Source organism: Actinomadura sp., assembly GCF_044508335.1.
In the GTDB taxonomy this organism is placed as follows: domain Bacteria; phylum Actinomycetota; class Actinomycetes; order Streptosporangiales; family Streptosporangiaceae; genus Spirillospora.
The window spans coordinates 4,390-115,967 of sequence record NZ_JBIQHY010000003.1 but is presented as its reverse complement, the minus strand read 5'-3'; the positions used below and the strand labels follow the sequence as shown (position 1 = coordinate 115,967).

Sequence of the window (111,578 nt, the reverse complement as noted above, 5' to 3'; positions counted from 1 at the left end):
TTCCTCTCCAAGGTCCTGTGACGTCCTGTGATGTCCGCGCACGGCCCGTCCCCTCATCCGGGGGCGGGCCGCCGCGCCGTCCGCCCGGCGGCTAGTGTCGGGGCATGTTCGCTGTCACCGCCACGCAGATCGACGCAGACAATCCGCTCAACGGGCTGACGCTGGGGGAGCGCCCCGATCCCGAGGCACCGGACGGCTGGACGACCGTCACGGTGCGGGCCGCCGCGCTCAACCACCACGACCTGTGGTCGCTGAAGGGCGTGGGGCTCCCCGCCGACAGGCTCCCGATGATCCTCGGCTGCGACGCGGCCGGGGTGGACGAGGACGGCAACGAGGTCATCGTCCACTCGGTGATCGGCGACCCGGACCGCGGCGGCGGCGACGAGACCCTCGACCCGAAGCGGTCGCTGCTGTCGGAGGTCCACCAGGGGACATTCGCGGAGAAGGTCGCGGTGCCGCGCCGCAACCTCGTGCCGAAGCCCGCCGAGCTGTCGTTCGAGGAGGCGGCCTGCCTGCCGACGGCGTGGCTCACCGCCTACCGGATGCTGTTCGACAAGGCCGGGCTGCAGCCGGGGTCGTCGGTGCTGGTGCAGGGCGCCGGGGGCGGCGTGGCGACGGCCGCGATCGCGCTGGCGTCGGCCGCCGGGTTCCGCGTCTACGCGACGAGCCGGAGCGAGGCCAAGCGCAAGCGGGCCGAGGAGCTGGGCGCGGACGCCGCGTTCGAGTCCGGCGCGCGGCTGCCCGAGCGGGTCGACGCGGTCATCGAGACCGTCGGGCAGGCGACCTGGTCGCACTCGCTGAAGTCGCTGCGGCCCGGCGGGCGGATCGTGGTGTCCGGCGCCACCAGCGGGCAGGTGCCGCCGGCGGAGCTGAACCGGGTGTTCTTCCTGCAGCTGTCGGTGGTCGGCTCCACCATGGGGACGCGGGCGCAGCTGGAGCGGCTCGCGCGGTTCCTGGTGAAGACGGGCACCAAGCCGCTGATCGACCGGGCGCTGCCGCTCGGCCGGGCCCGCGAGGGGTTCGCCGCGATGGCCGAGGGCGACCTGTTCGGCAAGATCGTCTTCACGCCGTGAGGCGGGGGAGCCGCGGCCGGGCGGGCCCGGTCACGGCTCCCTGCGGAAGACCTCGTCCTTCAGCCGCTCCCGGGTCTCGTCCAGCAGGGCCTGGGCGGCGGCGAGGCCGTCCTCGTCCAGGCGGGCCTTGTGCGCCGACCTGCGGACGTCCTCGACGAACTTGCGGAGCAGGCGCTCCAGCTTGAGGCGGGCGACGTCCTCGCGGGTGCCGGTCGCCGTCTTCCAGGCGTCGTCCCAGTTCTTCCGCCACTCCTCCTTCCACGCCTGCTTCTGCTCGCGCCAGTACTCCTTCTGCCGCTTCCACTCCTCCTTCTGGCGCTCGGCGGTCTCCTTCCACGCGTCCTTGGAGGCGGCCTTGTGCTGGTCGCGCATCGTCCGGGCGGCCTGCGTCAGCTCCTCGCGCAGCGTCCGCACGGTCTGCCGGACGTCCTCCTGCACGCCGCGCGCGAACTCCTGCGCCGAGGCGGCGATCTCCTCCTCCAGCTCGGCGAGCTCGTCCATCCGGCGCTCCAGCTCCTCGCGGCCCTTGGCGGTCAGCGAGTACACCTTCTTGCCCTTGATCACCTCGTGCGTGACCAGGCCCTCCGCCTCCAGCCGGGCGAGCCGCGGGTAGATGGTGCCGGGGGACGGCGAGTAGACCCCGAGGAACCGGTCCTGCAGCAGCCGGATCACCTCATAGCCGTGCCGCGGGCTCTCTTCCAGCAGCTTCAGCAGGTACAGCCGCAGCCGGCCGTGCCCGAAAACGGGGCTCACGTGCTCACTTCTCCATTCGGGGACCGGTGGTGATCTCGGGGGAGTCGTCGTCGCGGCCGAGAAGGGTGATCGCGCCGGACACGGTGTTGACCGTCAGCCGGCCGGAGCCGTCGCCGAGCTTGCCGGCGACGCTCTGCGCGATGGTCCGCTCCTGGCGGCCGAGTTCGGGGAAGGACGTCTCGATCCGCCCGGCGGCCGAGCTGAGCGAGACCTGCGCGCCGGCGGACTCGGGGATGCGCAGCGCCACCTCCCCGGACACGGTGTTGACGTCCACGCCGGCGCCGCCGGACAGCTCGACGTCGGCGGCGATGCGGCCGCTGACCGTGCGGGCGCCGAGCCGGCCGACGGACGCGGCGGCGAGGGCCAGGTCGCCGGACACGGACGTGAACGAGACCGTCCCGTCCAGGCCCTGCGCCTCGATCGCGCCGGACACGGTGTTGGCGTCGATGGCGCCCGCGACGCCGTCGAGCGTGACGTCGCCGGAGGCGCTCTTGATGGACGTGCGGGTCGTCATGCCGGTCACGATCGCGTCCGCCGACACGAGGTTCAGCGAGACCGGGCAGTCGTGCGGGACGGTCACCGTGATCTCGGCGCGCGCCTTGTGGGTGCGCAGCCAGCTCAGCACCCCCTCCCACAGCTTCTCGTGGGTGACGGTGAGCATGCCGGCCTCGTGCGTGACCACGAGCGGCGGGCCCTCGACGCCGCCGACGATGACGGACGGGCGCTCGTCGGACGCGAGGACCGAGACGCTGCCCGCGATCACCGTGACCCGCAGGGCGACCACGCCGTCGAAGTCCAGGGTGGTGGGTTCCTCGATCGTCCAGCGCGACATCGCGATGTGCCCTTCGTCCAGCTCGTCCGTCAGTAACACGATATGTCGCGTGTCTCGAAAGTCAAGACATATCGCGTATTGCGGTGCGGGTCACTCGTCGTCCTCGTCGTCCAGGCGGGCGAGCCAGGTGGCGAGGCGGTCGACGGGCGTCTCGAACTCGGGGTTCAGGTCCACGAACTCGCGGAGCCGCTCGGCCAGCCAGGTCAGGCTGACCTCCTCCGCGCCGCGCCGGTCCGTCAGCTCCTCGATGCCCCGATCGGTGAAGTACATGAGACTGGTCTTCCTATTTGATCTTGCGCTCGGGACGCCGAGGGCCCCGGCGCGAACGCACCGGAGCCCTCGGGTCTGCGTGAATCCTGCCGCCGTCAGGCCTGCTTCCGCTCGCCGAAGAGTCTGGCGATCAGCGCCTCCTGCTCGGCCTGGTGCAGCTTCGCCGAACCCACCGCGGGCGACGACGACGCCGGGCGCGACACCCGCGACATCCTCAGGCCCTCGATGTGGTGCGGCAGCTTCAGCGCCATGAACGGCCAGGCGCCCATGTTGGCGGGCTCGTCCTGCACCCACACGATCTCGGCGTCCGCCGGGTACTTCGCCAGCTCCGCCTTGATCTCGTCGACCGGCGGCGGGTAGAGCCGCTCGATCCGGACGACCGCCGTGTCGGTCGCGCCGGTCTCCCGCCGGGCCTTCACGACGTCGTAGTAGATCTTGCCGGTGGTGAGCAGCACCCGCCGCACGCCCGCCGGGTCGATCGCCGGGTCGCTCTCCGGGATGACCGGCTGGAACGCGCCGCCGGTGATCTCCGCGACCGGGGACGTGGCCGCCTTCAGCCGCAGCAGCGACTTCGGGGTGAACACGATCAGCGGCTTGTGCCGGCCCGACAGCACCTGCCAGCGCAGCAGGTGGAAGTAGTTCGCCGGCGTGGTCGGGTACACCACGGTCATGTTGTCCTGCGCGCACAGCTGCAGGTACCGCTCGATCCGCGCGGACGAGTGGTCGGGCCCCTGGCCCTCGTAGCCGTGCGGCAGCAGCAGCACGACGCTGGAGTGCTGGCCCCACTTCTGCTCGCCGGACGAGATGTACTCGTCCACCACCGACTGGGCGCCGTTGGCGAAGTCGCCGAACTGGGCCTCCCAGCAGACCAGGGCGTCGGGGCGGGTCATCGAGTAGCCGTACTCGAAGCCCATCGCCGCGTACTCGCTGAGCAGCGAGTCGTGCACGTAGAACTTCGACACGCCCTGCCCGAACTGCTTCAGCGGCGTGTACTCCTCGCCCGTCTTGCGGTCGACGAGCACCGCGTGCCGCTGGCCGAACGTGCCGCGGCGGGTGTCCTGCCCGACGAGCCGCACCGGGTGGCCGTCGATCAGCAGCGAGCCCATCGCTAGCAGCTCGCCGGTCGCCCAGTCGACCGCGTCGTCCTCGATCATCTGCGCGCGGCGCTGCAGGATCGGCTGGAGCCGCGGGTGCGGGGTGAAGCCCTCCGGCAGGCTGACCTGGGTCTCGATGATCCGCTTGACGGTCTCCTGCGGGATCGCCGTCCCGGCCTTGCCGTGGTCGATCGGGATGCGCTCCTCGACGTCCGGCTTCACGACCGAGCCCGGCTCCAGGGGCTTCTTCGCCGCCTCGCGGGTCTCGGTGAAGGCCCGCTCCAGCTGCTCCTGGTAGTCGCGGAGCGCCTGCTCGGCCTCCTCCACCGTGATGTCGCCGCGGCCGATCAGGGCCTCGGTGTAGAGCTTGCGCACCGAGCGCTTGGCGTCGATCAGGTCGTACATCAGCGGCTGGGTGAACGAGGGGTTCTCGCCCTCGTTGTGGCCCCGGCGCCGGTAGCAGACCATGTCGATGACGACGTCCTTCTTGAACGTCTGCCGGTACTCGAACGCCAGCCGGGCGACGCGCGCGCACGCCTCCGGGTCGTCGCCGTTCACGTGGAAGATCGGCGCCTGGATCATCCGCGCCACGTCCGTCGCGTACACGCTGGACCGCGAGTACTCGGGGGCGGTGGTGAAGCCGACCTGGTTGTTGATGATGACGTGCACGGTGCCGCCGGTGCGGTAGCCGCGCAGCTGCGACAGGTTCAGCGTCTCGGCCACCACGCCCTGCCCGGCGAACGCGGCGTCGCCGTGGATCAGGATCGGCAGCACGGTGAAGCCGGCCTCGCCGACGTCCAGGACGTCCTGCTTGGCGCGGACGACGCCCTCCAGCACCGGGTCGACGGTCTCCAGGTGCGACGGGTTCGCGACCAGCTCGCAGTGGATCTTGGAGCCGTCGCGCGCGACGAAGTCGCCGGACGCGCCGAGGTGGTACTTCACGTCGCCGGAGCCCTGCGCGCTGCGCGGGTCGAGGTTGCCCTCGAACTCGCCGAAGATCTGCCCGTAGGACTTGCCGACGATGTTGGCGAGGACGTTCAGCCGGCCGCGGTGCGCCATGCCGATGACGACCTCGTCCAGGCTGGCCTTCGCCGCAGCCGAGATCACCGAGTCCAGCAGCGGTATGACGGACTCGCCGCCCTCCAGGGAGAAGCGCTTCTGCCCGACGAACTTCGTCTGCAGGAACGTCTCGAACGCCTCGGCGCTGTTGAGGCGGCGCAGCACGTGCAGCTGCTCCTCGCGCGACGGCTTCTCGTGCGGGACCTCGACGCGCTCCTGGATCCAGGCGCGCTCCTCCGGGTCCTGGATGTGCATGTACTCGATGCCGACCGTGCGGCAGTACGCCATCCGCAGCACGCCGAGGATGTCGCGCAGCTTCATCGTCGGCTTGCCGCCGAACCCGCCGGTGGCGAACTCGCGCTCCAGGTCCCACAGGGTGAGGCCGTGCTTGAGGATGTCGAGGTCGGGGTGGCGGCGCTGCTTGTACTCCAGCGGGTCGGTGTCGGCCATCAGGTGGCCGCGGACCCGGTAGGCGTGGATCAGCTCGTGGACGCGGGCGACCTTGGCGACGTCGTCGTCGTGGGTGGCGGAGATGTCCTTGACCCAGCGCACCGGCTCGTACGGGATGCGCAGCGCCTCGAAGATCTCGTCGTAGAAGCCGTCCGCGCCGAGCAGCAGCTCGTGGATGCGGCGCAGGAAGTCGCCGGACTGCGCGCCCTGGATGATCCGGTGGTCGTAGGTGGAGGTCAGCGTCATCACCTTGCTGATCCCCATGCGCGACAGCGTCTCGCCGGACGCGCCCGCGAACTCGGCCGGGTACTCCATCGCGCCCACGCCGATGATCGTGCCCTGGCCGGGCATCAGCCGCGGCACCGAGTGGACCGTGCCGATCGTGCCCGGGTTCGTCAGGCTGATCGTGGTGCCCTGGAAGTCCTCCAGGGTGAGCTTGCCGCCCCGGGCCTTGCGGACGATTTCCTCGTAGGCGGCCCAGAACTGGCGGAAGTCCAGTGTGTCGGCGGCCTTGATGCTCGGCACGACGAGCTGCCGGGAGCCGTCGCTCTTCTGCAGGTCGATGGCCAGCCCGAAGTTGACGTGCTCCGGCCTGATCAGCACGGGCTTGCCGTCGACCTCGGTGTAGGCGGCGTTCATCTCGGGCATCGCCGCGAGCGCCTTGACGATCGCGTACCCGATGAGGTGCGTGAACGAGACCTTGCCGCCGCGCCCGCGCTTGAGGTGGTTGTTGATGACGATGCGGTTGTCGATCAGCAGCTTCGCCGGGACGGCCCGCACGCTCGTCGCCGTGGGGACGCCGAGGCTGGCCTCCATGTTGGCGGCGGTCCGGGCGGCGACGCCGCGCAGCCGGACCTCCTCGGCGCCCGCCGGCACCGGCGGCGGAGCAGGCTTCTCCGCCGTCTTCGGGGCCGGCTGCGGCGCGGGCTTCGGCGGCGCCGGGGGCGGCGCCACCGGGCGCTGCGCCGTCGGCGGAGCGGCCGCGGTGCCGTTGGCGGCCTGGGCCGCGCTCTCGGCGTTCGCCGGCGGGGACGCGGGGCCCGCGGACGGCGGTCGGCTGTCCGGCTGGTAGTCCGCGAAGAAGTTCCACCAGGCTTCGTCAACGGAGTTCGGGTCTTCGAGGTACTTCTGGTACAGCTCGTCGACCAGCCACTCGTTGGCGCCGAAATCTGTGATCTTTGGGTCGGCACTAGTTTGCGACGACTCTGTCGACACGGCGGAGATCGCCCTCTTCCGCTGCTCGCAGGTGAGTTCTGAGACGTCCCCCAGGCTACTGTAGAGACGGCGCCGCCGGGCGAATCAGTGCGTGTGGGGCGGGACGGTCGGCCCCTCGCTGGCCTGGACGAGGACGAAGCCCTGACCCTGGTAGGCCAGCTGCATGGCCTCGCCGCTGCCGCGGCCGATGAGCGCGCCCGCCTTGAAGGTGCGGTTGACGCCGACCTGGAGGCTGGTGCTCCACGCCACGGCGGACTGGCCGTCCGCGAACGTCGGGGCGCGGCCGCAGTCGAGCATGACGGGGGTGCCGTGCGTGGTGAGGGCCACCCAGCCGGTGCCGGTCAGCGTGGTGTTGAACAGGCCGCCCGCGGCGATGCCCGCGCCCTGGACGCGGTTGATGTCCCACTGCAGGGTCGAGTCGAAGGCGAGGATGTTCTTGCCGTTGACGGTGAGGCCCTCGTTCTCCAGGTAGAAGAGGTGGATGTCGTCGGCGTCGTTCGCGACGAACAGCAGCCCCTGGCCCTTGACGCGCATCAGCGGCACGCCCTCGCCGGTGAGGGCCTTCTTCATGAACTTGCCGATGCCGCCGGAGCCCTCGTAGTCGAACTCCATCTGGCCCTGGAACGCGACCATGGAGCCCTGCCGGGCGAGGACGTCCCCGTTGAGGTGGACGCGGAGCATCTTGGAGTTCTGGAGGGCGAAATGGCCGGGAAGCTGCTGGCCCTGATCGAGGTTGCCGAAGAACTGGCTGCGCATGGTCGGGTCATGCCTTTCGTGCGGATCGGTGCAGATCCGCCAGCATAACTACGGACGGAGTCAGCGGTCCCGGCCGTGCGGAGCGGTCCAGTCGACGGCCGGGCCCTTGGCGACCACGCCGGACGGATTGATGTTGCGCTGCGTCACGTAGTAGTGGCGCTTGATGTGGTCGAAGTTCGTCGTCTCGCCGAACGCGGGGATCGAGTACAGGTCGCGCGCGTACGCCCAGAGGTTCTCGTAGTCGACCAGGCGCCGCAGGTTGCACTTGAAGTGCCCGTGGTAGACGGCGTCGAAGCGGGCCAGCGTGGGGTAGAGGCGGACGTCGGCTTCGGTGATCTCGTCGCCGAACAGGTAGCGGCTGGAGGAGAGGCGCTCCTCCAGGCGGTCGAGGGTGTCGAAGAGGGCGTCGAACGCCTCCTCGTAGGCGTCCTGGGATGTGGCGAACCCCGCCTTGTAGACCCCGTTGTTGACGGTGGTGTAGACGAGGTCGTTCAGCTCGTCGATCTCGGCGCGGAGCGCCTCCGGGTACAGGTCGGGCGCCCCCGGCCGGTGGTGGGCGGTGAACTCCGTCTCGAACATCGTGGTGATGTTCGGGAAATCGTTGGTGACCAGGCGCCCGGTCTCGGTGTCCCAGATGCACGGGACGGTGTAGCGGCCCTGGAACGAGGGGTCGGTGGAGAGGTACAGCTCGGACAGGAAGACCGCGCCTGTGACGGGGTCGCGGTCGGGGAACCGCCAGCCCCTCTCGTCCCTGATGGGGTCGACGACGGCGACGCTGATCGCGTCCTCCAGGCCGAGCAGGCGCCGGACGATGAGGGTCCGGTGCGCCCACGGGCACGCGTAGGAGACGAACAGCCGGTAGCGGCCGGGTTCGGCGGGATACCCGGACGACCCGTCCGCGGTGATCCGGTCGGTGAACCGGTTCGGCTGCCGGACGAACCGGCCTCCTTCGACCTCCTGAACGCTCATGCGTGCCTCCATGGTCGCCGGGCCCGGTCTCGGCCGCCGGGCCCGATGTCCGGCCGCCGGGCGCCGTCATCGTCCGAACGGCCGATCCGGGCAGGGGAACCCCGCGGCTACCATAACCGTCGTTACCAGGTGTGAAACGGCCGCGGTCGCGGTCCCGGCGTACGAGATGGCGGGGGTCCATGCTCGAGCAGTTCAACGCCCTGGTGGACGGGCTCCCGCCCGCGACGGTCTACCTCCTCATCGCGGCGCTGGTGTTCGCCGAGGCGGCGCTGTTCGTCGGGTTCGTGTTCCCGGGCGAGACGGCGATCGTCGTCGGCGGCGTCCTCGCGAGCCAGGACGTGCTGTCGCTCGCGCTGCTGCTCGTCATCGCGGTGGGCGCGGCGGTCGTGGGCGACTCCGTCGGCTACGAGATCGGCCGCAGGTACGGGCCGCGGCTGCTGGACGTCCGGATGATGCGCAAGCACCGAGCCAAGGTCGCGGGCGCGCAGGACCTCATCCGCCGCAGGGGCGCGTTCGCGGTGTTCATCGGGCGGTTCACCGCGCTGCTGCGGGCGCTCATGCCGGCGCTGGCGGGCAGTTCGCGGCTGCCGTACCCGAAGTTCCTGGCGTTCAACGTCGTCGGCGGCGTGACCTGGGTGGTGACGTTCACGCTCGGTGGCTACTTCGCCGGCGCGGCGTTCGAGCACGCGGCGAAGCTGGCGGGCCGGGGCCTCGCGATCGGGCTCGCGGTGGCGGCCGTCGCGGCGCTGGCGGTGTGGCGGGTCCGCAAGCGCCGCAGGGAGGCCCGCGAGGAGGCCGGGGCGCAGGCCGGCGCGGAGGGGGGCGCCGATGCCGGCGCGGAGGCCGGGGGCGCTCCCGCGCGGCCGCTGCCGTAGCGGCCGCGGCGGGCGGTCACACGTGCATGCGGCCGCTGATCATCGGCAGGTCGAGGTAGGTGCGGATCCCGGGTTCGGCGGCGCACACGGCCGGGACGGAGTTCAGCGCGTGCGCGGACGCGGCGGAGATCACATCGGAGACCCAGTCCTCGCCGGCGGCGAGCGTCAGCGACGGGCGGCCGTCCACCCGCAGCGAGTACCCGGGCCGCCCCCACTCGTCGGACATCCGCGCGGCGTCGGCCTTGTGCACCACCTCGACGGTGATGACGGGGCGCCCGGCGGCGATGCCGCTGAACGTCCAGCGGGCCGCGGCGACGGTGCCCCGCGGGATCGGGCCGGCCGCGGTGGCGAGGTCGGTGCCGGCGAGCCGGTAGTCGACGTCCACGTCGATCTCGTCGAGGTCGACGCCGAGGCCCGCCGCGACCAGGTGCAGGCTCTCGCCGAACATCGCGCGCATCGCGGCGCGGTTCGGCCGCAGCGCCCGCTGGTAGGCCTCCTCGGACTTGCCGAAGCCGAGCATGTCGTGGATCATCCGCCAGGACGGGTGGCGGGCGAAGTCGGAGCACTCGCGGGCGTAGACGTGGGTGATCCGCCGGGACAGCCGCGACAGCACCAGCGGCATGACGTCGGCCATGAAGCCGCCGCTGACGCCGCTGCCGTGCACGGTCGTCCCGCCCCGCTTGCACGCCTGCTCCAGCTCGCCGACGAACTGCGGGCCGTGCGCGTGCGGGTAGACGAGCCCGCTGAGGGAGATCACGTTCTTGCCGGACGCCAGCAGCGCGCAGATCGTGTCGAGCTCGGCGAACCGGTCGTGCACCGGGCTCGGGGCGTAGATCACGCAGTCGGCGTCCAGCGCCAGGATGTCCTCGATGTCGCGGGTCGCGGCGACCCCGATGGGATCGCGGCCGGCGAGGGCCCCGGCGTCGGCGCCTTCCTTGGCGGGGGTGTGCACCCAGACGCCGGCCAGCTCCATGTCGCCGCGGTCGAGGACGCCCCTGATCGCGCTGCGTCCGAGCGTGCCCGTCGCCCACTGCACGATGCGGTACGGGCGGCGGCCTGCGGTCGGCGCATCGGCAAGGGTCATCGAGACGGGACCTCCGTTGCTCCTCGCGCGTTGCTCCCTGCGTTCGCCCGAGACTACGCGGCGGCTCCGGCGAATTGCGGCGTTCAGCGCAACTTCCCTTCCGCCCATCGTACGCGGGGGAGGACCCCGGTGGAGCGTGCCCGAGCGAGATTCGGTTTAGTGGGTACCACTTGGTAACCCCCGGATGGTTTCCTGGGGGCGGACGATGTGAGGAGAAGCGAATGTCGGAACTGCGCTACGACGGCCGGGTCGCGGTCGTGACCGGGGCCGGCCACGGCCTCGGCCGGCAGCACGCCCTGGAGCTCGCCGCGCGCGGCGCGAAGGTCGTCGTCAACGACCTCGGCGGCGACCGGTCCGGTGTCGGCGCCTCCGCCGGCCCCGCCCAGGAGGTCGTGGACGAGATCGCGAAGAACGGCGGCGAGGCCGTCGCGAACCCCGACAACGTCGCGACCCCCGAGGGCGCGCAGGCCGTGGTCAAGACCGCGCTGGACGCGTTCGGCAAGGTCGACATCGTCGTCAACAACGCGGGCATCCTGCGCGACAAGTCCTTCAAGAACATGTCCGTCGAGGAGTTCGACGCGGTCATCGCCGTCCACCTGCGCGGTTCGTTCCTGGTGTCGAGCGCCGCCTGGCCGCACCTGCGCGAGCAGGGCTACGGCCGGATCGTGAACACCTCGTCCCCGGCGGGCCTGTTCGGCAACTTCGGCCAGGCCAACTACGCCACGGCGAAGATGGGCCTGGTCGGGTTCACCAAGACCCTCGCGCACGAGGGCGCCAAGTACAACATCAAGGCCAACGCGATCGCCCCGGTCGCCTGGACCCGGATGACCGAGGACCTGCTGCCCGCGGACTTCGCCGACAAGCTGGGCGTCGAGCAGGTGACGCCGCTCGTCGCCTGGCTGGTGCACGAGGCCAACGAGGACTCCGGCGAGGTCTACACCGTCGGCGGCGGCCGGATCGCGAAGATCTTCATCGCGGAGGGCCCCGGCTACGGGCAGAAGACCACCCTGACGGTCGAGGACGTCCGGGACAACTGGGCGGCCGTCAGCGCCGCCGAGCCGCTGACGGTGTTCAAGAACGTCGGCGAGCAGATGGGCCCGCTGATCCAGCAGCTCACCTCCTGAGCCGTTGAGCGGGATCAAGCTCGACCGCCGGGACGGGGTCGTCACGATCACCCTGTCCCGGCCGGAGCGCCTGAACGCCGTCGACGGCGCCCTGACCGAGGAGATGCTCGACGCCCTCAACGAGCTGGCGCGCGACCCGTCCACCCACGTGGTCGTGCTCACCGGCGAGGGCCGCGGGTTCTGCTCGGGCATGGACATCCAGGGCGGCGACCCGGGCGGGGAGAGCGCCGAGGGCCGCGTCCAGCGGCTCTACCGGGGCATCGCGCGCGGCGCCGAGGTCACCGCCCGGCTGCGGGAGATCCCGCAGCCGGTGATCGCGGCGCTGCACGGCCCGGTCGCGGGCATGGGGGTGTCCTGGGCGCTGGCCTGCGACCTGCGGGTCGCCGACCCGACCACCCGGTTCGTCGTGCCGTTCACGAACCTCGGCCTGTCGGCCGGGGACTGCGGGCTCTCCTGGCTGCTGCCGCGCCTGATCGGCCCGGCGAAGGCCGCGGAGGTCGCCTACCGCGCGCAGCGGCTGGACGTGCACCGCGCCGACGAGCTCGGCCTGATCACCGAGATCACCGCCGAGGGCGCGGACCTGGCGGGCGCGCAGGCGCTCGCCGGCGAGCTGCTCGCCAAGTCCCCGTACGGCCTGCGCCGCACGAAGGAACTGCTCAACGCGTCCCTGGACGCGCCCGGCCTCCGCCGCCAGCTCGCCGCGGAGACGGCCGTCCAGACGCTCGCCTTCTTCAGCGAGGACCTCGCGGAGGGCATGGCGGCGACGCTGGAGAAGCGCGCGCCGGAATTCAAGAACCGCTGACGACGCTGGCTGGAAAGGCCCAGGGGGACGGCCCCTGGGCCGCCCGGCGAGCCGCCCGGGGAGGGGCCTACTCGGCGAGGGCGGTGGAGAGCGCCTCCACGTAGCGCAGGGCGGCCAGGCGCGCCAGGGCCGGGTGGGCGCCGAGCGGCGCCGAGTAGGGGGCGCCCACGACCGCGGCGGCGGACGCGACCAGCGCCGCCTCCGGCTCGGGGCCGATCAGGTGCGGCGCGACCGCGATGGACGCGGCGCCCGCCGCGCGCAGCTGCTCCGCCGCGGCCTTGACGGACGCCTCGTCGTTCAGCGAGGCGGTGAAGACCGGCGCGGCCAGCCGGGAGGCGAGCAGCACGCCGGTGACCTCGGCCTGCCGGACGGCGGTCGCGTCCCCCGGCGTCGCGACGATGACGCCGGACGCGGCGGTCACCATCGTCATCAGCCGGATCCGGTCGGCGCGGGCGAGGCCGGCGTCGGCGAGCCGGTCGTGCAGCGCCTCGGCGATGAGCGGGTGCGGGCCGAGCGGCTCGGCGGCGACGGCGCGCACCGGCGAGGAGGCCACGGCGCCGTGCACGGCCCGGTCGAACCTCGGGTCGGGGCCGGTGGACAGCGGCACCACGACGGCCGCTAGCTCGTCCGGCTCCTGCCGCAGCCCGGCGAGGACGCCGTGCAGGCCCGCCTCCTCGCCGTCCAGGTAGCCGACGGCCGCGGGCTGGCCGGTGTGCTCCATCTCGACGAGCCTGGCCAGCTCGGCGGCGGTCTCGGCGCCGGCCTGCCGGGCGTGCCCGGGCACGGCCAGGACCAGCGTGGGGGATCCGGGGGGCAGGAGGAAGGACTCGTCGCCGCGGTGCCGGCCGCCGCGGGGGGCGCGGCGGCGTCGCGACGGCAGTGCCTCGGATGCCTGGCTTTCGGGACTCACGGCGGGAATCGTAACGCCCTCGGGCCCGGGAGCAGTCCTCCCGTCCCGGTGGACCGTGTCCCTCGGCCCGGCGGGGGCGACCTCGTTCCGGCCTCCGTCGTTGCCTGTATGGATCGCGGGTCTCCTTCCCGTGCCGGCGCGACGCGAGCGGTGGTGAAGAAGCAGAGTATGGCGCAATGCTCCCGAGCAACAGGGGGAAATGAAGCAAATTGTCCTGATTTGCCGCTATCCGGTTGCGGCGGATGCGGCAAGATCACCCGGGCCGTGCGCATCGCCGCAGGTGACGCGGAAGGACACCAATGCGTCCGAAAGGCGCCAAAGGGGTTGCGGTCCCGTCACGGGCCGCCTTTATGATCCATGGACCCTCCTGGCCGGAACGTTCGAGGTCACATGAAAACCCCCCGTACGCGATCGATTCGCTCCAAGGTGACCGCGCTGCTGCTCGTGCCACTGCTCTCGCTGGTCGCGCTGTGGGGGTACGCCGCGAGTGCCAGCGGCCGCGAAGCCCTGGCCCAGCGCAAATACCACACCCTCGACCGCAAGTTCGGGCCGAGCGGCCAGAGCGTGCTGGTCGAGCTGGGCAGGGAGCGGCAGATGTCCGCGACGTTCCTCAGCACGCCGCGCAACAGCCCCGGCGGGCCGCCCGTCTCCCTCGTCGCCCAGCGCGCCCGCGTCGACCAGGCCGTCGAGCGGTTCCGCGTCGAGGCCACCTCCGAGGCCGCGCAGGACGCGACGACCGAGGAGATGGACAGCCGCGTCACCGACGTCCTGCGGGCGTTCGGCGGGCTCGGCGGGCTCCGCGCGGCGGTCGACGGCAGGCTCGTCGACCGGCTGACCGCGATCAACAGCTACAGCACGATGGTCGACGACCTCCACCGGCTGTACGACGGCCTCATCGTCATCGACGACGCCGACGTCTACAACTGGACGCTGTCCACCCGGCACGCGGCCCGCGGCATGGAGCTGCTGCAGCGGGAGAACGCGCTGATCGCGTCCGCCGTCGTCACCAAGGGCCGGATGACCCCCGCCGAGCACCGGCTGTTCGTCGAGATGGTCGGCGAGCAGCGCTGGCAGTGGATCAAGCAGCGCACGCTGCTCGACCCCGTCGTCTACCGGACCGGCGTCGCGCCGGTTTTCGCGTCGCCGCAGTACCAGAACTTCAAGTCGATCGAGGACCGCATCGCGAACGCGGACCCGCGCAAGGTGCTGCCCGTCGGGACCCAGGAGTGGCAGCGGACCGCGGAGCCGCTGATCCAGTCGATCAACGAGATGGTCCTCGACAACTCCCGGCAGGCCGCCGAGCACGCCGACCAGCAGGGCCGCGACGCCTACGTCCGGCTCGGCGTCGTCGGCGGGATCGGCCTGCTGGCCATCCTCGCGTCGGTGCTGCTGTCGCTGCGGTTCGCGCGCGGGTTCATCCGCGAGCTGGTCGGGCTGCGCGGCTCCGCCGAGGAGCTGGCCGAGCGGCGGCTGCCCGGCGTCGTCGAGCGGCTCAGCCGCAACGAGAGCGTGGACGTCGCCGCGGAGGCGCCGCCCCTGCACGCGGGCAGCACCACCGAGATCGCCCAGCTCGCCGACTCGTTCGCCAAGGTGCAGCGGACCGCCGTCGACGCCGCCGTCGGCCAGGCCGAGCTGCGCGCCGGCGTCAGCCGCATCTTCCTCAACATCGCCCGCCGCAACCAGTCGCTGCTGCACCGCCAGCTCACGATGCTGGACGGGCTGGAGAGCCGCGCCGAGGCCGACGACCTGGAAGACCTGTTCCGCATCGACCACCTCACCACCCGCATGCGGCGGCACGCGGAGAGCCTGATCATCCTGTCCGGCGCCACCCCCGGGCGCGGCTGGCGGCAGCCCGTCCGGATCGCCGACGTGCTGCGCGCCGCGGTCTCGGAGATCGAGGACTACACCCGCGCCACCGTCCTCACCGACTCCGCGGACGGCCTCATCGGCGCCGCCGTGACCGACGTCGTCCACCTGCTCGCCGAGCTGATCGAGAACGCCGCGACGTTCTCCCCGCCGAACACCGAAGTGCGGGTCAAGGCCGAGCGGGTCGGCGCCGGGTTCGCCGTCGAGATCGAGGACCGCGGCCTCGGCGTCAAGCCGGAGCTGCTCGCCGAGGCCAACCGGCGGCTCGCCGAGCCGCCCGAGTACGACCTCGTCGACACCGACCAGCTCGGCCTGTTCGTCGTCGCGCGGCTCGCCGCCCGGCACGACATCTCCGTGACGCTGCAGCGGTCCCCGTACGGCGGCGTGACCGCGGTCGTGCTGCTGCCGCACGAGCTGGTCGTCCCGGCGGAGCAGATGGCGGCGGGCATGCTGCCCCCGGGCGCGGAGCCCGGCGAGGCGTCCCCGCTCGACGCGCGGGCGGACGGCGAGCGGGGTTCCGCGCCCGCGCCGCACGGCGAGGCCGTCGTCCCGCTGCGCGACGCCGACCGCACGGAGTCGGCGCCCGCCGAGCCGGAGCCCGTGGACGCCGAGCTGGTGGAGCCCGAGGGCGCGGACGCGGAGCCCGCGCAGGCCCGGGTCGCGGAGGAGCCGCCCGTGCTGCCGGAGCTGACCGGGCCGTGGGGCGACCCCGAGCGCCCGGCGGCCCCGGTCCCGCCGCGTCCGGCGCCGAACCCCTGGTCCGACGAGGCCGTACCGCAGCCCGTGGCGACCGTGGAGCAGGACGTGGAGCAGGAGGAGGACGGCGGCGCGCGCGCCGCCGAGGACGACGACTGGGAGCCGGCGGCGACGCACGCCGGGCTCCCCCGCAGGGTCAGGCAGAAGAACCTGGCGCCGCAGCTGCGCAAGAGGCCCCCGCCGCCGCCGGTACCGGCGGGCGGGGGACCCTCCGGAGGCATCGCACGCTCGCCCGAGGAGGCACGCTCGCTGATGGCATCGATACAGCAGGGATGGCGGCGCGGCCGCGCGACGGATGTGGGGGATGAGGGAACCCGATGATGCACAACACCGTGACCGGTGAGCTGAACTGGCTGCTCAACGACTTCGCCGAACGGGTGACGACGGTGCGGCAGGCGGTGATCCTGTCGCGGGACGGCCTGGCGGTCGCGGCCTCCAACGAGCTCGCCCGCGAGGACGCCGAGCACCTGTCGGCGCTGGCGTCCGGCGTGCAGAGCCTCGCGCGCGGCGCCGGCCGGCACTTCGCCGGCGGCAACGTCCGGCAGACCATCATCGAGATGGACGCGCTGCTGCTGTTCGTGACGGCCGCGGGCGACGGCACCTGCCTCGCCGTCCTCGCCGAGGCGGAGGCCGACGCCGGCCTGGTGGCCTACGAGATGGCCGTGCTGGTCAAGCGGGTCGGGCAGCACCTGCAGGCGAGCCCGAGGTTCGGCGGTGACGCGGCCGGCGAGGAGTTCGGAGGCGCCGGGGGAGCCGCGCCGCGAGGATTCTGACCGATGGACCCCTCGGCAGAGCGGTGGCTGGACCGGGACGCCGGTCCGCTCGTGCGTCCGTACGCGCTGACCCGGGGCCGGACCCGCCCGGACGGGGACGGCTTCGAGCTCATCGCGGTCGTGGCCGCCACCGGCGTCCCGCCCGGTGACCGGCTGCGCTACAGCCCCGACCACGCGCGCGTGCTGCGCCGCTGCGCGTCGCCGGTCCCGGTCGTCGACCTGGCGGCCGACCTCGGGCTGCCCATCGGCGTCGTCCGGGTGCTGCTCGGCGACCTGCGGGAGGAGGGGCTCGTCGCGGTCGTCGCCGAGGCGCAGCCCGCGGCCGGGCGGCGCCCGCCGAACGGCGTGCTGAGGGAGGTGCTCAATGGCCTACGCGCACTCTGAGCGGACGGGCCTCGCCTCCCGCCCGCCGGTGACCACCAAGATCCTCATCGCGGGCGGGTTCGGCGCCGGCAAGACGACGATGGTGGGCTCGATCAGCGAGATCAGGCCGCTGCACACCGAGGAGCCGCTGACCGACCGCGGCGTCGGGGTGGACGACGTGTCCGGCGTCGGCGCCAAGTCGACCACGACCGTCGCCATGGACTTCGGCCGCATCACGCTGTCGGACCAGCTGCTGCTCTACCTGTTCGGCACGCCCGGCCAGGAGCGGTTCTGGTTCATGTGGGACGAGCTGGCGGCCGGGGCGATCGGCGCCGTCGTGATCGCCGACACCCGCCGGCTGGCGGGCTCCTTCCCGGCCATCGACTACTTCGAGCGCCGCGGCGTCCCGTTCGTCGTCGCGGTGAACTGCTTCGACGGGGTGCGGACGCACAGCGCCGAGGACATCGCGATCGCGCTCGACCTGGACCCCGGCGTCCCGGTCGTGCTGTGCGACGTCCGCCGCCGCGAGTCGTCCAAGGAGGTGCTCATCGCGCTGATGGAGCACGTGCTGAGCTGGCCGGACGAGGAGCAGGACCGGACCGGGGCGCCGGGCGGTGATCGGATGACCGATCACCGCGAACCCGCGACGTAGTAGGCTCCGGCACACCCCCGTACTAGACGCATCGGGAGGTTCCCCCGCATGTCCCACCCCCCAATGCCGTACGACCCAGTGCAGGAGGACGAGACAGTGAGCAGGGTCCGCCAGCCGTGATGGCCCGCGGTTTCGCCTCCATCCGGGCGAGGATCACGCTGCTGGTCCTCGTGCCGCTGCTGGCGCTCGCCTCGCTGTGGGCGTTCCTCACCGGCATCACCTACGGCGACGCGCACCAGCTGCTGCAGAGCCGCCAGTTCCAGCAGAAGACGGTGCTGCCCACCCAGCGGCTCATCGACGGGCTGCAGAAGGAGCGGCGGCTGTCGCTGGCCGAGCTGGGCGGCGCCCGCAACGACCCCGGCGTGCTGCGCACGCAGCGGCAGGCGACCGACGAGGCGGCCGAGGAGGTGCGCGAGGGGGCCCGCGACGGCGGGCTGCGGGGCGCGATCCAGCCGGAGGTCGTCCGGAAGCTGGACGACCTCGTGGCCAAGCTCGGCGAGCTGAAGTCCATCCGCCGCAGCGTGGACGAGCGGACCGGCGGGCGCGCCGAGGTGCTCCGCGCGTACAGCGAGCTCGTCGACGGCGGCTTCGCGGTCTACAGCTCGACCGCGCCGGCGGACGGGTCCATCACCGCCCGCGCCCGCACGCTCACCTCCTTCGGGCTGGCCCGCGAGTTCATGTCCCGCGAGGACGCCCTGCTCACCGGCGCGCTCGCCGCGGGCCGCATCACCGCGGCCGAACGCGCCCAGTTCGCCAAGCTCGTCGGGGCGCACCACACGATGCACGAGGTCAGCGCGCGCGACCTGTCCGCCGCCGACCACGCCCGGTACGAGCGCCTGATGTCCTCGCCCGCCTTCGTGCGGATGACGAAGCTGGAGGACCAGGTCATCGCCGGCGCCGAACCGCCGCAGGCCGCGGCGCGCCGGGCCGGCGCCCCGGGCACCGGCGCGAACGGGACGGGCACGAACGGGACCGGCGCGAACGGGACCGGCGCGAACGGGACCGGCACCGCCGCGACGCCCGGGCACGCGCACGGCACGCAGCCGGACGGGCAGCAGAACGCGCAGCCGGGTAAGCAGCCGAGCACCGTGCGGGGCGTCGCCGTCATCGAGCCCAGCGTCTGGCGGTCGGTCGCCGACACGGCCAACGGGCAGCTGTACCAGCTGGAGAACCACATCCTCGACGGGGTCGTCGCCCGCGGCCAGCACATCGCGATCGGCGCGTTCACCCGGCTCGGCCTCGCCGGCGGCCTCGGGCTCGCCGCGATCGTGCTGTCGTCCCTCCTCGCGGTGCGCGTCTCCCGGCGGCTGGTGCGCGAGTGCCGCACGCTCGCGGGCGGCGTCGTCGACTTCACCCAGAAGCGGCTGCCGAAGCTCGCCGAGCAGATCATCGCCGGGCGCCCCGCCGAGCCCGAGCCGGAACCCGAGCTCGACTACCGCATCACCGAGATCCGGCAGATCGCCGAGTCGTTCGACCGGGCCCGCGCGGCCGTGCTGGAGGCCGCCGAGGGCGAGGTCGCGGCGCGGCGCGGCATCAGCGAGGTGTTCGTCAACCTCGCGCGCCGCAACCAGGCGCTGCTGCACCGCCAGCTCAGCCTGCTCGACACGATGGAGCGCCGCACCGAGGACCCGTCCGAGCTGTCGGACCTGTTCCGCCTCGACCACCTCGCGACCCGCATGCGCCGGCACGCCGAGGGCCTGGTCATCCTGGCCGGCAAGAGCGCCGGGCGCGGCTGGCGGCGCCCCGTCCCGCTGGTGGACGTGGTGCGCGGCGCGGTCGCCGAGGTCGAGGACTACCCGCGCGTCCGGGTGCAGCCGCTGCCGCGGGTCGCGCTGCTCGGCTCGGCCGTCGCCGACGTCATCCACCTGCTCGCCGAGGTGGTGGAGAACGCCACCACGTTCTCGCCGCCGCAGTCGCCGGTGCGGGTCAGCGGGCAGGCCGTCGCCAGCGGCTTCGCGATCGAGGTCGAGGACCGCGGCCTCGGGATGACCGAGGAGGCGCTGCGCGCCGCCAACGAGCGGCTCGCGAACCCGCCCGAGTTCGACCCGTCCGACAGCGCGCAGCTCGGCCTGTTCGTCGTGGCGCGGCTGGCGCAGCGGCACGGCATCACGGTCACGCTGCGCCCGTCCCCCTACGGCGGGACGACCGCGATCGCGCTGATCCCCGCCTCGCTCATCGTGGAGAACGCCGCCGACGCGGAGCCGCCCGCACGCCGTCCCACCGGGCCGCTGCAGGAGCTGCCGGACCAGGCCGCGGCGCTGTCGGCGTCGGCGAGCCGCACGGGAGGCGAGTCCGGCGGGGTGATGCGGCTGGTCGCCGAGCCCGTCGCCCCGCTGCCCGCCTCGCAGCCGGTCCGGGGGTCCGCGCCGGCCGAGGCGCCGCCGGAGCCTGCGGCGCCGCCGAAGGAGGGCGAGCTGCCCAAGCGCAGGCGCCAGACCCACCTGGCGCCGCAGCTGAAGGAGCGGGTGGACGCGCATCTCGCGGCGCAGGGGCAGGCGCCGCCCGCGGCCGCCGAGCCGCCGGGTTCGCCGCCCGCGCCGGAGCCGGCCGGGATGCCGCTCGCCGCGCCCGTCCCCGTGGACGAGCCCCCGCCGCCCGCCGGGCCGCCCGCCGAACCGCCCGGGACCGCGCCGGCCGGGACCGCGCCGGCCGGGACCGCTCCAGGCGGGACCGCCCCGCCGGACGCGGACCAGGGCGACGACGCGGCCCGCTCGGCCGAGGCGATGCGATCGATGTTGTCCGCCATGCAGGCCGGCTGGCAGCGTGGCAGGCAGGACGCGGCCGACGCGGAGGCATCCGGCTCGGCGCAGGCCGCGCACAACCCCGGTGACCAGGAGGACGACACCCGATGACACATGCCCAGCACTCCGGCGCGGAGGTCCCGGGCGGAGCCGGAGGTGACCTGAACTGGCTGCTGGACAGTCTCGTCCAGCGGGTCGCCCCGGTGCAGAACGCGGTGGTGCTGTCCAGCGACGGGCTGAAGATCGCCGCGTCCAGCGGCCTCGCCCGCGAGGAGTCCGACCACCTGGCCGCGGTCGCCGCCAGCTTCCAGAGCCTCGCGCGCGGGGCCGGGGAGTCCTTCGGCGGCGGCCCCGTCCGGCAGACCATCGTGGAGATGGAGTCGTCGTTCCTGTTCGTGACGGCCGCCGGGCGCGGGGCCTGCCTCGCCGTGCTGGCCGCCGCCGACGCCGACCTCGGGATCATCGCCTACGAGATGGCGATGCTCGTCACCCGGGTCGGCCGGCACCTGTCCGCCGACCCGCGGGTGGCCGCGGCCGAGCCCGGCGGGCTGTGACATGGGCGGCACGGCCTGGTACGACGACGCGGCGGGGCCCGTGGTCCGCCCGTACGCGCTCACCGGGGGCCGGACGCACTACGACGGCGAGGAGTTCGACCTCGTCGCGCTGATCGCCGCGGCGGACCCGCCGGCGCCCGCGGACGACGCGCTTCCCGCGCCGCCGTGGGCCCCGGAGCCGGAACATGACATGATCCTGGAGCTTTGCCGCACCCCGTTGTCGGTCGCCGAGATAGCGTCGGATCTGGAACTCCCCCTCGGGGTGGTCCGTGTCCTGCTCGGTGATCTGCTCGACCACTCGCTGATTCAGGTCCGGCGTCCCGCGCCGGTGGCGCAGTTCCCCAGCGAGCGCGTACTCAAGGAAGTGATCGATGGAATCCGTGCGCTCTGACGCGGCCGCCCACCACGGCGAGTCCGCGCTGACGGTGAAGATCCTCGTGGCCGGTGGTTTCGGCGTCGGTAAGACCACCCTGGTGAGCGCGGTCAGCGAGATCCGTCCGCTGCGCACCGAGGAGGCACTGACCGAGAAGAGCATCGGGATCGACGACACCACCGCCGTCGCGAACAAGACCACGACGACCGTGGCGATGGACTTCGGCCGCATCACGCTGCCGAACGGCCTGGTCCTGTTCGTCTTCGGCACCCCCGGCCAGGACCGCTTCTGGTTCATGTGGGACGAGCTGGCCAAGGGCGCGCTCGGCGCGGTCGTCCTGGTCGACACCCGCCGCCTCGCCGACTGCTTCGCCTCGGTCGACTACTTCGAACGGCGCGGCGTCCCGTTCATCATCGGGGTCAACCGGTTCGACGGCGCCGGCCACCACTCCCACGACCAGGTCCGCGACGCCCTCGACCTCCCGGCGGACGTGCCCGTCATCGACTGCGACGTGCGCGACCGCGAGGACGCCAAGCGGGTCCTCATCACCCTGGTCGAGCACATCATGCGCACCATGAGCGGCCGCCAGGCGGTCAGCTACTGAGATCGGCCGAACGGCCCCCGCCCGCCGGGCGGGGGCCGTTCCGCTGTCCCGATCTTTGTCCTCTGAGTGGAAAAAGTCATGTTGATCTAGAGGAAAGGTCTTCTCAAACTGGCGAAAGCGGGTTACGGTCTCCGCCATGAGACCCGGGTCACACGGCCCGGGGGGCCGGATCGATTCCCGAGGGGACGGCGTGATGCGCATGTCGGCTCGCCCGCAGAACGTGCATCAGGCACGGCTTCTGCGGCTGCTGCGTGACGAGGGGCCGCGGTCGCGGGCCGAGCTGGGGGACGTCGTCCGGCTGTCGCGGTCGAAGCTCGCGGTGGAGCTGGACCGGCTCGTCGAGCTGGGCCTCGTCGAGGGCGCGGGCCTGGCGGCGTCGCGGGGCGGCCGCCGGTCGGGGATCGTCCGGCTGTCGCCCAGCCTGCGGTTCGTCGCCTTCGACATCGGCGCCACCTCCATCGACGTCGCGGTGACCGACGGCGGCCTGGAGGTGCTCGGCCACGTGAGCGAGCAGTGCGACGTGCGGCAGGGCGCGACGGTCGTGCTGGAGCGGGCGCTCGAGCTGCTCGGCAAGCTGCGCGACGAGGGCCTCATCCCGCAGGTGCACGGGACGGGCATCGGCGTCCCCGGCCCGGTCAGCTTCCGGGACGGCATGCCGGTCGTCCCGCCGATCATGCCCGGCTGGGACCGGTTCCCGGTGCGGGACGCGATCGGCCAGGAGCTGGGCTGCCCGGTGCTCGTCGACAACGACGTGAACCTGATGGCGCTCGGCGAGCTGCACGCGGGGCTCGCCCGGTCGGTCGACGACTTCCTGCTGGTGAAGATCGGCACCGGCATCGGCTGCGGGATCGTGGTCGACGGCGCCATCTACCGGGGCGTGTCCGGCAGCGCCGGCGACATCGGCCACATCCGGGTCGACGACGACGGGCCGATCTGCGCGTGCGGGAACGCCGGATGCCTGGAGGCGTTCTTCGGCGGCGCGGCCCTCGCGCGGGACGCGGAGGCGGTGGCGCGGTCGGGGGAGTCGCCCGCGCTCGCGGCGCTGCTGGAGACGCACGGGGAGCTGTCCGCCGAGCACGTCGGCGAGGCGGCCGCCGCGGGCGACCCCGCCGCGGTGCAGATGATCAGGGCGGGCGGGCGGCACGTCGGGCAGGTGCTCGCCGGGCTCGTCAGCTTCTTCAACCCCGGGCTCGTCATCATCGCGGGCGGCGTCGCGGGCCTCGGCCACACGCTGCTCGCCGAGATCCGCAGCGTCGTCTACCGCCGGTCCGCGCCGCTCGCGACCGGCAACCTGCCGATCGTGCTGTCCGAGCTCGCCGGGACGGCCGGCGTGGTCGGCGGCGCCCGGCTCATCAGCGACCACGTCTTCTCCGCGTCCTGAGGAGGCCCCCCGAATGGAACCGCTGCTGCAGATGCGCGGCATCGTCAAGCAGTTCCCCGGCGTCCGCGCGCTGGACGGCGTCGACCTCGACGTCCTCCCGGGCGAGGTGCACTGCCTGCTCGGGCAGAACGGCGCCGGCAAGTCCACCCTCATCAAGGTGCTCGCCGGCGCGCACCAGCCGGACGCGGGCGAGATCGTCTTCGCCGGGGAGCCGGTGCGGCTCGCCGGGCCGACCGCCGCGATGCGGGCCGGCATCGCGACCATCTACCAGGAGCTGGACCTCGTCGACGGGCTGTCGGTCGCCGAGAACGTCTTCCTCGGGCACGAGAAGGCGCGGCTCGGGTTCATGCGCCGCGGCGACGCCGAGCGGGCGGCGCGCGAGCTGCTCGAGCGGCTCGGGCACGGCGAGATCCCGCCGCGCCGCGAGGTCGGGCGGCTGCCGGCGGCGGGCAAGCAGGTCGTCAGCATGGCCCGCGCCCTGTCGCACGACGCCCGGCTGATCGTGATGGACGAGCCGTCCGCCGCGCTCGCGCACGACGAGGTCGGCAACCTGTTCCGCATCATCCGGGAGCTGACCGCCGCCGGCGTCGCGGTCGTGTACATCTCGCACCGGCTGGAGGAGATCCGCGAGATCGGCGACCGGGTGACCGTCCTCAAGGACGGCCGGGCGGTCGCGGGCGGGCTGCCGGCCCGGACCACCTCCACCGACCGGATCGTGTCGCTGATGACCGGGCGCGACGTGGAGTACGTGTTCCCCGAGCGGCCGGAGGACGCCGGCGACCGGCCCGAGGTGCTGCGGGTCGAGGGCCTGACGCTGCCCGGCGCGTTCGAGGACGTGTCGCTCACCGTCCGCGCGGGCGAGATCGTCGGGCTGGCCGGCCTCGTCGGGTCGGGGCGCTCGGAGATCCTGGAGACGATCTACGGGGCGCGGCGCCCGTCCAGCGGCCGGGTCCTCGTGGACGGCCGCCCGGTCCGCCCCGGCGACACCGGCGCGGCGGTGCGGCGCGGCATGGGCATGGCGCCGGAGGAGCGCAAGAGCCAGGCGCTGCTGATGAACGAGACCGTCGCCGGGAACGTCAGCGTCGCCGGCCTGTCCCGGTACGCGCGGTTCGGCTGGCTGAACCGGCGGCGCGAGCTCGCGGACGTGCGCCGCCAGATCGAGGCGCTCGACATCCGGCCGCCCGACCCGCGGCGCCCCGTGGTGACGCTGTCCGGCGGCAACCAGCAGAAGGTCGTCCTCGCCCGGTGGCTGCTCGACTCGGCCGGGCTGCGGCTGCTGATCCTGGACGAGCCGACCCGCGGCGTCGACGTCGGCGCCCGCGCCGAGCTGTACACGGTGATCCGCGAGCTGGCCGGGCGCGGGATCGGGGTGCTGCTCGTGTCCAGCGAGGTGCCCGAGGTGCTCGGGCTCGCCGACCGCGTCCTCGTCGTACGGGAGGGGCGGGTCGTGCACACCGGCGCCGCCCGCGACCTCGACGAGGGCGCCGTGCTCAACATGATCATGGAAGGGAGTGCCCTGTGACCGAGACGCGTCCTTCGACGGGGGTGCTCGGCCCGCTGGCCAAGAAGGCGGGGGCCGGCGGGCCGTGGCGGCCGTTCGCGCGGGGCGGCGGCGCGGCGAGCCGGGAGATCCACCACCTCGGGCTGGTCGCCGCGCTGGTGCTGCTCGCGGCCGTCGGCCTGGTGACGGAGCCGGACAACTTCGCGACGTCCGGCAACGTGGTCGGCATCCTCGCGCTGGCCGCCACCATCGGCGTGATCACCGTCGGCCAGACCTTCGTGATCATCGGCGGCGGGATCGACCTGTCCGTCGGGTCGGTGATGGCGCTGGCCTCGGTGTGGGCGACCACGGTCGCGACGCAGTCCTACGGGCCGGGCGTGATGGCGCTGTGCGCGATCCTCGTCGGGACGGGCTCGGGCGTCGTGACCGGGCTGCTGATCTCCTACGGGCGGATGGTCCCGTTCATCGCGACCCTCGCGATGCTCGTCGCCGCGCGGGGCCTCGCGCAGCGGATGTCGGACCGCAAGACCCAGCTCGTCCGCCCCGAGAACGACGCCATCGTGTCGCTGTCCACCACGAGGGTGCTCGGCATCCCGCTCGTCGTCTACATCTTCGCGGCCGTCGCGATCGCCGGCTGGGTGCTGCTCAACCGCACCACGTTCGGGCGCCGCACGTTCGCGGTCGGCGGCAACCCGGAGGCGGCGCGGCTCGCCGGCATCGACGTCCGCCGGCACACCCTGCTGCTGTACGCGCTGTCCGGGTTCTGCTGCGGCATCGCGGCGATCATCATCATGGCGCGCACCACCACCGGCTCCAGCACCCATGGAGACCTGTACGAACTGGACGCGATCGCCGCCGTCATCATCGGCGGGACGCTGCTCACCGGCGGGCGCGGCACCGTCGTCGGGTCGATCCTCGGCGTGCTGATCTTCACCGTCATCACCAACCTGTTCATCCTGAACGGCCTGCAGACCAGCGACCAGCTCATCGCCAAGGGCGCGATCATCGGGATCGCCGTGCTGCTGCAGCGCCGCGGGCTCCGCTCGCCCACCTGACCCAGTCCACGACCCAACCCGGAATGTCCAGCGCCGCGCGCCGCGGGGATGCGCGCGGCGGGGGACGACCCTTCCCTTCATCAGGAGCACGTCATGCGTGATCAGAGCCCTCGTCCCACCCGCAGAGGCGTCCTGTTCTCCGGCGCCGTGGTCGCGGCGGGCAGCCTCGCCGCCGCCTGCACGAGCAACAATGAGAAGGACGACGCCGCGCCCGCCGCGCAGGCCGGGTCGCTCGCCGGCGACAACGACAAGCCGGGCAAGCAGATCACCCTCGGGTTCTCCGCGCCCGCCGCCGACCACGGCTGGATCGCGGCGATCGCCAAGAACGCCGAGGCGCAGGCCAAGAAGTACTCGGACGTGACGTTCAAGCCGGTCGAGCCGACCAACGACATCAACCAGCAGATCTCCGCGGTCGAGTCGCTGATCCGGGCGAAGGTGAACGTGCTGGTGATCCTGCCGAACGACGGCGAGCAGCTGAACCAGGTCGCCCGCAAGGCGATGGACGCCGGCATCCCGGTCGTCAACCTCGACCGCGTCTTCCCCGACAAGCTGTCGTACCGGACGTGGATCGGCGGCGACAACTACGGCATGGGCGTCTCCGCCGGCCACTACATCGGCCAGAAGCTGAAGGACAAGGGCGTGTCCGACCCGGTGATCGTGGAGATCCAGGGGATCGCGACGCTGCCGCTGACGCAGGAGCGCAGCAAGGGCTTCGCGGACGCGCTGAAGTCCTACGGCTTCTCCGTCACGGCCAAGCAGGACGCGAAGTTCACCGTCGAGTCCGGCAACCAGGTGGCGAGCAACCTGCTGCAGGCGCACAAGAAGATCGACGCCATGTGGAACCACGACGACGACCAGGGCGTCGGCGTGCTCGCCGCGATCAAGCAGTCCGGCCGCAAGGAGTTCTTCATGGTCGGCGGCGCCGGCTCGGCGAACGCGATGCGGGAGATCAAGTCGGGGAGCGGCGTGCTGGAGGCGACCGTCACCTACCCGCCGACGATGGCCGCGTCCGCGATCAAGCTGGGCCGGCTGATCGCGCAGGGCAAGGGCATGGCCGACCTGGTGGAGCTGCAGGTCCCGCAGTCGGTCACGCTGGCGTCCGAGACGGTCACCAAGGAGAACGTCGACCAGTACATGCCGCTGGGCTTCGAGTCCTGAGCGACGGGGGCGCCCGCGCGCCCGCCCCTCCTCCCGTGGGCGGGCGCGCGGGCCGGGCGCCGGGCGGCCGCGGCGGAGCGACGGCCGCCCGGCGCCGCCCGGGGGACCGGGGGCCGTCCCCCGGGAAACGACAGAGAGAGGTGAGCTGAACATGACGACCGTCGGAGTCGGGATGGTCGGGCACGCGTTCATGGGGCGCGCCCACTCCCAGGCGTGGCGCAGTGTCGGGCCGTTCTTCGGGCCGCCCCTGACGCCCGTCATGGCCGCCCTGGCGGGACGTTCTGCCGACCGCGCCCGCGCCGCCGCCGAGGCGCTCGGCTGGGCGGCCGTGGAGACCGACTGGAAGGAGCTGCTCCGCCGCGACGACGTCCAGCTCGTCGACATCTGCACGCCGGGCGACAGCCACGCCGAGATCGCGGTCGCGGCGCTGGACGCGGGCAAGCACGTGCTGTGCGAGAAGCCGCTCGCCAACTCCGTCGCGGAGGCGGAGGCGATGGCCGCGGCCGCCGACCGGGCGCGCGAGCGCGGCGTCCGGTCGATGGTGGGGTTCAACTACCGGCGCGTCCCGGCGGTCACGCTGGCCCGCCGGCTGGTGGAGGAGGGGCGCATCGGCACCGTCCGGCACATCCGGGCCCAGTACCTCCAGGACTGGCTGGCCGACCCGCGGGCCCCGTTCACCTGGCGGCTGGACCGCGAGAGGGCCGGGTCGGGGTCGCTCGGCGACATCGGCGCGCACATCATCGACACCGCGCAGTTCATCACCGGGCAGTCGCTCGTCGGGGTGTCGGCGCTGCTGGACACGTTCGTCCCGGAGCGCCCCCTGCCGGACGGCGGCACGGCGCGGGTCACCGTGGACGACGCGGCCCTGTTCATCGGCCGCACCGACGGCGGCGCGCTCGCGGCCTTCGAGGCCACCCGGTTCGCGACGGGGCGCAAGAACTCGCTGCGCATCGAGGTCAGCGGCTCGTCCGGCGCCCTGTACTTCGATCTCGAATCGCTCAACGAGCTCTGGTTCTACGACCGGGCCGACGGCGACGCGACCGCCGGGTTCCGCCGCATCGTCGTGACCGAGCCCGTCCATCCGTACGCGGGGCACTGGTGGCCGCCCGGCCACATCCTCGGGTACGAGCACACCTTCACCCACCAGATGGCCGACCTGCTCACCGCCATCGCGGACGGCACCGACCCGCGCCCGTCGTTCGCCGACGGCCTGCAGGTCCAGCGCGTCCTCGCCGCGGTCGCGGACAGCGCGGAGGCCCGCTGCTGGGTCGACGTCGAAGGGAGCAACTAGCCATGGCACGACCGATCACCCTGTTCACCGGCCAGTGGGCGGACCTGCCGTTCGAGGAGGTCTGCCGGCTCGCGTCCGGCTGGGGCTACGAGGGCCTGGAGATCGCCTGCTGGGGCGACCACTTCGAGGTCGACAAGGCCCTCGCCGACGACGACTACGTCCCGCGGAAGCTGGAGACGCTCGCCAAGCACGACCTGAAGGTCTGGGCGATCTCCAACCACCTCGTCGGCCAGGCCGTCTGCGACAACCCGGACGAGCGGCACAAGGCGATCCTGCCGGAGCGCATCTGGGGCGACGGGGAGCCCGAGGGCGTCCGGCGGCGCGCCGCCGCCGAGATCGAGGACACCGCCCGCGCCGCCGCGAAGCTCGGCGTCGACACCGTCATCGGCTTCACCGGCTCCTCGATCTGGCACACGGTCGCGATGTTCCCGCCCACCCCCGACGCGATGGTGGAACGCGGCTACGCCGACTTCGCCGAGCGCTGGAACCCGATCCTGGACGTGTTCGACGAGGTCGGCGTGCGGTTCGCGCACGAGGTCCACCCGAGCGAGATCGCCTACGACTACTGGACGACCGTCCGCACCCTCGAAGCCATCGGGCACCGCCCCGCGTTCGGGCTGAACTTCGACCCGTCCCACTTCGTGTGGCAGGAGCTCGACCCCGTCGGCTTCCTGTTCGACTTCCGCGACCGGATCTACCACGTCGACTGCAAGGACACCAAGGTCCGGACGGGCGACGGCCGGCGCGGCCGCCTCTCGTCCCACCTGCCCTGGGCGGACATGCGGCGCGGCTGGGACTTCATCTCCACCGGCCGCGGCGACGTGCCCTGGGAGGACGTGTTCCGCGCCCTCAACGCGATCGGCTACGACGGCCCCATCTCCGTCGAATGGGAGGACGCCGGGATGGACCGCCTCCAAGGCGCCCCGGAGGCCCTGGAGTTCGTCCGCGCCCTCAACGCCATGCAGCCGCCGGAGGGCGCCTTCGACGCCGCCTTCTCCTCCGACTGACCCGCGGCGCGCCGCCGTCCGTGAGGCCATGCGCACGGGAGGCGGCGCGCCGTTCCCTCAGGCCGCCGGCCGGGCGCCCAGCCTCCCGGGGGCGTGGTCCCTGACGAACTGCTCCAGGTCGGAGGCCGGGACGCCCATCGGCGGGACGACGATGAGCCTGTCGACGCCCAGCTCGCCGTACTCCCGGACGTACCCGGCGTCCGGGAGCTTCGGCGGGCTCACCGAGATGTGCAGCGGCGCGGCCCGGCCGGCCTCCTGCTCGGCGGCACGCAACCGGGCGAGCAGATCGGCGGCGGCGCGGCGCCCGAGCATCCACCCGTACCAGCCGTCCGCATGCCGGGCCGCCCGGCGCAGTGCGGCGGGGCTGTGCCCGCCGGTCACGACGGGGATCGGCCGCTGCACGGGGCGCGGGTGCGCGTCCACGCCCGCGAAGCCGGCGTGGCGGCCGTGGAAGGCGGGCGCTTCGTCGTACCAGAGCGACCGCATCGCCGCCAGGTACTCGTCCGTCCGCGCCCCGCGCCCCTCCGGCGGGACGCCGACGGCGCGCAGCTCCGGCTCCAGGTACCCCGCCGCCGCGCCGAAGATGAGCCGCCCCTCGCTGAGCACGTCCAGGCTGGCGAGCTGCTTGGCGAGCACCAGCGGATTCCGCTGCGGCAGGACGACGACCCCGGTGCCGAGTGCGATGCGCTCGGTGCGTCCGGCGAGGTGCGCCAGGGCGACCAGCGGGTCGAGGAACGGCGCGTCCGGCTCCATCGGGGACGGCGCGACGCGCGGGCTCGGCAGGACAACATGGTCGCCCGCCCATACCGAGTCGTATCCGAGGTCCTCGGCGAGTCCGGCGAGCCGCGCGGCGACGCCCGGCTCGGCGCAGGCGTACACGTTCAGGGCGAACAGCCCCAGAGTTGGTTGCATATCTGGATAGTCGAACTTTTCTATTATTAAGTCAAGCGATGATCGAGCTGCTATAGCCTGCCGCCATGGCGGAGGAGTCGATGCGGGGCGGTCTGCCGGAGGGCCTCGCGTCCGTGGCGGGCTTCCAGCTGTCCAAGTGCGGCTGGTGGCTGGAGCAGCGGCTCGAAGAGGAACTGCAGCCGCTCGGCATCCGGGTGCGGCACTTCCTGGTGCTGGCGATGCTCAGCACGTCCGGCGCGCTGTCGCAGCAGGAGATGGCCGGCTACCTGCTGCTCGACCCCACGCTGATGGTCGGCCTCGTCGACGAGCTGGAGGCGCGCGGCCTCTGCGAGCGCACCCGCGACCCGCGCGACCGGCGGCGCTACTCCGTCCGCATCACCGAGGACGGCCTGGCCCTGCACCACCGGGCCCGCGCGCTCGCCGACGAGGTGGGCGCGGACGTCTTCGGCCCCCTGTCGGACGATGAACTGCGCACGGTGGTGAAGGCGATCGGCCGCGTCATGGAGCCGTTCTGGGCCGAGCAGCGGGTGCGCCCGCGCCGTAAGCGCTGAGACGCCGTAAGCGCTAAGACAGGGCGCGGAAGTCGGTGAAGTCGAAGCCGGGGGAGACGACGCAGCTGACCAGGACCTCCTCGCTCCCGGCCGGACGCGCCGCCTGCCAGACACCGGGCGGCACGACGGCCTGCGGGACCTGCCCGTCCGCCAGGCGGTCGCCGAGCATCACCGTCTCCGGGTTCCCCGACGGCCGTTCGCCGGCGCCGTCCATCAGCAGCGCCAGCGGCCCGCCCCTGTGCCACAGCCACACCTCGGCGGACCGGACGGCGTGCCACATCGACTCCTCGCCCGGCGGCAGCAGGAAGTAGATGGCGGTGGCGCTCGCCCGCTCACCGGGATAGCCGTCCGGTGCGAAGGAGACGTCCGACCGCCACGTCTCGCGGTACCAGCCGCCCTCGGGATGCGGCAGCAGGCCGAGGGCCGCCGCCGTCGCGGGCCGGTCGAGCAGCGCGACGTGCCGCCCGTCCGGCCCGCGCCGCAGGTAGCGGACGCGGGCCGCCGCCGTCTTGTCGATCACCCCGCGGGCCGGCACCGCGCCCGGCTCGGGGTCCAGCGCGACCGCGACGACCTGCCCCTCCTCGAACACGTCGTCGGCGACCGCGAGCGCGCCCTCCTCGGGCGTCCAGGCGGCCCCGGACTCGGGCAGGACGAAGCGCGGGCCGGGCTCGGCCTCCCAGGCGTCGAGCGTCGTGAGCAGCAGCACGCACCGAGCCTAGACGGTCAGGACGATCTTCCCGGTGACCCGGCCGGTGGCGCCGCGTTCGTGCGCCTTCGCGGCGTCCTCCAGGGGGAAGACGGAGTCGATCTCGGCGCGCAGCGCGCCGGCCTCGGCGAGCGCGGCGATCTGTGTCATCGCGTGGTGGTCGGGCTCGACCAGCAGGGTCTCCGTCCGGACCCCGTCCGCGTCCAGGTCGGCGAGGTCGCTCAGCACGAGCGACACGAGCACGCCGCCGGGCCGCAGCACGCGCAGGGAGCGCGGGCCGTAGTCGCCGCCGATCGTGTCGATCACGATGTCGGCGTCCCGCACGGCCTCGGCGAAGTCGACGGCGCGGTAGTCGATCGGCTCGTCCACGCCGATGCCGCGCAGGAAGCCGTGCTTGCCCGCGCTGGCCGTGCCGAGCACGTACGCGCCGCGCGCCTTGGCGATCTGCACGGCCAGATGCCCGACGCCACCCGCCGCCGCGTGGATCAGCACCCGCTGCCCTTCGCGCACGCCCGCGGTATCGACCAGGGCCTGCCACGCGGTGAGCGCCGCCAACGGCAGGGCACCCGCCTGCACGTGGTCGATACCGGACGGTTTGGCCGCGAACGTCCGGGACGGCGCCGCCACGTACTCGGCGTGCGAGCCGGCCCCGAACGGATACCGCAGCATCCCGAAGACCTCGTCGCCGGGCTTGTGCAGCGTCACGCCGATCCCGACCTTCTCCACCACCCCGGAGACGTCCCACCCGAGGACGAACGGCGGCTTCCCGAGGAATCCGCCGCGCGCCCGGTGCTTCCAGTCGGTCGGGTTCACCCCGGCCGCCCGCACCCGCACGAGCACCTCCGTGGGCCCCGGCTCCGGCCGCTCGACCTCGACCACCTTGAGCACCTCGGGTCCGCCGAGAACGTCCTGCCGGACCGCCCGCATGAGTTCCGCCATCGTCATCCCCTTTCCACGGCCTATAGCCACCAAGTCCGGGACGGCCGGTTACATTTCCGAGCGTTCACTGCGGCGTGTCGCCCCCATAGGCGCGCTCATAGGGGCAACACGCCGCAAGTCGACGGGGGCGGGGGCGGACGAGGACGACGCCGCCGACGGCGAGCAGGCCGCCGGCGACCGCCAGGAGCGAGGGCGGGTCGCCCAGCCAGGAGCTGATCCAGCACGCCTGCGCCGCCGCCGGCTTCGCGCCCGACGTCGCCGCCACGTGCGCCGACTACCGCTCGATCCTGGCCCTCGTCGGCGCCGGGACGGGAGTGTCCCTCATCCCCGAACTCGCCCTGACCGGCTGGGCGCGCCTCCCGTCGCCCTGCTGCCGACCCGGCCCCGCGTCTCCCGCCGCATCAACGCGCTCGTCACCGGCCGCGCCGAGTCGGCCGCCGCCGCCCGCGCCGTCCTCGACGCGCTGCCGGACCACGCGCAGGACCTCTGACGGCCCGCCCGCCCGGCGCGAAGATCGCGGCTAGTCCATCTCGGAGAGGCGGGCCGGGTCGAACGCGATGGGGTAGGGGCGGTCGAGGGCGACGGTCTCGCCGGAGCGGGCCTTGCCGGCCACCTCGTAGCGGTCGCCCCTCAGTTCGAGCATGGTGATCGTGGGGCGCGGCTCCAGGTCGACCAGCCAGTAGTGGGGGATGCCGGTCGCCGCGTACTCGTCGACCTTGCGCACGCGGTCGATCTGCTCGTTGACGGTGCGCGGCGTGACGACCTCCGCGACCAGGATGAGGTCGGGGCCGTAGTAGGTGCGGGTCCGGCGCTCCAGGGCCGCGCGGGCGACGTCGCGCGCCACGGCGAAGACGTCGGGCTTGCGGACGCCGGACGGGGTCGTCACGTCCTGCGGGGCGCCGGCGATGTGGACGTCGGCGTCGGCCTGGCGGGCCGCGTCCTTGAGGATCGCCTTCAGCCGCTCGGCGGCGTGGTCGTGCCACAGGTCGCCCGGGAGCTCGTGCAGCCAGCCGTCCGCGAGCTCGTAGCGGCGGCCCTCCTCGGGCAGCGCGTCCAGGTCGTACAGCGTGTACGGGCCGTGCGCCCGGCCGAGCGTCCCGCCCATGGATCGTCCCCCCCTCGCCGCTCGATCTACGGGCTGCTTCGAACCTAGCGGACGAGCGTCCGAACGGCGGGTAGGCATGATCGCGCGTCGGGATGCGGCCGAATGTCTCGAAAACCGAGCGGCGGCGAGTTACGATGTATCGCGTCTTGACCCTCCATCGGCTGGAGGGTGCAGGCTGCGGAGGCCGGCCCGCCTCGAAGGGGAGAAGCGATGAGCGTCGAGCAGCATCCCGCGCCCGCACTGCGCGCCTCGGACCGCGACCGCGACGAGATGCTCGTCCGGCTGCACACCGCCTTCGCCGAAGGGCGCCTGGACGAGCCGGAGCTGGACGAGCGCATCGACCGCGTCCTCGCCGCGCGCACCCACGACGAGCTGGGCGCCGTGGCCGCCGACCTCCCGTCCGGCCGGCGGGTTCCCGGGGGCCGCGGGGGCGGCCCGGTGGGGCGCTTCCAGGTCGCCTACAAGAGCTCGGTCACGCGCGCCGGGAGCTGGCGGCTGCCCGAGCGCTACACGGCGGTCGTCTACAAGGGGTCCGGCACGCTCGACCTCCGCTCCGCCGAGCTGGAGGGCCCGGTCACGACCCTCCGGGTGCTCGCCTACAAGTCGGGAGTGGAGATCATCGTGCCGCCGGGTGTCCGCGTGGAAGCGGACGGTGTGGGGGTCTCCGCGGAGGTGCACGGTGACCCGCCGCCCGGCGCGCCGGTCGTCCACGTCAGGGGTTTCGCGTACAAGGGAACGATCCGGGCGAAAGGTCTGATACTTCGGCCCTGAAGTGATAGAACGCTCCAGCGGCCCCCATTGGCCGCCGTTCATGCGGATGTCGGTACACGGCGTCCCATGGCGCGATTTGATGGTGGTCCTACAGGACCGTGAAGGAGCGCGTGTGACGGCGAGGACCCCGGAGCAGGACGAGGCCCCGCGGACGGCCGAGGACGGGTCGGCGGGCTCCCGCGAGGTCCGGCGGCGGCTGACGTTCGGCGTCGCCGGCGACATCGCCGACCTCCGCGCCGCCCTGTCGCCCTGGCAGCGGGCCTACGAGGCCTGGCGCTCGGCCGGGCTGAGCTGGGGGCACGGCGCGCCGCCCCGCGAACGCGCGGACGACCGCGACGCGGTGGCGGCCGAGAGCCCGGCCGGCGAGGCGGAGCCGGAGGCGGCCGAGCCGGCGCCGGAGCCCGCGTCCGAGAAGCCCGCCGCTGAGAAGCCCGCCGCTGAGAAGCCCAGCTCCGAGAAGGCCGCAGCCAAGAAGGCCGGAGCCAAGAAGCCGGCGCCCAAGAAGTCGGCGCCCGTGAAGCCCGACCCCGGCGACGTCCTGGTCGCCGGCCCGCCGCGGCCGGCGCCGGAGCCCGCGCGGCGGCCGCCGCTGTGGCGGCGGCTCCGCACGCGCGCGGCCGTCGGCGCCGGGCTCGCCGTGGTCGCCGCCGGGACGATCGTCGTCGTGGCGCAGCGCGCGGACGCGCCGGCCGAGCCGGCCGTCCGCGGCCCGATCGCGGCGGACGAGCTGTTCGCCCTCGACCCGGCCGCCGCGACCGACGGCCTCGTCCAGGACCTCACCGCGATCGCCTCCGCCGGCGCCGCGGTCGTCGCGGCGGGCACCGAGGGCGACGGCGCGCCCGGACGGCGGCGGGCGCGCTTCCTCGTGTCCGCCGATTCGGGGAGCACCTGGAAGCTCGCGGTGGTCCGCACACCGGACGGCTCGACGCCCCCGCCCGGCGAGACGCCGCAGTTCGTCTCCGGCTCGCCCGGCCACTGGGTCGCGCTCGGCCGGGCGCCCGGGGGCTCCGCCGTCGCGTGGACGAGCAAGGACGCCGCGACCTGGACGCGCCACCCGCTCGGGAACGCCGTCACGCCGGCCGACGAGGTCACCGGCCTGACCCGCACCGGCCAGGGCTTCCTCGCCGTCGGCGCCTCGAAGGGCCGCGCCCTCACCTGGACGTCCGCGGACGGCCGGGAGTGGCGGCGCGGCGGCGCCATCACGAGGATCATCGGGTTCGACGGCGTGGCGGCCTCCGGGAACGTCCTCATGGCCCACGGCACGTACCCCAGGAAGGTCACGCAGAAGAAGGGCCGCAAGAAGGTCACGCGGACCGTGCGGAGCGAGGGCCTCTGGTACTCGGCCGACGGCGGCCGGACATGGACCGGGGTGAAGGTGCCGGCCCAGTCGCAGGGCTCCTACGGCCCCATGAAGGGGCTTTCGGCCGGTCCGGCCGGGTTCGCGGCCGTCCGCGAGGGCAAGCAGACCACCGGGCGCAAGAAGCACCGCAGGACCAAGCGGTTCGGGGTCCTGCTCACCTCCCCGGACGGCCGGAAGTGGCAGGTCGCGAGCCGGTTCGGCGGGTCCGGCATCGAGAGCTTCGGCGCGGCGGCGTCCGGGTACGCCGTCGTCGTGGGCGGCGCGAAGGGCGCCCACGCCGTCCTGCGCAGCACCGACGGCCGCACCTGGAAGCAGGAGGGCGGGATCCCCGCGCCCGTCCGGTCCACCGGCCTGGCGGTCACCGCCGCGGGCGGCGTCGCGATCGCCGGGCACCAGGGCGACGACGCCTACCTGCACGGCGTCGACCTGCGCGCCGTGCCCGGCGCCGTCCACGCCGAGCGCTCGATCGCGGCGCTCGCCGCCGGCCCGGGCATCTCCGTCGCGGCGGGAAGCACCAACGGCCGCGTCGCGATCTGGACCGCCCCCGACGGCCTGCGGTGGACGCGGGCCCAGGTCCCCGGCACCGGCGGGCGGCTGTCCGACGTGGTGCACGGCGGCAGCGGCTGGCTGGCGGTGGGCCGGGCGTCCGGCGCCTCGCCCGCGCCGCTGGCGGTGACCTCGCAGGACGGCCTCGCCTGGCAGAAGACCGCGTTCCCGGCCGGGCCGGCGCCGGCGGCCGCCGCCGCGGGACCGTCCGGCTACGTCGTGGTCGGGCCCCGCACGGCCTGGCGCTCCACCGACCTCCGGACCTGGAAGAGCGCCGGTCTCGACGGCGCCCCCGCCGACGTGGCCGCGACGTCCGGCGGGTACGCGGCGGTCGGCGCCCGCGGCAAGGCGCCCGCCGTCTGGACGTCGCCCGACGGCGAGAAGTGGACGGCCGCCGAGCTGCCGCCCGGCCTCACCGCGCCGCTCACCCACGTCGCCGCGAACGGCGACACCCTGGTGGCGGTCTCCGCCACCGCGGTCGCGCTGGTGTCCGCCGACGGCGGGAAGACGTGGGCGCAGCGCAACATCGGCCCCGGCCTGACCGCCGCGGCCGTCGCGCCGACCCCGCGGGGCTTCGTCCTGACCGCGAGTTCGGGCGAGGACGGCGCCGTCCTGGCGTCCGCCGACGGGACGACCTGGCGCCGCCTCGACGTCGGCGGGCTCGACGGCCCCGGCGACCAGCGCCTCACCGCGCTGACCGCCATGGGCGGCACCGTCCTGGCCACGGGCACCGACAACGGGGCGCCGATCCTCTGGCGCGCGCCCGCCCCGGAGTAGACGGCCCGGCCCGCCGCTCCGCCGCCTGCCTGTTGTCAGCCTGGGCTGACAAATCGGCGTTGTCAGCTTAGGCTGACACCATGACGTCCATGAGGGAGCTGGCGGAGGTCGCCGACAGCGCGGACCCCGCGGCGGGCCTCGCCGCCGTGGCGGCGCTGCGCAGGCTCACCGACGAGCTGGAGGCCCTGCACGTCCGCAACGCGCGGGCGCAGGGCTGGTCCTGGCAGGCCGTCGCCGACGCGCTCGGCGTGCGGCGCCAGTCCGTCCACAAGAAGCACGCCGCACGGCTGGGCGGGGAGAGGCGATGACGATGCTCGACAGGTTCACCCCGGACGCGCGGCGCACGATCGTCCGCGCGGGCGCCCTCGCCGCGGAGGCGGGGCGCGGCACGCTGAGCGACGCGTTCCTGCTGCTGGCGCTCGCCGAACGCCGCCCGGTCGGGGCCGCGCCCGCCGACATCGCGGCGGCGGTCGGCGCGGCGCCCGGCCGCGACCGGGAGCTGCTCGCCGCGCTCGGCATCGACCTCGACGAGGTGCGGCGCCGCGTCCGGCGGTCGACCGCGCTCGACGCCGGCGACCCGGCGCTGTGGACGCTGCGGCGCGCGCCGCTGCGCCCGCTCCGGGTCGTGCTGTCCGGGCCGGGCACGGCGGTCGTGCTGGACGAGGGCGGCCGCAAGGCCGTCGAGGTCGCGCTCTGGGCCGCCCGCCGCGCGCGCCGGGCGCGGGCGGGCGTCGACGATCTGCTGTGGGGGCTCCTCGCCGACGGCGCCGGCGAGGCGGTGCGCGTCCTGCGGAGGCTCGATGCCGACCTCCGGGCGCTCTGGGCCGGGCTGGGCCCCGCGGCCTAGCGGTCAGCCGTTGCAGCCGCAGGAGCAGCCCTTCGGGCACGAGCATCCGCCGCCATGTCCGCAACTGCAGTCTTTTTTCGTCATGAGCGGAACGTAACTTCTGCGGCACTGTGCGGTCTATGACCGGGGCGCGACGTGCCCCTGTCGTGAAGGACACGGGCCGCCCCGTGGCGGGGACGCGCGACGGCCCGTGCCCGGTCGGGGGGTCAGAACTCGATGTGGAAGTCGACGCCGAGCAGGACGAGAACCCACAGGAATATGGCCAGCAGCGCGCTGATGATGCGCTCGACGAGTCCCTCGTCGATGTAGCCGCGGTCCCAGGCGATGAACACGCCGATGATGAGGTAGATGAGGGTGAGAAGGCTGATGTGCGGCCGATATCGTCTCGCCATGGAAGGCGTCTCCTCCGGCTGGGGGGTCTGACGATCCGTCGCTGCCCGGGCCCGCCGGGAGAAAACACCGGCGGCGTTCGGGGACGTGCCGCGCCGATCTTTTTGGTATCTCCCAAAACCGGGGAGCCGCCTGCCTGCCGGACCGCTTACCTGCCGGACCGCCGGACCGCCTACCCGCCGGACATGTCGATGCGCACCACGGTCGGGTCGTGCTCCCCGGCCCGCGCGGCGAACTCCGCGTTGCGGTGCACGATGTCGAACTCGTGCCGGTGCCTGCGCAGCGACCGGCTGAGCAGGATGTGGTCGAGGTCCTCGCTGTTGCCCGCGGTCACCGCGGTGTAGCGGTCGCGCGCCGGCAGCGACGCGGGGAGGTCGGTGAGCCCCGCGCCGGCGGTCAGGGTCCGGACGGGCACGGACGTCCCGCCGGTGTTCAGCTCGCCCGCGACGATCACCCGGGCGTTCGCGTCCACCCGCCGCACCGAGTTCACGAAGCCCGCGACCACGCGGGCCTGCGCGTCGCGGCGCCACTCGGTGGGCCGGGACGGCGGCTGGTGCCGGCCGAACAGCGGCTGGTCGTCCCCGGTGCGCGGGTACCACCGGTTCGCGATGACGATGACGCGGCGGCCCTTCCACGTCAGCTCCCCGGCGAGCGGCTTGTGCGCGCCCGCCCAGGCCGCGGCGCGGGGCGCGATCCGGCCGGGGCTCAGCGTCAGTCCGGCGGTGCCGCCGCGCCGCACGGCCCGCACCGGGGTGACCGCCGGGTCGGGCCGGTCGGGCGGCTCGTCCGGGACCGGCTCGCCCGGGGCGGGGCGGTCGACGAACGCGAGCCCCCGGTCGGTGCGGAACAGGAAGCCGGCCCGCTCGTTGGCGCCGTCCTCGCCGCCGTCGGCGTTGTCGCGCGGGTCGACCGAGCGCCAGTCGTAGGCGGGGCCGCCCGCCGCGCTGATCGCGGTGATGAGCTGCGCGACGGTCTGGTCGGTGGCGACGGTGCCGTCGTCGCCCGGGCCGCTGTTGTCGCCGACGCCGGTGACCGCGATGAGGTCGGGGGAGCGCAGCCCGTGCACGATGTCGTCGGCGAGCGCGGTGAAGCGGGCGGGCGGCGCGTCGGGGTTCAGCCCGTCCAGCGCGGCGGTGGCGACGGCCATCTCGCCGGGCCGCTGCGGCCGGGTGGACTCCCGGGCCAGCGCGCCGGCGGCGCGCCGCGGGGTCGCGGTGAGCAGCAGCTTGTAGTCGCCGTAGGTGTAGTCGAGGACGCCGCGGTTCGCGCCGGGCAGCCCGTCGCCGACGTTCATCCCGGGCAGCGGCGCGAGCGCGTCGTCGAGGATGACCCGCTCGGGGTTGGCGTCGCGGTCGCGGAGCAGGATGCCGCCGCGCCCGGTGCGCACCCCGGCTCCGGCGCCGTTCGCCGGCAGCACGGGCAGCTCGCCGTAGCGGGTCGGGCCGACCGCGACCGCGTCGTCGATCTCGATCAGCATGCCTTCGAGCGACTCGTAGAAGTCGATGGCGTCGCGGCGGGGGTCGAACGCGCCGCCGCGCTCGACGTTCCCGTGCCCGCGGTCGACCACGCTCCCGGGCGGGCGGCGCCCGCGCCGCCCGCCGAGGACGGTCGCCGGGGGCGGGGCGGCGCCGTGCGCGGCGACGGAGACCGCGGTGGCGTCGATCTCGGTGCGGGTCAGCCCGCCGGCCGCCGCGCCGCCCGGCCGGAACTCGCCGACCCGGCCGGTCACCCGGACCGCGTCGCCGACCGCGGTGCCCGGCCGCCGCCCGGTGTAGACGAAGACGCCCTCGGACGTCGCGGCGCTCCTGTCCGGATGCGGATCCTGCATCCAGAACCCGTTGACGGCGAGCGCCGTCACGACGCCGGGCACCCGGGACACCCGCGCGCCGTTCAGCGGCGAGACGTGCGCCGCTCCCTGGACGTCGTGGATGCGGACGGGCCGCCCCGCCGCCTGGGCCGGCGCGGCGAGCAGGGGCGCGGCGAGGGACGCCGCGGCCAGGACCGTCCCCAGACCGTTGATCACGCGAAGGATGATACGGGCGGGGCGGCCCCGGCCGTGCGGGAGTCGCCGACTGTCCGGGCGCCCGGGCTAGTCGAACAGGACGACCTGGCGGATCACTTCGCCGTCGTTCAGCGCGCGGACGGCGTCGTTGAGGTCGGCGAAGCCGATCCGGCGGCTGATGAGGCCGTCGATGTCGAGCTTCCCGGCGCGCCACAGGTCGACGAACAGCGGGATGTCGCGCTTGAGGTCGCAGCCGCCGTACAGGGACGCCTTGAGGCTCTTGCCGTCGAACAGCAGGGCGAACGCGGTCTGGCTCCAGTTGTCGTCGTAGGAGCCCGCGCCGACCACGATGACGTCGCCGCCGCGCCGGGCCGCGTTCCACGCCGTGGTGATCGCGGCGGACTTCCCGACGGCCTCGAAGACGTAGTCGAAGCCCGCGCCGCCGGTGAGCAGGCCCTTGGTCTCCTCCAGGTCGTCCAGCGTCGCGGTGTGCGTGGCGCCGAGCCGCTCGGCGACCGGGTGCTTGGCCTCGTTCGGGTCGATCGCCAGGATGGTGGACGCCCCGGCGATCCGGGCGCCCTGGATCACCGAGAGCCCGATGCCGCCCGTGCCGACCACCGCGACCTTGGAGCCCGGCTTCACCTTCGCGGTGTTGATGACGGCGCCGAGCCCGGTCGGGATGCCGCAGCCGAGCAGGGCCGCGTACTCGAACGGGATGTCCTCGGCGACCTTGACGACGCCGCGCCGGGGGAGCACGACCTCCTCGGCCCACGTGCCGCAGCCCGCCATGCCGAACGCCGGGCTGCCGTCGCCCAGCTCGAATCCGGGCCGGCTGAACGACTGCGCGAGGTAGGTCATGCACAGGTACGGCTCGCCGCGCAGGCACTCGGCGCACTCGCCGCAGTCGGGCGTCCAGTTGATGACGACGTGGTCGCCGGGCTGCACGCCGGTCACCCGCTCGCCGACCTCCGCGACGACGCCGGCGCCCTCGTGGCCGATGACCGTGGGCAGCGCGGACGGCAGGACGCCCGTCATGGTGGACAGGTCGGAGTGGCAGACCCCCGTCGCCTTGATCGTGACCTTGACCTGGTCGGGGCCCGGATCGATCGTCGTGACGTCGTCGCGCAGGTCGAGTTCCTTGTCGCCGACCGCATGCAGGACCGCGGCGCGTGCCATGGCTGCCTCCACATCGAGGAGAGGGAAGTTGGGTGAGAGGGGACGGGGGACAGAGGCGGGGGCCGGCTACTCCTCCAGCGTGAGCGCGGCCTTGGGGCACGACCGCACCGCGTGCCGGACGCGGTCCTGGTGCTCCGGCGGGACGTCCGGCAGGAGGATCGTGAGCTCGTCTTCGTCGTTGAGGTTGAAGACCTCCGGTGCGAGCCCGACGCACACGGCGTTCGCCTCGCACACCAGCGGGTCGACTCGTACTCTCATCGCTTCTCCGTTCCAGGGTCGATCGTGCTCGCCAACTTACCGAACCGGGTTCGGGAGAGGGTGCTCACCCCCGAAAGTAGAACACGTTTCAGTCTGCCGGAGCAAGACTCGGGTCTCACGCCGCGGAGCCCGGATAGTAGGGTGCCCGGACGGAGGAGATCGATGACCCATACCAAGGCGTCCACCGGGCCGGGGACGACCGGCCGGACCGCCCCCCCGATGCCCGCCGGCCTGCTGCGCGCCGCGCGCGCCGCCAAGGGCTTCATGCCGGACGACGAGGGCCTCGCGCTGTACGAGACGGCCCTGGAGTACGGGGCCCGCCTCGCGGGGACCGGCCCCATGCTGGAGGTGGGCACCTACTGCGGCAAGTCCGCCGTCTACCTGGGGGCCGCGGCCAGGGCGTCCGGGACCTTCCTGGTCACCGTCGACCACCACCACGGCTCGGAGGAGAACCAGGCCGGCTGGGAGTACCACGACCCGTCCCTGGTCGACCCGAGCACGGGCCGGATGGACACGCTGCCCACGTTCCGCAGGACGATCGGGTACGCCGGCCTTGAGGACGAGGTCGTCGCCATCGTCGGCCAGTCCCGCACCGTGTCGGCCTTCTGGCGGACGCCCCTGGCGCTGCTGTTCATCGACGGCGGGCACGCCGAGGAGCACGCGCAGGGCGACTACGAGGGCTGGGCCCCGCACGTCGCCGCCGGAGGAGCCCTCGTCATCCACGACGTGTTCCCCGACCCCGCGGACGGCGGCCAGGCGCCCTACCACGTCTACCTGCGCGCCCTTGAGAGCGGCGCGTTCGAGGAGCGGCGGGTCGCGGGGTCGCTGCGCGTTCTGGAGCGCGTCGGCGACGCCGATCCGCTGAGCCCGGCCTAGACCCGGTTGGCCGCCGGCACGAGCGCGCACCCGCACGCCAGCGGGTCGGACGCCTCCGAAGGCCCGAGCGGCCGCCCCGCGATCTCCTTGAAGATCCGGGAGGCGGGGGAGGCGTCCGCCAGCGCGTCCGCCGCGAGGATCACCGCGGCCGCCGTGTAGGTGGACCGGTCCCCGGGGAAGTGCCGCTCGTTCTCGAACTGCCAGCCCGTCCAGTACGAGCCGTCCTCGTGCCGGAGGTGCTGGACGGTCGTGAACAGCTCCAGCGCCCGGTCCCGGTCGCCGGCCGCGTCCAGCGCCATCACCAGCTCGCAGCTCTCCGCCGCCGTCACCCACGGCTGGTCGGACACGCAGCGGCAGCCGAGGCCCGGCACCACGAACGTGTCCCAGTGCTCGTCGAACCGCCGCGCGGCGTCCGCGCCGCGGACCGGGCCGCCGAGCACCGGGTAGTACCAGTCCATCGACCAGCGGGACTTGTCGGCGAACGCCTCCGGGTGCGCGGCCACCACGTGCCCGAGCTGGTCGGCGGCGAGCTCCCACTCCGGCTGCGGCGCGCCGAGGTGCTCGGCCAGCGCGACCGCGCAGCGCAGCGACTGGTAGATCGACGAGCAGCCGGTCAGCAGCGCGTGGTCGGACGGCTCGCCGCTCTCGTGCCGGATCCAGATGATCTCCCCGCGCCGGGTCTGCAGCCCGAGCGTGAAGTCGATCGCCCGCCGCACCGCCGGCCACATGTGCCGCGCGAAGCCCTCGTCCCCGGTCGCCAGCAGCTCGTGCCAGACGCCGACCGCGAGGTAGGCGGCGTGGTTGGACTCGCCGCCCGGCTCGGTGACCTCGCCGAGCACCCACTTCGCGGGCCACGACCCGTCCGGCCGCTGGACGCCGCGCAGCCACTCGTAGGCGCGCCTGGCCTCCGCGCCGAACCCGGCGACGGTCAGCGCCATCGCCGCCTCGACGTGGTTCCAGGCGTCCACGTGGCCGGGCACTCCGCCGACCGGCGAGAACCACGGGATCGCGCCGGACTCCTCCTGCTGCGCGACGATACTGCGCGCCGTCGCGACGACGTCGTCCGGCGTCAGGACCCCGGGGACCGAGGGCGGTGCGGTCTCAGACCGCATCCGCCGTCTCCTTGGCCGGGGCCGCGGAGGTGCCCGGCGTCGCGGGCTTGGCGAAGTACACGACGACGCTCTTGCCGATCAGCGGGTTCATCACCCGCTCGGCGAGCCGGGTCGCCAGCGGCCGCTTCATGATGTCCCAGACGAGGATCTGGTGGTACGCCCTGGCGAGCGGGTTGCCGTCGTTGTTCACCCCCACCGCGCACTTGATCCACCAGTACGGGGAGTGCAGGCCGTGCGCGTGGTGGTGGCCGCCGACCTTGAAGCCCACCGACTTCAGCTTGGCCTCCAGCTCGGCGCGCGTGTAGATGCGCACGTGCCCGCCGGGGGCGGTGTGGTAGTCCTCCGACAGCGCCCAGCACACCCGCTCGGGCAGCCAGCTCGGCACCGTCACCGCGAGCCTGCCGCCCGGCCTGAGGACGCGCAGCAGCTCGCGCATCGCCCGCATGTCGTCGGGGATGTGCTCCAGCACCTCGGAGGCGATGATCGCGTCGAAGTGGTCGTCGGGGAACGGCAGGTCGAGCGCGTCACCCTGCACGGTCTCGGCGGTCGCGTCCGCGGGCGCCTCGCCGGCGAGGCGCATCGCCCCGAACATCTTCTCGACCCCCGCCAACTCTTCGGCGTCCTGGTCGAAGGCGACGACGTGCGCACCCCGGCGGTACAGCTCGAAAGCGTGCCGTCCGGCGCCGCATCCCATGTCGAGGACGCGGTCTCCGGGAGCGACGCGGAACCGCTGGAAATCCACGGTCAGCAGGGTCGTGCTCCTTCCATGTGGACGTCCGGCGGACGTTCCCTCACTTGACTCCGGCGGCGAGCCGCCGGTAGTTCTGCTGGGCGATCGCCGCCCGGTAGTGCTCGACGGTGGCCTGCGCCACCGCCGGCCAGGCGAACCGCCGCTGGACGCGCGCGAGCCCCGCGGCACCGACCCTCGCCCGCTCCTCGGCGGAGTCGTGCAGGCGGTGCAGGGTCGCGGCCAGCTCCTCCACGTCGCCGGGCTGGACGAGGACGCCGGCGTCGCCGACGACCTCGGGCAGCGCGCCGGCGCGGCTGGCGACCAGCGGCGTCCCGGAGGCCATGTGCTCCACGGCGGGCAGCGAGAAGCCCTCGTAGCGGGACGGGACGACGGCGATCTCCGCGGAGGCGAGCAGCTCGCCCAGCTCGCCGTCGCTGATCCCGCTGACGAACCGCACCCGGTCGCCGAGCGCCAGCTCCCGGACGAGCTTCTCGGTCGGGCCGTCCTTCTGCGGCCTGCTCACCACGACCACGTGCACGTCGCGCTCGGTGGCGACCTTGGCGACCGCGCGCAGCAGCACGTCCACGCCCTTGATCGGCGCGTCGGCGCTGGCCATCGCCACGATCCGCCCCGGGACGCGCTCGCCGCGCGGGTGGAAGATGCGGGTGTCGACGCCGAGCGGCAGGATCTCGATGTCGCGCGGGTCGACCTTGAAGTCCTTGACGATGTCGACCTTGGACGACTCCGACACCGTCAGCACCGGGCCGATGCGCCGCGACACCTGCGCCTGCATCCCGACGAACCCGTACCAGCGGAACTTGCCGAGCTTCTCCTTGATGCCGCGCGCGGCCTCGATCTCGATGCGCCGGTCGACGCTGATCGGGTGGTGGATGCTCGTCACCAGCGGCAGCCCGAGCCGGGCGATGCCGAGGTTGCCGAGCCCGAGGACCTGGTTGTCGTGCACGACGTCGAAGTCGCGGCGGCGGCGCTTCAGCAGCCGCAGCGCGCGCAGCGAGAAGGTCAGCGGCTCGGGGAAGCCGCCGGTCTTCATGTGCGCGAACTCCAGGACGTCCACCCAGTCGCGGAACTCGCCGAGGGCCGGGGTGCGGAACGGGTCCTCGTCCCGGTACAGGTCCAGGCTCGGCAGCTTGGTGAGGACGATCTCGTCCCGGTCCAGCTCGGGATACGGCTGGCCGGAGATCACCTCGACCGAGTGCCCGAGGTCGGCCAGCTCCCGGCTCAGATGCCGGAGGTAGACGCCCTGGCCGCCGCAGTGCGGCTTGCTCCGGTACGAGAGCAGGGCCACCCGCAGCGGGTCGCCCGGGGACGGACCGCCCGCTTCGCCTGTCTCACCCACGCCAGCCCCTGCCCACGCACCACTCCCGTCAGTCGAGGGACGCCGGACGCACACGCACCGGCATCTCCTTAATGCCGTTGATGAAACTAGACCTTAGCCTGCGAACGTTACCGCTGAGTTCAATATTGGGCACCGTGTCCAAAAGTGTTTCGAAGAGCACACTCAGCTCGAGTCGGGCGAGATGGGAACCCAGGCAGAAGTGGGGCCCGCCGCCGCCGAACCCGATGTGGGGGTTCGGGTCCCGGCCCACGTCGAAGGCCCAGGGGTCGTCGAAGACCGCCTCGTCGCGGTTCGCGGAGGAGTAGAAGACGACGACCTTGTCGCCCTCCGCGATCTTCTTGCCGCGGAGCTCGACGTCCCGGACGGCGGTCCGCCGGAACATGTTCACCGGGGTGACCCAGCGGACGATCTCGTCCGCCGCCGTCCGCACCAGCGACCGGTCGGCCTTCAGCCGCTCCCACTGCTCCGGGTGCTCGAGCAGCGCGAGCATGCCGCCGGTCGCCGCGTTGCGGGTCGTCTCGTTCCCGGCGACCGACAGCAGCATGACGAACAGCTCGAACTCGTCGCCGGTGAGGACCTCGCCGTCGGCGTCCGGCTGGAGCAGTTTCGTGACGATGTCCTCGCGCGGGTTCTCCCGCCGGTCGGCGGCCAGGACGTTGGCGTACGCGTACAGCTCCGTCGCCGCCGCCTGGCCCTCCTCCGGCGTGCGCTGGAACTCCGGGTCGTCCCCGCCGATCAGCGTGTTCGACCAGGTGAAGATCTTCTCCCGGTCCTCCGGCGGGGCGCCCAGCAGCTCGCAGATCACGTACAGCGGCAGCGGCGCCGCCAGGTCCCGGACGAAGTCGGCCTCCTCGCCCCGCTCCACCGTCTCCGCGACGAGCCCGCGGCAGATGTCCCGGATGTGCTCTTCCAGCGCGGCGATCGCGCGCGGCGTGAACCCCCGGTTGACGATGCTCCGCTTGCGCGAGTGCTCCGGCGGGTCCTGGTTGAGCATCATCATCCGCTGCAGGACGAGCTGCTCCTCGGGCTGCTCGTCGAACAGCGCGAGCCGCCGCCATGACGAGAACAGCTCCGGATGCCGCGACACGTGGACGACGTCCTCGTGCCTGGTGACCGCCCAGAACGGCGGGTAGTCCCGCTCGGGGTCGCCGTGGTGCCGGTGGACGGGGTCGTGCTCGCGCAGCCACGCCAGCTGCTCGTGCGGGATGCCGCCGCGCTCGTACGCGCCGGGGTCGACCAGGTCGATGTCGGGAGTGGTGGTCATCGCCTCGAACCTCCTCGTCCGGAGACGCCGTCAGCCCCCCAGCGGGGCGGACGGTGTGAAGCTCACCGGGATCTCCTTGTAGCCGTTGACGAAGTTGGACCGGAGCCGGCGGGGCTCGCCGGCGAGCCGGATGTCGGGCATCCGCTCCAGGATCGTCTCAAAGATGATCCGCAGGTTCATCCGGGCGAGGTGCGAGCCCAGGCAGAAGTGCGGGCCGCCGCCGCCGAACCCGATGTGCGGGTTCGGGTCGCGCCCCACGTCGAAGGTGTAGGGGTCCTCGAACACCCGCTCGTCCCGGTTGGCCGAGCCGTAGAACACCACGACCTTGTCCCCGGCCTTGATCTCCTTGCCGCCCAGCTCCGTGTCGACGAGCGCGGTCCGGCGGAACTGGTTGATCGGGCTGACCCAGCGGACGATCTCCTCGACCGCCTTCGGCAGCAGGCTCCGGTCGGCGCGCAGCCGCTCCCACTGGTCGGGCCGCTCGAAGAAGGCGAGCATGCCGCCCGCCGTGGCGGTCCGGGTCGTCTCGTTCCCGGCGATCGACAGCATGATCACGAACAGCTGGAACTCCTCCAGCGTGAGCGTGTTGCCGTCCGGGTCGGGCGACAGCAGCTTGGTCACGATGTCGTCGCGCGGCGTGGTCGCGCGCGCCGCCGCCAGCTGCCCGGCCCACTCGGCGAACTCGGCCGCGCACATCGTGGACTCCTCGCGGCCCCCGATGAACTCGGGGTCGTTGAACGCCACCAGCTTGTTCGACCAGTGGAAGATCTTCTCCCGGTCCTCCAGCGGCGCGCCCAGCAGCTCGCAGATCGTGTACAGCGGCAGCGGCGCGGCGAACTTCTCCACGAAGTCGCACTCGCCGAGCGGCGCGGCCTCGTCGATCAGCTCGTTGCAGATCTTGCGGATGTGGTCCTCCAGCCGGCCGATCATCCGCGGCGTGAAGCCCTTGTTGACCATGGAGCGCAGCCGCGTGTGGTCCGGCGGGTCCTGGAACAGCATCATCTGGCCGTACATGGCGATGTCCTCGTCGGAGAACTCCTCGAACATCGCCGTCCGCTCATGCGACGAGTAGGGGTTGGCGCGCCGCGACACCGACACCACGTCCGCGTGCCGCGTCACGGCCCAGAACCCCGGGACCCCCTCGTTCGGGTCCGGGTGCCAGTGCACGGGATCGTTGTCGCGCAGCCACTGGAACTGCCGGTGCGGGATCCCTCCGCGCTCGTAGACGCCCGGATCGATGATGTCGATCTCGGGAGCGCGGAACACCCGCTCGGTGGAGGCGATGGTGGTTGCCGCAAGTGCCATGGATGACCCTTCGCGCCGGCCCGGAGCCGGCCTCTAGAACTGAGCGCTTGCTTGGGAACAGATCTAGAACACGTTCTAACATGAGACTCCAGTCTCATCAAGGCCCTGGAGCCGTGGAGTGACCCACACCGCACCCCGCGTCCGGCCGGGCCCCGGCCGGCCCGCCTGCGAGACGCGGCTCCGGAGCGGTCCCGGCCCGTCAGCGCAGGACGTAGCGGAGCGGGTCGTCGGTGCCCTCGCGGCGGGCGACGCCGCGGGTTTCGAGGGTGCGGACGTGGGCGGCCGCTTCGGCCGCCGCCATGCGGCGGGCCTGCTGCGACATCTCCGCCCACGGGTGGCGCCAGGTCAGGCCCGCCGTGAGGTCCCACAGGGTGGTCGCGGACGGGGAGAGCAGCGCCGCGACCTCGGCGAGGCGGTCCTCGTGGTGGGCGATGATCTCGCGGGCGCGGCCGGAGAGGCCGGTGAAGCGGAACTGGTGGGCGGGGAGGACCTCGTCCACGCCCATGGCCGAGACCTTGTCGAGGGAGCCGAGGAAGTCGCTCAGCGGGTCGACGTCCGGGGTGTCGTACGGGTACAGGCCGATGTGCGGGGTGATGCGCGGCAGGACGTGGTCGCCGGTGAAGATGCGGTCGCCGTCCTCCAGGTGGAGGCAGATGTGGCCGGGGGAGTGGCCGGGCGTCCAGACGGCGCGCAGGCGGCGGCCCGGGACGTCGACCAGGTCGCCGTCCGACAGCTCCCGGTCCGGGATCGCCGGCGGGGAGACCGGGATCTGCCGGGCGGGGCCGGCCAGATCGGACTCGGCGGCGCCCGCGCGGCGCAGGGCGGTCAGCTCGAACCGGCGCCTGCCCCCCATGCCGGCGGCGTGGAAGAGGCGGACGATGCCGGCGTCCGCGTGGTGCATGGCGATCCACGCGCCGGACTCCTCGCGGACGCGGCCGGCGAGCCCCGAGTGGTCGGGGTGGAAGTGCGTGACGACCACGCCGTGCACGTCCGCGACGTCGATCCCGAACGAGCCGAGCCCGTCGCGCAGCGCCGCCCAGGCGTCCTCGTGCTGCCAGCCCGCGTCGATCAGGACGGGCCCCTTCGGGCTCTCCACCGCGTACACCAGCGTGTACGCGAGCGGGTTGTCCGGGATGGGGACGGGAACGCTCCACAGCCCGCCGCCGAGGTCCTCAGGTTCCGGCTGCACCGAGACCGCCTTTCGCGCCCGCCAGGGCATGGGAACGCCCCGGCGGGTGGCGGCCGGGGCGGATGACCGGTCAGATCCGTTCGAGGATGGACGCCGTGGACAGGGCGCCGCCCGCGCACATCGTGATGAGGGCGGTCCCGGCGTCGCGGCGCTCCAGCTCGTGCAGCGCGGTCGTGATCAGGCGGGCGCCGGTGGCGCCGACCGGGTGGCCGATGGCGATGGCGCCGCCGTTGACGTTGACCTTGTCCATGTCGGGCTTGTGGACCGACGCCCAGGACAGCACGATCGACGCGAACGCCTCGTTGATCTCGGTGATGTCGATGTCGTTCATCGTCAGCCCGGAGCGCCGGAGGACGCGCTCGGTCGCCTGCACCGGGCCGTCCAGGTGGTAGTACGGCTCGCCGCCGACGAGGGCCTGCGTCCTGATCCGGGCGCGCGGCCGCAGGCCGAGCGCCTCGGCCTTCTCCTCCGACATCAGCAGGACGGCGGCGGCGCCGTCGGAGATCTGGGACGAGGTGCCCGCGGTGTGCAGCGCGTCCGGCATGACCGGCTTGAGCTTGGCCAGGCCGTCGGCGGTCGTCTCGCGCAGGCCCTGGTCGCGGGTGACCTCGCGGGTCTCGCCGGTCGGGGCGCCGTCGGCGTCCAGGACGGGCGCGGTGACGGGCGCGACCTCGCGGTCGAAGCGGCCGTCCGCCCACGCCTTGGCGGCGAGCTGCTGCGAGCGGGCGCCGAACGCGTCCAGGTCGGCGCGGGTGATGCCGCGCCGGGCGGCGATCCGCTCGGCGGCCTCGAACTGGTTCGGCATGTCGAGCGACCAGTCGTCCGGGCGCGGGTTCGCCGGCATGACGTTGCTGCCGAGCGGCGCGCGGCTCATCACCTCGACGCCGCAGCCGATCGCGACGTCCACCGCGCCGGCGGCGATCTGCGCCGCGGCGAGGTGGACGCCCTGCTGGGACGATCCGCACTGCGCGTCGATCGTGGTGACGCCGGTCTGCCAGGGCAGCCCCGCGTACAGCCAGGAGTAGCGGCCGATGTGCCCGCCCTGCTCGCCCGCCTGGGTGACGCAGCCCGCGAAGACCTGCTCGACCTCGGCGGCGTCGATGCCGGACCGCTCGACCAGCGCGTTCAGCGCGTGCGCGAGGACGGCCATCGGCTTCATGCCCGCGAGCCATCCGTTGCGCTTACCGAGCGGCGTGCGCACCGCCTCGACGATCACCGGGGTACCCATGCGGTCTCCTTCTAGAACGCGATTCGCCTTTTGAATGTAACGTGTTCTACCTTCGCGCGGAACGGCCGCGTCCCGATGAGCAGGAGTGGCGGGCGCCACACGGGGGCGGGCGCCCGCCGGGCGGGCCGGTCTCCGGCGGGCCGGCTTCGGGGTGAGGGATCGCCGGAGGCGTCGACTAGCCTGGGCACTCGACACCCCCGCGCCGGAGAACCCCATGGCCGCAGATTTCGACGAGCCCGTGTTCGACGAAGAATTCGTCAAGAGCGCCGTGTTCACCGAGCCGTCCGCGCGCGAGCGCGCCCGGCCGCCGAGCCGCCGGGAGCGGCGGCGCACCCGCCGCGCCGCGCGCCGCGCCCGGCGCGGCGCGCTCTCCGGCGGGGCCGGCCGGTTCCGGCGCCGCCGGAACCGCGAGCCGAGCCACCGCCGGGCGGTGGTCCAGCTGATCGGCGGGGTGCTGGTGCTGTTCGCGATCTCCTTCGCGCTCTGGTGGTGGAACTCCGCGCCCCGCGACCCCGAACCGGTGCGCCCGGTCAGCCCGACGGTCACGCACTCCCCGGAGCCCGCCCCGGTCCCGACCGCCCCCGCCACCGAGGCCCCGCCGACCGTGATCCCCGAGGTCTGACCCCGCCGGGTCTGACCCCGCCGGGGCCGGGGTATCCGTGCTGGTCACGCGGCGATCGCGGCGGATCGGAATCCGGACGGATAGGCGTTACTACTCAATCCGGGTGAGTGGCGGTACTCACCCCGAATCGGGTACAACGCCGGGCCGAACTTCCGTAGGGTCTCCCTCACCCAAGGCGCTCCGCACCGGCGAGGCTTGCCGGACACCGAGCACGAGGAACCGGGGGAACCCCAGCCCATGAGAGCCCGCATCACCGCCGTCGCGGCATACCTGCCCGAGCGGACGGTCACCAGCGCCGAGGTCGAGGCCCGCGTCGCGGCCGAGAGCGCGGGATACCGGCCGCATCCCACGATCGTGGAGCGGATGACCGGCATCCGCGCCCGGCACGTCATGCGGGACGACGAGCAGGCGTCCGACCTGGCCGTCGCCGCCGCCCGCCGCGTCCTCGCCGAGCGCGCCGTCGACCCGGCGGGCGTCGACCTGCTGATCTTCGGCTCCGCGTCGCAGGACCTCATCGAGCCCGCGACCGCGCACATCGTCGCCGCCAAGCTCGGCGCGACCTGCCCGGTCTTCGACGTGAAGAACGCCTGCAACAGCTTCCTGAACGGCCTGCAGACGGCGGACGCGCTGATCCGCACCGGGCAGCACGAGCGCGTGCTGGTCTGCACCGGCGAGAGCCCGTCCCGCGCGGTCCGGTGGAGCGTCCGCGACCGGGCCCAGTTCGTGGACGCGTTCGCCGGCTACACGCTGTCGGACGGCGGCGCCGCCATGCTGGTCGAGGCCGCCCCCGACGGCGGCATCTTCTACCGCGACTTCGCCGCCGTCTCCAGCGCCTGGCGCATCGGGACGCTGCCGGCCGGCGGCTCCATGCACCCCCGCGACCCCGAGTTCACCTACTTCAGCGGGGACGGGCGCCGGCTCCGGGACGCGTTCGTCGCCAACGGCGCGGAGATCTTCACGACCGCGCTGGAGAAGACTGGGCTGACCTGGGACGACTTCGCGGTCGTCGCCGTCCACCAGGTGACGCTGCCCTACCTGGAGGTGCTGCGCTCCATCCTCGGCATCCCGTCCGGCCGGCTCGTGGTCACGCTGCCCGAGCACGGCAACGTCGCGTCCGCGAGCCTGCCGCTGCAGATCGCGACCGCGCGGGCCGCCGGCCGCTGCGGCCCCGGCGACCGGATCGCGCTCATCGGCCTCGCCGGCGGGATCAGCCTCGGCGTCGTGTTCGCGGAGCTGTGACCATGCCGGAGGTTCCCGAGATGCGGCTGTGGGTCGTCATCCCCGCCTACGACGAGGAGCGGTCGATCGGCGCGACGCTGCGCCGCCTCACCGAGCAGACCGACACGGGGTTCTCCCTGGTCGTCGTCGACAACGGCAGCACGGACGGGACGGCGCGGGTCGTCAAGGAGTTCGCCGCGGAGCACCCGGCGCTGGACGTCCGGCTCGTCCACGAACCGGAGAAGGGCACGGGCGCCGCCGCCGACACCGGCGTCCGGCACGCGATCACCGCCGGCGCCACGCACGTCGCCCGCACCGACGCCGACTGCCTGCCGCACCGCGGCTGGGTCGCGGCGGTGAAGCGCGCGTTCGGCGAGGGGCTGGAGATGGTGTCCGGCCCGCTGCTGCCGCGCACCGACGAGTTCCCGCTGAAGTTCTGGGAGCGGCGCCTGCTGCCCGCCGTCATCGGCGCGGCCGCCCTCTTCGGGCGCTTCCGCCCCGGCAACCGGGACCCGCTCTACCTCGGCCCCTACGTGATGATGCCGGGTTGCAACGTCGCGATCACCGCCGACCTGTACGAGCGGTCCGGCGGCTTCCCGCGCACCCGCATCGAGGACGTCCACGAGGACCGCGCGCTCGTCAACCGGGTCCGCCGCCTGACCGCCGCCTACGGGCTGCGCAAGGACGTGACCGTGTACGGGTCGGTGCGGCGGCTGCGCGCGTTCGGCCTGGTCAGGACGCTCGGCTGGTACGCCGACCACCGCTACCGCCCGCCCGTCGTGGACATCCGGTGAACTGGGAGGAGCGGCTCTACACGGCCGCGCACCCGTTCGCGTACCCGCTGCTGCGCGCGGTCGCCCGGCGCGGCCCGGTCGTCCGCGTGCCCGGCGTCGGCGTCGTCGTGAACGACGCCGCGGCGGCCCGCGCGGTCCTGATGGACGGCGAGACGTTCCGCAAGGACGGCCCCGGCTCGCCCGGCGACCTGTGGACGCCGGTGCTGGGCCCGTCCGTCCTGCTCAACATGGAGGGCGAGGCACACCGGGCGCTGCGCCGCCGCCTCACCGACCTGTTCGTCCCGTCCTACACCGAGTCGCTCTGCGCGCGGGTCCTGGCGGACCCGCTGGACCGGCTCGCCGGCAGCCTCCGGCGCGGTGCGACCGTCGACCTGGCCGACTTCGCCCGCGTCATGGCGGGCACGGTGATCGGCGAGGTCATCGGCCTGGAGGGCGGGACCGAGGCGGCCTACCGCGACCTGTTCGAGCGGGGCGAGCGGATCGTCGCGGCGGTGTCGCTGCGCACGCGCCGGCTGTCGCCGTCCCAGGTGCGGCGCGCCCGCGAGGTGCTCGGCCCGCTCGGCGACATCGCGGTGAAGGCGTACCTGGCCGGGGACGAGTCGACGGTCATGGGCCGGATGCGGGCGCTCGGCCTGTCCGAGGACGAGGCGCGCGGCGCGGCGGGGGCGTTCTTCCTGACCGGCACCGAGACCGTCGCGACGCTGCTGCCCCGCCTCGTCGCCCTCCTCCACGACCACGGGCAGCTCCTCCGCGTCGCGGCCGCCCCCTCGCTGCTCGACCGGGCGATCGAGGAGGCCATGCGGGTGGCGACGCCGACCCCGGTCATGCTGCGCAGCGTGCACCGGCCCGCCGCGGTGGCGGGCGTCGCGATCCGGCCCGGGGACCGGGTGCTGATCGCCACGCACAACTGCTGCCGCGCGTACGGGCCGTTCGACCTCGACCGCCCGCACCCGCCCGAGCTGCGCCGCCTGTGGTTCGGCGCGGGGCCGCACTTCTGCATCGGCTACCCGCTGGCCATGGCGCAGATCCGGCTGGCCGCCCGCACGCTGCTGGCCGCGGCGCCCCTCGTGATCACTCGCCGCGCCGCGGCGCGGAACGTGCTGATCCCGACCTACCGCGTGCTGGCCGTCCGATCGGAGGCGGCGCCGTGACGCTGGTCAGGCGGCTGCTCGACCAGGCGGCCCGGACGCCCGGAGCCGTCGCGCTGATCGCCGGCGACGGCGCGCAGCTCACCTACGGCGAGCTGCGCCGGCAGGTGCTCGCGGTCCGGCACGGGCTGCTGTCGTACGGGCTCGCGCCGGGCGACGGGGTCCTGTTCTCGGTGCGGCCGTCGCCGGAGTCGCTCGTCCTCGCGCTGGGCGTGGTCGCCGCCGGGGGGACGGTCGTGTTCGCCGACCCGGGCGCCGGCCCCGAGATGTTCACCGCGCGGCTGCGGCTGGCGCGCCCGCGCTGGTCGGCGGCGGAGTCGGTGCTGTACGCGGGCAGCCGGCTGCGGCCCGTCCGGGCGTACGCGCGGCGGCGCGGGCTGCTCCTGCCGGACCTCGCCGGCCTGCGGATCCCCGGCGAAGGCCGGATGCGGCACATCCGCGTGGGCCGCCGCCTCCCCGGCGTCCCGCGCGGCGCGCTGTCCTTCGCGCGCCTGATCCGCGGCGACGCCCCCGAGCCCGCCGGGGACGCCGACCCGGACGCGCCCGCCGCCGTGATCTTCACGTCCGGGACGACGGCGGACCCGCGCGCGGTCGTCCACACCCAGGCGTCGCTCGCCGCGGCGCTCGACCTGTTCCGCACCCGCCTGCCGCTCGGCCCCGGCGACGTCGTGCACACCGACCAGCTGATGCTCGGGCTCCCGACCCTGATCGCGGGCGCCCGCTGGTCGATGCCGCCGCTGTCCTGCCCGCCCGCCGGCTTCGCCCGGCTCATGCGGGAGCGCGGGGCGACGCACGTGTTCTGCGTGCCCGTCCACCTCGCCGAGATCCTGGACGCGTGCCCGGAGCTGCCGCCGTCCGTCCGGTACGTCCTGCTCGGTGCGGCCCCCGCGCCCGCGGCGATCCTGCGCCGGGCGGTCGCGGCGGCGCCGTCGGCCGAGGTGCTGTCGGTCTACGCGATGACGGAGATCCTTCCGGTGGCGATCGCGTCGGCGCGGGAGAAACTGGCCCACACCGGCTCCGGCGACCTGCTCGGCGCCCCGCTGCCCGGCGTCGGCGCTCGTTCGGCGGCCGACGGGGAGCTGGTCCTCTCCGGCCCCAACCTCTGCCGCGGCTATCTGGGCGCGGACCCCGTCACCGAGCTGCCCACCGGCGACCTCGTGCGGATGGACGGCGGCCGCCTCGTCCTCATGGGGCGCAAGAAGGACATGCTGATCCGCGGCAAGTTCAACCTCTATCCCGGCCTGTACGAGCCGTCCATCGCGGCGCTCCCGGACGTCGCCGAGGCGGCGATCGTCGGCATCCCCGATCCGCGGACGGGGGACGAGGAGGTCGTCCTGGCGGTGGTCGGCCCGCCCGGCCTGGCCGCCCGCCTGCCCCGCACCCTCCCGGACGTCATCGACCACGACGCGCTCCCCGACCGCATCGTCGTCCTGGACGAACTGCCGCGCTCCGGCCGCACTCGCAAACTCGACCGCGACCGCCTCCGCGCGATGGTGGCGCGATGAGGATCGCGGTGACCGGAGCGTCCGGGTTCGTGGGCGGGGCGGTGTGCCGCGCCCTGGCGGCCGAAGGCATCGCGACCTGCGCGTTCGGTCGCCGCCCGGCCGTCCCGCCGGCCCACGTGGGCCGGGCCCCCTACCGCTCGTGGGACCTCACCCGCGGCCCTCTCCCCGATCCGCCCCGCGTGGACGCGGTCATCCACTGCGCGGGCAGTGTCACCGACTGGGGGCCGGCCCGCGCCCTCTTCGCCGCCAACCTCACCGGCACGCGCAGCGCCCTCGCGACCTTCCCCGCCGCCCGGTTCGTGCACGTCAGCACGGCCAGCGTGTACGACCCGTTCCGGCCGACCGTCATGGCCCGCGAGGACGAGGCGCCGGTGTCCCGCTACCTGAACGCCTACGGCGCCTCGAAGGCGGCCGCCGAGCGCCTGGCGCTGGAGCGCGGCGCGATCGTCCTGCGCCCGCACGCCGTCTACGGACCCGGCGACACGACGCTGCTGCCCCGCGTCCTGTCCGCCGTCCGGGGCCCGGTCCTGCCCGCCGTCGGGACGGGCCGCCAGCGCATCAGCCTGACCTCGATCGGCAACCTCGTCCGGGCCTGCGTCCTGGCCGCCGCCGGCCCGGTGGCCTCGGGCGTCTTCAACGTCGCCGACGCCGCCCCGGTCGTGATCGACGACGCGTTCCGCGAGATCCTCCGCGAGCGCGGCGTCAGGGCGCGACCGGTCTACCTCCCGGCCGGGGCCGCGCGCCCGCTGGCGGCGCTCGCCGAGGGCGCCTTCCTGCTGGCCCGCCGCCCCGAACCGCCGCGCGTCACCCGCTACGCGATCAGCCATCTGGCCGTGGAGCGCACGCTCGACATCACCGCCGCGCGCGAGGTCCTCGGCTACGAGCCGCGGGCGACGAGCTTCGAGGGGGCCGCCGGCTGGGCAGCGTCAACTTGAGGTTGACGATCCGGGAGCGTCAACCTATGGTTGACGCATGACCGAACCCACACCGGTGGCCGGCCGGATCCGGCTGGACGAACTGATCGACGCCATCAAGAAGGTCCACTCCGACGCCCTCGAACAGCTCAGCAGCGCGGTGGTGGCCGCCGAGCACCTCGGCGAGGTCGCCGATCACCTCATCGGGCACTTCGTCGACCAGGCCCGCCGCTCCGGCGCGTCCTGGACCGACATCGGCAGGAGCATGGGCGTCAGCAAGCAGGCCGCGCAGAAGCGCTTCGTCCCCAAGACCCCGATGTCCGAACTCGACCCGTCCGAGGGCTTCTCCCGGTACACCGTCCGCGCCCGCAACGTCGTCATCTCCTCGCAGAACGAGGCCCGCGCCGCCGGCAGCGCCGAGATCACCCCGGCCCACCTCGTCCTCGGCCTGCTCGCCGAGCCCGAGGCGCTCGCGGCCAAGGCCATCACCGCGCAGGACGTCCTGCTGGACACCGTCCGCCAGGCCGCCACGGCCGCGCTGCCGCCCGAGTCCGACGAGCTCCCCGCGCTCATCCCGTTCGACCAGGACGCCAAGAAGACCCTCGAACTGACCTTCCGCGAGGCCCTGCGCCTGGGCCACAACTACATCGGCACCGAGCACATCCTGCTCGCCCTGCTCGAACACGAGAACGGCACCGGCATCCTGTCCGAGCTGGGCATCCGCAAGGACGCCACCGAAGAGAAGATCGTCGAGGCCCTGAAGGCCCTGGCTCCGGACGTCCCCTAGGGCCGGTCGGGCCGGCTGCGATGAGTATCGCGCGCCGCGCGGGTCTGCACGGTCATGGAGAAGCTCATCACCGCCAACGGCGTCGACCTCTGCACCGAGACCTTCGGCGACCCCGCCGACACGCCGATGCTGCTGATCGGCAACACGATGCTCACGTGGCCGGACGCCCTCTGCGAACGCCTGGCGGCGCTGCGCCGCTTCGTCGTCCGCTACGACCTGCGCGGCACCGGCCACTCGGCGGCGGCCGCCCCGGAGACCCCGTCCTACACGCTCCGCGACCTGGTGGCGGACGCCGCCGCCCTGCTCGACGCGCTCGGCCTGGAGCGCGCGCACGTCGTCGGCGCCGGGCCGGGCGGCTGGATCGCCCAGCTCCTGGCCCTCGACCACCCGGCCCGCGTCGCCACCCTCACCCTGATCGGCACCCGCCCCACCGCGCCCGGCCCCGCCGACGCCGACCTGCCCGACCACGCGCCCGAACTCATGGAGCACTTCATGAGCGGGCTCCACGTCGACTGGACGGACCGCGCCTCCATCGTCGAGTTCCAGCTGGAGAACGCACGCCGCATGGGCGGCGCCGGTTTCGACGAGGACGAGGCCCGCGCGCACATCGAACGCGTCCACGACCGGACCCGCCCCGTCGACGACCACGGCGCGTCCCACCGCGTCGACCAGATGGCCGTCCAGTTCGCGGCGATGGACTGCGGCCCCCGCTGGCGGGAGCGCCTCCCCGAGATCACCGCCCCGACGCTGGTGATCCACGGCGAGGACGACCCGTTCTTCCCCATCGGCAACGCCGAGGCGCTGGCCGCCGAGATCCCCGAGGCCGAGCTGCTGCCCCTGCCCGGCACGGGCAGCGAGCTCCCGTCCCGCACCTGGTCTACGGTCGTCCCCGCCCTGCTGCGCCACACGTCCTGACCGGGGCGTCCCGGGCGGCGGCGCACGGCCGGACGGCTTCCCGGCGATGGATGAGGCACCAGGCCACCAGAGCCCCGGTGAGGTAGGCGGCGCCGACGAGGCCGAACGAGACCGCGGCTCCGGTGGCCCAGCCGGGCGCCGCCGCCAGGACGGCGCCGATCGAGGCGATGCCGACGAGGGAGCCGATCTGCCGGTTGGCGTTGAGCACCGAACCGGCGATGCCGGCGTGCCGGGCGCCCGCCGCGTCCACCAGCGCCGCCGTCATGGCGGGGACGGCGAGACCGCCCGCGAGGCCGGTCGCGGCGAGCGCGACGGCCGGCGGCCACCACGGGGTCGACGGCGACAGGGCGGTCAGGGCCAGCGAGGCGGCGCCCGCGACCAGCAGGGCGGCGGTGAGGACGGGACCGGCCGCGACGCGTCCGGAGACGCGGGCGAAGGCGACGTTGCCGGCCGGGATGAAGACCGTGAGCGGCAGTATCTGCAGCCCGGCCTGGAGCGGGGTCGCCCCGCGGGCCTGCTGGACGTACAGGCCGACCAGGAAGAGCGAGCCGTAGAACGCGGCGTTGAACAGGAAGCCCACGGCGTTGGCGCCGGCGAACCGGGCGCCGCGGAACAGCGCCCAGGGCATCACCTGGTCGCGCGCCCGGCGCTCGCGCCCGATGAGGAGGCCGGTGGCCAGCACCGCGGCGGCGACCGCCCCGGTCACCGGCGCCGCGGCCCACCCGAGCCGCGGCCCCTCGATCAGCGCGAAGCTGCCGCCGGCGAGCAGCACGATGACGGCGCCGTGCCCGGCGATCGCCAGGGGCAGCGCGTCGCCCTCCGCGGCGGCGATGTGCCGGCGGGTGAGGAGCATGCCCGCCGCGCCGACCGGCAGGTTGACCAGGAAGATGCTCGGCCAGCCGAACGCGCCGACCATGACGCCGCCGATCGTCGGGCCCAGCGCCATGGACGACGAGACGACCGCCGACCAGACGCCGAGGACCTTCGCCCGCTCCCGGGCGCCGGGGAAGGCCCGTACCAGCAGCGCGAGCGAACTCGGCATGAACAGCGCCGCCCCGGCCCCCTGCAGCAGCCGGGCCGCGATCAGGGCGGCGACGCCGGGCGCCAGCGCGCAGGCCAGCGACGCGGCGCCGAAGACCCCCATGCCCCACAGGTAGACCCGCCTCGCGCCCAGCCGGTTCGCCAGCCCGCCGCCCAGCATCAGCAGGGCGGCGAAGCTGAGGACGTAGCCGTCCACGGCCCAGGTGAGCTGCGTGAGGGAGGCGTGCAGGCTCAGCTGGATCGTGGGCCCGGCGACCTGCATCACCGTGGCGTCCAGGCTCGCCATGACGAACCCCGAGGCCAGCGCCGTGATCTTCATTGCGCCCGGCGGCCCGGTGGACATGATCGACCTCGCTTCCCTCGGAAGTAAACGGACGGCCTGCGTCCGGTTCAGCACGCTAGAGCAAGCGGACGCGATCTGTCCACTTAAATCGGACGGCTATCGTCCGCTTATTGCTAGGCTGGCGGCATGGCAGCGGCGGTTCCGGCGGTGCGCCGGCTCCTCGACGACGGCTCCGGCCGCCGTCCGCGCGCCGACGCCCGGCGCAACGTGGAACGCCTCGTGGCCGCCGCCCGCCGGGCCGCCGCCGAGGGCGGCGAGATCACCGCCCACGAGATCGCCCGCCGCGCCGGCGTGGGCGTCGGCACGTTCTACCGCCGGGTCGGCTCGCTCGAAGCGCTGCTGGAGGCGGTCCTCGGCGAGGTGCTGGAGGAGATCACCGCCAAGGGCGACGAGGCGATGGCCGACCCCGACCCCTGGAGGGGCTTCACGGCGTTCGCCTTCGCCTACATCCGGCTGCGCAACGAGCTGTGCGACGTCAACCAGCGCCTCGGCGACGTGCTCGACCACTCCCGTGCCGCGCTGCGGGACCGCGTCCGCGACCTGGTGGAGCGCGCCCAGCGGGCCGGTGTGATGCGCACGGACACGACCTGGGAGGACGTGGCGTTCCTCCTGGTCGCCGCGTCCTCGACCGGCCCCCACACCCTGGGCCTGCGGGCGGGCGCCCGCCAGTGGGAGCGCAACCTCCAGGTCGTCCTGGACGGCCTGCGCTGCTGCGACCCCGTCCCGCTCACCGGCGAACCCCCCGCCCTGCCCGCCTGATCCCCGCCCGCGGGCGGCGGGCCGGGAGCGGAATCAGGTCAGGCGGAGGGCCAGGAAGAAGTCGACGCGGTCCTCCAGCCGGGAAAGGTCGCGGCCGGTCAGCTCCTCGATGCGCTGGATCCGGTAGCGGACGGAGTTGACGTGCAGGTGCAGCTGCTCGGCGCAGCGCGTCCAGGAGCCGGAGTTCCGCAGGAACGTCTCCAGGGTGCGGACGAGGTCGGCGCCGTGGGTCCTGTCGTAGTCGTGCAGCGGGTCCAGGAGGCGCGTCTTGAACATCCGCCGGACGTCGTCCGGGACGCTCGCCAGCAGGAGGACGTGGGTGGCCAGCTCGTCGTGGCGAACGACGGAGACGGGGGAGGGGCGGGCGGCGGCGAGGCGGCGGGCGTAGCGGGCCTCTTCGAGCGCGCCGCGCAGGTCGGCCGCCGCGACCGCGCCGCTGACGCCGAGCGCCAGGCCGCCCCCGGCCAGGCCGGGCGCCAGGAGGCCGAGCGCGCCCTGGATCTCGGCGGCGACGTCGCGCCCGGCGGACGGGACGGCCGCGAGGACCTCGTCGTCCACCGAGTCCAGCACGGGCGACGGCAGGATCTCGGCCAGGACCGCGCGGACGTCGGACGGGCGCAGGGCGGTCCCGGAGGCGGCCACGGCGACCACGGCGCCGGCGGGCAGGGCGCCTGCGGGCAGAGGGGCGTCGCCGGAGAGGAGGCCGGCGGTGCGCGGCGCGTCCAGGCGGGTCCGTTCGAGCGCGACGATCGCGGCGAGTTCGGCGGTCAGGGCGCGGCGCTCGGCGGGCCAGTCGGCGAAGTCGCCCTCGAAGGCGAGGAACCAGTCGGCGACGCGGGGGGTGTCCGCGGCGACGGGGAAGAGGGACGCGTCGAGGGCGGGGACGTGGTGCGGCAGCTGCGGCGCGGTGAGGAACGCGCGGGCGAGGGCGGCGGGGTCGGGCGGGGCCGGGCCCGCGACGACGCGGCCGGTCGGGGCGAGCAGGTGGCAGTGGCCGACCAGGTCGAGGACGGCGCCGAGGCCGGTGCCCTCGACGAGGCGGCGGTGCCGGTCCAGCACGGCGGCGAGGTCGGCGGCGCGGGCCCCCGACAGGTGCCGGACGACCTCCTCGGTGACGGTCGCGAACGCCACGTCCTCCGGGACCTTGAACAGGGGGAGGCGGTGGCGCCGGCACGCCTCGACCAGGTCGTCCGGGATGGCGCCGAGCGTGAGGTCCCAGGCGGCGAGACCCGACACGCCCGCCGAGGTGAGGGCGCGGACGAAGGTCTCGGAGTCGGCGGGGGAGGTCCGCCAGACGAGGCCGGTCAGCACCAGCTCGCGCCCGCGCAGGTAGCGGCCAGGGTCGAGGAGGTCGGTGGTGACGACCCAGCGGATCGTGCGGTCCAGCTCGTCCGATCCGGTGACGACCTCCAGCCGCAGCTCGGGCATGGCGAGCAGGGAACGCAACCTCATATGGAGAAAGCTACAAAAGGAGGTGCGTGACCGGGACCACAGTTCGGACGTCCTGTGCCTCGACCCGTCCCCGGGCCGCTGTGTGTACTGGCAGGCGTGGAGCTGAGCGAGGCGGATCTGGCGGCGTGCTGCGCGTCCCGCCGGTGGGTCGCGGCCGTCGCCGGGCACGCGGACCCGGACGCCCTGCGGGCGGCCTCGAAACGCGTGCTGGACGAGCTGGAGTGGCCCGACATCGAGGAGGCGCTCGCGGCGCATCCCCGCATCGGGGAGCGGCCCGGCGGGCAGGGCCGGGAGGCCGGCTGGTCGCGCGGCGAGCAGTCCGGGATGGACGGCGCCGGGCAGGAAGTGCGGGACGCCTTCATCGAGGGCAACCGGGCTTATGAGGAGCGTTTCGGGCATGTGTTCCTGATCTGCGCGTCGGGCCGGTCGGCCCTGGAGATGCTCGCCGAGCTCAGGGAGCGGCTGGAGAACGACGCCCGGACCGAGCGCGAGGTCGTCCGGAGGGAGCTGGCCGCGATCGTGGACCTGCGGCTGGTGAAGCTGGCGAAGGAGAAGGGATGAGCCTGTCGACGCACGTGCTGGACGCGGCGAAGGGGCTGCCCGCGGCGGGGGTGGCCGTCCGGCTCGACCGGCGCGACGAGGACGGCTGGACGGCGCTGGCCGAGGCGCGCACCGACGCCGACGGCCGCGTCAGGGAGTGGGGGGCGGAGCCGGGGGCGGGCGTGCACCGGCTCACGTTCGAGACGGCGGGGCTGTCGGAGTTCTACCCCGAGGTCACGGTCGCGTTCACGATCGACGACCCCGGGCGGCACTACCACGTCCCGCTGCTGATCAGCCCGTTCGCGTACTCGACCTACCTGGGGAGCTAGCCGCGATGGCCATCCTGCTCGGACCCAACCGCTACGGGAAGGCGGAGACCCGCGTCGTCCGCGTGACCCGGGACGGCGGCACCCATCGGCTCAAGGACGTCAACGTCAGCGTCTCCCTGTCCGGCGCGATGGACGACGTGCATCTGACCGGCGACAACTCGGCCGTCCTGCCCACCGACAGCCAGAAGAACACCGTGTTCGCGTTCGCCAAGAAGCACGGCATCGGCGCGATCGAGGACTTCGGCCTGCTGCTCGCCCGCCACTTCGTCGCGTCGCAGCGCGCCGTCGCCCATGCCCGCGTGGAGATCCACGAGTACGGCTGGAGCCGCATCACGGGCGGGCACTCGTTCGTCCGGGACGGCGGCGAGGTCAGGACGGCGCTGATCCACAGCGACGAGCGGGCCGAGACGGTCGTGTCCGGCCTCACCGACCTCGTCGTCCTCAACTCGACCGGCAGCGAGTTCCACGGGTTCGCGCGGGACGAGTACACGACCCTGGAACCGACCGACGACCGCGTCCTCGCCACGTCGGTGACCGCGCGGTGGCGGCACCGGGGCACGGAGGCCCCCTGGGACGAGTCGTACCGCGCGGCCCGCGGCGCCCTGCTCGCGGCGTTCGCCGAGACGCACAGCCTGTCGCTCCAGCAGACGCTGTACCAGATGGGGCGCCGCGTCCTGTCCGAACGGGACGAGATCTGCGAGGTCAGGCTGTCGATGCCCAACAAGCACCACTTCCTGGTCGATCTGGAGCCGTTCGGCCTGAAGAACGACAACGAGGTCTACTTCGCCGCGGACCGCCCGTACGGGCTCATCGAGGGCACGGTGCTCACCGACGACGCGCCCGCCGCCCCGTCCGCCTGGAACTGAGGACACCGCAGACATGGACTTCCTGCGACCGCCGACCTGGGAGGACGCGCTCGACGCCAAGGCGCGGCGGCCGGGCGCGCGGCCCGTGCAGGGCGGCACCGACGTCATGGTCGAGATCAACTTCGACCGGGACCGGCCCGAGGCGCTGCTCGACCTGACCCGCATCGGCTCCCTCGCCGAATGGGACATGGCCGACGGGCGGCTCCGCGTCGGCGCCGGCGTCACCTACGCGCGCCTGATCACCGAGCTCGGCGGGCGCCTGCCGGGGCTCGCGCAGGCGTCCCGCACGGTCGGCTCGCCGCAGATCCGCAACCGCGGCACGGTCGGCGGCAACCTCGGCGCCGCGTCGCCCGCCGGGGACGCCCATCCGCCGCTGCTGGCCGGGGACGCCGTCATCGAGGTCGAGTCGGCGGCGCGCGGCGTCCGGATGATCCCCGCCGCCGCCTTCTTCACCGGCGTCAAGCGCAACGCACTCGCCCCGGACGAGCTGATCCGCGCGTTCTGGACGGTCCCCGCGTCCGGCCCCCAGTACTTCTCCAAGATCGGCACCAGGAACGCGATGGTGATCGCCGTCTGCTCGTTCGCGCTCGCCCTCCACCCGGAGGAGTGCCGCGCCGGCACCGGCCTCGGCTCCGCCGCGCCCACGCCCCGCCGCGCCGCCGAGGCCGAGACCTTCATCTCGCACGAGCTCGACTGGGAGGGCCGCCGCCCCCTCTCCGAGGCCGCCGGGCGGCGGTTCGGGGAACTGGTCGCGGAGGCCGCGTCCCCGATCGACGACGTCCGGGGCACCGGCGGCTACCGCAGGCACGCCCTCTCCGTGATGGCGCGCCGCACGCTGGCCTGGGCCTGGGACGACTACAGGACCGGAGCGTCCGGAAGGAGGGCGTCCTGATGCGCGTGAACGTCACCGTGAACGGCGCGGCGGAGGCCGTGGACGACGTGTGGGAGGGCGAGAGCCTCCTCTACATGCTGCGCGAGCGGATGGGCCTCCCCGGCTCGAAGAACGCCTGCGAACAGGGCGAATGCGGCTCCTGCACCGTCTACCTGGACGGCGTGCCGGTGTGCGCGTGCCTGGTCGCGGCGGGCCAGGCCGAGGGCCGCGACGTCGTCACCGTCGAGGGCCTCGCCGGGGGCCCGCCCGCCGCGGACGGCGAGCAGCGCCTCGACCCCGTCCAGGAGGCGTTCGTGGAGGCGGGCGCCGTGCAGTGCGGGTTCTGCACGCCCGGCCTGATCGTCCAGTCGCACGACCTGCTGGAGCGGAACCCGGCGCCGTCGGACGCGGAGATCCGCGAGGCGCTCGCCGGGAACCTGTGCCGCTGCACCGGCTACGAGAAGATCCTGGACGCGGTGCGGCTCGCCGCCCGCCGGAAGGCCGCCGAATGATCATCGAGCACGCGCACGTCGCCACCGTCTCCGGGGACGAGTACCCGGACGGCCACATCGTCATCGACGGCGACCGCATCGCGGCCGTCGGCCCGGGGCCGGCCCCGGCCGCCGCGGCCGGCGACCCCGACCGCGTCGACGCGCGCGGCTGCCTCGCCACCCCCGGCCTGGTCAACACCCACCACCACCTGTACCAGTGGGCGAGCCAGGGCATGGTCACCGACGGGACGCTGTTCGAGTGGCTCACCACCCTCTACAAGCCCTGGTCGAAGATGGACGCCGAGGTCGTCGCGGGCGCGGCGACCGCCGGGCTGGGCTGGCTCGCCAAGTCGGGCTGCACCACGTCCACCGACCACCACTACCTGTTCCCGCGCGGGCGCGGCGACCTGTTCGCGGCCGAGATCGAGGCGGCGCGCGAGATCGGCGTCCGCTTCCACCCGTGCCGCGGCTCGATGGACCGCGGCGAGTCGCGGGGCGGGCTCCCGCCGGACGAGGTCGTCGAGGACCTCGACACGGTCCTCGCCGTCACCGAGGAGGCGATCGACCGGTACCACGACCCGTCGCCCGGCTCGATGCTGCGGATCGCCGTCGCCCCCTGCTCGCCGTTCTCCGTCAGCCGCGACCTGCTGGTCGAGTCGGCGCGGCTCGCGCGCGACAGGGGCGTCCGCCTGCACACCCACCTCGCGGAGACGCTGGACGAGGAGGAGCACACGCGGGAGCAGTTCGGCATGACGCCCACCGAGTACATGGACTCGATGGGCTGGCTCGGCCCCGACGTGTGGCTCGCGCACTGCGTCCACCTGCACGACACCGACGTCAAGCGGCTCGCCGAGACCCGCACCGGCACCGCGCACTGCCCCAGCTCGAACGCCCGCCTCGGCGCCGGGATCGCCCGCGTGTCGGACCTGCTCGCGGAGGGCGCGGCGGTCGGGCTCGGCGTGGACGGCTCGGCGTCCGCGGAGCTCGTCCCGCTCGCGGGGGAGCTGCGCCAGGCCCTCTACATGCAGCGCGCCCGCTACGGCCCGGCCTCCCTCACCGCCCGCCAGGCGCTGGAGATGGCGACGCTCGGCGGCGCCCGCTGCCTCGGCCGCGAGGACGAGCTCGGCTCCCTCGAACCCGGCAGGCTCGCCGACGTCGCGCTGTGGCGGATGGACGGCTTCCAGGCGGCGATCGACGACCCGGTCGTGGCGTTCGCGTTCGGCCCGACCCCGCCGCTGCGGCGCCTCGTCGTCGGCGGGCGCACCGTCGTGGACGACGACGCCCTCGTGACCGTCCCGCAGGACGAGGCCGCGCGGCGCGGCGCGGCCGCCCACCGCCGCCTCATGCGGCTCGCGGAGGAGGTGCTCTGATGACGTCCCCGCTGGACAGGGCGTCCCCGGCGAAGAGCCCGGGGCACGTGGCCGCGCCGGGCATCGGCGGGGTCGGGGAGAGCCCGCTGCGCCCGGACGGCGTCCTCAAGGTCGCGGGCGAGTTCGCCTACGCGTCGGACCTGTGGATGGACGGCATGCTGTGGGGCGCGACGCTGCGCAGCCCGCACCCCAGGGCGCTCATCCGGTCGGTCGACATCGGGCCGGCGCTGGCGCTGCCCGGCGTCCGGGCCGTCCTGACCCACGAGGACGTGCCGGGCCGCAAGATGTTCGGCATCGACCACACCGAGGACCAGCCCGTCCTCGCGATCGACCAGGTCCGCTACCAGGGCGAACCCGTCGCGCTGGTCGCCGCCGACCATCCGGAGACCGCGCGCCGGGCGATGCAGCGGATCGCCGTCGAGTACGAGGTGCTGGAGCCGGTCACCGATCCGCGCGCCGTGATCGCCGACCCCGAGCGGCTGAAGGTGCAGGACCGGGGCGGCATCACCCGGTACCAGCCCGTCCGCGTCGGGGACGTGGACGCCGCGAAGCCCGGCGCCGGCGTGGTCGTCACCGGCGAGTACGAGGTGGGCATCCAGGACCAGGCGTTCCTCGGCCCCGAGTCGGGCCTGGCGATCCCGTCGGAGGACGGCGGCGTCGACCTGTACGTCTCCACCCAGTGGATCCACAACGACCTCAAGCAGATCGCGCCCTGCCTGGGCCTCGCCGAGGACCAGGTGCACATGACGCTCGCGGGCGTCGGCGGCGCGTTCGGCGGGCGCGAGGACCTGTCGATGCAGATCCACGCGGGCATGCTCGCCCTGCACACCGGCAGGCCCGTGAAGATGTCGTACAACCGGTACGAGTCGTTCTTCGGGCACGTGCACCGGCATCCCGCCAAGATGCGGTACGAGTACGGCGCCGCGGCCGACGGCCGGCTGCTCTACGCCGACGTCGAGATCATCCTGGACGGCGGCGCCTACACGTCGTCCACCATCAACGTGGTCGGCAACGCGGCCTCGCTGGGCGTCGGGCCGTACGAGATCCCCAACATCAGGATCGACGCGTACGGCGTCTACACCAACAACCCTCCGTGCGGGGCGATGCGCGGGTTCGGCGCCGTGCAGGCGTGCTTCGCCTACGAGTCGATGATGGACAGGCTCGGCGACGCATGCGGCCTCGGCCCGCTGGAGATCCGCCGCCGCAACGCCGTCACGCAGGGGTCGAGGCTCGCGACGGGCCAGGTCATCGAGTCGCCGGCGCCGCTCGCCGAGATGCTGACCCGCCTTGAGGCGATGCCCATGCCCGCCGAGGCGGACCCGGCCGACCTCCGGAACCTGCCCGGCGGCGTGTCGCAGACGACGCACGGCGAGGGCGTCGTGCGCGGCGTCGGCTACGGCGTCGGGATCAAGAACATCTGCTTCTCCGAGGGCTTCGACGACATGTCCACGGCCCGCGTCCGGCTGGAGGTCATCGGCGGGGAGGCCACGGCGCTCGTCCACACGGCCGCGGCCGAGGTCGGGCAGGGGCTCGTCACGGTCCAGGCGCAGGTCGCGCGGACGGAGCTGGGCGTCCAGAAGGTCACGATCGCCCCGGCGGACAACGGGGTCGGCGACGCGGGCTCGTCCAGCGCGTCCCGCCAGACGTACATGACGGGCGGCGCGGTGAAGGCGGCCTGCGAGGCGGTGCGGGCCCGGCTCCTCGCGCTCGCGGAGCGCCGCTACGGCCGCGGCGACCTCGACGTCGCCGGCGGGAAGATCGTCTCGCGGGCGGCCGGCGTGCTCGGCGCCGTCGAGGACGTCCTCGGCTCCGAGGTCATCGAGGAGACCCGCGAATACCACCACCGCCCCACCGCGCGGATGGACCCGGTCACCGGGCAGGGCCGCAGCCACACCCAGCTCGCCCTGTGCGTCCACCGGGCCGTCGTCGACGTGGACGTCGACCTCGGGCTCGTCAAGGTCGTCGAGCTGGCCGCCGTGCAGGACGTCGGTAGGATCATCAACCGGCTGTCGCTGGAGGGCCAGATCCACGGCGGCTCCGCGCAGGGACTCGGCCTCGCCGTGATGGAGGAGATCGTCGTGTCGGACGGACTCGTCCGCAACCCGTCGTTCACCGACTACCTGATCCCCACCATCCTCGACATGCCGCCCATGCGGCTGGAGATCCTGGAGAACCCCGACCCCGAGGCCCCCTACGGCCTCCGCGGCGCCGGCGAGCCGCCGACGCTCTCCTCCACCCCGGCGATCGTCGCCGCGATCCGCGCCGCCACCGGCCGCCCCCTCACGCGCGTCCCCGTCCGCCCCGAGCACATCGTCCGAGGGGAGCCATGACGCGCCGGTTCGTGGTCAACTGCTCGATCCTGTTCACCGAGCTGCCGCTTCTGGAGCGGCCGGCGGCGGCGCGGGCGGCGGGGTTCGAGGAGGTCGAGTTCTGGTGGCCGTGGAACGGCGAGCCGGCGCCGGCCGACGCGGACGTCGGCGCGTTCTGCGCGGCGATCGAGGACGCCGGGGTGCGGCTCGCCGCGCTCAACCTCTACGCGGGCGACATGGCGGCGGGGGATCGCGGTGTGCTGTCCGATCCGTCCCGCGGTGAGGAGTTCCACCGCGGCCTCGACGTGCTGGTCCGGATCGCCGGGCGCCTGGGCACCCGGTCGTTCAACGCCCTCTACGGGCAGCGGCTCGACGGCGCCGACCCGGCCGACCAGGACCGGGTGGCGGCCGAGCGGCTCGTCCACGCCGCCGGGCGGGTCGCCGAGTTCGGCGGGACGCTGCTGGTCGAGCCGCTGGCGCGCGGGCTCAACGGCGCGTACCCGCTGGAGACGGCCGCCGACGTCGCCGAGGTGCTGGGGCGCGTCCGCGCGCGGGGCGCCCGGAACGTCCGATTCCTGTACGACACCTTCCACCTGGCCGCGAACGGCGACGACCTGGAGAGGGCCGCGCGGGACCACGCCGCCGACATCGGACACGTCCAGATCGCCGACGCGCCCGGGCGCGGGCGTCCCGGCACCGGCGCCATCGACTTCGACCGCGTCTTCGCCGTCCTCGACGAGATCGGGTACGGCGGGCGGATCTCGCTCGAATACGTGCCGCAGGGCCCGTCTTCGGAGGAGTTCGCGTGGACGACCTCCTGATCCGGTCCCGCCGGGCCGTGCTGCCGGACGGCGAGCGCCCCGCCGCCGTCTCCGTCCGCGGCGGCCGCATCACCGCGATCTCCGGTTACCGGACCGACGCCCGGGCGGCCGAGTCGGTCGACCTCGGAGACGTCGCGCTGCTGCCCGGCCTGGTCGACACGCACGTCCACGTCAACGAGCCCGGCCGCACCGAATGGGAGGGGTTCGCCACCGCGACGCGCGCCGCCGCGGCCGGCGGCGTCACCGCGCTCATCGACATGCCGCTCAACTCGCTGCCGCCGACCGTCGACCCGGCCGCGCTCGCCGCCAAGCGGGAGGCCGCGGAGGGCGCGTGCGCCGTGGACGTCGGGTTCTGGGGCGGCGCGGTCCCGGGTAACGCGGCGTCCCTGCGCCCCCTGCACGACCTCGGCGTCTTCGGGTTCAAGTGCTTCGCGTCCGACTCGGGCGTCCCGGAGTTCCCGCCGCTCGCGCCCGCGGAGATGCGGGCGGCGTTCCGGGAGATCGCCGCGTTCGGCGGGCTGGTCGTCGTCCACGCCGAGGACCCGGCCGCGCTGAGCGCGCCGTCCGGCGGCGGGTACCCGGAGTTCCTGGCGTCGCGGCCCCCGGCCGCCGAGCGGCGGGCCGTCGAGCGGGTCGTCCGGCTCGCGGAGGAGACCGGCGTGCGCGCCCACATCCTGCACCTGTCCGCCGCCGGCTGCCTGGAGGTCCTCGCGGAGGCGCAGGCGGACGGGATCCCGGTCACCGCGGAGACCTGCCCGCACTACCTGACCCTCTCCGCCGAGGACGTCCCCGCCCACCAGACCTCCGCGGCGACCGCGTACAAGTGCTGCCCGCCCGTCCGCGACGCCGCCAACCGCGAACTGCTCTGGCAGGGGCTGGCGTCGGGCGTGATCTCGTGCGTCGTCACCGACCACTCGCCGTGCACGCCCGAGCTGAAACGCGGCGGCTTCGCGACCGCGTGGGGCGGCATCTCGTCCCTCCAGCTGGGGCTCTCCGTCGTGTGGACGGCCGCGCGCGAGCGCGGGCACGGCCTGGCCGAGGTCGTCCGCTGGATGTCGGAGGCTCCCGCGGCCCTGGCCGCCGTCCCCGGCAAGGGCGGCCTCGCCGTCGGCAACGACGCCGACCTGGTCGCCTTCGCGCCGGACGAGACGTTCACCGTCGACCCGGCGGCCCTCCACCACCGGCACCCCGTCACCCCGTACGGGGGCCGGACGCTGACCGGCGCCGTCCGGGGCACGTGGCTGCGCGGCGTCCCCGCCGGAGAGCGGCCCGCGGGCCGGCTGCTCGCCCGGGAGGCGCGATGACCGAGTTCACGTCCCTGCCCGACCTGGCCGTCCGCACCCTCGGCGGGTCGGTCGTCGCCGCGAGCGACGAGTCCTTCGCCGAGAAGGAGAACCTGATCAACCCGTGGGCGCCGGCGTTCTCCCCGGAGACCTTCGGGCCGAAGGGGCAGGTGTACGACGGCTGGGAGACGGCCCGCCGCCGCGGCGGCGGCCACGACTGGGCGCTGATCAGGCTCGGCATGCCCGGCGTCGTCCGCGGCGTCGTGATCGACACGGCGTGGTTCACGGGCAACTACCCGCCGCGCGCGTCCGTCGAGGCGTGCGCCGTGGACGGCTACCCCGCCGACCTCTCCGGCGCCGACTGGGTGGAGATCGTCCCGGAGAGCCCGCTGAAGGGGAACACCGCGCACCGCTTCCCGGTGCGGGCCGAGCGCCTGTTCACGCACGTCCGGCTGAACATGTTCCCGGACGGCGGCATCGCCCGGCTCCGCGTCCACGGCGACGTCGTCCCCGATCCCCGCGTCCTGGCCGGCCTGACCGTCGACCTGGCCGCCCTGGAGAACGGCGCCCGCGTCGTCGAGTGCTCGGACGAGTTCTACTCCTCGCCCGACAACATGCTGTTCCCCGGCCTCGCCCGCAACCAGGCCGAAGGCTGGGAGACGGCCCGCCGCCGCGACGGCGGCCACGACTGGGCGGTGATCCGGCTCGCCGCGCCCGGCGTCATCAGGCTCGCCGAGATCGACACCGCCAACCTGAAGTTCAACGCGCCCGCCGCCGCCGAGCTGCAGGGCCTCGACGCCCGCACCGCCGCCCGCGGCGCGTGGCGCCCCCTGCTGCCCCGGACCGGTCTCCTGCCCGACACCCGGCACCGGTTCCGCCTGACATCGCCGGAGGTCACGCACGTCCGGCTGGACATCCACCCGGACGGCGGCCTCGCCCGCCTGCGCCTCCTCGGCGACCTGACCCCGGACGGGATGCGGGAGCTTTCCGCCCGCTGGGACGCCCTCACCCAACATTCGGCAGAGCATTGACCGCCGCCAGAAATCTGCCTACATTCTGAGCACCCCACCACCGATCTCCTCGTCCGCCTCCCGGAATGCTCGACAAAATCATGACGCCCGTTTATCAGGCGTTACGCAAGCAACCGGCCCCGGAGGAACCCCCATGAAACGACTCCAGGCAGGTGCGCTCGCCGCCGTGCTGGCGCTGCCCGCGGCCCTCGTACCGGCGGCCGCCCACGCGTCCGCGGACCCCGCGCACTACACCGGAACCCTCCCCGACGGCGCCACCTGGATCGCCGACGTCCCCGCGCGGTGGAACGGCACGCTCATCCTGTTCAGCCACGGCTTCGGGTCGCTCGCCCCCGCGAACCGCCCGAGCGAGGCCGCCGGGCAGGCGCTGCTCGACCGCGGCTACGCGCTCGCCGGCTCGTCCTACGACCCGGACGGCTCCCTCTGGGCGCTGGGCAGCGCCGTCCGCGACCAGATCGCGACCGGCGCGGCCGTCTCGAAGATCATCGGAAGGCCGCGCACCACCCTCGCGCTCGGCCAGTCCATGGGCGGCCTCGTCAGCGCCGAGCTCGCCGAGACCCGCGCCGTGGACGGCGTCCTCACCACCTGCGGCATCGTCGGCGGCGGCGTCGACCTGAACAACTACCAGCTCAACGCGGGCCACGCCATCGCGACGCTCCTCGCCCCGTCCCAGGACATCCGGCTCACCGGCTACACGTCGGCCCTCGACGGCATCGTCGCCGGCGCCCAGCTCGCCCAGGCCGTGAACGACGCCCAGGCCACCCCGGCGGGCCGTGCCCGCATCGCCCTCGCCTCGGCGTTCCTCAACCAGTCGTCCTGGTTCTCGGGCGACGCCCCGCCGCCCCGCCGCGACGCCGCGGCCCGGGAAGTCCAGCAGTACCAGTGGCTCACCTCGGGCGTCCTGGGCTTCATCTTCAGCGGCCGGTACTCGATCGAGCAGGCCGCCGGCGGCGACAGCGCATGGAACAAGGGGCTGGACTACGCGCGCCTGCTCCGACGGTCCGCCAACCTGGGCCAGGTCAAGACCCTCTACCGGCAGGCCGGCCTGAATCTGAAGGCCGACCTCGCCGAGCTCACCGCGACCGCGGACAAACGGGTCGAGCCCGGCCCCCTCGCCTGGATGACCCGCACCTCGGAGCCCACCGGGCGCTTGGCCGTCCCGACCCTCACCATCCACACGATCTCCGACCAGCTCGTCCCCGTCGAGCACGAGAACGAGTACGCCGCGGCCGTCCGCGCCGCCCGCCGGACCCCGCTGCTGCGCCAGGCGTACGTGCACCGGATCGGCCACTGCAACTTCACCGCGTCCGAATACGTGGCGTCCCTCCAGGCACTGGAGAAGCGCGTGAAGACCCGCCACTGGCCCGGCACGTCCGCCGAGTCCCTCAACAAGGCGGCCGCGTCCCTCTCTCTCGACTCCTCCGCCTTCGTCCGCTACCGCCCGGCCCCGCTGGTCGTGCAGCCGTCGCACCCCTGACCGCGCCGGAAAACGGAACGCCCCCGGCACGCGGCCGGGGGCGTCGCCGCGGGCAGGTCAGGAAGCCTCGGTGGGATCCTCCTCCAGGAGGTCGTCGAACTCGCCGTCCTTGACGCCCGCGATGAAGGCGTCCCACTCGGCCTCGGTGAAGTAGAGGATCGGCCCCTCGGGGTTCTTGGCGTCGCGCATCACGACGGCCCGCTCACCGAAATCCTTGTGCTGGACGGGGACGTCCTTGCCATCGATGAACTCGATGATGACCCCGTCGCTGAGGATCGGTTCCTGCTCGGTCACTGGCACACCTTCTTCGTCCCGGCTCTGTCGGGTCAAGGCTAGTGCGAAAGGTGCCGCGCCATCGGGGAAAGCGACCCCGGCGCCCCGCGCGTCAGGGGTCGATGAGCAGGCGCGCCGCGGTGATCTCCAGGCGGGACTGGATCTCCTCGATGGTGGCGTTGCCGCGCAGCATCTCGATCATCTCCATGGTCCAGATGCCGGACAGCGCGCGGGACACCAGGCGGCGCGGGTCGTCGGCGGGGATGTCCTCCGGCGGGCCGGACGCGGCGCGCAGCAGCAGCCCGCTCATCCGCTCGCCGAAGTCGGTCTTGATGTCCGACAGGAGCAGGGAGCGGATCAGCGCCTCCGCCAGCTCGGGCTCGCGCATGAGGCCGCGGGTGGCGCGCATCAGCACCTCGACCGCCCGCTCGGGCGCGGAGCCGCCGCGGGGCGGGCGGCGCTCGATGCTGCCTTCGAGGAGGTCGAGCTCCTCGCTGACGACGGCGACGACCAGGTCCATCTTGGACGGGAAGTAGCGGTAGAGCGTGCCGAGCGCGACCCCGGCCCGCTCGGAGACGGTGCGCATCTGCATCGCCTCGATCCCGCCGCGAGACGCGAGCGCCGCGGCCGCCTGGACGATACGCTTGCGCCGTTGGTGCTGGCTGCGGGAGCGCACGCCCTGCCCGGCCGCCTGTCCCGCCGGCTGACTCCGGGTCTCGTCCCCGGTCACTGTCGGCTCTGCGGTCACGGTCGCCATCCCTTCTGTGCGGGCCCGGTCGCCCGGCGCGTCCCCCCAAGCGTACCGCTTCGCGAGAACGTGTTATCTGATTTGCCGATGACGGCCGCCTCCAGTGCACTCTTACCCGGCGCTGGACCCTGACAAGCCAGCGGATTCGGGTTGGCCGCGCGCACCGGCCGGTCTCTGGACACTGAGTAGAATCTGTTCTACTTTTTCGCCGTGGGCGCGTCCCGGGAGGTGGGCATGACGAGCGTCGCGGCGCTACTGGAGGCGAGAGCGGACGACCGGCCCGGCCCGCGGGCCGGGTTCGGACGGCGCGGCCGGCTGCACCTCCTGGAAGGGAGCGGATGAGTGGACTTCAACCTGGACGAGACCCAGCAGGAGATCAAGGGCCTCGCCGCCGGAGTGCTCGCGCGCGAGGCCGCGCAGGAGCGGCTGGAGGCGTTCGAGAAGAGCGGCGCCCCCTACGACGAGGCCGCCTGGAAGGCCCTCGCCGAGGCGGGCCTGCTGGGGATCGTCCTGCCGGAGGACTTGGGCGGCGCCGGGCTCGGCCCGGTCGAGCTGGCGGTGATCCTGCGGGAGGTCGGCCGGCACGTCGCCCCCGTCCCGGTGTACGCGTCGCTGGCGCTCGCGGCGGTCCCGATCGCCGCGCACGGGACGGCGGAGCAGCGCGCCCTGCTCGCCCCGCTGACCGAGGGCGCGACGATCCTGACCGGCGCGTACCGCGAGCCCGGCCCGGCGGGCGAGGTCGCGGCGACGGCCCGCAGAGACGGCGGCGGCTACGTCCTCGACGGCGTGAAGACGTTCGTCCCGTATGCGCGGGAGGCGTCGCTGATCCTCGTGCCCGCCCGCGTCGAGGGCGAGGGCGTCGGGGTCTTCCTCGTCGAGCCGTCCGCCGTGACGATCACCGCGCAGCCGTCGGCGACCGGCGAGCCGCTGTCGCGCGTGGCGCTGGACGGCGCGAGGGCCGGCGCCGGCGCGCTGCTCGGCGGCGCGGCCGACGGCGCCGCCTGGGACACCCTGCGCCGCTCGGCCGTCGCCGGCGCGGTCGCGATCTCCTCCGGCGTCATCGAGGGCGCGCTCGAACTGACCAAGGAGTACACCAAGACCCGCGAGCAGTTCGACCGGGCGCTCGCGCAGTTCCAGGCCGTCACGATGCAGATCGGCGACGTCTACATCGCCAAGCGCGCGCTGGACGTCGCCGTCTGGGCGGGCGTCTGGCGGCTCGCGCAGGGCGCGGACGACGCCGAGGAGGTCCTCACCGTCGCGTCCTACAACGCGTGCGACCCCGTCATCAGGGCCCTCTACACCTGCCAGCACCTGCACGGCGGCATCGGCCTGGACGTCACCTACCCGCTGCACCGCTACTTCGCCTGGGGCAAGCACTGCGGGCACCTTCTCGGCGGCGCGGAAGACCGGCTCGACGCGCTCGGCGCGCTCATCGCCCAGGAGGACTGAATGTTCATCGACCTGACCGACGAGCAGAAGAGGCTGCGCGCCGAGCTGCGCGAGTACTTCGAGAACTGCCTGACCGCCGAGCAGCGCGCCGCCATCGCCGCCGACCCGTTCGGCCCCGCCTACATGGAGCACTGCAGGCGCCTCGGCCGGGACGGGATGCTCGGCGTCGCGCTGCCGAAGGAGTACGGCGGCCGCGGCTACGGCCCCGTCGAGCAGACGATCTTCGCGAACGAGATCGCGCGCGCCGAGGTCACCTACCCGCTGATCACGCTGAACTCGGTCGCGCCGACGATCCTGCAGTACGGGTCGGAGGCGCACAAGGAGTTCTTCATCCCGCGGATCCTCGCGGGGGAGTGCCACTTCGCGATCGGCTACAGCGAGCCGGGCGCCGGCACCGACCTCGCCGCGCTGCGCACCACCGCGGTGCGGGACGGCGACCACTACGTCGTGAACGGCCAGAAGATCTTCACGTCCGGCGCGCACTACGCCGACTACGTGTGGCTCGCGGCCCGCACCGACCCGTCCGCGAAGAAGCACAAGGGCATCTCGATGTTCATCGTGGACTGCAAGGACCCCGGCTTCTCCTGGACGCCGATCATCACGATGGACGGCGCGCACCACACCAACTCGACGTACTTCCAGGACGTCCGCGTCCCGGCCGACATGCTGATCGGCGAGGAGAACAAGGGCTGGGACCTCATCGTCAACCAGCTCAACCACGAGCGGGTCACGCTCGGCCCGGCCGGCAACATCGGCCACACGCGCATCCGGTTCGAGCGCTGGGCCCGCGAGACCCCCGGCCGGGACGGGCGGCCGCTGATCGAGGAGCCCGCCGTCCGCCGGGCGCTCGCCCGGGTGCACGCCTACCTCCGCGTCAACGAGATCCTCAACTGGCAGGTCGCCGCGAACCAGGACCTCGGCTGGCTCGGCGCGGCCGACGCGTCCGCCACGAAGATCTACTCCTCGGAGCGGATGCAGGAGGTCGGCCGCATCGTCGGCGACGTCCTCGCCCGCTACGGCGACCCCGCCGACCCGGAGACGGCGGACTTCATGGCGTCGGCCGACCGGCTCGCCAAGGGCGCGCTGGTGCTCACGTTCGGCGGCGGCGTCAACGAGATCCAGCGCGAGCTGATCGCCATGATCGGCCTCGGCCTCCCGCGCGCCCCGCGCTGACCGTCAGCGCCCGCCCGGCCGGGTCCTCTTCGGCTCGGCGCCGTGGGCGAAGCCGGTCGCCTCGTCCGGGCTCCGCCGGGGTCCGCGCTGGGCCTCCAGCCGGCGCAGGACGCGGCGCAGGTCGTCCAGGAACAGGTCGGCGAGGTCGTGCCCGAAGCCGTTGCGCACCACCACGCGCAGGACGGCGAGGTCGGTGCGGTTCTCCGGGAAGGTGTAGGCGGGGACGAGCCACCCCGACTCGCGCAGCGCGGCCGACACGTCGAACACCGTGAACGCGCGGACGTCCTCGCGCACCCGGAACGCGAACGCGGGGATGCCGGAGCCGCCGGTGAGCGGGTCGAACGGGCCGAGCCGCCCGATCTCGGCGGCCAGCCGGGTCGCGACGTCCCGGCACGTCCGCTGGACGCGGCGGTACCCGTCGAAGCCGAGCCGCAGGAAGTTGTAGTACTGGGCGACGACCTGCGCGCCGGGGCGGGAGAAGTTCAGCGCGAACGTCGGCATGTCCCCGCCGAGGTAGTTGACGCGGAAGACGAGGTCGTCCGGCAGGGCGTCCTCGTCCCGCCAGAGCGCCCAGCCCACGCCCGGCATGACCAGCCCGTACTTGTGGCCGGACGTGTTGATGGACGCGACCCGCGGCAGCCGGAAGTCCCAGGCCAGGTCCGGGTCGAGGAACGGCGCCACCATCGCGCCGGACGCGCCGTCCACGTGGACCGGCACGTCCAGGCCGGTGCGCTCCTCCAGGTCGTCGAGCGCGGCCGCGATCTCGGCGACGGGTTCGTAGCTCCCGTCGAACGTGGACCCGAGGACGGCGACGACGCCGATGGTGTTCTCGTCGCACAGCTCGACGGCCTCCCGCGCGCCGAGGTGGTAGCGCTCGCCCTCCATCGGCACGTAGCGGGGCTCGACCTCGAAGTAGTTCGCGAACTTCTCCCAGCAGATCTGCACGTTGACGCCCATGACGAGGTTGGGCCGGTCCGCCGGCCTCCCCGCGGCCCGCCGCCGCGCCCGCCAGCGGCGCTTCAGCGCGAGGCCGCCGAGCATCGCCGCCTCGCTGGACCCGGTCGTCGAGCAGCCCACCGCGCGGCGCGGGTCCGGGGCGTGCCAGAGCCGGGCGAGCATGTGCACGCAGCGCGCCTCCAGCTCGGCGGTGCGCGGGTACTCGTCCTTGTCGATCATGTTCTTGTCGGCGCACTCGGCCATCAGCCGCGCCGCCTCCGGCTCCGCCCACGTCGACACGAACGTCGCGAGGTTCAGCCGGGCGTTGCCGTCCAGCATCAGCTCGTCGTGGACGATCTGGTACGCGGTGCCGGGGTCGAGCTCGCCGGCGGGCAGCGCGTACCGGGGGATCGTCAGCGGCTCCCGGCTGAAGATCGGGTTGATCTCCAGGTCGCGGCCGCCCTCCCGGTCGGCGCGGGGGTGCTTCAGTGCCATGCCGCGGCCCTACCCCCGCCGCCCCGCGCCACACCGGGCGCCGCGGGTCCCGCGGGAGGCGCCGCTCAGGCGGCCTTCGCGGCGGGCCCGCTCACTCCGCCGGCCGCACGGGCTCGTTCAGGCCCTTCTCCAGCAGGGCGAACGCCTGGTCGACCGCCTCGGAGAGCGAGCCGAACGTGCCGCCCATGCGGTCGGCGGCGTCGGCGGCGGCCTGGAAGCCGCAGTGGGCCGCGGCGGCGACGACGTGCGGGCGCAGGTCGGCGTCGGGGTCGAGGCCCATCCGCCGCGCGACGACCTCGGTCAGCAGCGCCTGCTTGCGCTGCGCGTGCTCCAGGCTGCCCGCCAGCAGGGTGGGGCTGTCCTTCACCATGGACAGCATGCACTGGAAGCGGCCGGGGTCGAAGCCGAGCTCGCCCGCCTCGCAGGCGCGGGCGATCTCCACCACGGTGCGGCGCAGCGCGGTCATGATCGGCTCGTCTGGCGGCCGGGCGGCCAGCATCTCCGTCACGGCCCGGACCTGCTCCTCCTGGAAGGTGAGGGCGACGTCCTCCTTCGAGGCGAAGTAGCGGAAGAACGTGCGGGACGAGACGTCCACGGCGTCGGCGATCTCCTCGACGGTGGTCGCGTCGAACCCCTTCTCGGCGAAGAGGGTGAACGCGGCGTCGATGAGCGCCTCACGGGTGCGCTGCTTCTTGCGTTCGCGCCTGCCCGGGGGCTGGGGTCCGGGACCGGACGTGCCGGTCTCGGGGGCGGTCGCGGTCATGGGCGCAGTGTAACCACCGGGTGAACGCGCGCCAAGTGGCAGCGGATGAATTCCGTCATAAGCTGAATTCTGTCTCCGGATGATCTCAGGCAGTTGACGACAAGTGTCATCACATGACACTTTGAAGCCCTGCCGATCCGGAGGTTCGAAAACATGAGTCATTCGCAGGGCGCCGACATCCTCGAGCCCGGCGCCGTCAACGTCCCGCCGCGCGGCAAGGCGCGCGGGCGGCCGTCGAGACCGGGCCACGGCCATCCCTGGCTCACCCTCGTCGCCGTCGCGCTCGGCGTGATGATGGTCGGCCTGGACGCGACCGTCGTGTCCATCGCCAACCCCGCGATCGCCGCGGACCTCGGCGCGAGCCTGTCCGGCCTGCAGTGGGTGACCAACGCCTACCTGCTGGCGCTGGCCGTCACGCTGATCCCCGCCGGGAAGATCGCCGACCGGTTCGGGCGCAAGCGCACGTTCCTCGCCGGCGTGCTCGGGTTCGCCGTGTCGTCGCTGCTCATCGGGCTGTCCGGCGGGCTCGGCATGGTGATCTTCTGGCGCGTGCTGCAGGGCTTCGCGGGCGCGCTGCTGCAGCCCGCCAGCCTCGCCATCCTGCGCAACACCTTCCCCGCCGAGCGGCTGAACGCCGCGATCGGCATCTGGGGCTCCACGGTCGGCATCTCGATCGCGGGCGGGCCGATCGTCGCCGGGCTGCTGGTCGAGAACGTCAACTGGGAGTCGGTGTTCTTCCTCAACGCCCCGCTCGGCGTGGTCGCGCTGCTGGTCGGCCTGTGGGTGATCCGCGAGTCGCGCGACGAGGAGGGCGCCGGCTCGTTCGACCTGCCCGGCGTCGCGCTGCTCACCGGCGCGCTGTTCGCCCTGGTCTGGGGCCTCATCAAGGCCGGCGAGGACGGGTTCGGGGACGCCGTCCCGCTGGTGTCGTTCGCCGTGTCCGCCGTGCTGTTCGCCGCATTCGTATGGAACGAGCTGCGGGTCGAGCGCCCGCTGCTGCCGCTCGGGCTGTTCCGCTCGGTGTCGCTGTCGGCGGCGACCGGGCTCATCGTCCTCGGCTTCTTCGCGATGTTCGGGACGATCTTCTTCATCACCCTCTACCTGCAGCAGGTCCACGGGATGAGCCCGGTGGACGCCGGCGTCCGGATGCTGCCGATGACCGGCGTGTTCATCGTCGCGTCCCCGATCGCGGGCGCGCTGACCAGCCGGTTCGGCCCGCGCCCGCCGCTCGTCCTCGGGATGGTGTTCACCGCGGTCGCCATGTTCGGCCTGTCCCGCATCGGGGTGGAGGCCCCCTACGTGCAGCTCTGGCCGTGGTTCGTGCTGGTCGGCCTGGCGTTCGGGATGATCATCGTCGCCGGGACGGAGGCCATCGTGGGCAACGCGCCCGCGCACCTCGCGGGCGTCGCGGGCGGCCTGCAGCAGACCGCCTCGCAGGTCGGCGGCGTCCTCGGCACCTCGGTGCTCGGCGTGCTGCTGTCCACCAAGGTCGGCGACGTGCTGTTCGGGCGGCTGACCGACGCGGGGGTCCCGGCGCCGGCGGCGCATCGGCTCGAAGGCGCGGGCGGGCTCGTGTCGCAGGGCGTCGCGCCCGTCCCGCCCGGCACGCCGGACCCGGCCGCGGACGCCATCACCACCGGAAGCCACCTCGCGTTCATGGACGGCTTCCAGGAGTCCCTCACCGTCGCGGCGGCGGTCGCGCTCGCCGCGGTCCTCGCGGCCCTGCTCGTGCGGCGCGGCAACACCCCGGTGGACGGAGCCGCGGCCGCCTGACCGGGCCGGGTTAGGCTGCCGGTGTGATGGGCGCGTTCGCGAAGCGGTACGCGATGCCGCTGACGTTCCTGGGGCTGTTCGCGGTCGTGTGGCTGGTGCAGGTCCTCGTGCTGCCGCCGGGCGCCCGGCACGCCCTGATCGCCTGGGCCAGCACGAACCTGTCCAACCTCGCGGTCAACCCCGTCGGGACGATGGTCGCGTCGGCGTTCGTCGCCGAAGGGGCGCAGGGCGTGCTGCTGGTCGCGGCGGCGGTCGGGCTGTTCCCGCTCGCCCGGCGGTTCGGGAACCTGCGGGCGGTCGTGCTCGTCGCCGCCTCGCACGTCCTCGGCACCCTCGTCAGCCAGGGCATCGCGCTCGTGCGGCTGGAGGCCGGCCTCCTGTCGGACTCCATCCGCACGATCCCCGACGTCGGCCCGTCCTACGTGCTGTGCGCGGCGCTCGTCGCGGCGTTCCTGTACGGGCGCGGGCGGGTGCGCCGACTGCTCGCGCTCGCCGGCCTGTGCGCGCTCGCGCCCGTGCTGCTGGACGGCCTGCTCGCGCTGCAGATCGCCGCCGTCGGGCACCTGACCGCGATGCTCGCCGGCGCGCTGATCGGCGGGCTGCTCCTGCTGCTGGAGCGCCGCCGCGGCGGCGTGCCCGCGGCCCCGGAGATCGCCCCGCCGGAACCGGCCGCGGAGACCTGACCCCGGTCAGCCCTGCCCCGGCTCCGGGGCCGGGTTCGAGGTGGGGCTGGGGCTCGGCGTCCCGGAGTCCTCCACCGGCGGGGACGACGGGGTGTCCGTCGGCGGCGCGGTGGGCGACGCCGAACCGTCGTCCGGCGGCGTCGCGGGGTCGGACGGCGACGCCGTCGCCGGGGGAGCGGTCGGCGACTCGTCCGGCGGAGCGGTCGGCTCCTGCGGCCGCGTCGGCGTGTCCGTCGCGGGCTTCTTCTCCGGCGACGGGGTGCCCGGCGCGGTGGACGCGGGCGGGGCGGGCCGCGCCGGGGAGCCGCCCGCCGGCTGCGGCGGGTCGTCGAAGGCGCTGCCGACCGGGTTCTCGGACGCGGTCGGCGAGCCGCCCGCCCGCTCGGAGCCGGTGAGGCCGGGCAGCGGGTTCCGCGGCACGCCGGTGGTCTTCGCGGACGCCGGGTGCGTCTGGCCCTCGCTCGCCGACGGGACCATCGAGGCGCTGCCGCCGCCCTTGGCCGCCGGCCAGGTGGCGAGCAGGCCGATGACCGCGGCCGCCGACGCGGCGACGCCCGCGGCGGCGCCGAGGCCCTTGGACAGGCCGCCCGAGACGCCGCGCTTCGGGCGCTCGCGCCGCTCGGAGCCGATCACCACGAGCGGGCTCGGCGCGATGACGCTGGGCAGCTCCCGGGTGGCCTCCTGCGCGCAGGCGGCGAGCACGCGGTCGCGCAGCCAGCCGGGCGCGTGCGCGGGCGCGCGGCGGGCCAGCAGCTGCGGCAGCCGGCCCTTCTCGAACGCGGCGATCACCTCGGGCTGCGGCCCGGCCGTGCCGCGCATGAGGATGTCGATGACGGCACGCTCCAGCCGCGTCCGCGCGGCGGCGACCAGCTGCGCGACCGTGTCGGGCGCGATGCCGAGGACCCGGGCGATGTCGTGGGGTTCGAGCCATTCGCCCGCCCACAGCAGCAGGACCTCGCGGTGGTCGGAGCGCAGCGCGGCGGCGGCGCGCAGCATCGGGTCGGCGCCCGTGAACAGCGTCCCGCCGCGGGCGGCGAGCTCCCCGGTGAAGGCGCCCCGCTCGGCGCAGGCCGTCCGGGAGAGCGAGTACAGCCACAGCACGCTTTCGCCGCGCGGCGGCTGGTGCACCGCCGCGGTGAACGTGTCGCCGACGGCCGCCGCCGCGAGCTGGTCGCCGACGAGCGACCAGCAGTACGCGTACAGGCGGTCGGCGTGCGCGTCGTAGAGCGAGCCCAGGTCCCCGCGCATGTGCCCTCCGCTCCCGTCCGGCTCGTCCGCCTCACTGCTCGGCTGACAAATCGTGCATATCGCTGATCAACCGGACTCTAGCGCCTCGGGTCCGCGGCTGAGAAGTCCGAGGTCGGACGGCCCGTCGAATAGCACGGAAGGTAGTCGGGACATCTGCGAACGGTGATGTTCGCGGAGATTCGGCGAAGTTCCTGAAAATCGGCGGATTCCTGATGCGGTTCAGCAGGGAAGGATTCGAACTCGCTGTCGATTTACGCGAGGAGTCAACGGTGACCCGTCTGACGGTTGATGGTGTCTACCAGCACATTCGCGGTGTCTGCTTCAAGACCGGCCCGCCCGGGACGGTGGGCGCGGAGACCGAATGGTTCGTGGTCGACACCGCCGACAGCGCCGCGCACGTCCCCGCCGGGCGGGTGCGCGCGCTGGTCGAGTCCGCCGGCCCGCCGGCCGGCGGCAGCAAGATCACCTATGAGCCGGGCGGGCAGCTGGAGCTCAGCTCCGCGCCGTTCCGCGGGCTCGGCGCGCTGCACGCCGCGCTCGGCCGGGACATCGCGCACGTCCGCGCGGTGCTCGGCGCGGACGGGCTCGCGCTCGCCGGGCACGGGGTCGACCCGGTCCGCGGCCCCCGGTTCCAGGCCGACCACCCCCGCTACGCGTGCATGCGCGACTACTTCCGCGCCGGCGGCTTCCCGGACGCGGGCCTCGCGATGATGTGCTCGACCGCGTCCGTCCAGGTGAACCTGGACATCGGCGCCGACGACCCGGACGCGTCCCGCCGCTGGCGGCTGGCGCACGCGCTCGGGCCGGTGCTGGTCGCCGCGTTCGCCAACTCGCCGCTGCGGGCCGGCCGCCGCACCGGGTCGCGCTCGTCCCGCCAGGCGATCTGGACCGAGCTGGACCCGTGCCGCACGCTGCCGGTCCTGCGACCGGGCGCGGACGGCGACCCGGCGGAGGCGTGGACGCGGTACGCGCTCGACGCCAAGGTCATGCTCGTCCAGACGGCGGAGGGCGAGTGGGTGTCCGACCCGGGCATGTCGTTCCTGGAATGGCTCGACAAGGGCGAGCCCGGCGAGGACGACCTCGCCTACCACCTGTCCACGCTGTTCCCGCCGGTGCGGCCGCGCGGCTGGCTGGAGCTGCGGATGATCGACGCGCCGCCGGGCCGGTACTGGCCGGTCCCCGTCGCCGTCGCGACCGCGCTGCTGGACGACCCGGCCGCGTCCCGGGCCGCCGAGGCGGCCGCCGAACCGGTCGCCGGCCGGTGGGCCGAGGCCGCCCGCGACGGGCTGTCCGACGCGCCGCTCGCCGCCGCCGCGCTGGCCTGCTTCACCGCCGCGCTCGACGCGCTGCCGCGGCTCGCCGGGGCCGGGCTCGTCCCGCTGGTCGAGGAGTACGTCCACCGGTACGTCGAGCGGGGCCGCAGCCCGGCCGACGATCCCCCGTCTCCGATTCCCTCCCAGGAGGACCCGACATGGCCCTGACGAACTCCCCGGGCCCGCTCGACGTGCACGACGAGGACGCGCTGAAGGAGCTGATCGCCGGCGAGCTGGGCGCGGTGCGCGACCGCAGCCTCGGCCTCACCACCGACGTCCTCGCCGAGAACGACCTCACCACCCAGGTGTCGCCGCTGATGTCGCCGCTCGTGTGGGACCTCGCCCACGTCGGCAACTACGAGGAGCTGTGGCTGCTGCGCGCGGCGGCGGGCCAGGAGGCGATGCGCCCGGAGATAGACGGCCTGTACGACGCGTTCGAGCATCCGCGCTCCGAGCGGCCGTCGCTGCCGCTGCTGCCGCCGGACGAGGCCCGCTCCTACATCGGGACGGTCCGCGCCAAGGTGCTCGACGCGCTGGCGTCGGCGCGGTTCGACACGGCGGATCCGCTGACCTCGGGCGGGTTCGTGTACGGGATGGTCGTGCAGCACGAGCACATGCACGACGAGACCATGCTCGCCACGCATCAGCTGCGGAAGGGCGCCCCCGCTCTGCTCGACCCGGTGGCCGAGCCCATGCAGAAGCCCGCCGGGGCACTCGGGGCCGACGAGGTGCTGATCGAGGCGGGTCCGTTCCAGATGGGCACATCGGACGACCCATGGGCGTACGACAACGAGCGTCCTGTGCATCTCGTCGACCTGCCCGCGTACTACATCGACGTGGAGCCGGTGTCCAACGCCGCCTACCTCGCCTTCATGGAGGCCGGCGGCTACGACGACCCTCGTTGGTGGGACCCAGCCGGGTGGGAGTGGCGCACCCGCACGGGCAAGCGCGCCCCCGCCTTCTGGACTCGGGAAGGGGACCAATGGGTACGGCGCCGCTTCGGACGGACCGAACCCGTCCCGCCCCGCGAACCCGTCCAGCACGTGTGCTGGTACGAAGCCGACGCCTACGCGCGGTGGGCCGGCAAGCGGCTGCCGACCGAGGCCGAATGGGAGAAGGCCGCCCGCTGGGATCCGGACGCGCAGCGCTCAAGGCGCTACCCGTGGGGCGAGGTGTACGAGGAGGGCCGCGCCAATCTCGGGCAGCGCATGCTGCGTCCCTCCGAGGCCGGCTCCTACCCGTCGGGTGCGTCCGCCTACGGGGTCAGGCGCCTTCTGGGGGACGTGTGGGAGTGGACGTCGTCCGACTTCCGCGGCTACCCCGGCTTCCGCTCGTTCCCGTACCGGGAGTACTCGGAGGTCTTCTTCGGCCCCGACTACAAGGTGCTGAGGGGCGGTTCGTGGGCGACGCACCCGCTCGCCATCCGCGGATCGTTCCGCAACTGGGACTACCCCATCCGCAGGCAGATCTTCTCCGGGTTCCGCTGCGCGCGGTCGGCGGGGGAGGAGCGCTGAATGTGCCGCCACCTCGGCTACCTGGGGCCTGAGCAGACCCTTCACTCGCTCATCTACGACGGCGAGCACTCGCTGGAGACCCAGGCGTACGCGCCCCGCATGACGCAGGGCAACCTGCTGAACGCGGACGGGTTCGGCGTCGGCTGGTACCACGGCGGCGAGCCCGTGCGGTTCCGCCGCGCCCAGCCGATCTGGACCGACCAGTCGTTCCGCGAGGTCGCCGGAGCCGTCCGCGCCTCCTGCGCGGTCGCGGCGATCCGGTCGGCGACGCCCGGGTTCCCCGTGGACGAGTCGTGCGCCCAGCCGTTCCGCGCCGGCCGCCGGCTGTTCAGCCACAACGGCAGGATCGAGGGCTACGCCGGCATCGAGGCCAAGCTCCGCGAACTCGCCGGGGACATCGCGGAGACGCCGGACGCCCGCGCGCCCGTCGACTCGGCGCCGCTGTTCGCGCTCGCCGCCCGGTACTGGCGGGACGGCCTGCCGCTCGGCGACGGCCTCGCCGCCGCCGTCGCCGCGGTCACCGCGCTCGCCCCCGGCCGCTACAACCTGCTCGCCTCCGACGGCGCGTCGCTGGCCGCCACCACCTGGGGGGACTCCCTGTTCGTCCGGGAGGACGCCGGCGCCGTCCGGATCGCGTCCGAGCCGCTCGACGACGCCCCGGGCTGGCGGCGCGTACCCGACCGCTCCCTCGTCACCGCCGGGCCCGGCCCCGGCGTCCGCATCGATCCCCTGTGACGACCGAAACCGCTGAGGAGAACCACGTGGACCGGTTCCTGACCGCCGACGACCTCGCCAAGACGCTCCGCCGGGACGTCCGGGAGGGGCTCGCCGGCACCCCGAAGACCCTGCCGCCCAAGTGGTTCTACGATGAGCGCGGCAGCGCGCTCTTCGAGAAGATCACCAAGCTGGAGGAGTACTACCCGACCCGGCGCGAGCGGGAGATCCTCGCCGCGCACGCGCCGGACGTCGCCGCGGCCACCGGCGCGCGGACGCTCCTGGAACTGGGCGCCGGGTCGGGGGAGAAGACCCGCCTGCTGCTCGACGCCCTCTCCGGCACCCTCCGCACGTACGTGCCGGTGGACGTGAGCGGCGACTTCCTCGACGAGGCCGCCGCCGGGATCGCCGCCGACCACCCGGGCCTCGCCGTGCGCGCCGTCGTCGCCGACTACGAGCAGCACCTGCCGCTCCTGCCCGGCGGCGAGCGGCGGCTCGTCGCCTTCCTCGGCGGGACGATCGGCAACATGCCGCCCGCCGAGCGGATCGGCTTCCTCGGCGGCGTCCGCGCCACGATGGACGACGGCGGCTTCCTCCTGCTCGGCGCCGACCTGGTCAAGGACGCGGGGCGCCTCGTCCGCGCCTACGACGACGCGGCGGGGATCACCGCCGAGTTCAACCGCAACGTCCTGTACGTCATCAACCGCGAGCTGGGCGCCGACTTCGACCCGGACGCGTTCGAGCACGTCGCCGTCTGGAACGAGGCGGAGGAGTGGATCGAGATGCGGCTGCGGTCCGTCCGCGACCAGGACGTCCGCGTCGGCGGGCTCGACCTGGAGGTGTCGTTCGCGGCGGGGGAGGAGATGCGCACCGAGATCTCCGCCAAGTTCCGCCGGGACCGCCTCGGCGCCGAGCTCGCCGCCGCCGGCATGGAGATCGCCGAGTTCTGGACCGACCGGGCCGGGGACTTCTCCCTGACCCTCGCCCGGCCCGCCGGCTGACGCTCAGCCCTTCCGGGCCGGGTGGGCGAGGCCCAGCCGCTTCACGTCCGCGGCCAGGCGGGTCGCCACGTACCGGTGGCCCGCCGGGTTCGGATGGGTGCGGTCCTTCTTGATGAGCCGCGCCGCGTTGCCGGTGCCCGTCAGCCGGTCACCGGTGATCCACTGCTCGCCGATCGGGTCGACGAACGGGATGGCGAGCCGACCGGCGAGATTCTTCAGCGCGTCTCGCACGGCGATCGCCCCGGGAACCGGGGCGCCCGTTCCCCACAGCGGCCCGAGCAGCACGATGTGGGTGCCGGGCCAGCGCTGCCGGACGCGTTCCAGCAGCAGGTGCGCCGCCGCCGCGACCTGCGGCGCCGGGTACCGCCAGTCGTTGTGGCCGCCGGACACGATCAGCATGTCGGGCGCGGGCCGCCAGCCGAGCTGGCTCTCGAACAGCCGGAGGAACGGCTCCCTCCCGCGGCCCTGCGCGACGAACCCGGTGCCCGCGCGCCCGCCGATGACGACCTGCCAGCCGAGCAGCCGCGCCGTCGCGGCCGCGTACGTCGTCTCCGGCTGGACGCCCCGGTCGCCGACGGTGTAGCTGTCGCCGAGGAACATCACCACGGACGGCGCCTTGCGGGACCCGCCGTCCCCGCCCGCGCCGCTCCCCGGGCCGTCCGCCGCGGCCGGCTTGTGCACCGAGCCCGCGAGCACGGAGCAGCCGGTGGCCGTGAGGACCGCCACCAGGCTCAGGCACAGCACCAGAGTCGCCGCGCCGCGTCGGGCGCGGCAAGATCTCATGGAAGACCACCCAAACGTTCCAGGGGATGCACCCCGCATCTTACTGATCCGCCGCCCGTGACGGGGGCGCGACGCGTTTTACGTCCCGCGCCCGTTCGCGCCGCCGGAGCCGCTGCGGGCGCGGGGCGCGAACCGCTATTTTTGGCGATCATGGTCAACGGTGCGGTCCTGGTCTCGACACTGCTGAGCCTCGTGGCCGCACCGCGGGCGGCGCGGCGCGCGCCCGGACCGGGTGCGGGCCGCCGGGCGCGTCGCTGGGCACGCCCGGAGACGTTCCTGGCGCTGATCGTCGGCCTCGTGTACGTGAACCAGGTGCTCTTCACCGTGTACATACTGCGCGTCCACGGCGGGGACACGTCCTTCATCGCGAAGTACCTGCCGGAGGGGTATTTCGCGCTGGCGGACGGCCGGGCCATGCGCGACCTGGCCGGGCACTTCCCGATGCCCGGACTGCTCGCGCCGTCCCTCCTGCGGGTGCAGGCCTTCTTTGAACTGCCGTTCGGCCTGCTCGCCTACGTGACGGTCCTCCGCTGGCTGGATCGCGGCCTGTACCGGCGCCTGGCGACCTCATGGCTGGTGTGGGCGGCGTCGTTCTCCTACACGTTCGTCTTCTGCGCGGTCGAGTGGGACCTGCGCAACCCCTACACGGTGGACGACATCGTGATCCGGGCCTGCTCCGCCGTGCTCACTCCTCTGCTCCTCCAGTGGCTGGCCAGGCAGGAGGACGACGGCCCCGTGCGCGCCTCGTTCGCGCAGATGCTCCTCTTCGCCGTGTCCGTGTGGGCGCTGGGGCACCTCGTCCTGTTCGTCTACGACACCGCCCTGCTCTACAACCTGGGCCATGCCGGCGGACGCCTGCCGGGCGCGGTCGTGGCCCTGTGCGCTCTCGTGGGCGCGCGCGCCGCCTCGTCCCGCCTGCCGGACGGCGAAGCAGGCGCCGCGCTCACGTCGGTCGTCAGCGGCTTGAGATGGGCGCTGCTCCTGTTCTTCGTCCCGGCGCTGGCCGTCCGCTACGGGGTCAACTTCGGCATCCCGCTCCTCGCGGCGGCGGCGGCCTTCGCCGTCCTTCTCGGCGCCGCCGCGTGCGCCCTCCGCGAGGCGCTCTTCGGCCTCGGGCGGGCCCGCCTCGCCCTGTGGGCCGCCCAGGCCCTCCTCGCCCTGCTCGCCGGAGGCGCGGCGGGTTACGCGGCACTCCGCCTGCTGACGGACGAGTACTACGAAGCGGGCCTCCTGCGGGGCCTGAGCGTCTGCTTCGCCGTCATCATCGCCGTATGCGCCGTGAGCGACCACTGGCTGGCCCGCCGCTCCGGGACCGCCGCGCAGGCATCACGGTGTGACGCTCCGGGGAGCGGGGGCGCTGAAGGGAGTGTGGGCGTCCGGCCGGTGTGAGCGGGCTCCGGCCGGACCCGTCCCTCTGCCGGGCCCGGATCCCCCCGGCCGGGCCCGGCAGAGGGCTCAAGCCCGGAACGCCCCGTCAGGCCGGGTCCCCCGGCGGCCGCAGCTCGTCGGTGTAGCTGACCGGCATGCGGCGCATCACTCCCGACTCGTCGACGGAGTACTGGCCGAGGCGCCACAGCGGCGGCGAGTAGGCGTGGATCGACACGCTCGCGTCCTCCACCCCGGTGAGCCGGTGGATGTGGTCGGGGCCGAAGCAGAACGACTCGCCCTCCTTGACCACGGTGCGCACGGGGTCGCCGCCCATGCGCGGGTTGCTCTCCTCGATCGCGCCGGCGACGACGCGGACGGCGCCCGACGAGATGTCGTGGTCGTGCCATCCGGTGTCGTTGTCCGGCGTCCAGCAGAGCAGCCATACGTCGACGTGCTCGTCCCGGTGGAGGGAGGCGTAGTGGCGGCGGCCCTCGGGGAACGCGACGTGCGGGCGCCACAGCCCGGGGCGGTCGGCGAGGTCGTCGACCAGCTCCCGCAGCTCGCGCTTGTCGAGGGTGCGGCCGGGCAGGCCGGGCAGTTCCGCGGTGCGGGGCAGGACCTCGGAGGACACGGGTTCGCTCCTTTCCGTTCTGTCGTCGGGTGCGGCGGAAAACCGCTGTACGCGGTTACTGAACCGCATCAGTTAATCGCTTCAGTGAACCGCTTCAGTAGCCGGACCGTCAAGTGCGCGTCCATTGCTCTGTCGGCGGCGGCATCTAGGGTTGGGGGGATGTCGGACAAGCGCAAGCGCGCGACCATCCGGGAAGTGGCGCAGGCGACCGGGCTGTCGCCTGCGGCCGTGTCGTACGCGCTGCGCGGCATCCAGACCTCGGAGGAGACGCAGGAGCGGGTGCGCGCGGCGGCGCAGGAGCTCGGCTACGAGGCCCACCCGATCGCGCGCGCCCTGGCCAGCGGCCGCACCGACCAGGTCGGTCTGCTGTGCGGCTCCCTGGAGGACTACTGGCAGCAGTCCCTCGCGGTCGGCATCGGCCGCGCGCTGCTCGCCCGCGACCGCTACGCCCTCATCGTGGACGCGGGCGGCGACCCCGAGCGGGAGCTCGCCCTCGCCCGCCGGCTCCGCGACCAGCGGGTCGACGGCCTGATCGTCCAGCCGCTCGACCCGTCCGCCTCGTTCTGGTCGGAGCTGGCCGGCACGATCCCGGTCGTGTCCATCGGCGACGCGCTGCACGGGGGCCAGGCCCAGGGCGAGGTCGTGTTCGACAACCGGCGCGGCGTCACGCTGGCGCTGGAGCACCTGCGCGGCCTCGGGCACCGGCGCGTCACCGTGTTCACGCCGACGCGCGCGAGCACCCCCGACCGCCCCGCCGACGTCCACGTCAACGCCGAGGCCGAGCGGCTCGGCCTGCGGGTGGACGTGGTCGTCGTGCCGCAGGCCCTCGGCGAGGCCACCGACGTCGCGCTGCGGGTGCTCGGCGGCCCCGACCGGCCGTCCGCCGTCTTCTGCTTCGCCGACTCCATCGCCTACGGGGTCTACGCCGCCACGCGCGAGCTCGGCCTCGCGGTGCCCGGCGACGTCGCGGTCTGCGGGTACGACAACCATCCGATGTCGGCGCTGCTCACCCCGCCGCTCACCACCGTCGACTGGGACATCGACGGCATCGTCCACAGCGCCGTCCGGCTCGTCGTGGACGTCATCGACGGGAAGCCGCGCAAGCGCCGCGTGGTGCGCGAGCCGTCGCTCCGCGTGCGCGCGTCCACGGGCGGGCGGCCGGAGTAGGGGGCGCTAGGGATGAAGCCGGGCCAGCCGGGGCAGGAGGTCGGCCGCCGCCGCGATGTCGGTGTCGAGCGGCCGGTCCTCGACGCGCGGGTCCAGGACGGAGCCGGCGAGGTCGGCCGCCGCCCGCAGCGGCCCGCCGGACGGCGCGCGCCCCTGCATCCGCAGCGCCCGGACGGCGGCCACCAGCTCGCAGCCGAGGCCCAGCCGGTAGGCGGCGACGGCGTCGGTCGTCGCGCGCGCCGACTGCGTCGAGAAGCCCGCGTGCTCCTCGACGCCGCGCGACAGCACCGCGCTGCCGAGCGCCGCCGGGGTCGCCAGGCGGCGGACATCCGCGAGGCACGAGTGCGCCACGTACTCCAGGATCATGATCCCGGACGACGCCTCCGTGGCGGCCTGGAACGGGTAGAGGCCGGTGAACGCCGGCTCGGCGAGCGTCCCGAGGCGGGCGGCGGCGAGCGCCATCGTCTGGAACAGCGCGGCGCGGGCCGAGTCGAGGGCGAGGCCGACGTAGGCGGTGTGGAAGTTGCCGTTGTGCCAGACCGTCCGGCCGGGGACGTCCACCAGCGGGTTCTCGGCGGCGGCGTTGATCTCGCGGGTGACGACCTCCTCGGCGTATCCGGCCGCCTCCAGCGCCGGCCCGTGCACCTGCGGGAACGCCCGGTACCCGTACGGGTCCTGGATGCGCATCGGCGCGGGCTGGTCGAAGGCGAGCAGCGCCCGCATCGCCGCCGCCGCGTCCTGCTGGCCGGGGTGCGGGCACGCGTCCTGCACCGGCTGGGCGTACGGCTCGCCCGAGGCCCGGACGGCGAAGTGCGACAGCGCCGCGACGACCGTGGACGCGCGGAGCAGCTCCCGCAGGTCGGCGACGGCGAGCGCCGCCTCCCCGAGCGTGGCGGCGTTGGAACTGATGAACGCGAGCGCGTCGGCCGAGCGCAGCCGGTACCCCGGGCCGCGCGGCGCCGCCCCGTCCGGGTCGGCGAGCCACGGCCGCTCGCCGAGCAGGCACAGCGCGGTCGACGCGAGTGCCGTGAGGTCGCCGGTGCCGATGGCCCCGTACACCGGCACCGGAGGAAGGAGGCCCAGGTTGAGAACGTCCGCGAGGGCCTGCAGCACGCCGGGCTCCACCCCCGAGCCGCCCGCCGCGATCTGGTTCAGCCGGACCGTCAGCATCGCCCGGACGATCTCCGGCGCGACCAGCGGCCCGGCCCCGGCGGCGTGGCTGCGCAGGAGGCGGAGGCCGTGCGCGTCCGCGTCCTCCCACTCCACGTCCACGACGCGGTTCGCGCCGACGCCGGTCGTCCGCCCGTACACCGGTTGCGACCCGGCGACCTCGCGGGCGACCCGCCACGCGGCGCGGGCCCGCTCGACGCCGTCCGGGCCGATGGCGACCGTCACGTCCTCGCGGGCGGCGCGGACCACCTGCGCGCAGGTGAGCGCGGTCCCGTCGATAACGATTCGGCTGTTCTCCACGCGGCGGCGCTACTTTCCCCGTTTTACCGGTAGATATCCTCAAGATCTGACGTTCCGGACAAGCCGGGACACCGAGGTGACCGTACCCATTGGTTACGGTTGTGGAGAAGGCCGAAATCGATCATCGGCGTCGCGGGCGCCCAACGAGGACGTGAATCGTTGATCACCTTTGAGGGCGTGACCAAGCGCTACCCGGGCGGCACCGTCGCGCTGGACGACGTCAGCCTCGACTGCCCCACGGGCCGCATCACCGTGTTCGTCGGCACGTCCGGCGGCGGCAAGACCACGGCGCTGCGCACCATCAACCGCATGGTCGACCCGACGTCCGGGCGGGTCCTCATCGACGGGCGGGACGTCCGCGAGCGCAAGCCCGCCGAGCTGCGCCGCGGCATCGGCTACGTCATCCAGCACGCGGGGCTGTTCCCGCACCGCACCGTCCAGGACAACATCGCCACCGTCCCGTACCTCGTCGGGTGGAACAAGAAGAAGGCGCGGGCGCGGGCGCTGGAGCTGATGGAGCGGGTCGGCCTCGACCCGTCGATGGCCAGGCGCTACCCGTTCCAGCTGTCCGGCGGCCAGCAGCAGCGCGTCGGCGTCGCGCGGGCGCTCGCCGCCGACCCGCCGATCATGCTGATGGACGAGCCGTTCAGCGCCGTCGACCCCGTCGTCCGCGCCGAACTGCAGGACGAGTTCCTCCGCCTGCAGGACGAGCTGCACAAGACGATCGTGTTCGTCACCCACGACATCGACGAGGCCATCAAGCTCGGCGACCGCATCGCGGTGTTCCAGACCGGCGGCAAGCTCGTCCAGCTCGACACCCCCGAGAACCTGCTCGCCCACCCAGCCGACCCGTTCGTCGCCGGGTTCATCGGCCAGAACCGCGGCATCCGCACCCTGTCCTTCGCGGCGACGGACGGCCTGCGGCTGAGCGGGCACGCGGTCCGGCGGGCGACCGAGGACGCCGCGGGCGCGGCCGGGCTGGAGTGGGCGCTCGTCGTCGACGATGACCGCAGGCCGCTCGGCTGGGTCCGCCCCGGCGGGGTGACGGGTCCGCTGGGGGAGGCGCGGCTCACGCCGGTCGGGCCCACCTTCCTGGTCGGAACCGATTCCGTGCGGGTGGCGCTCGACGCCGCGGTCCTCTCCCCGTCAGGTCTGGCGGTCGGCGTCGACGAGGCCGGCGCGGTCGTCGGCACGGCCGGCGGGACCGACCTGCTCGCCGTCTCCGCCCACGGCGCCCGCGACCTGTCCGGCGGCCCCGCCGGCCCCGCGGGCGACGCGGCCGGCGGCACACCGGACGACGGGGCGGACGACTCCCGGGAGGCCGCTCCGGACGAGGCCCGCGCCGACGCCGGAGGCGGCGGCTGATGGACATCGACTGGGGCTGGATCGGCGAGCACACCGACTCGCTGGGCGAGAACGCCCTCCTGCACCTGCGGCTCGCGCTGCTGCCGGTGCTGTTCGGGCTGCTCATCTCGCTGCCGCTCGGCGTGCTGTGCCGCCGCTGGGGCTGGCTCTACCCGCCCGCGCTGACGCTCGCGAACGTGCTGTACGCCATCCCGTCGCTCGCGCTGTTCATGCTGTTCATCGACTACACCGGCCTCAACCCGGCCACGGTGATGATCCCGCTGACCCTCTACAGCCTGTCGGTGCTCGTCCCGAACGTGGTGGACGGGCTGGCGTCGGTGTCCGAACCCGTCCGGCAGGCGGCCACCGCGATGGGCTTCGGACCGCTGCGCCGGCTGCTGCAGGTCGAGCTGCCGATCGCGGTGCCGATCGTCATCGCCGGGACGCGCGTCGCCGCCGTCTCGTCCATCAGCCTCGTCGCCGTCGGGCAGCTGATCGGGCAGGGCGGGCTCGGCGCCGACATCATCCGCGGCTACCAGCTGCAGTTCCAGACGCAGATCATCGCCGCGACCGTCCTGATCATCCTGCTCGCCCTGGTGACGGACGCGGTCCTGGTCCTGGTCCAGCGCCTGCTCACCCCGTGGGCCCGAGCGCGGGGGGCGTCCTCGTGAACGACGTGTGGAACCAGATCGACCTGTTCTGGTCGTGGCTGACCGCCTCGTCCCAGTGGCACGGCGCGGACGGCATCCCGCACCGGCTGCTCCAGCACCTCTACTACAGCGGCGTGTCGCTGGCGGCCGCGGCGGTGATCGGGCTGGCGCTCGGCCTCCTCATCGGGCACACCGGGCGCGGCGGCTTCCTGGCGATCACACTCGCGAACTTCGCCCGCGCGATCCCCACCTTCGGGCTCATCCTGTTCATCGTCGTGATCGAGTACAGCATCACGCCGGTGCTGGTCGCCCTGGTGGCGCTGGCCGTCCCGCCGATCCTGGTGAACACCTACGAGGGCGTCCGCGGGGTCGACGCCGACGCCAAGGACGCGGCCCGCGGCATGGGCATGACCGGCTGGGGCGTCCTGTGGCGCGCGGAGCTGCCGATGGCGCTGCCGCTGATCCTGCTGGGGCTCCGCACGTCCGCGATCCAGGTGGTCGCCACCGCGACCATCGCCGCCTACCCGGGCTTCGGCGGACTCGGCCGGTACATCATCGACGGGCTCGCCCGCAACGACTACCAGCTCGTCCTCGGCGGCACCGTGCTCGTCGTCCTGCTCGCCCTGATCGTCCAGCTCGTCTTCGCGGCGCTGCGCCGCATCGTGATCTCGCCGGGCCTGCTCGGCTCCCCCCGTTCCTCCTGACCGAAGGACTATGGACATGAAGAAACTCATCCGTGGCGCGGCAATCGGGCTCGTGGCCGCCCTGGCGCTGTCGGCCTGCGGCGGCGGGGACTCGTCCGGCGACGACAAGAACCCCCTCGCCGGCGGCGGGAACAGCGGCACGATCACCGTCGGCGGCGCCAACTTCCCCGAGAGCAACCTGCTCGCCGAGATCTACGCCCAGGTCCTGGAGGGCAAGGGCCTCAAGGTCACCCGCAAGTTCAACATCGGCGCCCGCGAGATCTACTACGACCAGGTCGTCAAGGGCGGCATCAGCGTGATGCCGGAGTACAACGGCGCGCTGCTCACCACCTCGGTCGACAAGAACAGCAAGGCCGCGAGCACCGAGGAGATCAACGCCGAACTGAAGGCGAAGCTGCCGCCGTCGGTCGAGATCCTGAACTCGGCCGAGGCGCAGGACAAGGACTCCGTCACCGTCAACCCGCAGACGGCCGCGAAGTACGACCTGAAGTCCATCGCCGACCTGAAGCCGGTCGCGAAGGACCTCGTCATCGCCGGCCCGTCGGAGTTCAAGACCCGGCAGCAGGGCCTCGTCGGCCTGAAGGAGGTCTACGGCCTCGACTTCAAGAAGTTCCAGCCGTTCGACGCCGGCGCGCAGGCCACCCTGGTGAAGCTCCTCACGGAGGACAAGATCCAGGCCGCGGACCTGTTCACCACCGATCCGACCATCCAGGAGAACAAGCTGGTCGTCCTCGAAGACCCGGAGAACGTCTTCAGCGCCCAGAACGTGACGCCGCTCGTGCACAAGGCGTCGGTGAACGACGAGGCGAAGGCGGCCCTGAACGCCGTCTCCGCCAAGCTCACCACCCAGGACCTTCTGGACATGATGAAGCGCATCGCCATCGACAAGGACGACCAGGAGAAGGTCGCCGAAGACTGGCTCAAGAAGTCCGGTCTGGCCTGACCGGGAAGGCCGCCAGGCGGCCGGGCCTCCTCAGCGGGGGCCCGGCCGTCCGCGTCTCAGCGGGTCCCGAGTTTCAGGTGGGCGATGACAGGGTCGTGGTCGGACGGGTAGACCTCGCCGTCCCGGTAGGGGTCGATCTCGGCCCAGACGGTGCGGACGGCGCCGCGGGCGAGGATCCAGTCGATCCGCTTGCCGTCGCGTTCCGGCGGGAGCCAGTGGTTCTCCGTGCGGTACTGCGGGCCGCGCCGGGCGGCGGTCGTCCACGTGTCGCGGAACCCGTCGGCGCCGGTGAGGATCGAGTACACCGGCGAGGCGCCCGCCGCGGAATTGAAATCGCCGGTGAGGACGACGGGCACGCCCGCCTGGAATTCGCGGACGCGGTCGAGGATCAGCCGGGCGCTTTTCACCCGCGAGTCCGCCGACATGTTGTCGAGATGGGTGTTCACCTGGTAGAGCACCCGGCCGGTGCGCCGGTCGCGGAACTTGCCCCACGTCACCATCCGGACGTAGCCGTTCCCCCAGGTGGCCGAGCCGATGACGGACGGGGTGTCGGAGAGCCAGAAGTGGTCGAAGTCCAGGACCTCGAACCGCTGCTTCCGGTAGAAGATCGACAGGAACTGGTCGCGGGTGCCGCCCTGCGTCCCCAGGCCGATCCAGCCGTAGTCGGGCAGCGCCCGCGCCAGGTCGCGGACCTGGTACCAGCGCGCCTCCTGCACGCCCAGCAGGTCGGGGTCGTGCTCGTCCAGCAGGTGCTCGACGAGCGGCAGCCGGGTCTTCCAGTCCCTGGGCGGGGGGTCGTTCACGCCCCGCAGGTTGTACGTCATGACGCGGACCGTGCCGTCGTCGTCCGCCCGCGGTTCGGCGAGCACGAACCCGGAGACGAGGAGCGCCACGCCGGCGGCGAGAGCCGGCCAGAACCAGCGACGACGTAGGACGCGTCCGAGCATCTTCCCCCTCCCGCCGCATTAAGAATATATCTTCTTTATCAACTTGTCTATTTTTAATATTCCATCGCTCAATAATCCGGAAGGCGGCAAGAATTCCGGCAATGGCCGTTATCGCCTTCCGTTGAAAGAAGTGGTAGCCCCGATGACCGGCCTCGTGGCCGTCCGCGCGGCCGGGGGGAAACGAGCGCTCCGGCTCGACGTCGGCCTGCCGCGCTCGGCGCGGACGGCCCGGCCCCGCGTGCGGAACCTGCGGCAGGCCGGTGGTCCCGTTGATTCAGCGGGCGGACGGGTGATCCGCGACGTCCACGGCAAGGTCACCGGAGGCGCCGGCTCCACGCCGCACCCAGAACGACGATTTCCCCTCGACCCGAGGTCGCGCGACCGTCCGACTCCCCTTTTGGGTTGATCTCGCGCTGTCTACGCTGTGAGTGACCGTGGCGCGGGTGAGGAGACGGGTTGCGCGCGATAGCCGAGCATCACTCTGTGAAGCGGCACCATTTCGTGAAGGCGCGCAGGTTCGGCGACACGAGCGTGGTCACTTACGAGGTGTCGACGATAGAACTCCGACGGCCCGGCCAGGGAAGCAGCGTCACGGAAGTGCGCTGCGGCGCATGCGGCGATGTGGTCGGGCTGCGGGTTCATTCCGTCCGGCGCACCAAGAGGGCGCGGCGCCGCCGGCTGGGCATGGTCGCGCTGGCACTGCTGGCCGTTGCTGCGGGGGCGTTCAGCGGGTGGTGCACACCCAGGTGATCGAGCGGCCGCCGCCCGCGTTCGATATCGCGTTCCGCTTGGCGGCGGACTTCGTGGACCCGCTGCCGCCCCAGTACCTGTTGGTCTTGGAGTTGTAGGCGACCGCGCCGCACCCGTTGACGAACGTGGTGAGGACCTTGCAGCCGGAGCCGCACTCCTTCAGCGCCCGCCGCTTGGCGGCGGCCGGGGTGTCGTAGTCCCACGCCTTGCCGATGGCGCCCCTCGGGCTCACGGCGATGGCCCCGTAGTTCATCGGAGACGGCGAGTACGTGGGCTCCGGGGTGGACGGCTCCGGGGTGGGCAGCGACGGCGGGCTGTAGGTGGGCGGGCTGTAGGTGGGGGTCGGGAAGTCGGAGATCGTGGGCGTCGCGGCCAGCGGCTTGATCTCCGGGTCGTCGGAGTCGCCCCCCGCGAACACGTAGACCCCGCCGCCGATCAGCACCAGGAAGGCGACGACGGCGACGATGACGATGACCGGTCCGTTGCCGCCCTTCGGCCGCTGCGGGCCGGACGGCCCCCATCCCGGCGGGCCCGGCGGCGGCGACCCCCAGCCGGGAGGGCCGGACGGGCCGCCCGGAGGGCCGTAGGCGGGTGGACGGCCGCCATGCGGCGGTTGTGGAGGTTGCACTGGACCGCTCCCCGAACTGTGCTGATATCCGGAGATCATAGCGATTCCCCGGTACGTCATCTGTTCGGCGGAACGCGCTGGACTTCCCGCCGGCGATCACGCCGTTCGGACACGCGGAACGGAATCCGGTCGGCTGAGGCTGCCGACCTGGGTCTTTCCCGCCGTCCACGGAGGCCGGGGCGGCGCCGCCGCCGGGAGGCGGCCGGTGCGGGTTGGCCCAGCCCGGTCAGGGCGCCGGCGGGGAGCCGGCCGGCGGGCGGCCGGTCAGCCGGGCGGTCAGGGACGCCGCCGAGGCGCGGACGCGGGCCGCCAGCGAGGGCCAGGTCTCCGGCGGGTGGTCCCCGCGGCGGAACGTGACGGTGATCGCGGCCGTGGGGTGGCCGGTGTGGTCGAAGGCGCAGGCGGCGATGCTGGCGAAGCCCTCGGTGACGTGCCCGTCCTCCACGGACCAGCCCCGGCGGGCGTCGTCGGCGAGGGTGCGGCGCAGCTCGCGCAGGGACGCGGGGCCCCTGCCCGTGCGGTTCACGAAGCGGCCGGGGAACAGGGCGCGCACCTGAGCGGGCGGCAGGTGCGCGAGGAGGGAGCGGCCGCTCGCGGTCAGGTGCGCGGGCATGCGGACGCCGACGTCGGTCACCAGGGTCGCGTGCCGGGGCGGCTGCTCCTTGAGGAGGTAGAGGGTCTCGGCGCCGTGCAGGACGCCCAGCTGGGCGATCTCCCCCACCTGGTCGACCAGGCGGCGGAGGAGGGGGCGGGCCAGCCGCTCCAGCGGTTCGTGGCGCAGGTAGGCGGAGCCGATCTCGAAGGCCGCGACGCCCAGGCCCCAGCGGCGCTCCTCCGGGACGTAGGAGACGAAGCCGTCCTCCGACATCGCGGTGAGCAAGTGGTACGTGCTGGAGCGGGGGAGTCCCAGCGCGCGGGCGATGGACGACGCGGGGAGCGGGCCGGGCGCGGCGGCGAGGAGGCGCAGCACCGCCAGCGCGCGGCGGGCGGCGGGTACCTGGGGCATGGCCGCATTGTCTCGTATCTGAGACAGATGACGGTCTTCCGGGGTGGGACGGGCGCCGGCGAGCGGCTCCAATGGTGGGTATGGGTGTTCCTATGGTTGAGGTCGGGCCCGAGGCGCTGACGTTCGCGCAGGTCGTCGCCGTCGCGCGGGACGGCGCCCGGGTCGCGCTGACCGACGGGGCGCTGAAGCTGATCGGCGAGGCGCGGGCCCACATCGAGGAGCTGTCGGCCCGCCCGACGCCCGTCTACGGGGTGTCCACCGGTTTCGGGGCGCTCGCCACGCGGCACATCGCTCCGGAACTGCGCGACCAGCTGCAGCTCAACATCGTCCGGTCGCACGCCGCGGGCTCCGGGCCCGAGGTCGAGCGCGAGGTCGTCCGGGCGCTGATGCTGCTGAGGCTGCGGACGCTGGCCACCGGCCGGACGGGGGTCCAGCCGGCGACGGCGCGCACCCTCGCCGAACTGCTCAACGCGGGCATCACCCCGCAGGTCTTCGAGTACGGCAGCCTCGGGTGCTCCGGGGATCTCGCGCCGCTCGCCCATGTCGCGCTCGCGCTCATCGGCGAAGGGTCCGTCCGGGACGCGGACGGCGTCCTGAGACCGGCGGCGGAGGCGCTCGCCGCGGCCGGGATCGCGCCGGTCAGGCTCGCGGCCAAGGAGGGGCTGGCCCTCCTGAACGGGACGGACGGCATGCTCGGCATGCTCGTCATGGCCATCGAGGACCTGCGGAGGCTGCTCACCGCGGCCGACGTCGCCGCCGCCATGACCGTCGAGGCCCTGCTCGGGACGGACCGCGTGTTCGCCGCCGACCTGCAGGCACTCCGGCCCCATCCCGGGCAGGCCGCCAGCGCCGCCAACCTGCGCGCGCTGCTCGCCGCGTCCGAGATCATGGAGTCGCACCGCGGGCCCGACTGCACCCGCGTCCAGGACGCCTACTCGCTGCGCTGCGCGCCGCAGGTGAACGGCGCGGCGCGCGACACGCTCGCGCACGCCGAGCTGGTCGCGGGCAGGGAGATGGCGTCCGCCATCGACAACCCCGTGGTGCTCCCGGACGGGCGGGTCGAGTCGAACGGGAACTTCCACGGGGCGCCCATCGCGTACGTGCTCGACTTCCTCGCCGTGCCGGTCGCCGACGTCGCGTCCATGTCCGAGCGGCGCACCGACCGGATGCTCGACCGGGGGCGCTCCTCCGGGCTGCCCGCCTTCCTCGCCGACGACCCCGGCGTCGACTCCGGGCACATGATCGCCCAGTACACCCAGGCCGGGATCGTGTCGGAGCTGAAGCGGCTCGCGGCCCCGGCGAGCGCCGACTCGATCCCGAGCTCGGCCATGCAGGAGGACCACGTCTCGATGGGCTGGACCGCGGCCCGCAAGCTGCGCCGGGCGGTGGACGGGCTGGCCCAGGTGATCGCCGTCGAGATCCTCACCGCCGCGCGGGCCCTGGACCTGCGCACCCCGCTGCGCCCCGGCCCGGCCACCGGCGCCGTCGTCGCGAAGCTGCGCGAGGCCGTCCCGCCGCCCGGCCCGGACCGCTACCTCGCCCCCGAGATCGCCGCCGCCACCGCGCTGGTGCGGGACGGCTCCCTGATCGCCGCCGCCGAAGCCGTCACCGGCCCCCTTTCGTAAGGAGCCCGACATGTCCGGACCTCGTCCTGTCCGCGCGCCGCGCGGCACCGCGCTGACCGCCGCCAAGGGCTGGCCGCAGGAGGCCGCCCTCCGCATGATCCAGAACAACCTCGATCCCGAGGTCGCCGAGCACCCCGACGAGCTGGTCGTCTACGGGGGCTCCGGGAAGGCGGCCCGGAACTGGGACGCCTTCGACGGCATCGTCCGGTCGCTCGCCGATCTGGAGGGGGACGAGACGCTGCTCGTCCAGTCCGGCAAGCCGGTCGGGATCTTCCGCACGCACGAGTGGGCGCCCCGCGTGCTGATCGCCAACTCCAACCTCGTCCCGCAGTGGGCGACCTGGGAGGAGTTCCGCCGGCTGGAGTCGCTCGGCCTGACGATGTTCGGGCAGATGACCGCCGGGTCGTGGATCTACATCGGGACGCAGGGCATCCTGCAGGGCACCTACGAGACCTTCGCGGCGGTCGCCGCGAAGCGGTTCGGCGGCAGCCTCGCCGGTACGATCACGCTGACCGCCGGCCTCGGCGGGATGGGCGGCGCGCAGCCGCTCGCCGTGACGATGAACGGCGGCGTCGCGATCTGCGTCGAGTGCGACCCGTCCCGCATCGAGCGGCGCGTCGAGCACCGCTACTGCGACGTGAAGGCGGGCTCCCTGGACGAGGCGCTGCGGCTCGCCGAGGAGGCGAAGGCCGAGCGGCGCCCGCTGTCGATCGCCGTGCTCGGCAACGCCGCCGACATCGTCCCCGAGCTGCTGCGCCGCGGCGCGCCGATCGACGTCGTCACCGACCAGACCAGCGCCCACGACCCGCTGATGTACCTGCCGCGCGGCATCGCGTTCGAGGACATGGCCGCCGAGCGCGACAAGGACCGCGACGGCTTCATCGCCAAGGCCCGCGCGTCGATGGCCGCGCACGTCGAGGCGATGGTCGGGTTCCAGGACGCCGGAGCCGAGGTCTTCGACTACGGGAACTCCATCCGCGGTGAGGCGCAGCTCGCCGGCTACGCGCGCGCGTTCGAGTTCCCCGGGTTCGTGCCCGCCTACATCCGGCCGCTGTTCTGCGAAGGCAAGGGCCCGTTCCGCTGGGCGGCGCTGTCCGGCGACCCGAAGGACATCGCCCGCACCGACAAGGCGATCCTCGACCTGTTCCCCGACAACGAGCCGCTGACCCGCTGGATCAGGATGGCCGGGGAGAAGGTGCACTTCCAGGGCCTGCCGTCGCGGATCTGCTGGCTCGGCTACGGCGAGCGCGACCGGGCCGGCGAGGCGTTCAACGAGCTGGTCGCGCGCGGCGAGATCAGCGCGCCGATCGTGCTCGGCCGCGACCACCTCGACTGCGGCTCGGTCGCCAGCCCGTACCGGGAGACCGAGGGCATGAAGGACGGCTCGGACGCGATCGCCGACTGGCCGCTGCTGAACGCCATGCTCAACACCGCGTCCGGCGCGACCTGGGTGTCCGTCCACCACGGCGGCGGCGTCGGCATCGGCCGGTCCATCCACGCGGGCCAGGTCTGCGTCGCGGACGGGACGGCGCTCGCCGGCGAGAAGCTCCGGCGCGTCCTCACCAACGACCCCGGCACCGGCGTCATGCGGCACGTCGACGCGGGCTACGACCGCGCCGCCGAGGTCGCCGCCGAGCGCGGCGTCCGGATCCCGATGCGTTGACCGGCTCAGGAGGAGGGGCATGGGCTTCGAGGAGATGTGGGCGGCGCTGCTGCCCATCGGGCGGGACGAGGCGACCGGCGGCTACCACCGGTTCGCCTGGACGCCGCCCGAGCTGGAGTGCCGTGCCTGGTTCCTGGACGAGGCGCGCCGCCGCGGCCTCGCCGTGGAGCACGACGCCAACGGCAACATGTTCGCCTGGTGGCTCCCGGAGGACGGGACGAGGGACGGCGCGGTCCTGACCGGCAGCCACCTCGACTCCGTCCCCGGCGGGGGAGCGTTCGACGGGCCGCTCGGCATCGTGTCCGCGTTCGCGGCGGTCGACGCGCTCCGGGAGCGCGGCTCCGCGCCCGCGCGGCCGATCGGGATCGCCGCGTTCGCCGAAGAGGAGGGCGCCCGGTTCGGCGTCGCCTGCCTGGGGTCGCGCCTCCTCACCGGGGCGATCGACCCGGCGCGGGCGCGCGCGCTGACCGACGGCGGCGGCCGCACGTTCGCCGAGGTCATGCACAAGGCCGGGCTCGACCCGGAGGCGATCGGCCCGGACGACGGCCTCCTCGGCCGCATCGCCTGCTTCGTGGAGCTCCACGTCGAACAGGGGAGGGCCCTGGACCGGCCGGTCGGGGTCGCGAGTTCGATCGTCCCGCACGGCCGGTGGCGGTTCGGGTTCACCGGCGAGGGCAACCACGCGGGGACCACCGCCCTCGCCGACCGCCGCGACCCGATGCTGCCGTTCGCCCGGATGGTCATCGCCGCCCGCGAGGCCGCCGAGCGCAACGGCACGGTCGCGACCGTCGGGAAGGCCGACGTCGTGCCGGGCGGGGTGAACGCGATCGCCTCGTCCGTCACCGCCTGGCTGGACGCCCGCGGCCCCGCCGACGACGCCGTCCGCCGCACCGTGCGGGAGACCGGCGAGGCCGCCCGCGCCGCCGCGCGCCCGCACCGGGTGAGCGTCGACATCGCCGAGGAGTCCTACACCGAGATCGTCGAGTTCAACCTCGCCCTGCGCGACCGGGTCGCCGCGGTGCTGGGCGGCGCGCCCGTGCTGCCGACGGGGGCGGGCCACGACGCGGGCGTCCTGTCCGCCCGGCTCCCTGCCGCGATGCTGTTCGTCCGGAACCCGACCGGGGTGTCGCACGCGCCCGCCGAGTCCGCCGAGCCCGCGGACTGCCTCGCCGGCGTGGAGGCCCTCACCGCGGTACTGGACGACCTGGCGCGCGGGTAGGGATTCCGGTATGCAGTGGCATGCGCAGTTCGCCTGGCTCGGCGACGGTGTGGCCGCCGACGTGCTGATCGAGGCCGACGGCGAGCGGATCACCGGCATCGCGGCCGGCGTCCCCTCCGCCCCCCACGCCCAGCGGCTGCCCGGCCTGACGCTCCCGGGCCTCGCCAACGCCCACTCCCACGCCTTCCACCGCGCCCTGCGCTCCCGCGTCCAGGCGCACTCCGGCACGTTCTGGACGTGGCGCGAGCAGATGTACAAGGTCGCCGACCGGCTCGACCCAGAGTCGTACCGCGCCCTCGCCACCGCCGTGTTCGCCGAGATGGCCCTCGCCGGCGTCAGCTGCGTCGGCGAGTTCCACTACCTGCACCACCGGCCCGGCGGCACGCCCTACGCCGACCCCAACGCGATGGGCGAGGCGCTGATCGCCGCCGCGGCCGACGCGGGCATCCGGATCACCCTGCTCGACGCCTGCTACCTCACCGGCGGCATCGGCCGCCCGCTCAAGGGGCCGCAGCTGCGCTTCGGCGACGGCACCGCCGGCAACTGGGCGCGGCGCGTCGACAGCCTCTACGAGGCGACGGACAAGGCGGGCCGGCGGCACGCCCGCGTCGGCGCCGCGATCCACTCCGTCCGCGCGGTGCCCCGCGAGCAGCTCCGCGCCGTCGCGGCCTGGGCGAAGGAGCGCCGCGCGCCGCTGCACGTCCACCTGTCCGAGCAGCCCGCCGAGAACGAGGCGTGCCGGGACGCCTACGGCATGACCCCCACCCGCCTGCTCGCCGAGGCGGGGGCGCTCGGCGCGCTCACCACCGCCGTCCACGCGACGCACCTCGCCGACGACGACATCGGCCTCCTCGGGACGACGATGACCGGCGTGTGCATGTGCCCGACCACCGAACGCGACCTCGCCGACGGCATCGGCCCCGCCCGCGCCCTCGCCGACGCGGGCGCCCCCATCTGCCTCGGCTCCGACCAGCACGCCGTCATCGACCTGTTCGAGGAGGCCCGCGCGGTCGAGCTGGACGAGCGGCTCCGCACCCGCGCCCGCGGCCACTGGACGGCCGGGGAGCTGCTCGCCGCCGCCACGTCCAACGGCCACTACGGGCTCGGCTGGCCCGAGGCGGGACGCCTGGAACCCGGCGCGTACGCCGACCTGGTCACCGTCGACCTCGGCTCCGTCCGCACCGCCGGCGCCGCGCCCGGCTACGCCGCCGAGGCCGCGGTCTTCGCCGCGACCTCCGCGGACGTCCGGCACGTCGTCGTCTCCGGCCGCCCCGTCGTCCACGACGGCCGCCACCTGCTGGTCGACGACGTCCCCGGCGCGCTCGCCGAGGCCGTCGCCGCCGCCACGCACGAGGAGCCCGCTTGAGCACGATCATCACGAACATCGGGGAGCTGGTCACCAACGATCCCGCCGCCGGGGACGGCCTCGGCGTCCTGCGCGACGCCGCCCTCGTGGTCGAGGACGGCCGGGTCGCGTGGACGGGGCCGGCCTCGGCCGCGCCCGCCGCCGACGAGTCGTTCGACGCCGCCGGCCGCGCCGTCCTCCCCGGATTCGTGGACTCCCACGCGCATCTGGTCTTCGCCGGCGAGCGCGCCGAGGAGTTCGCCGCCCGCATGAGCGGCCGCAAGTACGCGGCGGGCGGCATCCGCACCACCGTCGAGCGCACCCGCGCCGCGTCCGACGACGACCTGCGCGCGAACCTGCGCCGCCTCATCGGCGAGATGGCCCGGCAGGGCACGACGACCGTCGAGTGCAAGTCGGGCTACGGGCTCACGGTCGGGCAGGAGGAGCGCGCCGTCCGCATCGCCGCCGAACTCGCGGACGAGGTCACCTACCTCGGGGCGCACGTCGTCCCCGCCGAGTACCAGGACGATCCCGCGGGCTACGCGCGGCTCGCCGCCACCGACATGCTCGCGGCCTGCGCACCGCACGCCCGCTGGGTGGACGTCTTCTGCGAGGAGGGCGCGTTCGACGCGGACCAGACCCGCGAGATCCTCCAGGCGGGCGTCAAGGCGGGCCTGAGCCCCCGCCTCCACGCGAACCAGCTCACCCAGGGCCCGGCGGTGCAACTCGCCGTCGAACTCGACGCCGCGTCCGCCGACCACTGCACCTTCCTGAGCGACGCCGACGTGGACGCCCTGGCCTCGTCCCGAACGGTCGCGACCCTGCTGCCCGGCGTCGAGTTCTCCACCCGCCAGCCCTACCCCGACGCCCGCCGCCTCCTGGACGCCGGAGCCACCGTCGCCCTGGCCACCGACTGCAACCCGGGGTCCTGCTACAGCTCCAGCATGGCGTTCTGCGTCGCCGTGGCCGTCCGCGACATGCACATGACCCCGGCCGAGGCCGTCTGGTCCGCCACCGCCGGCGGCGCCCGCGCCCTCCGCCGCACCGACGTCGGCCTCCTCGCCCCGGGCGCCCGGGCCGACGTCCACGTGCTGGACGCCCCGTCCCACATCCACCTCGCCTACCGGCCCGGCGTCCCCCAGACGGCCGCGGTCTGGAAGCACGGCCGCCGGGTCGTCTGACGCCCGCGGGCCGTGTGGAGGGCGGGGCGCCGGGTAGAGGGTCCGCAGCGACCGACTGTGGAGGCCCCCGATGGCGGAGTTCCTGACAGACATCAAGACCCTGCGCGAGCGCGCCCGGCAGGAGATCGACAAAGGCCCGATCACCGAGGCGTACGGCGCGGACGCCGACCGGGTGATCCAGGTGTGCAACGAGGCCCTCGCCACCGAGATCGTCTGCACGCTGCGCTACAAGCGCCACTACTACACGGCGACCGGCATCCACGCCGAGGCCGTCGCGGGGGAGTTCCTCCAGCACGCGGCCGAGGAGCAGCAGCACGCCGACATGCTGGCGGAGCGGATCGTCCAGCTCGGCGGCGAGCCCGACTTCTCGCCCGACACGCTCACCACCCGCGCGCACGCCGAGTACGACGCCAGCCTCGACCTCGTCGAGATGATCAAGGAGGATCTGATCGCCGAGCGGATCGCCATCGCCTCCTACACCGAGATCGTCCAGTGGCTCGGCGACGGCGACCCGACGACCAAGCGCGTCTTCGAGCGCATCCTGGAGCAGGAGGAGGAGCACGCCGACGACCTCCGCGGCTTCCTGGAGCGCCTCCCGAAGTCCTGACCCGGCGGCCCCGCTCTCCTCGGCGGCCGCCGCGGGCTCGCCGCCGTCGCCCGGCCCGGGGCGGTCAGTCCGGGGAGAGGTAGCGGCGGTTGACTCTGATCAGGGGATTCTGCCCGCGGGTGATGTAGTCCGTCGAGAGGGCCTCGGCGACGAAGAGGGTGTGGTCGCCCGCCTCGATGGTCTGGCGGGTCTCGCATTCCAGAGCGGAGACCCCGGTCTCGGGGATCAGCGCGTCCGAATGCCCGCCGCGGTGGTGCGGTTCGGCGGCCAGGAGGATGCGGGCGCTCGGGCGGCCCTCGGCGGCGAAGCGGCCCGCCAGGGCGCGCTGGGACGACGACAGGATCGTCGCGGCCCAGCGGGGGCGGCGGTTCAGGACCTCCGAGAGGTAGGACGAGGACGCCACGCTCGCCAGCACCATCGGCGGGTCCAGGGACACGGACATGAACGAGGACACCGTCGTGCCGAGGTCGTCGCGGCCGTCCCGCACGGTCAGGACGACGACGCCCGTGGCGAAGCCCGCGACCGCCTCGACGAAGTCGGCGCTCAGCGGATCTCCCAGGCGCCCGGGAGGGTGAGCGGGCCCGCGGCGGGCAGGCCCAGGCGGGCGGCGAGGCCGCCGAGGGAGCCCCAGCCGTCGAAGCGGGCCGACGCGGCGGTGCGGTCCTCGCTGGACTCCGGCGGGCGGAGCCGCTCCAGCGGCGAGGTGTGCGGGTAGACCCGGATCGGCGCGTCGGAGGCGAGGCCGGCCTTCTTGCGCGCCAGGTCGAGCGCGGTGTCGATGCCGCCCAGTTCGTCGACGAGGCCGTTGTCCTTGGCGTCGGCGCCGGTCCAGACGCGGCCCCGGGCCAGCTCGTGGACCCGTTCGCGGGGCAGGTCGCGGCCCTCGGCGACCTTCGCGGTGAAGTCGTCGTAGATCCGGTCGAGGGAGGCGTTGACGCGCTCCCACTCGGAGTCGCTGAAGTCCTTGGTGGCGCTGAGCATGCGGGCGTGGTCGCCGTCGGCGACGGCGCCGAGCCCGATGCCGACCCGGTCGAGCAGGCCGCTCACCACGGCCTTGCCGACGACGACGCCGATCGAGCCGGTGAGCGTGCCGGGCTGCGCGACGATGGTGTCCGCGGCCATCGACACGTAGTAGCCGCCGGACGCGGCGACGTTGCCCATGGAGACGATCACCGGCTTGCCGGCGCGGCGCGCGAGGACCACCTCGCGCCAGATCGCGTCGGACGCGACGGCGGAGCCGCCGGGGCTGTTCACCCGGAACACGATGGCCTTGACGCGGTCGTCCCGCACGGCGGCGCGGAACGCGGCGCCGATCGTGTCGGAGCCCATCGCGGGGCCGGAGCCCGGCAGCGGGCCGCCCCGGCCGCTGCGGCCGAGCCGGATGGGGCCGTGCCCGTTGATCAGCGCGACCATGTCCTGCCTGCCGGGCTGCGGGAGGCGGCTCGCGAGGCCGTGCGCGCGGTTGTAGCGGGAGACGAAGCGGAGCTGCGCGTCCTCGCCGAACTCCTCGCGGAGGGCCGCGTAGACCTCGTCGCGGTAGGCGAGGCGGTCGACGAGCTTCTCCGCCAGGGCCTCGTCGGCGAGGAACGGGCCGCGGTCGATCAGCTCGCGGACCTTCTCCTCGGGCAGGCCGCGGGCGGCGGCGACCCCGGCGGTGATCTGCTCGCCGAGCGAGGTGACGAGCCGCCGGGACGACTCCTCGTGCTCGGGCGTGTAGGTCTTCTCCATGAACGTGTTCGCCATGGTCTTGTACTCGTGGCGCTTGCCGAACCGCGGCTGGATGCCCGCCTTCTCCAGGGCGCCCGCGAAGAACGGCTCCTCCAGCGCGATGCCGGTCAGCCCGACCTCGCCCGTCGGCTGCAGGTAGATCTTGTCGAAGGCGGTGGCGAGGTAGTACGGCACGGTGCCGCGCCCGCCCTCGCCGTACGTCTCGGCCCACGCGACGGTGAGCTTGCCCGCCTCCCGCAGCGCCTGGACGGCCTCGCGCAGCTCCTGGACGAGCGCCAGCCCGATCCCGCCGGAGACCTTCACGACCAGGGCGCGCACCCGGCTGTCGGAGCGTGCGCGGCGCAGCCCGTCCAGGACGTCCCGCAGGTTCGTCCGGCGCATGGACAGGATCGCCGAGACCGGGTCGGCCGGCGGGGTCTCCACGATGCCCTCGGTGAGGTCGAGTTCGAGGATCAGCGGGGCCGTCCGCCGGTCGCGGGCCTGCTTGATCACGTTGACGACTGTGCCGGGATCCACCATGGCACCAGCCTATGCGTTCGCCCGCGGCCCTTCCCGCGCCCCGGGTCCGGCCGGATCCCGCCGGACGCGGGGGTCAGCGCGCGAACGCCTTGTTGGGGATCACGCTCGCGGACGCCTGCGCGACGGGGCGGCCGTCCGCGTCCGTGATCAGCGCGTTGGAGACCATGCGGGTGCCGCCCGGGTGCAGGCACGTCCCGGTGACCGTGTACGCGCGGCCGGCCCGGACGCTGCGCAGGTAGTCCACGTTCAGGTTGAGCGTGAGCATCGGCATGAAGCGGTCGCACGTGCTGCTGGCCGCCATGCAGACCGCGTTGTCGAGGATCATCGCGATGTAGCCGCCGTGGACGACGCCGCCGGGGTTGCAGAGCTTGTCCTCGGGGGTCCACGCGATCTCCACCCGGCCCGGCTCGGCGGACCGCACCGCCTGCCCGATGTAGTCGCCGATGTCGGAGAACTCCGGGACCCTCCCGTCCGCGATCGCCTGGATGAAGCCGGCGCCGGACAGCGTGTCCAACAGTTCGGCGGCCTCATGCAGAGCCTCCGCGCTCGCGTCGACGCCCAACTCGATCTCCCTGGTCACGGTGATCTTCGAATGGTATTCGGTGGCCGCGGGGGCGGCACTGTGCCGTTCATCACGGGCATCCGGCGCGGGCCCGTCCGGCGCTAACCTCGGACGCATGGGAGACGGCGACGGCTGGGCGGGCTGCGGGCAGGGCCACACGCACTGGGGGCGGTTCGGCGCGGCGGGCCTGCTGGCCTACCACCGCGACCCCGGCGGCCAGGTGTGGATCCTGCTGCAGCAGCGCGCGTGGTGGGGCATCGGCGGCGGGACGTGGGGCATGTTCGGCGGCGCGCTGCACAGCCACGAGGACGCCGTCACGGGCGCGCTCCGCGAGACCGCCGAGGAGTGCACGCTCGACACCGCGGTGGTGAACGTGCACGGCACCCGCGTCGAGGACCACGGCGGCTGGTCGTACACGTCCGTCCTCGGGTCGCTGCCCGAGCGCATCCCCGTCGGGCCCGCGTCGCGGGAGACGCGCCGGGCGGAGTGGGTGCGGCTCGAAGAGGTCCCCGGCCGCAAGCTGTTCGAGCCGTTCGCCCGGTCGTGGCCCCGCCTGCAGGACGCGATGAAGGGCCTCGTCCTCGTCGTGGACGCGGCGAACGTCGTGGGCGCCCGCGCCGACGGCTGGTGGAAGGACCGCGCGGCGGCGAACGCGCGGCTCCGCGACGACCTGAAGGCGCTGGGCGGCGGCGTGCGGGGCCTGCCCGCGGGCGCCGTCCCGTTCGACCACTGCTTCCCCGAGGTCGTCATGGTCGTGGAGGGCGCGGCGCGGCGGATCGCGGACGAGCCGTCCGACGGGGTGAGGGTCGTGGCGGCGCCCGGCAGCGGCGACGACCGGATCGTGGACCTCGTCCGGGAGGCGGGCCCCGACACCGCGCACCTGGTGGTCACCGCCGACCGGGAGCTGCGCGCCCGCTGCGAGGAGGCCGGCGCCGCCGTCACCGGCCCGCGCTGGCTCCTCGAACGCCTGTAGAAGAGGGCGCCTGCGGAAGAGGGGCGGCTAGACCTCGACGCGGTGGCCGGCGTC

General features: G+C 73.8%; 107 protein-coding genes (1 of these 107 running past the window's edge). 67 read left to right on the top strand and 40 right to left on the bottom strand.

Annotated features, from left to right (window positions below; translation table 11 throughout):
* Positions 1-21 carry the 3' end of an amino acid ABC transporter ATP-binding protein gene (locus ACIWVC_RS02420; RefSeq protein WP_396445616.1) on the top strand. Its footprint begins 777 nt before the window's first position, so 21 of the gene's 798 nt are visible here — the last part of the coding sequence; the start codon falls outside the window, past its left edge; its stop codon occupies positions 19-21.
* 83 nt (positions 22-104) lie between these two features.
* On the top strand, positions 105-1,073 hold the full coding sequence (locus tag ACIWVC_RS02415) for a zinc-binding dehydrogenase (RefSeq protein WP_396445615.1): 969 nt from the start codon (positions 105-107) through the stop codon (positions 1,071-1,073).
* 30 nt (positions 1,074-1,103) lie between these two features.
* Here ACIWVC_RS02415 and ACIWVC_RS02410 read toward each other — a convergent pair whose 3' ends face one another.
* The 6 genes from ACIWVC_RS02410 to ACIWVC_RS02385 all read right to left on the bottom strand — a co-directional run bounded on the left by ACIWVC_RS02410 (position 1,104) and on the right by ACIWVC_RS02385 (position 8,471).
* The gene (locus tag ACIWVC_RS02410) at positions 1,104-1,826 is read right to left on the bottom strand and encodes a helix-turn-helix transcriptional regulator (RefSeq protein WP_396445614.1); all 723 of its coding nucleotides are present in this window, start codon (positions 1,824-1,826) and stop codon (positions 1,104-1,106) included.
* Positions 1,827-1,830: 4 nt separating this feature from the next.
* Positions 1,831-2,697 carry a DUF4097 family beta strand repeat-containing protein gene (locus tag ACIWVC_RS02405; RefSeq protein WP_396445613.1) on the bottom strand — a complete coding sequence of 289 codons (867 nt, stop codon included), beginning with the start codon at positions 2,695-2,697 and terminating at the stop codon, positions 1,831-1,833.
* Positions 2,698-2,748: 51 nt separating this feature from the next.
* Positions 2,749-2,928, bottom strand: coding sequence for a DUF6104 family protein (locus tag ACIWVC_RS02400; RefSeq protein WP_067633492.1), 180 nt, complete (start codon positions 2,926-2,928; stop codon positions 2,749-2,751).
* A 95-nt stretch (positions 2,929-3,023) separates the two neighbouring features.
* Positions 3,024-6,746, bottom strand: a complete 3,723-nt coding sequence (locus ACIWVC_RS02395; RefSeq protein WP_396445612.1) for a multifunctional oxoglutarate decarboxylase/oxoglutarate dehydrogenase thiamine pyrophosphate-binding subunit/dihydrolipoyllysine-residue succinyltransferase subunit — start codon at positions 6,744-6,746, stop codon at positions 3,024-3,026.
* Between the two features lie 84 nt (positions 6,747-6,830).
* On the bottom strand, positions 6,831-7,502 hold the full coding sequence (locus tag ACIWVC_RS02390) for an AIM24 family protein (RefSeq protein ID WP_396445611.1): 672 nt from the start codon (positions 7,500-7,502) through the stop codon (positions 6,831-6,833).
* A 60-nt stretch (positions 7,503-7,562) separates the two neighbouring features.
* Positions 7,563-8,471 carry a glutathione S-transferase family protein gene (locus tag ACIWVC_RS02385; protein WP_396445610.1) on the bottom strand — a complete coding sequence of 303 codons (909 nt, stop codon included), beginning with the start codon at positions 8,469-8,471 and terminating at the stop codon, positions 7,563-7,565.
* A gap of 179 nt (positions 8,472-8,650) precedes the next feature.
* Between ACIWVC_RS02385 and ACIWVC_RS02380 the strand changes: the two genes are divergently transcribed.
* Positions 8,651-9,346 (top strand): DedA family protein, encoded by a 696-nt coding sequence (locus ACIWVC_RS02380; protein WP_396445609.1) that lies wholly within the window; start codon positions 8,651-8,653, stop codon positions 9,344-9,346.
* A 16-nt stretch (positions 9,347-9,362) separates the two neighbouring features.
* Here the strand turns inward: ACIWVC_RS02380 and ACIWVC_RS02375 are convergent, their stop codons facing one another.
* The gene (locus ACIWVC_RS02375; RefSeq protein ID WP_396445608.1) at positions 9,363-10,430 is read right to left on the bottom strand and encodes a dihydrodipicolinate reductase; all 1,068 of its coding nucleotides are present in this window, start codon (positions 10,428-10,430) and stop codon (positions 9,363-9,365) included.
* A 221-nt stretch (positions 10,431-10,651) separates the two neighbouring features.
* On the opposite strand from ACIWVC_RS02375, the gene ACIWVC_RS02370 reads away from it, so the two are divergent.
* Together ACIWVC_RS02370 and ACIWVC_RS02365 are read left to right on the top strand one after the other, a co-directional pair.
* The gene (locus tag ACIWVC_RS02370) at positions 10,652-11,554 is read left to right on the top strand and encodes an SDR family oxidoreductase (protein WP_396445607.1); all 903 of its coding nucleotides are present in this window, start codon (positions 10,652-10,654) and stop codon (positions 11,552-11,554) included.
* Positions 11,555-11,558: 4 nt separating this feature from the next.
* Positions 11,559-12,356 (top strand): enoyl-CoA hydratase/isomerase family protein, encoded by a 798-nt coding sequence (locus ACIWVC_RS02365; protein ID WP_396445606.1) that lies wholly within the window; start codon positions 11,559-11,561, stop codon positions 12,354-12,356.
* A gap of 67 nt (positions 12,357-12,423) precedes the next feature.
* Here ACIWVC_RS02365 and ACIWVC_RS02360 read toward each other — a convergent pair whose 3' ends face one another.
* Positions 12,424-13,266 carry a sirohydrochlorin chelatase gene (locus ACIWVC_RS02360; RefSeq protein WP_396445605.1) on the bottom strand — a complete coding sequence of 281 codons (843 nt, stop codon included), beginning with the start codon at positions 13,264-13,266 and terminating at the stop codon, positions 12,424-12,426.
* Between the two features lie 426 nt (positions 13,267-13,692).
* Between ACIWVC_RS02360 and ACIWVC_RS02355 the strand changes: the two genes are divergently transcribed.
* From ACIWVC_RS02355 to ACIWVC_RS02290, 14 genes are all read left to right on the top strand, one after another.
* Positions 13,693-16,209, top strand: coding sequence for a nitrate- and nitrite sensing domain-containing protein (locus ACIWVC_RS02355; protein ID WP_396453742.1), 2,517 nt, complete (start codon positions 13,693-13,695; stop codon positions 16,207-16,209).
* Positions 16,209-16,661 (top strand): roadblock/LC7 domain-containing protein, encoded by a 453-nt coding sequence (locus ACIWVC_RS02350; protein ID WP_396445716.1) that lies wholly within the window; start codon positions 16,209-16,211, stop codon positions 16,659-16,661. Before ACIWVC_RS02355 ends, ACIWVC_RS02350 begins: the two co-directional genes overlap by 1 nt.
* Positions 16,662-16,664: 3 nt before the next feature.
* On the top strand, positions 16,665-17,045 hold the full coding sequence (locus tag ACIWVC_RS02345; protein ID WP_396445603.1) for a DUF742 domain-containing protein: 381 nt from the start codon (positions 16,665-16,667) through the stop codon (positions 17,043-17,045).
* Positions 17,026-17,676, top strand: a complete 651-nt coding sequence (locus ACIWVC_RS02340; RefSeq protein ID WP_396445602.1) for a GTP-binding protein — start codon at positions 17,026-17,028, stop codon at positions 17,674-17,676. Before ACIWVC_RS02345 ends, ACIWVC_RS02340 begins: the two co-directional genes overlap by 20 nt.
* Positions 17,677-17,795: 119 nt before the next feature.
* A complete protein-coding gene (locus ACIWVC_RS02335; protein ID WP_396445601.1) occupies positions 17,796-20,528 on the top strand; it encodes a nitrate- and nitrite sensing domain-containing protein in 2,733 nt (910 codons plus the stop codon).
* A complete protein-coding gene (locus ACIWVC_RS02330; RefSeq protein WP_396445600.1) occupies positions 20,525-20,971 on the top strand; it encodes a roadblock/LC7 domain-containing protein in 447 nt (148 codons plus the stop codon). Before ACIWVC_RS02335 ends, ACIWVC_RS02330 begins: the two co-directional genes overlap by 4 nt.
* 1 nt (position 20,972) lies before the next feature.
* A complete protein-coding gene (locus ACIWVC_RS02325) occupies positions 20,973-21,362 on the top strand; it encodes a DUF742 domain-containing protein (protein WP_396445599.1) in 390 nt (129 codons plus the stop codon).
* Positions 21,343-21,948 carry a GTP-binding protein gene (locus ACIWVC_RS02320; protein WP_396445598.1) on the top strand — a complete coding sequence of 202 codons (606 nt, stop codon included), beginning with the start codon at positions 21,343-21,345 and terminating at the stop codon, positions 21,946-21,948. The genes ACIWVC_RS02325 and ACIWVC_RS02320 overlap by 20 nt, the downstream gene beginning before the upstream one ends.
* Before the next feature lie 193 nt (positions 21,949-22,141).
* Entirely contained in the window at positions 22,142-23,329 is a 1,188-nt protein-coding gene (locus ACIWVC_RS02315) for an ROK family protein (RefSeq protein WP_396445597.1), read from the top strand.
* Between the two features lie 13 nt (positions 23,330-23,342).
* Positions 23,343-24,851: a sugar ABC transporter ATP-binding protein gene (locus ACIWVC_RS02310; protein WP_396445596.1), complete on the top strand. Its 1,509-nt coding sequence runs from the start codon at positions 23,343-23,345 to the stop codon at positions 24,849-24,851.
* Entirely contained in the window at positions 24,848-25,885 is a 1,038-nt protein-coding gene (locus ACIWVC_RS02305; RefSeq protein WP_396445595.1) for an ABC transporter permease, read from the top strand. Before ACIWVC_RS02310 ends, ACIWVC_RS02305 begins: the two co-directional genes overlap by 4 nt.
* A 93-nt stretch (positions 25,886-25,978) precedes the next feature.
* Positions 25,979-27,043 (top strand): ABC transporter substrate-binding protein, encoded by a 1,065-nt coding sequence (locus ACIWVC_RS02300; protein ID WP_396445594.1) that lies wholly within the window; start codon positions 25,979-25,981, stop codon positions 27,041-27,043.
* A gap of 151 nt (positions 27,044-27,194) precedes the next feature.
* Positions 27,195-28,334: a Gfo/Idh/MocA family protein gene (locus tag ACIWVC_RS02295; protein WP_396452834.1), complete on the top strand. Its 1,140-nt coding sequence runs from the start codon at positions 27,195-27,197 to the stop codon at positions 28,332-28,334.
* Positions 28,335-28,336: 2 nt separating this feature from the next.
* Positions 28,337-29,341 carry a sugar phosphate isomerase/epimerase family protein gene (locus tag ACIWVC_RS02290; RefSeq protein ID WP_396452836.1) on the top strand — a complete coding sequence of 335 codons (1,005 nt, stop codon included), beginning with the start codon at positions 28,337-28,339 and terminating at the stop codon, positions 29,339-29,341.
* 57 nt (positions 29,342-29,398) lie between these two features.
* Here ACIWVC_RS02290 and ACIWVC_RS02285 read toward each other — a convergent pair whose 3' ends face one another.
* Positions 29,399-30,253, bottom strand: coding sequence for a TIGR03619 family F420-dependent LLM class oxidoreductase (locus ACIWVC_RS02285; RefSeq protein ID WP_396452837.1), 855 nt, complete (start codon positions 30,251-30,253; stop codon positions 29,399-29,401).
* 65 nt (positions 30,254-30,318) lie between these two features.
* Between ACIWVC_RS02285 and ACIWVC_RS02280 the strand changes: the two genes are divergently transcribed.
* A complete protein-coding gene (locus ACIWVC_RS02280) occupies positions 30,319-30,804 on the top strand; it encodes a MarR family winged helix-turn-helix transcriptional regulator (protein WP_396452839.1) in 486 nt (161 codons plus the stop codon).
* Positions 30,805-30,817: 13 nt separating this feature from the next.
* Here ACIWVC_RS02280 and ACIWVC_RS02275 read toward each other — a convergent pair whose 3' ends face one another.
* From ACIWVC_RS02275 to ACIWVC_RS02265, 3 genes are all read right to left on the bottom strand, one after another.
* Positions 30,818-31,510, bottom strand: a complete 693-nt coding sequence (locus ACIWVC_RS02275) for a cupin domain-containing protein (RefSeq protein ID WP_396452840.1) — start codon at positions 31,508-31,510, stop codon at positions 30,818-30,820.
* A 9-nt stretch (positions 31,511-31,519) separates the two neighbouring features.
* Positions 31,520-32,437, bottom strand: coding sequence for an NADP-dependent oxidoreductase (locus tag ACIWVC_RS02270; protein ID WP_396452847.1), 918 nt, complete (start codon positions 32,435-32,437; stop codon positions 31,520-31,522).
* 76 nt (positions 32,438-32,513) lie between these two features.
* Positions 32,514-32,714, bottom strand: coding sequence for a hypothetical protein (locus ACIWVC_RS02265; protein WP_396452841.1), 201 nt, complete (start codon positions 32,712-32,714; stop codon positions 32,514-32,516).
* Here ACIWVC_RS02265 and ACIWVC_RS02260 point away from each other — a divergent pair.
* On the top strand, positions 32,662-32,973 hold the full coding sequence (locus ACIWVC_RS02260; protein WP_396453754.1) for a LysR substrate-binding domain-containing protein: 312 nt from the start codon (positions 32,662-32,664) through the stop codon (positions 32,971-32,973). The two genes, ACIWVC_RS02265 and ACIWVC_RS02260, sit on opposite strands and share 53 nt — an antisense overlap.
* Here ACIWVC_RS02260 and ACIWVC_RS02255 read toward each other — a convergent pair.
* Positions 32,970-33,554 (bottom strand): Uma2 family endonuclease, encoded by a 585-nt coding sequence (locus tag ACIWVC_RS02255; protein WP_396452843.1) that lies wholly within the window; start codon positions 33,552-33,554, stop codon positions 32,970-32,972. The genes ACIWVC_RS02260 and ACIWVC_RS02255 overlap by 4 nt on opposite strands.
* Before the next feature lie 210 nt (positions 33,555-33,764).
* On the opposite strand from ACIWVC_RS02255, the gene ACIWVC_RS02250 reads away from it, so the two are divergent.
* The 4 genes from ACIWVC_RS02250 (at position 33,765) to ACIWVC_RS02235 (ending at position 37,855) form a co-directional block, all read left to right on the top strand.
* Entirely contained in the window at positions 33,765-34,325 is a 561-nt protein-coding gene (locus tag ACIWVC_RS02250) for a DUF1707 domain-containing protein (RefSeq protein ID WP_396452845.1), read from the top strand.
* A gap of 112 nt (positions 34,326-34,437) precedes the next feature.
* Positions 34,438-37,008: a hypothetical protein gene (locus ACIWVC_RS02245; RefSeq protein ID WP_396453741.1), complete on the top strand. Its 2,571-nt coding sequence runs from the start codon at positions 34,438-34,440 to the stop codon at positions 37,006-37,008.
* Between the two features lie 80 nt (positions 37,009-37,088).
* A complete protein-coding gene (locus tag ACIWVC_RS02240; RefSeq protein WP_396451998.1) occupies positions 37,089-37,316 on the top strand; it encodes a hypothetical protein in 228 nt (75 codons plus the stop codon).
* A complete protein-coding gene (locus ACIWVC_RS02235) occupies positions 37,313-37,855 on the top strand; it encodes a Clp protease N-terminal domain-containing protein (RefSeq protein WP_396451996.1) in 543 nt (180 codons plus the stop codon). The genes ACIWVC_RS02240 and ACIWVC_RS02235 overlap by 4 nt, the downstream gene beginning before the upstream one ends.
* 206 nt (positions 37,856-38,061) lie before the next feature.
* Here the strand turns inward: ACIWVC_RS02235 and ACIWVC_RS02230 are convergent, their stop codons facing one another.
* The 4 genes from ACIWVC_RS02230 to ACIWVC_RS02215 all read right to left on the bottom strand — a co-directional run bounded on the left by ACIWVC_RS02230 (position 38,062) and on the right by ACIWVC_RS02215 (position 41,681).
* Positions 38,062-38,247 (bottom strand): hypothetical protein, encoded by a 186-nt coding sequence (locus tag ACIWVC_RS02230; protein ID WP_396451994.1) that lies wholly within the window; start codon positions 38,245-38,247, stop codon positions 38,062-38,064.
* A gap of 170 nt (positions 38,248-38,417) precedes the next feature.
* Positions 38,418-40,268, bottom strand: coding sequence for an endonuclease/exonuclease/phosphatase (locus ACIWVC_RS02225; RefSeq protein ID WP_396451992.1), 1,851 nt, complete (start codon positions 40,266-40,268; stop codon positions 38,418-38,420).
* 66 nt (positions 40,269-40,334) lie between these two features.
* Positions 40,335-41,423, bottom strand: coding sequence for an alcohol dehydrogenase catalytic domain-containing protein (locus ACIWVC_RS02220; protein ID WP_396451990.1), 1,089 nt, complete (start codon positions 41,421-41,423; stop codon positions 40,335-40,337).
* Between the two features lie 66 nt (positions 41,424-41,489).
* The gene (locus ACIWVC_RS02215) at positions 41,490-41,681 is read right to left on the bottom strand and encodes a ferredoxin (RefSeq protein WP_396451988.1); all 192 of its coding nucleotides are present in this window, start codon (positions 41,679-41,681) and stop codon (positions 41,490-41,492) included.
* Positions 41,682-41,843: 162 nt separating this feature from the next.
* Here ACIWVC_RS02215 and ACIWVC_RS02210 point away from each other — a divergent pair, with 162 nt between their 5' ends.
* Positions 41,844-42,557, top strand: a complete 714-nt coding sequence (locus tag ACIWVC_RS02210; RefSeq protein ID WP_396451986.1) for a class I SAM-dependent methyltransferase — start codon at positions 41,844-41,846, stop codon at positions 42,555-42,557.
* Here the strand turns inward: ACIWVC_RS02210 and ACIWVC_RS02205 are convergent.
* The 7 genes from ACIWVC_RS02205 to ACIWVC_RS02175 form a co-directional block, all read right to left on the bottom strand.
* Positions 42,554-43,669, bottom strand: a complete 1,116-nt coding sequence (locus tag ACIWVC_RS02205) for a prenyltransferase (protein ID WP_396451984.1) — start codon at positions 43,667-43,669, stop codon at positions 42,554-42,556. The genes ACIWVC_RS02210 and ACIWVC_RS02205 overlap by 4 nt on opposite strands.
* Positions 43,659-44,420, bottom strand: a complete 762-nt coding sequence (locus ACIWVC_RS02200; RefSeq protein WP_396452001.1) for a class I SAM-dependent methyltransferase — start codon at positions 44,418-44,420, stop codon at positions 43,659-43,661. Before ACIWVC_RS02200 ends, ACIWVC_RS02205 begins: the two co-directional genes overlap by 11 nt.
* A 40-nt stretch (positions 44,421-44,460) precedes the next feature.
* Entirely contained in the window at positions 44,461-45,756 is a 1,296-nt protein-coding gene (locus tag ACIWVC_RS02195; protein WP_396451983.1) for a glycosyltransferase family 4 protein, read from the bottom strand.
* A 28-nt stretch (positions 45,757-45,784) separates the two neighbouring features.
* On the bottom strand, positions 45,785-47,020 hold the full coding sequence (locus ACIWVC_RS02190; RefSeq protein ID WP_396451981.1) for a cytochrome P450: 1,236 nt from the start codon (positions 47,018-47,020) through the stop codon (positions 45,785-45,787).
* Between the two features lie 30 nt (positions 47,021-47,050).
* Positions 47,051-48,325, bottom strand: coding sequence for a cytochrome P450 (locus ACIWVC_RS02185; RefSeq protein WP_396451979.1), 1,275 nt, complete (start codon positions 48,323-48,325; stop codon positions 47,051-47,053).
* Positions 48,326-48,524: 199 nt separating this feature from the next.
* On the bottom strand, positions 48,525-49,544 hold the full coding sequence (locus ACIWVC_RS02180) for an MBL fold metallo-hydrolase (RefSeq protein ID WP_396451977.1): 1,020 nt from the start codon (positions 49,542-49,544) through the stop codon (positions 48,525-48,527).
* Between the two features lie 40 nt (positions 49,545-49,584).
* Complete coding sequence (locus ACIWVC_RS02175) at positions 49,585-50,742, bottom strand: steroid 3-ketoacyl-CoA thiolase (RefSeq protein ID WP_396451975.1); 1,158 nt, start codon at positions 50,740-50,742, stop codon at positions 49,585-49,587.
* 214 nt (positions 50,743-50,956) lie between these two features.
* Between ACIWVC_RS02175 and ACIWVC_RS02170 the strand changes: the two genes are divergently transcribed.
* The 8 genes from ACIWVC_RS02170 (at position 50,957) to ACIWVC_RS02135 (ending at position 58,645) form a co-directional block, all read left to right on the top strand.
* A complete protein-coding gene (locus tag ACIWVC_RS02170; protein ID WP_396453740.1) occupies positions 50,957-51,364 on the top strand; it encodes a hypothetical protein in 408 nt (135 codons plus the stop codon).
* Between the two features lie 237 nt (positions 51,365-51,601).
* Entirely contained in the window at positions 51,602-52,603 is a 1,002-nt protein-coding gene (locus tag ACIWVC_RS02165) for a 3-oxoacyl-ACP synthase III family protein (protein ID WP_396447320.1), read from the top strand.
* A 2-nt stretch (positions 52,604-52,605) separates the two neighbouring features.
* Positions 52,606-53,376, top strand: coding sequence for a glycosyltransferase family 2 protein (locus ACIWVC_RS02160; protein ID WP_396447321.1), 771 nt, complete (start codon positions 52,606-52,608; stop codon positions 53,374-53,376).
* Positions 53,373-54,527: a cytochrome P450 gene (locus ACIWVC_RS02155; protein ID WP_396447322.1), complete on the top strand. Its 1,155-nt coding sequence runs from the start codon at positions 53,373-53,375 to the stop codon at positions 54,525-54,527. The genes ACIWVC_RS02160 and ACIWVC_RS02155 overlap by 4 nt, the downstream gene beginning before the upstream one ends.
* On the top strand, positions 54,524-56,029 hold the full coding sequence (locus tag ACIWVC_RS02150) for a class I adenylate-forming enzyme family protein (protein WP_396447323.1): 1,506 nt from the start codon (positions 54,524-54,526) through the stop codon (positions 56,027-56,029). Before ACIWVC_RS02155 ends, ACIWVC_RS02150 begins: the two co-directional genes overlap by 4 nt.
* Positions 56,026-56,964, top strand: coding sequence for an NAD-dependent epimerase/dehydratase family protein (locus ACIWVC_RS02145; protein WP_396447324.1), 939 nt, complete (start codon positions 56,026-56,028; stop codon positions 56,962-56,964). Before ACIWVC_RS02150 ends, ACIWVC_RS02145 begins: the two co-directional genes overlap by 4 nt.
* 37 nt (positions 56,965-57,001) lie before the next feature.
* A complete protein-coding gene (locus tag ACIWVC_RS02140) occupies positions 57,002-57,730 on the top strand; it encodes a Clp protease N-terminal domain-containing protein (protein ID WP_396447325.1) in 729 nt (242 codons plus the stop codon).
* Positions 57,731-57,784: 54 nt separating this feature from the next.
* Complete coding sequence (locus ACIWVC_RS02135; RefSeq protein WP_396447326.1) at positions 57,785-58,645, top strand: alpha/beta fold hydrolase; 861 nt, start codon at positions 57,785-57,787, stop codon at positions 58,643-58,645.
* On the opposite strand, the gene ACIWVC_RS02130 is transcribed toward ACIWVC_RS02135, so the two are convergent.
* Positions 58,608-60,029: an MFS transporter gene (locus ACIWVC_RS02130; RefSeq protein WP_396447327.1), complete on the bottom strand. Its 1,422-nt coding sequence runs from the start codon at positions 60,027-60,029 to the stop codon at positions 58,608-58,610. The two genes, ACIWVC_RS02135 and ACIWVC_RS02130, sit on opposite strands and share 38 nt — an antisense overlap.
* Positions 60,030-60,155: 126 nt before the next feature.
* Here ACIWVC_RS02130 and ACIWVC_RS02125 point away from each other — a divergent pair, with 126 nt between their 5' ends.
* Complete coding sequence (locus ACIWVC_RS02125) at positions 60,156-60,788, top strand: TetR/AcrR family transcriptional regulator (RefSeq protein WP_396447328.1); 633 nt, start codon at positions 60,156-60,158, stop codon at positions 60,786-60,788.
* Positions 60,789-60,821: 33 nt separating this feature from the next.
* Here ACIWVC_RS02125 and ACIWVC_RS02120 read toward each other — a convergent pair whose 3' ends face one another.
* Positions 60,822-62,240, bottom strand: a complete 1,419-nt coding sequence (locus ACIWVC_RS02120; protein ID WP_396447329.1) for a PucR family transcriptional regulator — start codon at positions 62,238-62,240, stop codon at positions 60,822-60,824.
* A 96-nt stretch (positions 62,241-62,336) separates the two neighbouring features.
* Here ACIWVC_RS02120 and uraD point away from each other — a divergent pair, with 96 nt between their 5' ends.
* The 11 genes from uraD to ACIWVC_RS02065 all read left to right on the top strand — a co-directional run bounded on the left by uraD (position 62,337) and on the right by ACIWVC_RS02065 (position 73,628).
* A complete protein-coding gene (gene uraD, locus ACIWVC_RS02115; protein WP_396447330.1) occupies positions 62,337-62,801 on the top strand; it encodes a 2-oxo-4-hydroxy-4-carboxy-5-ureidoimidazoline decarboxylase in 465 nt (154 codons plus the stop codon).
* Positions 62,798-63,109: a hydroxyisourate hydrolase gene (gene uraH, locus ACIWVC_RS02110; protein ID WP_396447331.1), complete on the top strand. Its 312-nt coding sequence runs from the start codon at positions 62,798-62,800 to the stop codon at positions 63,107-63,109. The genes uraD and uraH overlap by 4 nt, the downstream gene beginning before the upstream one ends.
* Positions 63,110-63,114: 5 nt before the next feature.
* Entirely contained in the window at positions 63,115-63,975 is an 861-nt protein-coding gene (gene pucL, locus ACIWVC_RS02105; protein ID WP_396447332.1) for a factor-independent urate hydroxylase, read from the top strand.
* Positions 63,976-63,988: 13 nt separating this feature from the next.
* On the top strand, positions 63,989-64,867 hold the full coding sequence (locus ACIWVC_RS02100) for an FAD binding domain-containing protein (RefSeq protein WP_396447333.1): 879 nt from the start codon (positions 63,989-63,991) through the stop codon (positions 64,865-64,867).
* Positions 64,867-65,358 (top strand): (2Fe-2S)-binding protein, encoded by a 492-nt coding sequence (locus tag ACIWVC_RS02095; RefSeq protein ID WP_396447334.1) that lies wholly within the window; start codon positions 64,867-64,869, stop codon positions 65,356-65,358. Before ACIWVC_RS02100 ends, ACIWVC_RS02095 begins: the two co-directional genes overlap by 1 nt.
* Positions 65,355-66,707 carry an 8-oxoguanine deaminase gene (locus tag ACIWVC_RS02090; protein ID WP_396447335.1) on the top strand — a complete coding sequence of 451 codons (1,353 nt, stop codon included), beginning with the start codon at positions 65,355-65,357 and terminating at the stop codon, positions 66,705-66,707. Before ACIWVC_RS02095 ends, ACIWVC_RS02090 begins: the two co-directional genes overlap by 4 nt.
* Positions 66,707-69,037 (top strand): xanthine dehydrogenase subunit D, encoded by a 2,331-nt coding sequence (pucD, locus tag ACIWVC_RS02085; RefSeq protein ID WP_396447336.1) that lies wholly within the window; start codon positions 66,707-66,709, stop codon positions 69,035-69,037. The genes ACIWVC_RS02090 and pucD overlap by 1 nt, the downstream gene beginning before the upstream one ends.
* Positions 69,034-69,837 carry a hydroxypyruvate isomerase family protein gene (locus ACIWVC_RS02080; RefSeq protein WP_396447337.1) on the top strand — a complete coding sequence of 268 codons (804 nt, stop codon included), beginning with the start codon at positions 69,034-69,036 and terminating at the stop codon, positions 69,835-69,837. The genes pucD and ACIWVC_RS02080 overlap by 4 nt, the downstream gene beginning before the upstream one ends.
* Complete coding sequence (gene allB, locus ACIWVC_RS02075) at positions 69,822-71,141, top strand: allantoinase AllB (RefSeq protein WP_396447338.1); 1,320 nt, start codon at positions 69,822-69,824, stop codon at positions 71,139-71,141. Before ACIWVC_RS02080 ends, allB begins: the two co-directional genes overlap by 16 nt.
* Positions 71,138-72,151, top strand: a complete 1,014-nt coding sequence (gene alc / locus ACIWVC_RS02070) for an allantoicase (protein WP_396447339.1) — start codon at positions 71,138-71,140, stop codon at positions 72,149-72,151. Before allB ends, alc begins: the two co-directional genes overlap by 4 nt.
* 133 nt (positions 72,152-72,284) lie before the next feature.
* A complete protein-coding gene (locus tag ACIWVC_RS02065) occupies positions 72,285-73,628 on the top strand; it encodes a hypothetical protein (protein WP_396447340.1) in 1,344 nt (447 codons plus the stop codon).
* A 57-nt stretch (positions 73,629-73,685) separates the two neighbouring features.
* On the opposite strand, the gene ACIWVC_RS02060 is transcribed toward ACIWVC_RS02065, so the two are convergent.
* On the bottom strand, positions 73,686-73,922 hold the full coding sequence (locus ACIWVC_RS02060; protein WP_396447341.1) for a DUF397 domain-containing protein: 237 nt from the start codon (positions 73,920-73,922) through the stop codon (positions 73,686-73,688).
* A gap of 91 nt (positions 73,923-74,013) precedes the next feature.
* A complete protein-coding gene (locus ACIWVC_RS02055) occupies positions 74,014-74,493 on the bottom strand; it encodes a TetR family transcriptional regulator (RefSeq protein ID WP_396453738.1) in 480 nt (159 codons plus the stop codon).
* A gap of 498 nt (positions 74,494-74,991) precedes the next feature.
* On the opposite strand from ACIWVC_RS02055, the gene ACIWVC_RS02050 reads away from it, so the two are divergent.
* On the top strand, positions 74,992-76,098 hold the full coding sequence (locus tag ACIWVC_RS02050) for an acyl-CoA dehydrogenase family protein (protein ID WP_396447343.1): 1,107 nt from the start codon (positions 74,992-74,994) through the stop codon (positions 76,096-76,098).
* The gene (locus ACIWVC_RS02045; protein WP_396447344.1) at positions 76,099-77,271 is read left to right on the top strand and encodes an acyl-CoA dehydrogenase family protein; all 1,173 of its coding nucleotides are present in this window, start codon (positions 76,099-76,101) and stop codon (positions 77,269-77,271) included.
* Between the two features lie 3 nt (positions 77,272-77,274).
* On the opposite strand, the gene ACIWVC_RS02040 is transcribed toward ACIWVC_RS02045, so the two are convergent.
* Positions 77,275-78,702, bottom strand: a complete 1,428-nt coding sequence (locus ACIWVC_RS02040) for a glutamate decarboxylase (protein WP_396447345.1) — start codon at positions 78,700-78,702, stop codon at positions 77,275-77,277.
* A gap of 91 nt (positions 78,703-78,793) precedes the next feature.
* Complete coding sequence (locus tag ACIWVC_RS02035) at positions 78,794-79,465, bottom strand: TetR family transcriptional regulator (protein WP_396447346.1); 672 nt, start codon at positions 79,463-79,465, stop codon at positions 78,794-78,796.
* A gap of 153 nt (positions 79,466-79,618) precedes the next feature.
* Here ACIWVC_RS02035 and ACIWVC_RS02030 point away from each other — a divergent pair, with 153 nt between their 5' ends.
* Together ACIWVC_RS02030 and ACIWVC_RS02025 are read left to right on the top strand one after the other, a co-directional pair.
* On the top strand, positions 79,619-81,238 hold the full coding sequence (locus ACIWVC_RS02030) for an MFS transporter (protein ID WP_396447347.1): 1,620 nt from the start codon (positions 79,619-79,621) through the stop codon (positions 81,236-81,238).
* Positions 81,239-81,264: 26 nt separating this feature from the next.
* On the top strand, positions 81,265-81,921 hold the full coding sequence (locus ACIWVC_RS02025; RefSeq protein ID WP_396447348.1) for a rhomboid-like protein: 657 nt from the start codon (positions 81,265-81,267) through the stop codon (positions 81,919-81,921).
* A gap of 6 nt (positions 81,922-81,927) precedes the next feature.
* On the opposite strand, the gene ACIWVC_RS02020 is transcribed toward ACIWVC_RS02025, so the two are convergent.
* Complete coding sequence (locus ACIWVC_RS02020) at positions 81,928-83,169, bottom strand: hypothetical protein (protein WP_396447349.1); 1,242 nt, start codon at positions 83,167-83,169, stop codon at positions 81,928-81,930.
* A 269-nt stretch (positions 83,170-83,438) separates the two neighbouring features.
* On the opposite strand from ACIWVC_RS02020, the gene egtA reads away from it, so the two are divergent.
* From egtA to egtD, 4 genes are read left to right on the top strand one after another with little or no spacing between them, the layout of a single operon-like run.
* The gene (gene egtA / locus ACIWVC_RS02015; RefSeq protein WP_396447350.1) at positions 83,439-84,650 is read left to right on the top strand and encodes an ergothioneine biosynthesis glutamate--cysteine ligase EgtA; all 1,212 of its coding nucleotides are present in this window, start codon (positions 83,439-83,441) and stop codon (positions 84,648-84,650) included.
* Positions 84,641-85,996, top strand: a complete 1,356-nt coding sequence (gene egtB, locus ACIWVC_RS02010) for an ergothioneine biosynthesis protein EgtB (protein ID WP_396447351.1) — start codon at positions 84,641-84,643, stop codon at positions 85,994-85,996. Before egtA ends, egtB begins: the two co-directional genes overlap by 10 nt.
* Positions 85,997-86,731 carry an ergothioneine biosynthesis protein EgtC gene (gene egtC / locus ACIWVC_RS02005; RefSeq protein ID WP_396447352.1) on the top strand — a complete coding sequence of 245 codons (735 nt, stop codon included), beginning with the start codon at positions 85,997-85,999 and terminating at the stop codon, positions 86,729-86,731.
* Positions 86,732-86,757: 26 nt separating this feature from the next.
* The gene (gene egtD, locus ACIWVC_RS02000) at positions 86,758-87,711 is read left to right on the top strand and encodes an L-histidine N(alpha)-methyltransferase (protein WP_396447353.1); all 954 of its coding nucleotides are present in this window, start codon (positions 86,758-86,760) and stop codon (positions 87,709-87,711) included.
* A 3-nt stretch (positions 87,712-87,714) separates the two neighbouring features.
* Here egtD and ACIWVC_RS01995 read toward each other — a convergent pair whose 3' ends face one another.
* The gene (locus tag ACIWVC_RS01995; protein ID WP_396447354.1) at positions 87,715-88,494 is read right to left on the bottom strand and encodes an SGNH/GDSL hydrolase family protein; all 780 of its coding nucleotides are present in this window, start codon (positions 88,492-88,494) and stop codon (positions 87,715-87,717) included.
* Between the two features lie 150 nt (positions 88,495-88,644).
* Between ACIWVC_RS01995 and ACIWVC_RS01990 the strand changes: the two genes are divergently transcribed.
* Complete coding sequence (locus tag ACIWVC_RS01990; protein ID WP_396453737.1) at positions 88,645-89,883, top strand: hypothetical protein; 1,239 nt, start codon at positions 88,645-88,647, stop codon at positions 89,881-89,883.
* 85 nt (positions 89,884-89,968) lie between these two features.
* On the opposite strand, the gene ACIWVC_RS01985 is transcribed toward ACIWVC_RS01990, so the two are convergent.
* Positions 89,969-90,493, bottom strand: a complete 525-nt coding sequence (locus ACIWVC_RS01985) for a cysteine dioxygenase (RefSeq protein WP_396447356.1) — start codon at positions 90,491-90,493, stop codon at positions 89,969-89,971.
* A gap of 159 nt (positions 90,494-90,652) precedes the next feature.
* Between ACIWVC_RS01985 and ACIWVC_RS01980 the strand changes: the two genes are divergently transcribed.
* Positions 90,653-91,660, top strand: a complete 1,008-nt coding sequence (locus ACIWVC_RS01980; protein ID WP_396447358.1) for a LacI family DNA-binding transcriptional regulator — start codon at positions 90,653-90,655, stop codon at positions 91,658-91,660.
* A gap of 6 nt (positions 91,661-91,666) precedes the next feature.
* Here the strand turns inward: ACIWVC_RS01980 and ACIWVC_RS01975 are convergent, their stop codons facing one another.
* Positions 91,667-93,130, bottom strand: coding sequence for an aromatic amino acid ammonia-lyase (locus tag ACIWVC_RS01975; RefSeq protein WP_396447359.1), 1,464 nt, complete (start codon positions 93,128-93,130; stop codon positions 91,667-91,669).
* Positions 93,131-93,289: 159 nt separating this feature from the next.
* Between ACIWVC_RS01975 and ACIWVC_RS01970 the strand changes: the two genes are divergently transcribed.
* The 4 genes from ACIWVC_RS01970 to ACIWVC_RS01955 are packed head-to-tail and all read left to right on the top strand — an operon-like array spanning position 93,290 to position 96,771.
* Positions 93,290-94,495 (top strand): ABC transporter ATP-binding protein, encoded by a 1,206-nt coding sequence (locus ACIWVC_RS01970; RefSeq protein ID WP_396447360.1) that lies wholly within the window; start codon positions 93,290-93,292, stop codon positions 94,493-94,495.
* Complete coding sequence (locus tag ACIWVC_RS01965; protein ID WP_396447361.1) at positions 94,495-95,145, top strand: ABC transporter permease; 651 nt, start codon at positions 94,495-94,497, stop codon at positions 95,143-95,145. Before ACIWVC_RS01970 ends, ACIWVC_RS01965 begins: the two co-directional genes overlap by 1 nt.
* Positions 95,142-95,828 (top strand): ABC transporter permease, encoded by a 687-nt coding sequence (locus tag ACIWVC_RS01960; protein WP_396447362.1) that lies wholly within the window; start codon positions 95,142-95,144, stop codon positions 95,826-95,828. Before ACIWVC_RS01965 ends, ACIWVC_RS01960 begins: the two co-directional genes overlap by 4 nt.
* Positions 95,829-95,844: 16 nt before the next feature.
* Positions 95,845-96,771 (top strand): glycine betaine ABC transporter substrate-binding protein, encoded by a 927-nt coding sequence (locus ACIWVC_RS01955; protein WP_396447363.1) that lies wholly within the window; start codon positions 95,845-95,847, stop codon positions 96,769-96,771.
* A 56-nt stretch (positions 96,772-96,827) separates the two neighbouring features.
* Here ACIWVC_RS01955 and ACIWVC_RS01950 read toward each other — a convergent pair whose 3' ends face one another.
* The 3 genes from ACIWVC_RS01950 to ACIWVC_RS01940 form a co-directional block, all read right to left on the bottom strand.
* Positions 96,828-97,718, bottom strand: coding sequence for an endonuclease/exonuclease/phosphatase family protein (locus tag ACIWVC_RS01950; protein WP_396447364.1), 891 nt, complete (start codon positions 97,716-97,718; stop codon positions 96,828-96,830).
* Positions 97,719-98,442: 724 nt separating this feature from the next.
* Complete coding sequence (locus ACIWVC_RS01945) at positions 98,443-99,096, bottom strand: DUF4189 domain-containing protein (RefSeq protein ID WP_396447365.1); 654 nt, start codon at positions 99,094-99,096, stop codon at positions 98,443-98,445.
* Positions 99,097-99,322: 226 nt separating this feature from the next.
* Positions 99,323-100,102: an IclR family transcriptional regulator gene (locus ACIWVC_RS01940; protein ID WP_396447366.1), complete on the bottom strand. Its 780-nt coding sequence runs from the start codon at positions 100,100-100,102 to the stop codon at positions 99,323-99,325.
* Positions 100,103-100,182: 80 nt separating this feature from the next.
* Between ACIWVC_RS01940 and hutH the strand changes: the two genes are divergently transcribed.
* From hutH to ACIWVC_RS01910, 6 genes are all read left to right on the top strand, one after another.
* Complete coding sequence (gene hutH, locus ACIWVC_RS01935; protein ID WP_396447367.1) at positions 100,183-101,727, top strand: histidine ammonia-lyase; 1,545 nt, start codon at positions 100,183-100,185, stop codon at positions 101,725-101,727.
* Between the two features lie 10 nt (positions 101,728-101,737).
* Positions 101,738-103,390, top strand: coding sequence for a urocanate hydratase (gene hutU / locus ACIWVC_RS01930; protein WP_396447368.1), 1,653 nt, complete (start codon positions 101,738-101,740; stop codon positions 103,388-103,390).
* A gap of 19 nt (positions 103,391-103,409) precedes the next feature.
* Positions 103,410-104,609 carry an allantoate amidohydrolase gene (locus ACIWVC_RS01925; protein WP_396447370.1) on the top strand — a complete coding sequence of 400 codons (1,200 nt, stop codon included), beginning with the start codon at positions 103,410-103,412 and terminating at the stop codon, positions 104,607-104,609.
* Positions 104,610-104,619: 10 nt separating this feature from the next.
* The gene (locus tag ACIWVC_RS01920) at positions 104,620-105,975 is read left to right on the top strand and encodes a formimidoylglutamate deiminase (RefSeq protein WP_396447371.1); all 1,356 of its coding nucleotides are present in this window, start codon (positions 104,620-104,622) and stop codon (positions 105,973-105,975) included.
* Complete coding sequence (gene hutI, locus ACIWVC_RS01915; protein ID WP_396447372.1) at positions 105,972-107,135, top strand: imidazolonepropionase; 1,164 nt, start codon at positions 105,972-105,974, stop codon at positions 107,133-107,135. The genes ACIWVC_RS01920 and hutI overlap by 4 nt, the downstream gene beginning before the upstream one ends.
* Positions 107,136-107,205: 70 nt before the next feature.
* The gene (locus tag ACIWVC_RS01910) at positions 107,206-107,742 is read left to right on the top strand and encodes a bacterioferritin (RefSeq protein WP_396447373.1); all 537 of its coding nucleotides are present in this window, start codon (positions 107,206-107,208) and stop codon (positions 107,740-107,742) included.
* Between the two features lie 64 nt (positions 107,743-107,806).
* Here ACIWVC_RS01910 and ACIWVC_RS01905 read toward each other — a convergent pair whose 3' ends face one another.
* The 3 genes from ACIWVC_RS01905 to ACIWVC_RS01895 form a co-directional block, all read right to left on the bottom strand.
* Positions 107,807-108,301: a flavin reductase family protein gene (locus tag ACIWVC_RS01905; protein WP_396447384.1), complete on the bottom strand. Its 495-nt coding sequence runs from the start codon at positions 108,299-108,301 to the stop codon at positions 107,807-107,809.
* Complete coding sequence (gene sppA, locus ACIWVC_RS01900; RefSeq protein ID WP_396447375.1) at positions 108,286-109,989, bottom strand: signal peptide peptidase SppA; 1,704 nt, start codon at positions 109,987-109,989, stop codon at positions 108,286-108,288. The genes ACIWVC_RS01905 and sppA overlap by 16 nt, the downstream gene beginning before the upstream one ends.
* Before the next feature lie 73 nt (positions 109,990-110,062).
* Positions 110,063-110,569, bottom strand: coding sequence for a PaaI family thioesterase (locus ACIWVC_RS01895; RefSeq protein WP_396453736.1), 507 nt, complete (start codon positions 110,567-110,569; stop codon positions 110,063-110,065).
* A 97-nt stretch (positions 110,570-110,666) separates the two neighbouring features.
* Between ACIWVC_RS01895 and ACIWVC_RS01890 the strand changes: the two genes are divergently transcribed.
* Entirely contained in the window at positions 110,667-111,524 is an 858-nt protein-coding gene (locus ACIWVC_RS01890) for an NUDIX domain-containing protein (RefSeq protein ID WP_396453735.1), read from the top strand.
* Positions 111,525-111,578: the final 54 nt, after the last annotated feature.

Excerpts from the sequence above, each read along its gene's own strand:
- ACIWVC_RS02415 (WP_396445615.1), top strand. The coding sequence starts at position 105 with ATGTTCGCTGTCACCGCCACGCAGATCGACGCAGACAATCCGCTCAAC.
- ACIWVC_RS02400 (WP_067633492.1), bottom strand. The coding sequence starts at position 2,928 with ATGTACTTCACCGATCGGGGCATCGAGGAGCTGACGGACCGGCGCGGC.
- ACIWVC_RS02390 (WP_396445611.1), bottom strand. The coding sequence starts at position 7,502 with ATGCGCAGCCAGTTCTTCGGCAACCTCGATCAGGGCCAGCAGCTTCCC.
- ACIWVC_RS02385 (WP_396445610.1), bottom strand. The coding sequence starts at position 8,471 with ATGAGCGTTCAGGAGGTCGAAGGAGGCCGGTTCGTCCGGCAGCCGAAC.
- ACIWVC_RS02380 (WP_396445609.1), top strand. The coding sequence starts at position 8,651 with ATGCTCGAGCAGTTCAACGCCCTGGTGGACGGGCTCCCGCCCGCGACG.
- ACIWVC_RS02375 (WP_396445608.1), bottom strand. The coding sequence starts at position 10,430 with ATGACCCTTGCCGATGCGCCGACCGCAGGCCGCCGCCCGTACCGCATC.
- ACIWVC_RS02370 (WP_396445607.1), top strand. The coding sequence starts at position 10,652 with ATGTCGGAACTGCGCTACGACGGCCGGGTCGCGGTCGTGACCGGGGCC.
- ACIWVC_RS02350 (WP_396445716.1), top strand. The coding sequence starts at position 16,209 with ATGCACAACACCGTGACCGGTGAGCTGAACTGGCTGCTCAACGACTTC.
- ACIWVC_RS02345 (WP_396445603.1), top strand. The coding sequence starts at position 16,665 with ATGGACCCCTCGGCAGAGCGGTGGCTGGACCGGGACGCCGGTCCGCTC.
- ACIWVC_RS02340 (WP_396445602.1), top strand. The coding sequence starts at position 17,026 with ATGGCCTACGCGCACTCTGAGCGGACGGGCCTCGCCTCCCGCCCGCCG.
- ACIWVC_RS02335 (WP_396445601.1), top strand. The coding sequence starts at position 17,796 with ATGGCCCGCGGTTTCGCCTCCATCCGGGCGAGGATCACGCTGCTGGTC.
- ACIWVC_RS02330 (WP_396445600.1), top strand. The coding sequence starts at position 20,525 with ATGACACATGCCCAGCACTCCGGCGCGGAGGTCCCGGGCGGAGCCGGA.
- ACIWVC_RS02325 (WP_396445599.1), top strand. The coding sequence starts at position 20,973 with ATGGGCGGCACGGCCTGGTACGACGACGCGGCGGGGCCCGTGGTCCGC.
- ACIWVC_RS02320 (WP_396445598.1), top strand. The coding sequence starts at position 21,343 with ATGGAATCCGTGCGCTCTGACGCGGCCGCCCACCACGGCGAGTCCGCG.
- ACIWVC_RS02315 (WP_396445597.1), top strand. The coding sequence starts at position 22,142 with ATGCGCATGTCGGCTCGCCCGCAGAACGTGCATCAGGCACGGCTTCTG.
- ACIWVC_RS02310 (WP_396445596.1), top strand. The coding sequence starts at position 23,343 with ATGGAACCGCTGCTGCAGATGCGCGGCATCGTCAAGCAGTTCCCCGGC.
- ACIWVC_RS02300 (WP_396445594.1), top strand. The coding sequence starts at position 25,979 with ATGCGTGATCAGAGCCCTCGTCCCACCCGCAGAGGCGTCCTGTTCTCC.
- ACIWVC_RS02295 (WP_396452834.1), top strand. The coding sequence starts at position 27,195 with ATGACGACCGTCGGAGTCGGGATGGTCGGGCACGCGTTCATGGGGCGC.
- ACIWVC_RS02290 (WP_396452836.1), top strand. The coding sequence starts at position 28,337 with ATGGCACGACCGATCACCCTGTTCACCGGCCAGTGGGCGGACCTGCCG.
- ACIWVC_RS02285 (WP_396452837.1), bottom strand. The coding sequence starts at position 30,253 with ATGCAACCAACTCTGGGGCTGTTCGCCCTGAACGTGTACGCCTGCGCC.
- ACIWVC_RS02280 (WP_396452839.1), top strand. The coding sequence starts at position 30,319 with ATGGCGGAGGAGTCGATGCGGGGCGGTCTGCCGGAGGGCCTCGCGTCC.
- ACIWVC_RS02270 (WP_396452847.1), bottom strand. The coding sequence starts at position 32,437 with ATGCGGGCGGTCCGGCAGGACGTTCTCGGCGGACCCGAGGTGCTCAAG.
- ACIWVC_RS02255 (WP_396452843.1), bottom strand. The coding sequence starts at position 33,554 with ATGGGCGGGACGCTCGGCCGGGCGCACGGCCCGTACACGCTGTACGAC.
- ACIWVC_RS02250 (WP_396452845.1), top strand. The coding sequence starts at position 33,765 with ATGAGCGTCGAGCAGCATCCCGCGCCCGCACTGCGCGCCTCGGACCGC.
- ACIWVC_RS02240 (WP_396451998.1), top strand. The coding sequence starts at position 37,089 with ATGACGTCCATGAGGGAGCTGGCGGAGGTCGCCGACAGCGCGGACCCC.
- ACIWVC_RS02235 (WP_396451996.1), top strand. The coding sequence starts at position 37,313 with ATGACGATGCTCGACAGGTTCACCCCGGACGCGCGGCGCACGATCGTC.
- ACIWVC_RS02230 (WP_396451994.1), bottom strand. The coding sequence starts at position 38,247 with ATGGCGAGACGATATCGGCCGCACATCAGCCTTCTCACCCTCATCTAC.
- ACIWVC_RS02220 (WP_396451990.1), bottom strand. The coding sequence starts at position 41,423 with ATGGCACGCGCCGCGGTCCTGCATGCGGTCGGCGACAAGGAACTCGAC.
- ACIWVC_RS02215 (WP_396451988.1), bottom strand. The coding sequence starts at position 41,681 with ATGAGAGTACGAGTCGACCCGCTGGTGTGCGAGGCGAACGCCGTGTGC.
- ACIWVC_RS02210 (WP_396451986.1), top strand. The coding sequence starts at position 41,844 with ATGACCCATACCAAGGCGTCCACCGGGCCGGGGACGACCGGCCGGACC.
- ACIWVC_RS02205 (WP_396451984.1), bottom strand. The coding sequence starts at position 43,669 with ATGCGGTCTGAGACCGCACCGCCCTCGGTCCCCGGGGTCCTGACGCCG.
- ACIWVC_RS02190 (WP_396451981.1), bottom strand. The coding sequence starts at position 47,020 with ATGACCACCACTCCCGACATCGACCTGGTCGACCCCGGCGCGTACGAG.
- ACIWVC_RS02185 (WP_396451979.1), bottom strand. The coding sequence starts at position 48,325 with ATGGCACTTGCGGCAACCACCATCGCCTCCACCGAGCGGGTGTTCCGC.
- ACIWVC_RS02180 (WP_396451977.1), bottom strand. The coding sequence starts at position 49,544 with ATGCCCTGGCGGGCGCGAAAGGCGGTCTCGGTGCAGCCGGAACCTGAG.
- ACIWVC_RS02175 (WP_396451975.1), bottom strand. The coding sequence starts at position 50,742 with ATGGGTACCCCGGTGATCGTCGAGGCGGTGCGCACGCCGCTCGGTAAG.
- ACIWVC_RS02170 (WP_396453740.1), top strand. The coding sequence starts at position 50,957 with ATGGCCGCAGATTTCGACGAGCCCGTGTTCGACGAAGAATTCGTCAAG.
- ACIWVC_RS02165 (WP_396447320.1), top strand. The coding sequence starts at position 51,602 with ATGAGAGCCCGCATCACCGCCGTCGCGGCATACCTGCCCGAGCGGACG.
- ACIWVC_RS02160 (WP_396447321.1), top strand. The coding sequence starts at position 52,606 with ATGCCGGAGGTTCCCGAGATGCGGCTGTGGGTCGTCATCCCCGCCTAC.
- ACIWVC_RS02145 (WP_396447324.1), top strand. The coding sequence starts at position 56,026 with ATGAGGATCGCGGTGACCGGAGCGTCCGGGTTCGTGGGCGGGGCGGTG.
- ACIWVC_RS02140 (WP_396447325.1), top strand. The coding sequence starts at position 57,002 with ATGACCGAACCCACACCGGTGGCCGGCCGGATCCGGCTGGACGAACTG.
- ACIWVC_RS02135 (WP_396447326.1), top strand. The coding sequence starts at position 57,785 with ATGGAGAAGCTCATCACCGCCAACGGCGTCGACCTCTGCACCGAGACC.
- ACIWVC_RS02130 (WP_396447327.1), bottom strand. The coding sequence starts at position 60,029 with ATGTCCACCGGGCCGCCGGGCGCAATGAAGATCACGGCGCTGGCCTCG.
- ACIWVC_RS02125 (WP_396447328.1), top strand. The coding sequence starts at position 60,156 with ATGGCAGCGGCGGTTCCGGCGGTGCGCCGGCTCCTCGACGACGGCTCC.
- ACIWVC_RS02120 (WP_396447329.1), bottom strand. The coding sequence starts at position 62,240 with ATGAGGTTGCGTTCCCTGCTCGCCATGCCCGAGCTGCGGCTGGAGGTC.
- uraH (WP_396447331.1), top strand. The coding sequence starts at position 62,798 with ATGAGCCTGTCGACGCACGTGCTGGACGCGGCGAAGGGGCTGCCCGCG.
- pucL (WP_396447332.1), top strand. The coding sequence starts at position 63,115 with ATGGCCATCCTGCTCGGACCCAACCGCTACGGGAAGGCGGAGACCCGC.
- ACIWVC_RS02100 (WP_396447333.1), top strand. The coding sequence starts at position 63,989 with ATGGACTTCCTGCGACCGCCGACCTGGGAGGACGCGCTCGACGCCAAG.
- ACIWVC_RS02095 (WP_396447334.1), top strand. The coding sequence starts at position 64,867 with ATGCGCGTGAACGTCACCGTGAACGGCGCGGCGGAGGCCGTGGACGAC.
- ACIWVC_RS02090 (WP_396447335.1), top strand. The coding sequence starts at position 65,355 with ATGATCATCGAGCACGCGCACGTCGCCACCGTCTCCGGGGACGAGTAC.
- pucD (WP_396447336.1), top strand. The coding sequence starts at position 66,707 with ATGACGTCCCCGCTGGACAGGGCGTCCCCGGCGAAGAGCCCGGGGCAC.
- ACIWVC_RS02080 (WP_396447337.1), top strand. The coding sequence starts at position 69,034 with ATGACGCGCCGGTTCGTGGTCAACTGCTCGATCCTGTTCACCGAGCTG.
- alc (WP_396447339.1), top strand. The coding sequence starts at position 71,138 with ATGACCGAGTTCACGTCCCTGCCCGACCTGGCCGTCCGCACCCTCGGC.
- ACIWVC_RS02065 (WP_396447340.1), top strand. The coding sequence starts at position 72,285 with ATGAAACGACTCCAGGCAGGTGCGCTCGCCGCCGTGCTGGCGCTGCCC.
- ACIWVC_RS02055 (WP_396453738.1), bottom strand. The coding sequence starts at position 74,493 with ATGCAGATGCGCACCGTCTCCGAGCGGGCCGGGGTCGCGCTCGGCACG.
- ACIWVC_RS02045 (WP_396447344.1), top strand. The coding sequence starts at position 76,099 with ATGTTCATCGACCTGACCGACGAGCAGAAGAGGCTGCGCGCCGAGCTG.
- ACIWVC_RS02040 (WP_396447345.1), bottom strand. The coding sequence starts at position 78,702 with ATGGCACTGAAGCACCCCCGCGCCGACCGGGAGGGCGGCCGCGACCTG.
- ACIWVC_RS02035 (WP_396447346.1), bottom strand. The coding sequence starts at position 79,465 with ATGACCGCGACCGCCCCCGAGACCGGCACGTCCGGTCCCGGACCCCAG.
- ACIWVC_RS02030 (WP_396447347.1), top strand. The coding sequence starts at position 79,619 with ATGAGTCATTCGCAGGGCGCCGACATCCTCGAGCCCGGCGCCGTCAAC.
- ACIWVC_RS02025 (WP_396447348.1), top strand. The coding sequence starts at position 81,265 with ATGGGCGCGTTCGCGAAGCGGTACGCGATGCCGCTGACGTTCCTGGGG.
- ACIWVC_RS02020 (WP_396447349.1), bottom strand. The coding sequence starts at position 83,169 with ATGCGCGGGGACCTGGGCTCGCTCTACGACGCGCACGCCGACCGCCTG.
- egtB (WP_396447351.1), top strand. The coding sequence starts at position 84,641 with ATGGCCCTGACGAACTCCCCGGGCCCGCTCGACGTGCACGACGAGGAC.
- egtC (WP_396447352.1), top strand. The coding sequence starts at position 85,997 with ATGTGCCGCCACCTCGGCTACCTGGGGCCTGAGCAGACCCTTCACTCG.
- ACIWVC_RS01995 (WP_396447354.1), bottom strand. The coding sequence starts at position 88,494 with ATGAGATCTTGCCGCGCCCGACGCGGCGCGGCGACTCTGGTGCTGTGC.
- ACIWVC_RS01990 (WP_396453737.1), top strand. The coding sequence starts at position 88,645 with ATGGTCAACGGTGCGGTCCTGGTCTCGACACTGCTGAGCCTCGTGGCC.
- ACIWVC_RS01980 (WP_396447358.1), top strand. The coding sequence starts at position 90,653 with ATGTCGGACAAGCGCAAGCGCGCGACCATCCGGGAAGTGGCGCAGGCG.
- ACIWVC_RS01965 (WP_396447361.1), top strand. The coding sequence starts at position 94,495 with ATGGACATCGACTGGGGCTGGATCGGCGAGCACACCGACTCGCTGGGC.
- ACIWVC_RS01955 (WP_396447363.1), top strand. The coding sequence starts at position 95,845 with ATGAAGAAACTCATCCGTGGCGCGGCAATCGGGCTCGTGGCCGCCCTG.
- ACIWVC_RS01950 (WP_396447364.1), bottom strand. The coding sequence starts at position 97,718 with ATGCTCGGACGCGTCCTACGTCGTCGCTGGTTCTGGCCGGCTCTCGCC.
- ACIWVC_RS01940 (WP_396447366.1), bottom strand. The coding sequence starts at position 100,102 with ATGCCCCAGGTACCCGCCGCCCGCCGCGCGCTGGCGGTGCTGCGCCTC.
- hutH (WP_396447367.1), top strand. The coding sequence starts at position 100,183 with ATGGGTGTTCCTATGGTTGAGGTCGGGCCCGAGGCGCTGACGTTCGCG.
- hutU (WP_396447368.1), top strand. The coding sequence starts at position 101,738 with ATGTCCGGACCTCGTCCTGTCCGCGCGCCGCGCGGCACCGCGCTGACC.
- ACIWVC_RS01925 (WP_396447370.1), top strand. The coding sequence starts at position 103,410 with ATGGGCTTCGAGGAGATGTGGGCGGCGCTGCTGCCCATCGGGCGGGAC.
- ACIWVC_RS01920 (WP_396447371.1), top strand. The coding sequence starts at position 104,620 with ATGCAGTGGCATGCGCAGTTCGCCTGGCTCGGCGACGGTGTGGCCGCC.
- ACIWVC_RS01910 (WP_396447373.1), top strand. The coding sequence starts at position 107,206 with ATGGCGGAGTTCCTGACAGACATCAAGACCCTGCGCGAGCGCGCCCGG.
- sppA (WP_396447375.1), bottom strand. The coding sequence starts at position 109,989 with ATGGTGGATCCCGGCACAGTCGTCAACGTGATCAAGCAGGCCCGCGAC.
- ACIWVC_RS01890 (WP_396453735.1), top strand. The coding sequence starts at position 110,667 with ATGGGAGACGGCGACGGCTGGGCGGGCTGCGGGCAGGGCCACACGCAC.